This is a genomic window from Lysobacter sp. Soil_C_59 (genome assembly GCF_057656415.1).
In genome coordinates this window covers 1-111,736 of sequence record NZ_JBDGKK010000008.1, presented here as the reverse complement: position 1 = coordinate 111,736, position 111,736 = coordinate 1, and the positions used below count along the sequence as shown (strand labels likewise).

General features: G+C 66.7%; 107 protein-coding genes and 2 pseudogenes (1 of these 109 cut by a window edge). 72 read left to right on the top strand and 37 right to left on the bottom strand.

The features are described from left to right. The 20 genes from AC3A3Q_RS14870 to AC3A3Q_RS14775 all read left to right on the top strand — a co-directional run. Positions 1 to 220 carry the 3' portion of a flagellar biosynthetic protein FliQ gene (locus tag AC3A3Q_RS14870; protein WP_487586978.1) on the top strand. The gene continues 50 nt to the left of window position 1, outside the view, so 220 of the gene's 270 nt are visible here — the last part of the coding sequence; its start codon lies beyond the left edge, outside the window; its stop codon occupies positions 218 to 220. A 9-nt stretch (positions 221 to 229) separates the two neighbouring features. Further along, the gene (gene fliR / locus AC3A3Q_RS14865) at positions 230 to 1,027 is read left to right on the top strand and encodes a flagellar biosynthetic protein FliR (protein WP_487586977.1); all 798 of its coding nucleotides are present in this window, start codon (positions 230 to 232) and stop codon (positions 1,025 to 1,027) included. Positions 1,028 to 1,033: 6 nt separating this feature from the next. Next, the gene (gene flhB / locus AC3A3Q_RS14860; RefSeq protein WP_487586976.1) at positions 1,034 to 2,188 is read left to right on the top strand and encodes a flagellar biosynthesis protein FlhB; all 1,155 of its coding nucleotides are present in this window, start codon (positions 1,034 to 1,036) and stop codon (positions 2,186 to 2,188) included. Further along, entirely contained in the window at positions 2,185 to 4,251 is a 2,067-nt protein-coding gene (flhA, locus tag AC3A3Q_RS14855) for a flagellar biosynthesis protein FlhA (RefSeq protein ID WP_487586975.1), read from the top strand. The genes flhB and flhA overlap by 4 nt, the downstream gene beginning before the upstream one ends. Before the next feature lie 58 nt (positions 4,252 to 4,309). Beyond that, entirely contained in the window at positions 4,310 to 6,070 is a 1,761-nt protein-coding gene (locus AC3A3Q_RS14850) for a flagellar biosynthesis protein FlhF (RefSeq protein WP_487586974.1), read from the top strand. Next, positions 6,057 to 6,989 (top strand): MinD/ParA family protein, encoded by a 933-nt coding sequence (locus AC3A3Q_RS14845; protein WP_487586973.1) that lies wholly within the window; start codon positions 6,057 to 6,059, stop codon positions 6,987 to 6,989. Before AC3A3Q_RS14850 ends, AC3A3Q_RS14845 begins: the two co-directional genes overlap by 14 nt. After that, the gene (locus AC3A3Q_RS14840) at positions 6,986 to 7,747 is read left to right on the top strand and encodes an RNA polymerase sigma factor FliA (protein WP_487586972.1); all 762 of its coding nucleotides are present in this window, start codon (positions 6,986 to 6,988) and stop codon (positions 7,745 to 7,747) included. The genes AC3A3Q_RS14845 and AC3A3Q_RS14840 overlap by 4 nt, the downstream gene beginning before the upstream one ends. A gap of 44 nt (positions 7,748 to 7,791) precedes the next feature. Then, positions 7,792 to 8,184 carry a chemotaxis response regulator CheY gene (cheY, locus tag AC3A3Q_RS14835; RefSeq protein ID WP_158730968.1) on the top strand — a complete coding sequence of 131 codons (393 nt, stop codon included), beginning with the start codon at positions 7,792 to 7,794 and terminating at the stop codon, positions 8,182 to 8,184. After that, positions 8,181 to 8,816 carry a protein phosphatase CheZ gene (locus AC3A3Q_RS14830; protein WP_487586971.1) on the top strand — a complete coding sequence of 212 codons (636 nt, stop codon included), beginning with the start codon at positions 8,181 to 8,183 and terminating at the stop codon, positions 8,814 to 8,816. Before cheY ends, AC3A3Q_RS14830 begins: the two co-directional genes overlap by 4 nt. A 5-nt stretch (positions 8,817 to 8,821) precedes the next feature. After that, the gene (locus AC3A3Q_RS14825) at positions 8,822 to 10,615 is read left to right on the top strand and encodes a chemotaxis protein CheA (RefSeq protein WP_487586970.1); all 1,794 of its coding nucleotides are present in this window, start codon (positions 8,822 to 8,824) and stop codon (positions 10,613 to 10,615) included. 26 nt (positions 10,616 to 10,641) lie between these two features. Continuing rightward, entirely contained in the window at positions 10,642 to 11,382 is a 741-nt protein-coding gene (locus tag AC3A3Q_RS14820) for a flagellar motor protein (protein WP_487586969.1), read from the top strand. Between the two features lie 7 nt (positions 11,383 to 11,389). Further along, positions 11,390 to 12,532, top strand: coding sequence for a flagellar motor protein MotD (motD, locus tag AC3A3Q_RS14815; RefSeq protein WP_487586968.1), 1,143 nt, complete (start codon positions 11,390 to 11,392; stop codon positions 12,530 to 12,532). Position 12,533: 1 nt separating this feature from the next. Continuing rightward, positions 12,534 to 13,307: a ParA family protein gene (locus AC3A3Q_RS14810; RefSeq protein ID WP_487586967.1), complete on the top strand. Its 774-nt coding sequence runs from the start codon at positions 12,534 to 12,536 to the stop codon at positions 13,305 to 13,307. Further along, positions 13,304 to 13,990 carry a chemotaxis protein CheW gene (locus AC3A3Q_RS14805; protein ID WP_487586966.1) on the top strand — a complete coding sequence of 229 codons (687 nt, stop codon included), beginning with the start codon at positions 13,304 to 13,306 and terminating at the stop codon, positions 13,988 to 13,990. The genes AC3A3Q_RS14810 and AC3A3Q_RS14805 overlap by 4 nt, the downstream gene beginning before the upstream one ends. 197 nt (positions 13,991 to 14,187) lie before the next feature. Beyond that, positions 14,188 to 14,484: an STAS domain-containing protein gene (locus AC3A3Q_RS14800; protein ID WP_487586965.1), complete on the top strand. Its 297-nt coding sequence runs from the start codon at positions 14,188 to 14,190 to the stop codon at positions 14,482 to 14,484. Continuing rightward, complete coding sequence (locus tag AC3A3Q_RS14795) at positions 14,481 to 14,846, top strand: response regulator (protein ID WP_487586964.1); 366 nt, start codon at positions 14,481 to 14,483, stop codon at positions 14,844 to 14,846. The genes AC3A3Q_RS14800 and AC3A3Q_RS14795 overlap by 4 nt, the downstream gene beginning before the upstream one ends. Positions 14,847 to 14,849: 3 nt before the next feature. Continuing rightward, complete coding sequence (locus tag AC3A3Q_RS14790; protein WP_487586963.1) at positions 14,850 to 16,820, top strand: chemotaxis protein CheW; 1,971 nt, start codon at positions 14,850 to 14,852, stop codon at positions 16,818 to 16,820. 47 nt (positions 16,821 to 16,867) lie between these two features. Then, the gene (locus tag AC3A3Q_RS14785; RefSeq protein ID WP_487586962.1) at positions 16,868 to 17,386 is read left to right on the top strand and encodes a chemotaxis protein CheW; all 519 of its coding nucleotides are present in this window, start codon (positions 16,868 to 16,870) and stop codon (positions 17,384 to 17,386) included. Positions 17,387 to 17,536: 150 nt separating this feature from the next. Then, a complete protein-coding gene (locus AC3A3Q_RS14780; RefSeq protein WP_487586961.1) occupies positions 17,537 to 18,427 on the top strand; it encodes an NAD(P)/FAD-dependent oxidoreductase in 891 nt (296 codons plus the stop codon). A 27-nt stretch (positions 18,428 to 18,454) separates the two neighbouring features. Continuing rightward, positions 18,455 to 19,378 carry a YihY/virulence factor BrkB family protein gene (locus tag AC3A3Q_RS14775; protein WP_487586960.1) on the top strand — a complete coding sequence of 308 codons (924 nt, stop codon included), beginning with the start codon at positions 18,455 to 18,457 and terminating at the stop codon, positions 19,376 to 19,378. A 4-nt stretch (positions 19,379 to 19,382) separates the two neighbouring features. Here AC3A3Q_RS14775 and AC3A3Q_RS14770 read toward each other — a convergent pair whose 3' ends face one another. Together AC3A3Q_RS14770 and AC3A3Q_RS14765 are read right to left on the bottom strand one after the other, a co-directional pair. After that, positions 19,383 to 19,742, bottom strand: a complete 360-nt coding sequence (locus tag AC3A3Q_RS14770; RefSeq protein WP_487586959.1) for a DUF6694 family lipoprotein — start codon at positions 19,740 to 19,742, stop codon at positions 19,383 to 19,385. A gap of 86 nt (positions 19,743 to 19,828) precedes the next feature. Next, entirely contained in the window at positions 19,829 to 20,227 is a 399-nt protein-coding gene (locus AC3A3Q_RS14765; protein ID WP_487586958.1) for a hypothetical protein, read from the bottom strand. 280 nt (positions 20,228 to 20,507) lie between these two features. On the opposite strand from AC3A3Q_RS14765, the gene AC3A3Q_RS14760 reads away from it, so the two are divergent. Continuing rightward, on the top strand, positions 20,508 to 21,050 hold the full coding sequence (locus AC3A3Q_RS14760) for a hypothetical protein (RefSeq protein ID WP_487586957.1): 543 nt from the start codon (positions 20,508 to 20,510) through the stop codon (positions 21,048 to 21,050). Between the two features lie 150 nt (positions 21,051 to 21,200). Next, on the top strand, positions 21,201 to 21,965 hold the full coding sequence (locus AC3A3Q_RS14755) for an SEL1-like repeat protein (RefSeq protein ID WP_487586956.1): 765 nt from the start codon (positions 21,201 to 21,203) through the stop codon (positions 21,963 to 21,965). 81 nt (positions 21,966 to 22,046) lie between these two features. On the opposite strand, the gene AC3A3Q_RS14750 is transcribed toward AC3A3Q_RS14755, so the two are convergent. Next, positions 22,047 to 22,358, bottom strand: coding sequence for an energy transducer TonB (locus AC3A3Q_RS14750; RefSeq protein WP_487586955.1), 312 nt, complete (start codon positions 22,356 to 22,358; stop codon positions 22,047 to 22,049). Between the two features lie 169 nt (positions 22,359 to 22,527). Between AC3A3Q_RS14750 and AC3A3Q_RS14745 the strand changes: the two genes are divergently transcribed. From AC3A3Q_RS14745 to AC3A3Q_RS14715, 7 genes are all read left to right on the top strand, one after another. Continuing rightward, on the top strand, positions 22,528 to 25,341 hold the full coding sequence (locus AC3A3Q_RS14745) for a methyl-accepting chemotaxis protein (protein ID WP_487586954.1): 2,814 nt from the start codon (positions 22,528 to 22,530) through the stop codon (positions 25,339 to 25,341). Positions 25,342 to 25,434: 93 nt separating this feature from the next. Next, on the top strand, positions 25,435 to 26,316 hold the full coding sequence (locus AC3A3Q_RS14740; protein WP_487586953.1) for a CheR family methyltransferase: 882 nt from the start codon (positions 25,435 to 25,437) through the stop codon (positions 26,314 to 26,316). After that, entirely contained in the window at positions 26,313 to 26,906 is a 594-nt protein-coding gene (gene cheD, locus AC3A3Q_RS14735; RefSeq protein WP_487586952.1) for a chemoreceptor glutamine deamidase CheD, read from the top strand. The genes AC3A3Q_RS14740 and cheD overlap by 4 nt, the downstream gene beginning before the upstream one ends. Continuing rightward, entirely contained in the window at positions 26,906 to 27,979 is a 1,074-nt protein-coding gene (locus AC3A3Q_RS14730; RefSeq protein WP_487586951.1) for a protein-glutamate methylesterase/protein-glutamine glutaminase, read from the top strand. Before cheD ends, AC3A3Q_RS14730 begins: the two co-directional genes overlap by 1 nt. 32 nt (positions 27,980 to 28,011) lie before the next feature. Beyond that, positions 28,012 to 29,187 carry a methyl-accepting chemotaxis protein gene (locus tag AC3A3Q_RS14725; protein ID WP_487586950.1) on the top strand — a complete coding sequence of 392 codons (1,176 nt, stop codon included), beginning with the start codon at positions 28,012 to 28,014 and terminating at the stop codon, positions 29,185 to 29,187. A gap of 95 nt (positions 29,188 to 29,282) precedes the next feature. Beyond that, entirely contained in the window at positions 29,283 to 31,064 is a 1,782-nt protein-coding gene (locus tag AC3A3Q_RS14720; RefSeq protein ID WP_487586949.1) for a histidine kinase, read from the top strand. A gap of 126 nt (positions 31,065 to 31,190) precedes the next feature. Beyond that, complete coding sequence (locus AC3A3Q_RS14715) at positions 31,191 to 32,249, top strand: HDOD domain-containing protein (protein WP_487586948.1); 1,059 nt, start codon at positions 31,191 to 31,193, stop codon at positions 32,247 to 32,249. Positions 32,250 to 32,269: 20 nt separating this feature from the next. Here the strand turns inward: AC3A3Q_RS14715 and AC3A3Q_RS14710 are convergent, their stop codons facing one another. After that, positions 32,270 to 32,911, bottom strand: a complete 642-nt coding sequence (locus AC3A3Q_RS14710) for a GNAT family N-acetyltransferase (protein WP_487586947.1) — start codon at positions 32,909 to 32,911, stop codon at positions 32,270 to 32,272. Between the two features lie 157 nt (positions 32,912 to 33,068). On the opposite strand from AC3A3Q_RS14710, the gene AC3A3Q_RS14705 reads away from it, so the two are divergent. Then, positions 33,069 to 33,575, top strand: coding sequence for a DUF4136 domain-containing protein (locus AC3A3Q_RS14705; protein WP_487586946.1), 507 nt, complete (start codon positions 33,069 to 33,071; stop codon positions 33,573 to 33,575). A gap of 68 nt (positions 33,576 to 33,643) precedes the next feature. On the opposite strand, the gene AC3A3Q_RS14700 is transcribed toward AC3A3Q_RS14705, so the two are convergent. From AC3A3Q_RS14700 to AC3A3Q_RS14685, 4 genes are read right to left on the bottom strand one after another with little or no spacing between them, the layout of a single operon-like run. Next, a complete protein-coding gene (locus AC3A3Q_RS14700; protein ID WP_487586945.1) occupies positions 33,644 to 34,072 on the bottom strand; it encodes a hypothetical protein in 429 nt (142 codons plus the stop codon). A gap of 36 nt (positions 34,073 to 34,108) precedes the next feature. Further along, positions 34,109 to 35,323 (bottom strand): acyl-CoA dehydrogenase family protein, encoded by a 1,215-nt coding sequence (locus tag AC3A3Q_RS14695; RefSeq protein WP_487586944.1) that lies wholly within the window; start codon positions 35,321 to 35,323, stop codon positions 34,109 to 34,111. 36 nt (positions 35,324 to 35,359) lie between these two features. Beyond that, positions 35,360 to 35,986, bottom strand: coding sequence for a hydrolase (locus tag AC3A3Q_RS14690; RefSeq protein ID WP_487586943.1), 627 nt, complete (start codon positions 35,984 to 35,986; stop codon positions 35,360 to 35,362). Positions 35,987 to 36,021: 35 nt separating this feature from the next. After that, the gene (locus AC3A3Q_RS14685) at positions 36,022 to 36,456 is read right to left on the bottom strand and encodes a RidA family protein (RefSeq protein ID WP_487586942.1); all 435 of its coding nucleotides are present in this window, start codon (positions 36,454 to 36,456) and stop codon (positions 36,022 to 36,024) included. Between the two features lie 229 nt (positions 36,457 to 36,685). Between AC3A3Q_RS14685 and AC3A3Q_RS14680 the strand changes: the two genes are divergently transcribed. Continuing rightward, a complete protein-coding gene (locus AC3A3Q_RS14680; protein WP_487586941.1) occupies positions 36,686 to 36,946 on the top strand; it encodes a hypothetical protein in 261 nt (86 codons plus the stop codon). Here AC3A3Q_RS14680 and AC3A3Q_RS14675 read toward each other — a convergent pair. Beyond that, a complete protein-coding gene (locus tag AC3A3Q_RS14675) occupies positions 36,943 to 38,058 on the bottom strand; it encodes a DUF1254 domain-containing protein (RefSeq protein WP_487586940.1) in 1,116 nt (371 codons plus the stop codon). The two genes, AC3A3Q_RS14680 and AC3A3Q_RS14675, sit on opposite strands and share 4 nt — an antisense overlap. A gap of 85 nt (positions 38,059 to 38,143) precedes the next feature. After that, positions 38,144 to 39,358, bottom strand: coding sequence for a serine hydrolase domain-containing protein (locus AC3A3Q_RS14670; RefSeq protein WP_487586939.1), 1,215 nt, complete (start codon positions 39,356 to 39,358; stop codon positions 38,144 to 38,146). A 214-nt stretch (positions 39,359 to 39,572) separates the two neighbouring features. Here AC3A3Q_RS14670 and AC3A3Q_RS14665 point away from each other — a divergent pair, with 214 nt between their 5' ends. Further along, positions 39,573 to 39,878 carry a hypothetical protein gene (locus tag AC3A3Q_RS14665; protein WP_487586938.1) on the top strand — a complete coding sequence of 102 codons (306 nt, stop codon included), beginning with the start codon at positions 39,573 to 39,575 and terminating at the stop codon, positions 39,876 to 39,878. A gap of 7 nt (positions 39,879 to 39,885) precedes the next feature. On the opposite strand, the gene AC3A3Q_RS14660 is transcribed toward AC3A3Q_RS14665, so the two are convergent. Both AC3A3Q_RS14660 and AC3A3Q_RS14655 read right to left on the bottom strand, forming a co-directional pair. Then, positions 39,886 to 40,725: an MBL fold metallo-hydrolase gene (locus tag AC3A3Q_RS14660; RefSeq protein WP_487586937.1), complete on the bottom strand. Its 840-nt coding sequence runs from the start codon at positions 40,723 to 40,725 to the stop codon at positions 39,886 to 39,888. Next, positions 40,722 to 41,513: an MBL fold metallo-hydrolase gene (locus tag AC3A3Q_RS14655; protein ID WP_487586936.1), complete on the bottom strand. Its 792-nt coding sequence runs from the start codon at positions 41,511 to 41,513 to the stop codon at positions 40,722 to 40,724. Before AC3A3Q_RS14655 ends, AC3A3Q_RS14660 begins: the two co-directional genes overlap by 4 nt. On the opposite strand from AC3A3Q_RS14655, the gene gcvA reads away from it, so the two are divergent. From gcvA to AC3A3Q_RS14620, 7 genes are all read left to right on the top strand, one after another. Next, positions 41,415 to 42,587: a transcriptional regulator GcvA gene (gcvA, locus tag AC3A3Q_RS14650; RefSeq protein ID WP_487586935.1), complete on the top strand. Its 1,173-nt coding sequence runs from the start codon at positions 41,415 to 41,417 to the stop codon at positions 42,585 to 42,587. The two genes, AC3A3Q_RS14655 and gcvA, sit on opposite strands and share 99 nt — an antisense overlap. A 148-nt stretch (positions 42,588 to 42,735) precedes the next feature. Further along, complete coding sequence (locus AC3A3Q_RS14645) at positions 42,736 to 43,419, top strand: HvfX family Cu-binding RiPP maturation protein (RefSeq protein ID WP_487586934.1); 684 nt, start codon at positions 42,736 to 42,738, stop codon at positions 43,417 to 43,419. Positions 43,420 to 43,504: 85 nt separating this feature from the next. Beyond that, on the top strand, positions 43,505 to 43,960 hold the full coding sequence (locus AC3A3Q_RS14640; RefSeq protein ID WP_487586933.1) for an HvfA family oxazolone/thioamide-modified RiPP metallophore: 456 nt from the start codon (positions 43,505 to 43,507) through the stop codon (positions 43,958 to 43,960). Between the two features lie 62 nt (positions 43,961 to 44,022). Further along, positions 44,023 to 44,880 carry an HvfB family MNIO-type RiPP peptide maturase gene (locus AC3A3Q_RS14635; protein ID WP_487586932.1) on the top strand — a complete coding sequence of 286 codons (858 nt, stop codon included), beginning with the start codon at positions 44,023 to 44,025 and terminating at the stop codon, positions 44,878 to 44,880. Further along, positions 44,873 to 45,619 carry an HvfC family RiPP maturation protein gene (locus AC3A3Q_RS14630; protein ID WP_487586931.1) on the top strand — a complete coding sequence of 249 codons (747 nt, stop codon included), beginning with the start codon at positions 44,873 to 44,875 and terminating at the stop codon, positions 45,617 to 45,619. The genes AC3A3Q_RS14635 and AC3A3Q_RS14630 overlap by 8 nt, the downstream gene beginning before the upstream one ends. A gap of 181 nt (positions 45,620 to 45,800) precedes the next feature. After that, on the top strand, positions 45,801 to 46,286 hold the full coding sequence (locus AC3A3Q_RS14625; RefSeq protein ID WP_487586930.1) for an HvfA family oxazolone/thioamide-modified RiPP metallophore: 486 nt from the start codon (positions 45,801 to 45,803) through the stop codon (positions 46,284 to 46,286). 150 nt (positions 46,287 to 46,436) lie between these two features. Then, positions 46,437 to 46,835: a cupin domain-containing protein gene (locus AC3A3Q_RS14620; RefSeq protein ID WP_487586929.1), complete on the top strand. Its 399-nt coding sequence runs from the start codon at positions 46,437 to 46,439 to the stop codon at positions 46,833 to 46,835. A gap of 19 nt (positions 46,836 to 46,854) precedes the next feature. On the opposite strand, the gene AC3A3Q_RS14615 is transcribed toward AC3A3Q_RS14620, so the two are convergent. From AC3A3Q_RS14615 to AC3A3Q_RS14595, 5 genes are all read right to left on the bottom strand, one after another. Continuing rightward, on the bottom strand, positions 46,855 to 47,766 hold the full coding sequence (locus AC3A3Q_RS14615; protein WP_487586928.1) for a VOC family protein: 912 nt from the start codon (positions 47,764 to 47,766) through the stop codon (positions 46,855 to 46,857). A 38-nt stretch (positions 47,767 to 47,804) separates the two neighbouring features. Further along, a complete protein-coding gene (locus tag AC3A3Q_RS14610; protein ID WP_487586927.1) occupies positions 47,805 to 48,857 on the bottom strand; it encodes an alpha/beta fold hydrolase in 1,053 nt (350 codons plus the stop codon). Between the two features lie 28 nt (positions 48,858 to 48,885). Continuing rightward, the gene (locus tag AC3A3Q_RS14605) at positions 48,886 to 49,281 is read right to left on the bottom strand and encodes a GFA family protein (protein ID WP_487586926.1); all 396 of its coding nucleotides are present in this window, start codon (positions 49,279 to 49,281) and stop codon (positions 48,886 to 48,888) included. A gap of 97 nt (positions 49,282 to 49,378) precedes the next feature. Further along, complete coding sequence (locus AC3A3Q_RS14600; protein WP_487586925.1) at positions 49,379 to 49,819, bottom strand: cupin domain-containing protein; 441 nt, start codon at positions 49,817 to 49,819, stop codon at positions 49,379 to 49,381. A gap of 26 nt (positions 49,820 to 49,845) precedes the next feature. After that, the gene (locus AC3A3Q_RS14595) at positions 49,846 to 50,286 is read right to left on the bottom strand and encodes a carboxymuconolactone decarboxylase family protein (RefSeq protein ID WP_487586924.1); all 441 of its coding nucleotides are present in this window, start codon (positions 50,284 to 50,286) and stop codon (positions 49,846 to 49,848) included. A 189-nt stretch (positions 50,287 to 50,475) separates the two neighbouring features. On the opposite strand from AC3A3Q_RS14595, the gene pdxR reads away from it, so the two are divergent. The 3 genes from pdxR to nuoF all read left to right on the top strand — a co-directional run bounded on the left by pdxR (position 50,476) and on the right by nuoF (position 56,127). Next, positions 50,476 to 51,912, top strand: coding sequence for a MocR-like pyridoxine biosynthesis transcription factor PdxR (gene pdxR, locus AC3A3Q_RS14590; protein WP_487586923.1), 1,437 nt, complete (start codon positions 50,476 to 50,478; stop codon positions 51,910 to 51,912). 160 nt (positions 51,913 to 52,072) lie between these two features. Continuing rightward, positions 52,073 to 54,772 carry a pyruvate dehydrogenase (acetyl-transferring), homodimeric type gene (aceE, locus tag AC3A3Q_RS14585; RefSeq protein WP_487586922.1) on the top strand — a complete coding sequence of 900 codons (2,700 nt, stop codon included), beginning with the start codon at positions 52,073 to 52,075 and terminating at the stop codon, positions 54,770 to 54,772. Between the two features lie 11 nt (positions 54,773 to 54,783). Then, entirely contained in the window at positions 54,784 to 56,127 is a 1,344-nt protein-coding gene (nuoF, locus tag AC3A3Q_RS14580) for an NADH-quinone oxidoreductase subunit NuoF (protein WP_487586921.1), read from the top strand. A 13-nt stretch (positions 56,128 to 56,140) separates the two neighbouring features. Here the strand turns inward: nuoF and AC3A3Q_RS14575 are convergent, their stop codons facing one another. Together AC3A3Q_RS14575 and msrB are read right to left on the bottom strand one after the other, a co-directional pair. Then, positions 56,141 to 56,665: an RrF2 family transcriptional regulator gene (locus tag AC3A3Q_RS14575; protein ID WP_487586920.1), complete on the bottom strand. Its 525-nt coding sequence runs from the start codon at positions 56,663 to 56,665 to the stop codon at positions 56,141 to 56,143. 7 nt (positions 56,666 to 56,672) lie between these two features. Then, the gene (gene msrB, locus AC3A3Q_RS14570) at positions 56,673 to 57,122 is read right to left on the bottom strand and encodes a peptide-methionine (R)-S-oxide reductase MsrB (protein ID WP_487586919.1); all 450 of its coding nucleotides are present in this window, start codon (positions 57,120 to 57,122) and stop codon (positions 56,673 to 56,675) included. Between the two features lie 398 nt (positions 57,123 to 57,520). Between msrB and AC3A3Q_RS14565 the strand changes: the two genes are divergently transcribed. Then, positions 57,521 to 59,089 carry a methyltransferase regulatory domain-containing protein gene (locus tag AC3A3Q_RS14565; protein WP_487586918.1) on the top strand — a complete coding sequence of 523 codons (1,569 nt, stop codon included), beginning with the start codon at positions 57,521 to 57,523 and terminating at the stop codon, positions 59,087 to 59,089. A gap of 57 nt (positions 59,090 to 59,146) precedes the next feature. Here AC3A3Q_RS14565 and AC3A3Q_RS14560 read toward each other — a convergent pair whose 3' ends face one another. Together AC3A3Q_RS14560 and AC3A3Q_RS14555 are read right to left on the bottom strand one after the other, a co-directional pair. Beyond that, complete coding sequence (locus tag AC3A3Q_RS14560; protein WP_487586917.1) at positions 59,147 to 59,818, bottom strand: alpha/beta hydrolase family protein; 672 nt, start codon at positions 59,816 to 59,818, stop codon at positions 59,147 to 59,149. Then, on the bottom strand, positions 59,815 to 60,540 hold the full coding sequence (locus tag AC3A3Q_RS14555; RefSeq protein ID WP_487586916.1) for a DUF72 domain-containing protein: 726 nt from the start codon (positions 60,538 to 60,540) through the stop codon (positions 59,815 to 59,817). Before AC3A3Q_RS14555 ends, AC3A3Q_RS14560 begins: the two co-directional genes overlap by 4 nt. Before the next feature lie 25 nt (positions 60,541 to 60,565). On the opposite strand from AC3A3Q_RS14555, the gene ligD (AC3A3Q_RS14550) reads away from it, so the two are divergent. The 4 genes from ligD (AC3A3Q_RS14550) (at position 60,566) to AC3A3Q_RS14535 (ending at position 65,941) form a co-directional block, all read left to right on the top strand. Beyond that, the gene (gene ligD / locus AC3A3Q_RS14550) at positions 60,566 to 63,280 is read left to right on the top strand and encodes a DNA ligase D (RefSeq protein WP_487586915.1); all 2,715 of its coding nucleotides are present in this window, start codon (positions 60,566 to 60,568) and stop codon (positions 63,278 to 63,280) included. Between the two features lie 20 nt (positions 63,281 to 63,300). Further along, the gene (gene ku, locus AC3A3Q_RS14545; RefSeq protein WP_487586914.1) at positions 63,301 to 64,200 is read left to right on the top strand and encodes a non-homologous end joining protein Ku; all 900 of its coding nucleotides are present in this window, start codon (positions 63,301 to 63,303) and stop codon (positions 64,198 to 64,200) included. A 21-nt stretch (positions 64,201 to 64,221) separates the two neighbouring features. After that, positions 64,222 to 65,016, top strand: coding sequence for a tetratricopeptide repeat protein (locus AC3A3Q_RS14540; RefSeq protein ID WP_487586913.1), 795 nt, complete (start codon positions 64,222 to 64,224; stop codon positions 65,014 to 65,016). A gap of 100 nt (positions 65,017 to 65,116) precedes the next feature. Continuing rightward, the gene (locus tag AC3A3Q_RS14535) at positions 65,117 to 65,941 is read left to right on the top strand and encodes an alpha/beta fold hydrolase (RefSeq protein WP_487586912.1); all 825 of its coding nucleotides are present in this window, start codon (positions 65,117 to 65,119) and stop codon (positions 65,939 to 65,941) included. Positions 65,942 to 65,976: 35 nt separating this feature from the next. Here AC3A3Q_RS14535 and AC3A3Q_RS14530 read toward each other — a convergent pair whose 3' ends face one another. Both AC3A3Q_RS14530 and AC3A3Q_RS14525 read right to left on the bottom strand, forming a co-directional pair. Beyond that, on the bottom strand, positions 65,977 to 66,405 hold the full coding sequence (locus AC3A3Q_RS14530) for a DoxX family protein (protein ID WP_487586911.1): 429 nt from the start codon (positions 66,403 to 66,405) through the stop codon (positions 65,977 to 65,979). A gap of 116 nt (positions 66,406 to 66,521) precedes the next feature. Continuing rightward, positions 66,522 to 67,442 (bottom strand): LysR family transcriptional regulator, encoded by a 921-nt coding sequence (locus AC3A3Q_RS14525; protein ID WP_487586910.1) that lies wholly within the window; start codon positions 67,440 to 67,442, stop codon positions 66,522 to 66,524. Between the two features lie 113 nt (positions 67,443 to 67,555). On the opposite strand from AC3A3Q_RS14525, the gene AC3A3Q_RS14520 reads away from it, so the two are divergent. The 17 genes and pseudogenes from AC3A3Q_RS14520 to AC3A3Q_RS14440 all read left to right on the top strand — a co-directional run bounded on the left by AC3A3Q_RS14520 (position 67,556) and on the right by AC3A3Q_RS14440 (position 89,152). Next, a complete protein-coding gene (locus AC3A3Q_RS14520; RefSeq protein ID WP_200605176.1) occupies positions 67,556 to 68,257 on the top strand; it encodes a pirin family protein in 702 nt (233 codons plus the stop codon). A 184-nt stretch (positions 68,258 to 68,441) separates the two neighbouring features. Further along, positions 68,442 to 68,954 (top strand): DUF2306 domain-containing protein, encoded by a 513-nt coding sequence (locus AC3A3Q_RS14515; protein WP_487586909.1) that lies wholly within the window; start codon positions 68,442 to 68,444, stop codon positions 68,952 to 68,954. Positions 68,955 to 69,073: 119 nt separating this feature from the next. After that, positions 69,074 to 69,919: pseudogene (ligD, locus tag AC3A3Q_RS14510) on the top strand (non-homologous end-joining DNA ligase); the annotation flags it as partial. 17 nt (positions 69,920 to 69,936) lie between these two features. Next, positions 69,937 to 70,368, top strand: a complete 432-nt coding sequence (locus AC3A3Q_RS14505) for a low molecular weight protein-tyrosine-phosphatase (protein WP_487586908.1) — start codon at positions 69,937 to 69,939, stop codon at positions 70,366 to 70,368. 325 nt (positions 70,369 to 70,693) lie between these two features. Then, entirely contained in the window at positions 70,694 to 73,093 is a 2,400-nt protein-coding gene (locus AC3A3Q_RS14500) for a UDP-N-acetylglucosamine 2-epimerase (RefSeq protein WP_487586907.1), read from the top strand. Between the two features lie 43 nt (positions 73,094 to 73,136). Further along, positions 73,137 to 75,395: a polysaccharide biosynthesis tyrosine autokinase gene (locus AC3A3Q_RS14495; protein WP_487586906.1), complete on the top strand. Its 2,259-nt coding sequence runs from the start codon at positions 73,137 to 73,139 to the stop codon at positions 75,393 to 75,395. Between the two features lie 16 nt (positions 75,396 to 75,411). Continuing rightward, on the top strand, positions 75,412 to 76,845 hold the full coding sequence (locus AC3A3Q_RS14490) for an asparagine synthase-related protein (RefSeq protein ID WP_487586905.1): 1,434 nt from the start codon (positions 75,412 to 75,414) through the stop codon (positions 76,843 to 76,845). Positions 76,846 to 76,882: 37 nt separating this feature from the next. Continuing rightward, positions 76,883 to 77,932 carry a right-handed parallel beta-helix repeat-containing protein gene (locus tag AC3A3Q_RS14485; RefSeq protein ID WP_487586904.1) on the top strand — a complete coding sequence of 350 codons (1,050 nt, stop codon included), beginning with the start codon at positions 76,883 to 76,885 and terminating at the stop codon, positions 77,930 to 77,932. A 358-nt stretch (positions 77,933 to 78,290) separates the two neighbouring features. Further along, positions 78,291 to 79,418 (top strand): right-handed parallel beta-helix repeat-containing protein, encoded by a 1,128-nt coding sequence (locus tag AC3A3Q_RS14480; RefSeq protein WP_487586903.1) that lies wholly within the window; start codon positions 78,291 to 78,293, stop codon positions 79,416 to 79,418. Between the two features lie 249 nt (positions 79,419 to 79,667). After that, complete coding sequence (locus AC3A3Q_RS14475) at positions 79,668 to 80,831, top strand: glycosyltransferase family 4 protein (protein WP_487586902.1); 1,164 nt, start codon at positions 79,668 to 79,670, stop codon at positions 80,829 to 80,831. After that, a complete protein-coding gene (locus tag AC3A3Q_RS14470) occupies positions 80,828 to 82,132 on the top strand; it encodes a lipopolysaccharide biosynthesis protein (RefSeq protein WP_487586901.1) in 1,305 nt (434 codons plus the stop codon). The genes AC3A3Q_RS14475 and AC3A3Q_RS14470 overlap by 4 nt, the downstream gene beginning before the upstream one ends. Next, positions 82,129 to 83,358, top strand: coding sequence for a polysaccharide pyruvyl transferase family protein (locus tag AC3A3Q_RS14465; protein WP_487586900.1), 1,230 nt, complete (start codon positions 82,129 to 82,131; stop codon positions 83,356 to 83,358). Before AC3A3Q_RS14470 ends, AC3A3Q_RS14465 begins: the two co-directional genes overlap by 4 nt. Beyond that, positions 83,355 to 84,197, top strand: coding sequence for a glycosyltransferase family 2 protein (locus tag AC3A3Q_RS14460; RefSeq protein WP_487586899.1), 843 nt, complete (start codon positions 83,355 to 83,357; stop codon positions 84,195 to 84,197). The genes AC3A3Q_RS14465 and AC3A3Q_RS14460 overlap by 4 nt, the downstream gene beginning before the upstream one ends. Next, positions 84,194 to 85,255 carry an EpsG family protein gene (locus tag AC3A3Q_RS14455; RefSeq protein WP_487586898.1) on the top strand — a complete coding sequence of 354 codons (1,062 nt, stop codon included), beginning with the start codon at positions 84,194 to 84,196 and terminating at the stop codon, positions 85,253 to 85,255. The genes AC3A3Q_RS14460 and AC3A3Q_RS14455 overlap by 4 nt, the downstream gene beginning before the upstream one ends. A 4-nt stretch (positions 85,256 to 85,259) precedes the next feature. Beyond that, positions 85,260 to 86,030 carry a YdcF family protein gene (locus AC3A3Q_RS14450; protein WP_487586897.1) on the top strand — a complete coding sequence of 257 codons (771 nt, stop codon included), beginning with the start codon at positions 85,260 to 85,262 and terminating at the stop codon, positions 86,028 to 86,030. A 201-nt stretch (positions 86,031 to 86,231) separates the two neighbouring features. Beyond that, complete coding sequence (locus AC3A3Q_RS14445) at positions 86,232 to 87,338, top strand: polysaccharide biosynthesis/export family protein (protein ID WP_487587045.1); 1,107 nt, start codon at positions 86,232 to 86,234, stop codon at positions 87,336 to 87,338. Positions 87,339 to 87,475: 137 nt separating this feature from the next. Further along, positions 87,476 to 89,152 carry an esterase/lipase family protein gene (locus AC3A3Q_RS14440; RefSeq protein WP_487586896.1) on the top strand — a complete coding sequence of 559 codons (1,677 nt, stop codon included), beginning with the start codon at positions 87,476 to 87,478 and terminating at the stop codon, positions 89,150 to 89,152. A 69-nt stretch (positions 89,153 to 89,221) separates the two neighbouring features. Here the strand turns inward: AC3A3Q_RS14440 and AC3A3Q_RS14435 are convergent, their stop codons facing one another. From AC3A3Q_RS14435 to ald, 11 genes are all read right to left on the bottom strand, one after another. Next, the gene (locus AC3A3Q_RS14435) at positions 89,222 to 89,761 is read right to left on the bottom strand and encodes a DUF4136 domain-containing protein (protein WP_487586895.1); all 540 of its coding nucleotides are present in this window, start codon (positions 89,759 to 89,761) and stop codon (positions 89,222 to 89,224) included. Between the two features lie 195 nt (positions 89,762 to 89,956). After that, complete coding sequence (locus AC3A3Q_RS14430; RefSeq protein WP_487586894.1) at positions 89,957 to 91,414, bottom strand: transporter; 1,458 nt, start codon at positions 91,412 to 91,414, stop codon at positions 89,957 to 89,959. A gap of 462 nt (positions 91,415 to 91,876) precedes the next feature. Next, complete coding sequence (locus AC3A3Q_RS14425) at positions 91,877 to 92,389, bottom strand: hypothetical protein (RefSeq protein ID WP_487586893.1); 513 nt, start codon at positions 92,387 to 92,389, stop codon at positions 91,877 to 91,879. Positions 92,390 to 92,400: 11 nt separating this feature from the next. Further along, positions 92,401 to 93,099 carry a C39 family peptidase gene (locus AC3A3Q_RS14420; RefSeq protein WP_487584207.1) on the bottom strand — a complete coding sequence of 233 codons (699 nt, stop codon included), beginning with the start codon at positions 93,097 to 93,099 and terminating at the stop codon, positions 92,401 to 92,403. Next, on the bottom strand, positions 93,096 to 93,524 hold the full coding sequence (locus AC3A3Q_RS14415; protein WP_487586892.1) for a hypothetical protein: 429 nt from the start codon (positions 93,522 to 93,524) through the stop codon (positions 93,096 to 93,098). Before AC3A3Q_RS14415 ends, AC3A3Q_RS14420 begins: the two co-directional genes overlap by 4 nt. A 158-nt stretch (positions 93,525 to 93,682) precedes the next feature. Next, complete coding sequence (locus tag AC3A3Q_RS14410) at positions 93,683 to 94,993, bottom strand: hypothetical protein (RefSeq protein WP_487586891.1); 1,311 nt, start codon at positions 94,991 to 94,993, stop codon at positions 93,683 to 93,685. A gap of 440 nt (positions 94,994 to 95,433) precedes the next feature. Continuing rightward, positions 95,434 to 96,747, bottom strand: a complete 1,314-nt coding sequence (locus AC3A3Q_RS14405) for a replication-associated recombination protein A (protein ID WP_487586890.1) — start codon at positions 96,745 to 96,747, stop codon at positions 95,434 to 95,436. Positions 96,748 to 96,920: 173 nt separating this feature from the next. Next, positions 96,921 to 97,526 (bottom strand): hypothetical protein, encoded by a 606-nt coding sequence (locus AC3A3Q_RS14400; RefSeq protein WP_487586889.1) that lies wholly within the window; start codon positions 97,524 to 97,526, stop codon positions 96,921 to 96,923. A 211-nt stretch (positions 97,527 to 97,737) separates the two neighbouring features. Beyond that, positions 97,738 to 98,358: an outer membrane lipoprotein periplasmic chaperone LolA gene (lolA, locus tag AC3A3Q_RS14395; protein ID WP_487586888.1), complete on the bottom strand. Its 621-nt coding sequence runs from the start codon at positions 98,356 to 98,358 to the stop codon at positions 97,738 to 97,740. Positions 98,359 to 98,448: 90 nt separating this feature from the next. Beyond that, the gene (locus AC3A3Q_RS14390; RefSeq protein WP_245156911.1) at positions 98,449 to 100,803 is read right to left on the bottom strand and encodes a DNA translocase FtsK; all 2,355 of its coding nucleotides are present in this window, start codon (positions 100,801 to 100,803) and stop codon (positions 98,449 to 98,451) included. A gap of 201 nt (positions 100,804 to 101,004) precedes the next feature. Further along, on the bottom strand, positions 101,005 to 102,075 hold the full coding sequence (ald, locus tag AC3A3Q_RS14385; protein WP_487586887.1) for an alanine dehydrogenase: 1,071 nt from the start codon (positions 102,073 to 102,075) through the stop codon (positions 101,005 to 101,007). A 289-nt stretch (positions 102,076 to 102,364) separates the two neighbouring features. Here ald and trxB point away from each other — a divergent pair, with 289 nt between their 5' ends. The 4 genes and pseudogenes from trxB (at position 102,365) to infA (ending at position 105,587) form a co-directional block, all read left to right on the top strand. Then, on the top strand, positions 102,365 to 103,318 hold the full coding sequence (gene trxB / locus AC3A3Q_RS14380; protein ID WP_487586886.1) for a thioredoxin-disulfide reductase: 954 nt from the start codon (positions 102,365 to 102,367) through the stop codon (positions 103,316 to 103,318). Between the two features lie 43 nt (positions 103,319 to 103,361). Further along, positions 103,362 to 104,483: a GNAT family N-acetyltransferase gene (locus AC3A3Q_RS14375; protein WP_487586885.1), complete on the top strand. Its 1,122-nt coding sequence runs from the start codon at positions 103,362 to 103,364 to the stop codon at positions 104,481 to 104,483. Between the two features lie 39 nt (positions 104,484 to 104,522). Further along, positions 104,523 to 105,254 (top strand): annotated as a pseudogene (gene aat / locus AC3A3Q_RS14370) (leucyl/phenylalanyl-tRNA--protein transferase); the annotation flags it as partial. 114 nt (positions 105,255 to 105,368) lie between these two features. Beyond that, complete coding sequence (infA, locus tag AC3A3Q_RS14365; RefSeq protein WP_031372296.1) at positions 105,369 to 105,587, top strand: translation initiation factor IF-1; 219 nt, start codon at positions 105,369 to 105,371, stop codon at positions 105,585 to 105,587. A gap of 88 nt (positions 105,588 to 105,675) precedes the next feature. Here the strand turns inward: infA and clpA are convergent, their stop codons facing one another. Both clpA and clpS read right to left on the bottom strand, forming a co-directional pair. Next, positions 105,676 to 107,955: an ATP-dependent Clp protease ATP-binding subunit ClpA gene (gene clpA, locus AC3A3Q_RS14360; protein ID WP_487586884.1), complete on the bottom strand. Its 2,280-nt coding sequence runs from the start codon at positions 107,953 to 107,955 to the stop codon at positions 105,676 to 105,678. A 168-nt stretch (positions 107,956 to 108,123) separates the two neighbouring features. Continuing rightward, positions 108,124 to 108,444, bottom strand: coding sequence for an ATP-dependent Clp protease adapter ClpS (gene clpS, locus AC3A3Q_RS14355; RefSeq protein WP_487586883.1), 321 nt, complete (start codon positions 108,442 to 108,444; stop codon positions 108,124 to 108,126). A 106-nt stretch (positions 108,445 to 108,550) separates the two neighbouring features. On the opposite strand from clpS, the gene AC3A3Q_RS14350 reads away from it, so the two are divergent. The 4 genes from AC3A3Q_RS14350 to hflD are packed head-to-tail and all read left to right on the top strand — an operon-like array spanning position 108,551 to position 111,305. Continuing rightward, positions 108,551 to 109,051 carry a hypothetical protein gene (locus tag AC3A3Q_RS14350; RefSeq protein ID WP_487586882.1) on the top strand — a complete coding sequence of 167 codons (501 nt, stop codon included), beginning with the start codon at positions 108,551 to 108,553 and terminating at the stop codon, positions 109,049 to 109,051. A gap of 1 nt (position 109,052) precedes the next feature. After that, positions 109,053 to 109,532: an NUDIX hydrolase gene (locus AC3A3Q_RS14345; protein WP_200605144.1), complete on the top strand. Its 480-nt coding sequence runs from the start codon at positions 109,053 to 109,055 to the stop codon at positions 109,530 to 109,532. A 34-nt stretch (positions 109,533 to 109,566) separates the two neighbouring features. Beyond that, the gene (mnmA, locus tag AC3A3Q_RS14340; RefSeq protein ID WP_487586881.1) at positions 109,567 to 110,691 is read left to right on the top strand and encodes a tRNA 2-thiouridine(34) synthase MnmA; all 1,125 of its coding nucleotides are present in this window, start codon (positions 109,567 to 109,569) and stop codon (positions 110,689 to 110,691) included. A gap of 14 nt (positions 110,692 to 110,705) precedes the next feature. Next, positions 110,706 to 111,305 (top strand): high frequency lysogenization protein HflD, encoded by a 600-nt coding sequence (gene hflD, locus AC3A3Q_RS14335; RefSeq protein ID WP_487586880.1) that lies wholly within the window; start codon positions 110,706 to 110,708, stop codon positions 111,303 to 111,305. A gap of 68 nt (positions 111,306 to 111,373) precedes the next feature. Here the strand turns inward: hflD and AC3A3Q_RS14330 are convergent, their stop codons facing one another. Next, the gene (locus tag AC3A3Q_RS14330; protein ID WP_487586879.1) at positions 111,374 to 111,499 is read right to left on the bottom strand and encodes a hypothetical protein; all 126 of its coding nucleotides are present in this window, start codon (positions 111,497 to 111,499) and stop codon (positions 111,374 to 111,376) included. Between the last annotated feature and the right edge of the window lie 237 nt (positions 111,500 to 111,736).

Below are 111,736 nucleotides of genomic sequence, written 5' to 3'. Positions count from 1 at the left end.
CATGCTGCTGGGTGCACCGCCGTTGCTGGCGGTGCTCGCCGTCGGCGTGGTGGTCGGCATCCTGCAGGCGGCCACGCAGATCAACGAACCCACGATCGCCTTCGTGGTCAAGGCGATCACGCTGATCGCCACGCTGGCGCTGACCGGGCACTTCCTGCTCGGCCGCATGGTCGCCTTCACGATCGACCTGTTCCACCGCATCCCGCACCTGATCGGCTGAGCGGTATCAATGCAAGTCGCCGACACCGTCACCCTGACCACCGCCAGCGGGCTCGACCTGTTCGCGATGCTCGGCACCGTGCTGTGGTACGCGGTGCGGATCGGCGCGACGATCCAGGTGTTGCCGATGCTCGGCGGTCGTGGCATGCCCCGGCGTGCACGCCTGATGATCACGCTGGCACTGGCCGCTGCAATCTCCCCCGTGCTGCCGACGCCGCCGGCGATGGCGGTCGATGCGGCCACCGTGCTGGGCGTGATCCGCGAGTTCGCCGTAGGCATCGCCATCGGGCTGATGCTGCGGCTCGCGTTCGAGGCCGGCCAGCTCGCCGGCGAACTGGTCTCGCAGGGCATGGGCCTGTCGTTCGCGACCATGGCCGATCCGCTCAGCGGTGCCTCCTCGCCGGTGCTGTCGCAGTGGTTCTACCTGGTGTTCGGACTGCTGTTCTTCACCTTCGATGCCCACCTCGCGCTGATCACGCTGCTGGCCGACAGTTACACGAGCCTGCCGATCGGCGTGGCCCTGCCCGACACCCAGGCCTTCCTTGCCGCCGTGCCGGCCTTCTTCACCACCTGCCTGCGTGCCGGCGTGCTGCTGGCGCTGCCGGTGGTCATGGCGTTGCTGGCGGTGAACATCGCCTTCGGCGTGCTCGCCCGCGCCGCTTCGCAGCTCAACCCGATGGCGATCGGCCTGCCGGTGTCGCTGCTGGTCGGCCTGCTGTTGCTGATGATGCTTGCGCGAGAGCTGCAGGCACCGGTGCAACACCTGTTCAACGATGCCTTCTCCGCCGCGCGCGGCCTGACCGGTTGAGCGGCGATGAGCAGCGAAGACCAGGAGGACCGCACCGAACAACCATCAGAGAAACGACTGCGCGAAGCGCGCGAACGCGGCGACGTGCCGCGCTCGCGCGAGCTGGCCAACGTTGCCGTGCTCGGTTGCGCGGTGATTGCACTGAAGGCCACCAGTGGCCACATCGGCGCCGCCTCGCGCGACTGGCTGCGCGGTGCGCTGACCTTCGACCGTGCCCTGATCGACGCGCCGGACCGCTTCATACCGCATGCGGCCAGCCTGTTCGGCGCCCTCGTGCTGCCGATGCTGCCGCTGGTGCTCGCGGCCCTGGCCGCCTGCGTGATCGCGCCGATGGTGATGGGCGGGCTGCGGTTCGCCGGCGAGTCCCTGCAGCCTGATTTCAAGCGCCTGAACCCCATGGCCGGCCTGGCGCGCATGTACGGCCGCGAAAGCCTGGCCGAAGTACTGCGCTCGCTGCTGCGGGTGCTGCTGATCGGCGGCATCGGCACGTGGGTCGTGCATCGCGCCTTCTCGACGCTGCTGGCAATGCCGCAAGCATCACTTGAGGTGGCCGTCGCCGAGGGGGTCGACCTGGCCGTGACCGCGCTGCTGGCGATGGTCGGTGCGCTGGGGGCGCTGGCCGCCATCGACGTGCCATGGCAGCACTTCCAGTACCGCAGCAAGCTGAAGATGACCAAGCAGGAGCTGCGCGACGAAGCCAAGGAATCGGAGGGCAACCCCGAGGTCAAGGCGCGCGTGCGCCAGGTCGCGCGCGAGATGTCGCGCCGCCGGATGATGGACGCCGTGCCGGGCGCCGACGTCGTGGTGATGAACCCGACCCACTACGCGGTCGCCCTGAAGTACGCCGCCGGACGCATGCGCGCCCCCACCGTGGTGGCCAAGGGCGTCGACGAAATGGCGCTGGCGATCCGCGCCGTGGCCGAGAAGAACCGGGTTGCCGTGATCGAGGCGCCGCCTCTGGCACGCGCCTTGTATCGGCAGGCGCAGGTCGACCAGGAAATCCCGGTGAAGCTCTACGCCGCAGTCGCACAAGTGCTCTCCTACGTGTACCAGCTCAAGGCCTGGGTGCCGGGCCGTGGCCCGATGCCGTCGCTGGCGACGGTCGACGTCGGCAGCGACGGCGCGCCTGACGACGCCCTTGACGAGGACACGTCGCGATGAGCGCCCAGCCCAGCGGTACGCCCGGATGGATGAACGCCATCCGCGACGGCGCCGCCGCACCGATCGTGGTGATGGCGATGCTGGCGATGGTCGTCGTGCCATTGCCGCCGATGCTGCTGGACGCATTGTTCACCATCAACATCGCGCTGTCGCTGGTGGTGATGCTGGCGGTGGTCTACGTCAAGCGGCCGCTGGAGTTCTCGATCTTCCCCAGCGTGCTTTTGATGGTCACCCTGCTGCGGCTGGCGCTGAACGTCGCCTCCACCCGCGTGGTGCTGCTGCACGGCCATGAAGGCGCCGGCGCCGCCGGCCACGTGATCGAGTCGTTCGGCCAGTTCGTGATCGGCGGCAGCTATGCCGTCGGCCTGGTGGTGTTCGCGATCCTCACCATCGTCAACTTCGTGGTCGTCACCAAGGGCGCCGGCCGCATCTCGGAAGTGTCGGCGCGCTTCATCCTCGATGCCCTGCCCGGCAAGCAGATGGCGATCGACGCCGACCTCAACGCCGGCCTGCTCACCCGCGAGGACGCCAAGGCGCGGCGCCAGGAAGTGCGCGATGAAGCCGACTTCTACGGTTCGATGGACGGCGCCAGCAAGTTCGTGCGCGGCGACGCCATCGCCGGCATCCTGATCCTGGTGATCAACCTGGTCGGCGGCATGCTGATCGGTGTTCTGCAGCACGACATGGCCTTCGGCGAAGCGGTCAAGACCTACACCCTGCTGGCAATCGGCGACGGCCTGGTGGCGCAGTTGCCGGCACTGCTGGTGGCGACCGCGGTGGCGATGCTGGTCACCCGCTCCACCGGCGAGCAGGAGATGGGCGCGGCGGTGTCCAAGCAGGTCTTCGGCCACCAGCGTGCGCTCACCGTCTCGGCGCTGCTGATGGCGCTGGTCGGCGTGGTGCCGGGGATGCCGAACGTTCCTTTCCTTCTTCTGGCGGCGATCCTGGGTTTTGCGGCGTGGAAACTGCGCCAGCGTGAAGAGGCGCAGGCCAACGCACCGGAAGCCAGCATTGCCAGCACGCCGTCGCCGAGTGCGGAACTGAGCTGGGACGAGATCCGGCCGGTCGAGCCGCTGGCACTGGAAGTGGGCTACCGCCTGATCGCGCTGGTCGACAAGGCCCAGGGTGGCGAACTTCTGGCGCGCCTCAAAGGCGTGCGCCGCAAGCTCACCCAGGACCTGGGCTTCCTGGTACCGGCGGTTCACGTGCGCGACAACCTCGAACTCGCGCCGGGCCAGTACCGCCTGCTCGTGCACGGCGTGCCCATCGCCACCGGCGAGCTGCATCCCGATCGCGAACTGGCACTGGATCCGGGGCGCGTGTTCGGTCCGCTGGAAGGCATCCCGGGCAAGGACCCGGCCTTCGGACTGGACGCGGTGTGGATCCCGCCGGGCCAGCGTGCCCATGCCGAATCGCTGGGCTACACGGTAGTGGACGCGGCGACGGTGGTCGCCACCCATCTCTCCCACCTGGTCCGCGAGCGCGCGGCCGAACTGCTTGGCCACGAAGAGGTACAGCAGCTGCTGACGGGTCTTGGACGCAGCGTGCCCAAGCTCGTCGAAGATTTGACGCCAAAACTGCTGCCGCTGTCGGTGGTGGTGAAGGTGCTGCAGTCGCTGCTGGCCGAGCGCGTGCCGGTGCGGCAGATGCGCCAGATAGTCGAAGCGCTGCTCGACCACGGCCCGCATACCCAGGACCCGGCCCTGCTCACCGCCGCGGTGCGCACCGCGCTGGGGCGCTTCATCGTCCAGGAACTCAACGGCATGGCCGCCGAGCTGCCCGTCTACACCCTGGCGCCGGCTCTGGAACGGGTATTGCAGGACTCCGTCAGCGGCCAGGGCGCCGCGCTGGAACCCGGACTCGCCGAGCGTCTGCATCAGAACCTCAGCGAGTGCGTGACCCGCCAGGAAGGCCGCGGTGAACCCGCGGTGTTGCTGGTCCCGGGCGGGGTCCGCGCGACGCTGGCGCGGCTGGTGCGGCACAGCGTTCCCTCGCTGTCGGTACTGGCCTACGGCGAGGTCCCCGAGGACAAGCGCCTGCGACTGGTCGGTGCGATTGGGTAAGACAAGCGTGCCTTGAAACAAGCGTGGCGTCGGCGTTCCGGCGCGGCAGGAGGAAGCAGTGAGAATCAAGCGTTTCATCGCCCCCGACATGCGCACCGCGTTGCGCATGGTCCGCGACGAACAGGGCCCCGATGCGGTGATCCTGTCCAATCGCGCCATCGATGGTGGCATCGAGGTTGTCGCCGCCACCGACTACGACGAATCGCTGGTGTCGCAGGCATTGCGCGCCGCGCTGCCGGGCATGGATGTCGCACCGGTGGCTCCGCTGCCTGCTGCACCGATGGCGGCTGTGCCTGCGCCGGTCATGGCTGCAGTCGCAACGATGGCGATGCCTGCTGCCGAACCCTTGCCCGCGGCCATAGCGGTGCAGCGAACCCTGGTTGCCGAACCGGCCATGGCTACCGAATCGGTCGCGACCGCAACGCGTAATGCGCCGGCACGCGAGTCACTCGCGGCGCGCGCACGCGCGGTGTTCAAGATCGGTGACGGCCCGACGCTGGCCGAGTTGACTGCTACGGCGAAGACTCCGGCCCCGGCTGTCACTGCGCCTGCCGATCCGGTCGTGCCGGCGACGGCGCCCGCGTCCATCCAGCCAAGCGTTCTGCCGGCAGTTGTTGCTGCCGCCCCCACCAATGCCTTCGAGGCGATGATGGCCGCGCTCGATCCGGTCGAGCCGGCAACGACCGCCTTGCCTTTCGTCGAGATCGAAACCGCGCCGCAAACAGTGAGCGCACCGGCGCCCGCCAGCGCCATCGATGCCGATTACCTCGCCATCCCCGCCGCCGTGTCCGCGCTGCCGACCACACCGGTCGACCTGCCGGCGGCCAATGAAGACAAGGCAGCGACTCCCGACCCGATCGCCGCACCGGAGGCGCAAGCCCTTCGCGCCATCGAAACCTCCGCCGAGCAGGCCGACCCGGCAATCCTCTCCATGCGTGCCGAGCTGTCGAGCATGCGCCAGCTGATCGAACGGCAGATGGAGCAGTACTCGCTCGAGCGGCTGCGCGGGTCGCCGGCACGCGCCGCGGCCTACGAGGCACTGCTCGACTTCGGCTGCGAAGACGTACTCGCCCAGGCAGTGGCGGCCAAGATCGATCCGCGCCTGGATCCGGCACGGATCCTCGAGCCGATGCTGGCCGAACTGTCGCGCATGATCGCCACCGCGCGCAGCGAAACCATCGACGACGGCGGCGTGATCGCCCTGGTCGGCCCGACCGGTTCGGGCAAGACCACCACGGCCGCCAAGCTGGCCGCGCGCTTCGCCGCGCGCCATCGTGCCCGCGATGTCGCCCTGGTCACCACCGACGGCGAGCGCGCCGGCGCCCGCGAGCAGTTGCATGCGCACGGCCGTCGCCTCGGCATCACCGTCTGCGAGGCCGCCGGTCCCGAAGGCCTGCAGGCCGCGCTTGCCCAGCTCACCGATTACCCGCTGGTGATCGTCGACACGCCCGGCTACTCGCCGCGCGACCGCGGCCTGTTCGGCCAGATCCTGTGGCTGCACCAGTCGCGCAACGTGCGCAGCCTGCTGGTGCTGCCGGCCAATGCCCACCCGCACGACCTCAGCGAAGTCATCCGCCGTTACGGACCGGCCGCGCCCGAGGGCGTGGTGCTGACCAAGGTCGACGAAACCGGACGCCTTGGCTCGGCGCTCTCGGTCACGGTCCGCCACGGCCTGCCGCTGGCCTACACCACCCACGGCCAGAACGTCCCGGACGACATCGACACCGCCGACGCCACCCGCCTGGCACGGACACTGGAGAAAGTGCGCCGTGCTGCCGATAACCCCCTCGCACCCGAGGAACGCCATGCAGTCGCCTGACTCCCACCCGCTCGCCGCGAACGAGCATTCCGCTCCCCTGCCCTCACCTGCAGGCCATGCGGCGCCGCGCGTGATAGCGGTTGCCAGCGGCAAGGGCGGTGTCGGCAAGACCTCGGTGTCGGTCAACCTCGCCACGGCGCTGGTCAATGCCGGCCAGCGCACGCTCCTGCTCGATACCGACCTGGGCCTGGCCAACGTCGACGTGATGCTCGGCCTGTCTCCACGCTTCACCCTGGCCGACGTGTTCGCCGGCCGCTGTGAACTTCGCGACACGATCATCGAGGGACCTGGCGGTCTGATGGTGGTGCCGGCCTCCTCGGGCAAGCGCCACATGACCGAACTGCAACCGCAGCAGCACGTCGGCCTGGTGCATGCGTTCTCGCAGCTCGACCTGCCGCTCGACGCGATGGTCATCGACAACGCAGCCGGCATCGCCGACGGCGTGCTGACGTTCTGCCAGGCCGCGCAGGACGTGATCGTCGTGGTCTGCGACGAGCCGGCCTCGGTCACCGATGCCTACGCGCTGATCAAGGTGCTCAACCGCGAGCGCGGCCTGACCCGCGTGCAGGTGCTGGCCAACCAGGTGCAGCACGCCGCCGAAGGCCGCCAGCTGTTCGAGAAGCTGCAGCGCGTCAGCAACCGCTTCCTCGACATCACCCTCAACTACCTCGGCGCGATTCCGCGCGACGAATGGCTGCGCCGCGCCATCCAGCGCCAGGAAGCCGTCGTCGATGCATTCCCGTCGGCGCCGTCGGCACTGGCGTTCCGCGACATCGCCCGCCGATCGCGGCAATGGCAGTCGCCGCCGGGGCCGCGCGGGCATGTTGAATTCTTCATCGAGCGCCTGATCGCACAGGCACCGGCGAATGTGCAGCCGATTGCGTCGGCGGTCGCGCCGATGCGGCGCTCGGCCGCATGAACGCCGTCGCCGCCGCCCACTACCGCGCCGCCCAGAACGGCAGCGCCGCCGACATCGTCGTGCGTCATGGCGAGCTGGTCCGACGCATCGCCCACCACCTGGCCGCGCGCCTGCCGGCCAGCGTCGAGATCGACGACCTGATCCAGGCCGGCATGCTCGGCCTGATCGATGCGGCCCGCAACTTCCAGGCCGACCAGGGTGCCGCCTTCGAAACCTATGCCTCCATCCGCATCCGCGGCGCGATGATCGACGAGATCCGCAGGGGCGACTGGGTGCCGCGCTCGGTGCACCGGCGCTACCGCGACATGATCGCCGCCACGCGCGACATCGAGCAGCGCACCGGCCGCGCCGCCACCGCGCAGCAGGTCGCCGACGCGCTCGGCATCGGCCTGGACGAGTACCACCGCATGGTCGAGGACGCGGCCCGCGGCCAGCTGGTCAGCCTCGATGCCCACATGGAAGAACACGACGGCGAACCGCGCCTGGCCACGAGCAGCAACGCCACGCCGGCACGTATGTTCGAGAACGGCGCGTTCCGCGAAGCACTGGGCGAAGCGATCGGCGGCCTGCCCGAGCGCGAGCAGCTGGTGCTGTCGCTGTACTACGAGCAGGAAATGAACCTGCGCGAGATCGGCGCGGTGCTGTCGGTCAGCGAATCGCGCGTCTGCCAGATCCACGGCCAGGCCATGGTGCGCCTGCGCGCCCGCCTGGGCGACTGGCGCGGCGACCGCGAAGAAGACGACGACTACCTTCCCTGACCACTTTCCGCAATCGCCAACACCCGAACCACCACGAGACCCGCATGGACAAGAACATCCGCATCCTCATCGTCGACGACTTCTCAACCATGCGCCGCATCGTCAAGAACCTGCTCAACGACCTGGGATTCTTCAATACCGCCGAAGCCGATGACGGCAACAGCGCCCTGGTCGAGCTGCGCAAGGGCCCGTTCGACCTGGTCATCACCGACTGGAACATGCCCGGCATGCCCGGCATCGACCTGCTCAAGGCGATCCGCGCCGATACCGCGCTGGCGAAGATCCCGGTGTTGCTGGTCACCGCCGAGGCCAAGCGCGAGCAGATCCTCGAAGCCGCGCAGGCCGGCGTCAATGGCTACGTGATCAAGCCTTTCACCGCCGCGACGCTGGGCGACAAGCTCGGCAAGATCTTCGAGCGCCTCGGGGCCGCGGCGTGAATGCCGTGCCGGTTTCCGCCGGCGCCCGCATGGGCGACCGCCAGACCGTGATCGACTGCCTGCACGCCGCGCTCGACGCCCTCGAGGCCGACGATCACTCGGCGTGGCGCACGCATGTCGATGAACTGATCCAGTGGCGCACGCAACCGCTGGTTCAGGGGCTGGCGAAGCTGGCGCGCGAACTCGAGCAGGCGATGGGCGATGGCAGCGGGGCCGGCAGTGGTTCCCTGCCCGAAGCCTGCGCGCGACTGGAGCACGTCGTGCGCATGAGCGAAGACGCCAGCCACCACAGCCTCGACCTGATCCAGGAATGTGGCGCGTTGCTCGCCACGCTGCCGGAAGCCGGCCCGGAAGAGCACGCCGCCACGCTGCTGGCGATCCGCGCCCGCCTTTCCGAGATGACAGCAGCCCAGGGCTACCAGGACCTCACCGGGCAGATCATCCGCCGCGTGGTCGAGCTGGTCCGCGCGGTGCATGCGGGCCTGGGCGACATGGCCGATCGCGATGGCCATGATGACAACGGCCGGCTGCGGCTGCCCAGCCACGGCCACGGCCCGTCCCTGGCTGGCGTCGATCCGCCTGCGGCAACGCAGGACGACGCCAACCAGCTGTTGTCGTCGCTGGGGTTGTAGCCGACGTGTCTGCCATCGCCTCCGACATCTGCGCCGACTTCCTCGTCGAGGTCGGCGAGATCCTCGACCAGCTCGGCGAGCAGATGGTCGCGCTGGAGCACGCCCCGACCGACCGCGAATGCCTCAACGCGGTGTTCCGCGGATTCCACACCATCAAGGGCGGCGCCGGCTTCCTAGACTTCACGCCGATGGTGGCGATCTGCCATGCAGTGGAAGATCGCCTCAACGCCGCGCGCACCGGCGTTGCCCCGCTCGATGCCGAAGCCTTCGACGGCGCGCAGCAATCGCTCGACCTGCTGACCGACATGCTCCACAGCGTGTCGGCCGGGATGGCGCCCACGCCCGCGCCCGATGCGTTGCTGGCTTCGTTGCGTGCCGGTGCCTGCGCGCAAACCCAGGTGATGGCCGCGCCCAGCGCCGCGATCGCTGCGTTTGCGTCCGGCGGCGACGACATCGACGACCTCGATTTCGAAGCCCTGCTCGACAGCCTCCATGGGGCTGGCGGCATTCCCGGTGAAGCAGCGCCTGCGCCTGCGCCGGCCGTGGTCGCGCCCGTTCAGGCCGCCACGCCTGTGCCTGCCAAATCAGCCGCGGCCGCGCCAGCCGAACCGGCTGAGGTCACCGTCCGCGTCGACGTGCGCCGCCTGGACGCGATGGTCAACCTGGTCGGCGAGCTCGTACTGGCCCGCAACCGCCTCAAGACGATCCGCCCGCGCCTTCGCGACGACGATCTCGACCGCGCGGTCAGCTCGCTCGATGTCGCCACCTCGCGCCTGCAGTCGGCGGTGATGACCGCGCGCATGCAGCCGGTCGGTCGCGTCTTCGCCCGATTCCCCAAGCTCGCGCGCGACGTCGCGCGGCAGCTCAAGAAGAACGTCGACCTGGAAGTGGTCGGCGCCGAGACCGAACTCGACCGCAACCTGGTCGAAGCGCTGGCCGACCCGCTGGTGCACCTGGTCCGCAATGCGATCGACCACGGCATCGAGATGCCACAGGCACGCACCCGCGCCGGCAAGCCCGAGCAGGGCCGCGTGCGCCTGAGCGCGCAGCAGGAAGGCGACCACGTCGCCATCGAAGTCCGCGACGACGGCAACGGCATCGATCCGGAGAAGGTCCGTCGCAAGGCCATCGACAAGGGCCTGATCGACGCCGAGGCCGCAGCGCGCCTGTCGGGCGAGGAATGCCTGCAGCTGATCTTCCTGCCCGGCTTCTCCACCCGTGACGAAGTCAGCGACCTGTCCGGTCGCGGTGTCGGCATGGACGTGGTGCAGTCGCGCATCCGTGAACTGTCCGGATTCGTGCAGATCCACTCCGAGCCCGGCGTCGGTAGCCGCTTCGCGATCCGCGTGCCGCTCACGCTCGCGATCCTGCCGACGCTGCTGGTCGAGATCGACGACGACGTCTATGCACTTCCGCTGGTGCGAGTGGTCGAAGTGCTCGCCTACCAGACCGGCAACACATTGGTGATCGACGGCCAGCAGGTACTGGACCTGCGCCAGGAACCGCTGCCACTGCTTGACCTGCGCGAATGGCTCGGCCTGGCGCCGGTCACGCTGGCCGAAGCAACCTGCGTCGTCCTGCAGTCGGGCGAGCAACGCTTCTGCCTGATCGTCGATCGCGTGCGCGGTCGCGAGGAAGTCGTCATCAAGGCACTGCCGCCGACGCTGCGTGGATTGCCCGGCTACGCCGGCGCCAGCCTCGTTGGTGACGGTCGCATGACATTGATCCTGGACGTCGATGCACTGCTGCGCACCGGATTGCGCGAAAGCGTGGCGGGTTCGCGTTCGCAGCTCAAGTAATCCCCACTGCAACCGATAAAAACCTCATGGATCGACTCAGTATCACTGGTGCAGTTCTCGCCCTGGCAGCACTGCTGGGTGGCAGCGTGCTCAAGGGCGCCGGTTTGTCCGGGCTTTGGTCGCCGGCAGCATTCGTGATCGTCATCATCGGCACGTTGGCGGCGATCCTGCTGCAGACGCCGATGGCGACGTTCATGCGGGCGATGCGGATGTTCCGCTGGGTGTTCCAGCCGCCCGCGCACGATCGCGTGGCGGTGATCGCGCAGATCGTCGAATGGTCCACCACTGCGCGCAAGCAGGGGCTGCTGGGCCTGGAAGCACAGGTGCAGATGCAGGAGGACGCGTTCATGCGCAAGGGTCTGCAGATGGTCGTCGACGGCGTCGAGCCCGAATCGATCCGGCAGATGCTCGAGATCGACCTGCACGGCCAGAGCTCGCGCGACCTGGCCGCGGCCAAGGTGTTCGAGGGCATGGGCATCTACGCGCCGACACTGGGCATCATCGGTGCCGTCCTGGGCCTCATGGCGGTGATGAAGAACCTCGCCGACCCGAGCAAGCTCGGCCACGGCATCGCCGCGGCGTTCACCGCGACCATCTACGGCATCGGTTCGGCCAACCTGGCGCTGCTGCCGATGGCGAGCAAGCTCAAGGGGCTGGTGCAGTCGCAGACCGAAGAGCGCGAGATGATCATCGAAGGCCTGATCGCCATCGCCCAGGGCGAGAATCCGCGCAACATCGAAGCCCGCCTCAACGGCTACGTGCACTGAGGGCGCGATGGCACGCAAACGCCACCACGAAGACCACATCAACCATGAAGCCTGGGCGATCCCCTATGGCGACCTGATGACGTTGTTGCTGGCCTTCTTCGTGGTGATGTACGCGATCTCCTCGATCAACGAGGGCAAGTACCGGGTCGTGTCCGATGCATTGTCGTCGGCCTTTGGCGGCCCGCCGCGGACCATCGTGCCGATCCAGCTCGGCAAGGCGCAGCTGCGCGGCTCGTCGTTCGACCGGCCCTCGCTGCAGACCGCCGCGGCCAAGACCGGCCCGGCCTCGACCACCGCGGTGACCAGCGTGCGCGTGCGGCAGATGCTCGACATGCCCACCTTCGGCCGTAACCACCAGAACAACTCCGCGGTCGAACAGCATGCGCTGCTCGAGCGCGATACCCAGCTCAACTCGCTCGGGGCGAAGATCCAGGAAGCCCTGACCGAACTGGTGCGGCAGAAGCTGGTCACGGTGCGTCGCGGCCGCACCTACCTGGAAGTCGAGATCCAGAGCGACATCCTGTTCGCCAGCGGTGTCGCCCAGCCCAGTGCCGTGGCCAGCGCCACGGTGCGCAAGCTCGCCGCGGTGCTGCGCGAAGCGCCCAACGCGCTGCGCGTGGAGGGTTACACCGACAACGTCCCGATCAATACCGTGCAGTTCCAGTCGAACTGGGAGCTGTCGGCGGCGCGCGCGGCGAGCGTGGTGCACGTGCTCGTTGCCGAGGGCATCGGCGCCGATCGCCTTGCGGTCGTCGGTTATGGCCAGCACCAGCCGATCGCCGACAACGCCACCGTCGAAGGCCGCAACGCCAATCGTCGCGTCCTGCTGGTGATCCTCGCCGCACCCCAGGGCCCGGACGCGGTTCCGGACAAGACACCGGCCATCGCGCTGGGCGAAGCACCGCCTGTCCCGATGCAACAGGCCACGCCCGCAACCACGGCGCCATCCACGACGGCCATCGGCACGGTCGCGATCCATGCGCCGGCCGGCATTCCACGCGTCATCCCGCACGCCGCCAGCCCAGCCGCCACCGTGACACCACCCGCGGCGGCCACGCATGAGGTGCAAGCGCCTTCCATCCACTCAGCGATGACCGCACCACCGGCAACGGTGTATGCACGACTCGCGTCCGACTCGGAGGCTGGCTGACATGCAAGCCTGGGCCATCGCAAACCAGAAAGGCGGCGTGGGCAAGACCACGACCACCTTGTGCCTCGCCCGCGGCCTCGCATTCGCCGGCCATCGCGTCCTGCTCATCGACCTCGATCCGCACGCCTCGCTGACCCGCGCGTTCGGCGTGCCGGCCATGCCACCGCCGGCCGGCACCCACGACCTGTTCGGCAGCGACGGCCCCTCGCTGGCGGCGCTGGCACGCAGCACCGATGTCGACGGCCTCAAGCTGGTCGCCGCACAACCGGCACTGGCCACGCTTGAACGTCGCGGCGCGACCCAGCCAGGCCTCGGCCTCGCCCTCGGACGTGCACTGCACTTCGTGCAGTCGAGCTACGACTACGCCCTGCTCGACTGCCCGCCCACACTGGGCCTGCTGATGGTCAACGCGCTGGCCGCGGCCGATTGCCTGGTGGTGCCGACACAGACCGATCCGCTCGCCCTGCACGGACTGGCCGACATGCTGCGCACGGCCGAGATGGTCGAGCGTTCGCGACGCCGGCCGATGCCGCGCTACGTGCTGCCGACGCTGTTCGACCGGCGCACGCGCACCGGCGTGCAGAGCCTGGACCTGCTCCACGATCGCTACGAGGACCGCGTCTGGCCAGGCGCCGTGCCGATGGACACGCGCCTGCGCGACGCCCATGGCCTGACCACCGCGGAGATGCCGACCGGACGCGGTGCCGATGCCTACCGCCGCGCCCTGAAGTGGTTGCTGGCACAGGACGGCAGCGCCCAGCAGCAGGCCGCATGAGCGCAGGCCGAATGAGCAACCGTGGCGCCATGACGATCGACGATTACCTCGATGCCTTGCTCGATGGCACACCGGTTACCGCGGAAGCTGTTGACGTGCTCCTGCCGGGAATGGCAACCGAACCGACGGCCACCGCCATGGTCCATGCGGACGACGTGGCACCGCCGCCGGTCGCGCAACTGCCACCAGCGCCCGTGGCAGTGCCGCCACCTCCGGTACAGCGTGCAACCGCCCCCGCCGCGCCAGTGGCGCAGGCGCCGGCAATGGCCGCGGCGACGTCACAACGCTGGTTGCGCGCCAACATCGGACGCGACAGCTACGCGCTTGAACTGCTGCGCGTGCAGGAAGTGCTGCGCCCCTCGCCGATCGTGGCGATGCGTGGCGCCGCGCCGGCAGTGCTCGGCGTGATGAACCTGCGCGGCCGGGTCGTGCCGGTGTTCGACCTGGGCGTGTGGCTCGGCACCGGCCGGGTGCAGCCCGACGAACGCAGCCGCATTGTCGTGGTCGAGCGCAACGACGAGCTGATCGGCGCGCTGGTCAGCGCGGTCGAAGACGTCGTCACGCTCGGCCGCGACCGCGTCGAGCCGCCGCTGTCGGGCAGCGACCCGGGCGCCATCGTCGGCATAGCGCGCGTCGGCAACGTGCCGACGGTGCTGCTGGATGCGAACGCATTGTTCGGTTGATTGCCAAGGCTGGAAGCGGGAATCGGGAATGGGGAATGGGGAAAGAAAGGTAGTCACAGCCTACGTCCTGTCGCCTCCGTCTCACGTTCCCCCTTCCCGATTCCCGCTCTTCACTCCCGCATTTCAAGGAAACCGGGGCTCAAGTCACACAACCGCCGGCCGTTATATCCACTTGAGTACCCGCCAGCAGCTGACATATGAACCAGCTCTCCCTGCAAACCGACCTGGGCATCGAATGCGTCGCCGAGCTGCAAGCGGCACTGCAACCGCACCTGGATGACCAAATGCCCCTGGCACTGGCCGGCGATCGCGTCGAGCGCGTGCACGCCGCGGGCCTGCAGTTGCTCCACGCCTTTGTCCGCGACCGCGCCGCGCGCGGCCACCAGACCACCGTCACCCTTGCCTCGCCGACCCTGGCCGCGGCCGCGCGCCAGCTTGCCCTGGCCGTCAGCCTCGGGGTCGACACCGACACCGACACCGGAGAGACCGCTTGAGCGCGCAACTGTTGATCGTCGACGATTCCACTTCCATGCGGCAGATGGTCGCCTTCGCGCTGACCTCCGGCGGCTACACCGTGCGCGAGGCCGAGGACGGCAAGGCCGCGCTCGACATCGCCCGCACCCAGCGTTTCGACGCGGTGGTGACCGACGTCAACATGCCGGTCATGGACGGCATCACGCTGATCCGCGAACTGCGCCAGCTTCCGGCCTACAAGTTCACGCCGCTGCTGATGCTGACCACCGAATCGGGCGGCGACAAGAAGATGGAAGGCAAGGCCGCCGGCGCCACTGGCTGGCTGGTCAAGCCGTTCGATCCCGAACAGCTCGTCGCGACCATCCGCAAGGTACTTGGCTGAGCCATGGACATCACCCGCTTCCACGCTGCGTTCTTCGAGGAAAGCCGTGAAGGGCTGGACGCGATGGAGAGCGGACTGCTCACGCTGGAAAGCGGTGGCGGCAACGCGGAGACGATCAACGTCATCTTCCGCGCCGCGCATTCGATCAAGGGCGGCGCGGCGACGTTCGGCTTCACCGCCGTCACCGACCTCACCCACCTGCTGGAAACCCTGCTCGACGAAGCTCGCGGCGGGCGTCGCGCACTCGACTCTGCCGCGATCGGCGCATTGCTGGTGGCCGTCGACGTGCTGCGCTCGCTGCTGTCGGCGTGCGAGCACGGCACGCCGGTCGACCAGGCCGCGCTGACCCAGGCACGCGCCGGGCTCGATCGCCTGCTGGCCGGCGACGCGGCGGCGACGGCCGCCACAAGCACCACCACCAGTGCCGTAGCTGCAGCGCCGGCCGGCGACTGGCAGATCGCCTTCAAGCCCGCTCCGTCGATGTTCATGGGCGGCAACGACCCGCTGCGCATCCTGCGCGAACTGGCCAGCCATGGCGAACTGGGCGTCACCTGCCTGGATTCGCGACTGCCGTCGTTCGAGCAGATGGATCCGTTCGAGGCCTACCTGGCGTGGGATCTCACCCTGCCCGGCCACGTCTCGCGTGCGGCCATCGACGAGGCGTTCGCCTGGGTCGAGGGCGAATGCGAGCTCAATATCAGTTCCACCGCGCTCGCACCCGTCGCTCCGGTGCAGGAAGCGCCCACCGCGCTACCCGCCGACCCCGTCGCTTCGCGCGGCGACAGCGCCGACAGCTCGATCCGCGTGGCCGTGGCCAAGGTCGATGCGTTGATCAACCTGGTCGGCGAACTGGTGATCACCCAGGCGATGCTGCGCCAGCGGTCCGAGACGCTGGACCCGGTCGCCAACGAACTGTTGCTGTCGGGCCTGGTGCAGCTTGAGCGCAATACCCGCGACCTGCAGGAATCGGTCATGGGCGTGCGCATGCTGCCGGTGGAGTTCGCCTTCAGCCGCTTCCCGCGCATGGTCCGCGACCTCGCCACCCGCCTGGACAAGAAGGTCCAGCTGCGCACGTTCGGCGAGGCCACCGAGCTGGACAAGGGCGTGATCGAGAAGATCGTCGATCCGCTCGTGCACCTGGTGCGCAACGCCATCGACCACGGCCTGGAAATGCCCGCCGACCGCCGTGCCGCCGGCAAGGACGAGGCCGGCACGCTGACGCTGTCGGCCGCGCACCAGGGCGGATACATCGTGATCGAAGTCGGCGACGACGGCCGTGGCCTCAATCGCGAACGGATCCTGCGCAAGGCCGCCGAACGCAACCTGGCCGTGCCCGAGAACCCGACCGACTCGCAAGTCTGGGACCTGGTGTTCGCACCGGGCTTCTCGACCGCCGAAGCGCTGACCGACCTGTCCGGTCGCGGTGTCGGCATGGACGTGGTCAAGAAGAACATCAACGCCCTCGGTGGCCAGGTCGAGATCCGCAGCCAGTACGGCCACGGCACCACCGTCTCGATCCGCCTGCCACTGACGCTGGCGATCGTCGACGGCATGTCGGTGGCGGTGGGCGACGAAGTGTTCATCGTCCCGCTCAACATGGTGGTCGAATCGCTGCAGCCGGCGCCCGCCGATGTGCGCACGATCGGTGGCGACACCCGCGTGCTGCGCGTGCGCGAGGACTACCTGCCGCTGGTCAACCTCGCCCGCCAGTACGGCCTGCCCGCGGCAACGCGCGCGGCCGATGCCGAGCCGTCGACACCGATCGCGGTGGTCGTGGAAAGCGATGGCCGTCGCCTGGCGCTGGAGGTCGACGAACTGCTCGGCCAGCAGCAGGTCGTGGTCAAGAACCTGGAAAGCAATTACCGCCGCGTGCCCGGCGTGTCGGGGGCGACCATCCTCGGCGACGGCCGCGTGGCACTGATCGTCGACACCGACGGCCTCGTGCAGGCCGCGCGCCCGCCGCTGGCCGCCTGAGCGGACACCCCAACTCCACGCGCCGACATTCCCACCGAGGCAGCTCCATGAGCAACATCACCGCAACATCCAAGCGCAACGACCACGGTGCCCGGGCGCACTCGGCCGAACCGGCCGACGAGTACCTGACCTTCGCCCTGGGCGAAGAGGAATACGGCGTGGAGATCCTCAAGGTGCAGGAGATCCGCGGCTACGACACGGTGACCCGCCTGCCGGACGCACCGGACTACATCAAGGGCGTGATCAACCTGCGCGGCACCATCGTCCCGGTCATCGACATGCGCCTGAAGTTCCGCCTGGCCAGGGTCGAGTACAACGCGCTGACGGTGATGATCGTGCTCAACGTCGCCGACCGCGTCGTCGGCATGGTCGTGGACAGCGTCTCGGACGTGATCCAGCTCGAGGCCGAACAGATCCGCCCGGTGCCCGACATCGGCTCGGCGATCGACCGCCAGTTCATCACCGGCATCGGCACCCAGGGTGATCGCATGCTGATCCTGCTCGAGATCGAACGCCTGATGACCAGCGCCGAGATGGGCCTGGTCGCCGAGGCCGTGGCGGCCTGAGGACGCGCTGCGGCCCTCCTGGCGTGGTGGTCAGGTGATCGCCTTGACACACCGGCGCACGCGCCGCCTGGCGCCTTGCTCAACGCCTCATTCACTCCTTCAACGCCACCATCGCTCGATGGACCCACCGCGTGGAGTGAACGAACTGCCGTGACCGACCTGTTTGATTGCATCGTCGTCGGTGGCGGGCCGGCCGGATTGACCGCTGCCACCTACCTGGCGCGCTACCGCCGGTCCATCGTCGTTTTCGACCATGGCCTGTCGCGGGCCGTGTGGATCCCGACCAGCCACAACTGCCCCGGCTTTCCCGATGGCGTGGGCGGACGCGAGCTTCTCGCGCGGATGCGCCGGCAAGCAACGACCTTCGGCGTGCATACCATTGACGAGGAAGTCGATGCACTGCAGCGCGACGGGGATCAGTTCGTCCTCAGTCATGGCAGGACCTCGACGCGGGCCCGCAACGTGATCCTTGCCTCCGGCTGCGAGGACATCATGCCCGCGATGGAAGACCTGGAAGCCGCCGTCGCCTGCGGGGCCGTGCGCCTGTGCGCAATCTGCGACGCGTTTGAAGCAATCGACCAGGAGATTGCCGTGTACGGGCCACTGGAGCATGCCGCATCGCATGCCGTCTTCCTGCGCACCTATTCCCGCAGGCTGGTCATGATCCCTTCGCAGGAACCGCAAGACGAAGATGCGGGCCACGAGCTGGAGCGCAACGGGATCGAAGTGACCCGGCCGGCCGGAGTCCCGCGCTTCGACGGCAAGCGCTGCCACTTCGAGATCGACGGCAGCTCCCGCAGCTTCGATGTCGTGTACCCGTCGATGGGGCTGATCTCGCGCTCGAGCCTGGCCACCGACGCCGGCGCGAAATGCGATGAGGACGGAGCCCTCATCACGGACCGGCACCTGATGACCTCGATCGACGGGCTCTACGCCATCGGCGATGTCGTCAGCGGCCTCAACCAGATCTCCGTCGCGACCGGACACGCAGCCATCGCAGCGACAGCCGTGCACAACCGCCTGGAGCCCAACGCCTGCTGACGCAGGCAACGGCACGCCGAGCACGCCATGGCCGACCCCACTTCACCGCGACCGCAGCCAGGGCAACAAGGCCAGTCACTGCGCCGACCCGCGGTGGAGGCACTCGTGCGTCGCGCCCGCGGCAGCCTGCCCGTTGCCCTGGCGCAGCGCTTCATCGATACCGACCTGATGTCGCAGGCCGCCGCGCTGGCGCTCTATGCCGTGCTGTCACTGGCGCCGCTGCTGCTGATCCTGGTGTGGTTGACGAGTGCCCTCCTCCCCGGCGCGCAGGAAGCGCTGATGGACCAGATCGGCACCCTCGCCGGCCACGAGGCCGAGCAGATCGCGCGGACGATCATCGACAACGCCGAGGCCCGTCCCGACACCGGCTCGATTGCGGGCTGGTGGAGCGTGGCGCTGCTGCTCGTCGGCGCCACGGCGGTGTTCGCGCAATTGCAGGACGTCCTGAACCGGATCTTCCGCACCGATGCCACGCGTCTGTCGAGCGTGCTTGCATGGCTCCGCAAGCGCGTGTTCTCGCTGGGGCTGGTGTTTGCGATGGGCTTCCTGCTGCTGGTCTCGATGACCGTCAGCACCGCCCTGCAGCTGGCGTTCTCGCGCTACGAATGGGCGTTGCCGGCAATGCTCAACGTCGCCACCTGGATCATCTACACGCTTTCGTTCGCGCTGATGTACCACTACCTGCCCGACCGTCGCGTCGGCTGGAAGCGGGCCGTCGGCGGTGGTGCCGCGACGGCCGTGCTATTCGTGCTGGGACGCAACGCGATCGGCTGGTACCTGGAGCGCGCCAACCCCGGCTCGGCCTACGGATCCATGGGCGCCCTGCTGCTGGCGCTGGTCTGGATCTACTACGCGTCGCTGATCGTCTTCGTCGGCGCGTTGTTCACGGCCGTAATCGACGAGCGGGCCCTGGCGCGCAAGAAGGCACTGGAACCCGCCACCGGACCATGACCGGCTAGCGACCGGCGGGAGCGACCTCGACGGACTCGATGCGAGGCCCCTTCACCTTGGCCGACAGCGCGATGATTTCCTCCGCCGACAGGCCGGCAACCTTGTTCCTGATGGGACCAACGCTGCCATGGTCATCGCCCACCAGGTCATATGCGCTGTTCACGCCTTCCAGGTTGAGCATCAGCACTGCAAGCGCCAGGCGCTGCTGCTGCGCCTCGCTGCGCCCGACCATCATCGCCTGGTAGGAGGCTTTCGCCGTCTCGGCGCTGGTCGCATCAATCCGAACTACATCCCCGCCAGACCCTCCGGTTGCACAACCGGCCAACGCGGCGGCGATCACAAGAGCAAGCAACGACTTGAGCATCCCATCCCCCTTCCTTGATGACAGCGCCAGAGCATACACGGAGCGGATGCGTGCCTTAACCCGCGAAATGACCGGCAGCCGCCCCGTTACTGGGACAGCCACCAACGCGTGCGCTCTACGGCCATGCCCTGGCGCCGACCGGCATCAACTAATGGCTTGAGCCTCAGTTCGGCGGTGCGCTTGCTGGCGTAGTCGGTCACGCATGCCGCATCGGTCAGGCGCTCGGCCGGCACGTGGTACACGCGTGCGACCCAGGCCGAGAACGCCTGCGCATCGATTGTCACCGGACGCGTGAGGGCATCGACCTTGCCGGGCGCGGTTGCGTACAACGTCCGGGTGCCTTCATCGGTCACCATGCAGGCCGCGTAAGCGGGCGTCGTCTCCGGAGCCTTGCCTGCGTTCTCCGTTGCGGAGGCAGGCTGTATCGAAAGCGTAATGCCGGCGACCAAAGCCAAGACCACGAGGTTCTCGCGAAAACGATCCATCGTATTCCTCCTTGATGGCCCGCCGCACAGCGGACCGGCAGCGGGACTCTAGCAGTACCGGACCCGGCCCGCGCCACCACAGCGAACCGCGTACAGCAAGGGGACGGCCAATTGGCCCCATGGTCAGCGGGCCAATTGGCCCGTTTGCCACCCGTGGCCGGAAAGGAAGATGCCTTTGCGTTCGGCTGTATACGAGTGGCCGCCCGGGGAGCCGGCTCCCCTGCGGGCAATGCGCGCCGGGCAGGCGCAACCATCCCCACTATCGAACGGGAGAGGAACGATGACCAGGTGGGCAGCACTGGGATGCACCGCGGCAGTGCTTTGCGGCCATGCAGCGTTGGCGAATGCGCAGACCGCGGCAACTGCGACGGCGGCACCTGCACCGGCAGCCGCCACCGCCGCCAAGTCCGATCGCCTGGTGCTGGCGGACAACGAATCGTTCCTGATGCCGCTGGACGACATCAAGAATGTCCATCCGAGCTACCCGCCGGATCTGCTCGCCAGGCAGCTGCCCCCGCGCACGGTGTGCCTGAGGGTTGGCATCGACGAGAAAGGTGCCGTGACCGTCGTCGCCAGGGCGCCCGCGTCGGAGTTCTGTGCCACGAGCGCGGAGCCCGAATTCCTGGCGGTGTCGGAAACGGCGGCCAGGACATGGAAGTTCGACCCGGCATTGCGCTGCGTCTTCCGCAACGCGAAAGACAAGGAACGCGCCGTGGCCAGCTGCGACGGCGGCAAAGGCATCCCGCAGTCGGTAACCCTGGTCTATCGATTCCGCTTCGAACAGGTGAACGGAAAGCCGCAGGTGCATGTCATAGGGGGATGACCTGCTTCGCCTGCCAATGTCCGCCCCGATTGCGGCCCACGACCCGGTGACGTAACGTCCGCACAGCTCCTGGGGTCCAGGCACGCAGTTGCCCGGATTCCGGAGCGGGAAGTCGGGGACGTCAACTTCATCGTGCACAGGGAGAGGGCAATGGGGATCGGCAGCAAAGTACTGGCTTTGGCAATGCTGATGGTGGTGGGGGCCGCGGGGGCGCACAGCGGCAAGGAAGAACCACTGCAACTAACTGAAAAGAGCTTCATGCAGCTCCAGGAAGTGGAGATGGCGTCGAAGGACAAGCCGAACGAGCTCGAGCGCGTGTTCGGCCTGAAGTCCTACGAACGCGGCAACCCCGAAGATGCCGCCGAGCATTTCAGGACCGCCGCACGTTACGCAGACAAGTACTCGCAGCACTATCTCAGCCTGATGTACTGGCACGGCGCCGGTGTCCGCGTCGATCGTGTCCAGGCCTATGTCTGGGCCGACCTGGCCGCCGAGCGCGGCAGCCGCAGGCTGCTGCTGATCCGCGAGAAGATGTGGTCGCAGCTGACGGCCGAACAGCAGGCACAGGCGCTGGCCATCGGCGAGGAGTACTACGCGCGCTACGGTGATGATGTGGCCAAGCCACGCGCGGAGAGCCTGATGCGTGCTTTCACCCGCGACATGACCGGCAGCCGCCTGGGCTACCGCAACCAGAGAATGGACGTCACCGGCCAGCCGGTCAGCGGTGCCTTTGGCTACAAGAACGGCGGCAACGCATCGTCCTACCTGGTCGCAGGCAATGCCTCGCCCGACCAGCTCTACGGCACCACCGGCGGACTGGAGTTCGATGGCTACTGGAAGCAGCAGGACGACCTGCTCGACCGTACGGGTTCGACGTCGGTCGGACCGCTCACGCCGGTGAAGACCAGGAAGTAGCACCACTCACCAGCGGCACTCTCGCAGCAAGAAAAAACGCGCCTGAAGAGGCGCGTTTTTTCTTTGCCGCAGACCGCTCGATCAGAGCGCGAAATCCAGGCGCACCTTGCCGCGACCGCCGCCCGGGGCGAACTGCCACTGCTTGACCGCCTTCACCGCGGCGGCTTCGAACGTACGGGCGGGCTTGGCATTGACGACCGAGACGCTGGCCACGCTGCCGGACTCGTCGACGACGAACTCGACTTCAACGAAGCCCTGCGTGCCTGCACGCACCGCTTCGGCGGGGTACTGCGGTTCGACGCGCTTGAGCGGCTTGAGATCGGCCGAGGCCGGCGCGGCAAAGGACAGGATCAGGGCCGCCAGGCCGGCAGCAATGAGGGTGGGACGACGCATGGGGCACTCCTTGGGGTTGGAAATCGTGACGACATCCCCTGCATCGGCCGCTCCCGTCGTTTCTTTAGCGCCGGGGCAAATCGTGACGCATACCTAAAGTTTCCGCCCGCCGCGCCGATGCCGGGAGTGTCGACCCACGACGGGTCCGTCCCTGAACTCGAGGCCTCAAATGTCAGTCCGCCCCCCCACCCCTTATCTGGATCGATTCCTGGCTCCGGCGACGCGGCTGATGGCGCGCCTGCGCTTTGGCCAGAAGGCCATGGTGATCGGTACCGCCTTCATGCTGACGTGCGGCGTGCTGGCCGGCATCCTGATCGCCCGCTCCAACGCCGAGATCGCCGCGGCCCGCATGCAGCACGAGGCCAGCAGCGGCCTTGGCCACCTGCAGCGCGCCATGCTGGCCGTCCAGGACCATTCCCAGCTGGTGGCACGCCGATTCGCCAAGGACACGGTCAGCGACCAGGCCCTGGCCAAGGCTGCCGACACCGTCGACGCCGAACTGGAGGCGCTGGCTGCCTGGCAGAAGGACAAGCTGGCCGATGCGCCGCTGCAGGCACCGCTGCAGGCCGCGCGCGCCGCGTGGTCGAAGGCGCAGGAGTCCGACAAGGACGCCGCCACTGCCGTGAGCGCGCACAACGCCGCTATCCGCAGGGTCGGTGAACTGATGGGGCAGCTGGCCGACCACACCGGCCTGGCGCAGGCGCAGAACGGGCCGGTGCTGTACATGGGCCACGCTGGCAGCGACTGGATCCCGACCCTGGCCGAGTACACCGCGCAGCAATCGTTGGTAGGTGTGCGCGTGCTGGGTGAAGGCGCGATCTGGGTCGACGACCGCACCAACCTGGCGGTATCGCGCACCATGCAGGACTACGTCCGCAGCCGCGTCGAACTGGAATACAAGGACGCCATCGAAGGCCTTGCGGTGCTCAACACCACCGCCGGCAAGCCGCTGGCCGGCGCGCTGGCCGCGGTGGCCAAGCAGAACGAACTGATCCAGGCTCACATCCTCGACGCCGAAACCCCGGTGCTGCCAGTGAAGGTGATGGCCGCGCGTGCCGACGCGACGCGCCTGGCACTGGCCGCCGCCATGACCGCCGCCAACCGCTCGCTGGCGCTGGCCGCCAACACCGAGATCGCGCGCCTGCAGCGCCGCACCGCCCTCACCCTGGGCGCATGCGTCCTGATCCTGCTGCTGTCGGGCTACCTGTTCCTCGCCTTCAGCCGCGCCACCCGCCACTCGCTGCAGAGCGTCATCGGCGTCTCGCGCAAGATCGCCGACGGCCACCTCGACAACCGCATCGTCATCGACGGCCGCGACGAAGTCGCCGAACTGATGTCGGCCATGTCGCAGATGCAGTCGCAGCTCAAGTCCAACATCGAGGAAGAGCGCCGCGTCGCCGACGAGAACCTGCGCATCCGCAACGCGCTCGACGATGTCGGCACCAACGTGATGATCGCCGACAACGAGCGCAGCATCATCTACATGAACCAGTCGGTCGCGGCGATGCTGATCCGTGCCGAGGGCGACATCCGCAAGGAGCTGCCGCAGTTCGAGGCACGCCGCCTGCTCGGCGCCAGCATGGACGTGTTCGACAAGGAACCGGGCTTCCAGAAGCGCATGCTCGACGGCCTGCGCGAGCGTTACGCCACGCGCCTGGTCATTGGCGGGCGCACCTTCTCGCTGGCCGCATCGCCGATCATCAACGCCGCAGGTGAGCGCCTTGGCTCGGTCGTCGAATGGGCCGACCTGACGGCAGAAGTCGCGGTCGAGGCCGAAATCGCCGGCATCGTCCAGGCCGCCGTCGACGGCGACTTCTCCCACCGCATCGCGGTCGAGGGCAAGGAAGGCTTCGTCAAGCTGCTGGCGGAAGGAATCAACCAGTTGCTGGAAACCAACGCCGCCGCCATGGACGACGTGGTCCGCGTGCTCTCGGCGCTGGCCCAGGGCGACCTCACCCAGACCATCGACGCCGAGTACCGCGGCACGCTGGCGCGCATGAAGGATGACGCCAACAGCACCGTCGCCCAGCTCAGCCGCATCGTCGGCGAGATCCGCCAGGGCAGCGACGCCATCAGCGCCGCCGCCGGCGAGATCGCCGCGGGCAACAACGACCTGTCGCAGCGCACCGAGCAGCAGGCCGCATCGCTCGAGGAAACCGCCTCGTCGATGGAAGAGCTCACCTCGACCGTGCGCCAGAACGCCGACAACGCCCGCCAGGCCAACCAGCTGGCGCTGGGCGCGGCCGACGTCGCCTCGCAGGGCGGCCAGGTGGTTGGCCGCGTGGTTGACACGATGAGCGCGATCAACACCGCCTCGAAGAAGATCGTCGACATCATCGGCGTGATCGACGGCATCGCCTTCCAGACCAACATCCTGGCGTTGAACGCCGCGGTCGAAGCCGCGCGTGCCGGCGAACAGGGCCGTGGCTTCGCCGTGGTCGCCGCCGAGGTGCGCTCGCTGGCGCAGCGTTCGGCCGGAGCGGCCAAGGAGATCAAGCAGCTCATCACCGACTCGGTCAACCGCGTCGAGGAAGGTTCGACCCTGGTCGACCAGGCCGGCCGCACCATGGGCGAGATCGTCACCAGCGTGAAGCGGGTCACCGACATCATCGCCGACATCACTGCAGCCTCGCTGGAGCAGTCCACCGGCATCGAGCAGGTCAACCAGGCCGTCACCCAGATGGACGAAGGCACGCAGCAGAACGCGGCCCTGGTCGAGGAAGCTTCGGCCGCGGCACGCAGCCTGGAGCAGCAGTCCGAACAGCTCGTGCAGACCGTCGCGGTGTTCCGCCTGGCCTCCAGCGGTACGGCTCCGGTCAGCGTGTCGCGTGCACCGGCCATGGTCTCCGTGGCTGCCCCGGTCCCGAATGCGATGAACCGACCGGCACCGGTCGCCGTGGCCGCGCGCGCCAAGCCGGCCCGCAAGCCGCGTGGCAACGGCGCCGTGGTCAACGGCAACGACTCGCACTGGCAGGAATTCTGAGCCAGTGGCGGCGGCGCGGCACATGCCGCGTCGCCGTCCGCGTCGCGTCGTCCACATCGTGCCGTCGTCCCTTCGTAGCCAGAGCAATTGCCGATGATCAGTCCGCGACCCCATGACCGCCGCAATAGCGACCCCGGCAGCCATGACGAGCGCGCCTTCGTCTTCGACGATCGCGACTTCCGCCGGGTCTGCCGCCTGATCCGCGAGCGTGCCGGCATCCACCTGGGCGCGCACAAGCGCGACATGGTCTACAGCCGGCTGGCGCGACGCGTCCGCTCGCTGGGCATGGAGCGCTTCTCCGACTACCTGGACCTGGTGGAACGCAACCCGGCCGCGGAAGCGCAATCGTTCGTCAACGCGCTCACCACCAACCTCACCTCGTTCTTCCGCGAGGCCTACCATTTCGACGCCCTCGCCGAGCATCTGCGCGCAGGCGCCGACCATGGCGAGCAGACGATCTGGTGCTGCGCCGCCTCCACCGGCGAGGAGCCCTACTCGCTGGCGATCACCGCCTGCGAGGCCTTCGGTACGATGACGCCGCCGGTTCGCATCCTCGCCACCGACATCGATACAAGCGTGTTGCAGACCGCCGCGACCGGCGTCTATCCGATCGAGCGCATCGCCGACCTTTCGCCGCAGCGCCACCGCCGCTTCTTCCAGCGCGGCAGCGGGCCCAATGCCGAACTGTGCCGGGTCAAGCCGGAGCTGCAGGCGCTGATCGAGTTCCGCCCACTGAACCTGCTGGCCGCCGACTACGGCCTGCGCGGCGGCTTCAGCGCGGTGTTCTGCCGCAACGTGATGATCTACTTCGACAAGGCCACCCAGTACCAGGTGCTGCAGCGGATCGCGCCATTGCTGGGTGCCGGCGGCCTGCTGTATGCCGGCCACTCCGAGAGCTTCTCGCACGCCCAGGACCTGGTCCTGCCGTGCGGCCGCACCACCTACCGCGCCACCGCGCAGACAGGCCGCCGATGAGCGCCGTCGCCGCCGATCTTGCACCCGGCAGCTATTTCGACCCGGTCCTCCAGACCGAGGCGATCAAGCTGCTGCCGGCCGACTACGTCGTCACCGATCGCCCGGTGGCGCTGGTCACCCTGCTCGGTTCGTGCGTGGCGGCCTGCCTGTTCGATTCGGCGATGGCCGTCGGCGGCATGAACCACTTCATGCTGCCCGGGGGCGACAGCGACGCGGTCTGCTCGCGCTACGGCGTGCACGCCATGGAACTGCTGATCAACGACCTGCTCAAGCGCGGCGCACGCCGCTCGCGCCTGCAGGCCAAGGTGTTCGGTGGCGGCAACGTGCTCAGCGGTTTCTACAGCGACCCGGTCGGCACGCGCAACGCACGCTTCGTGCTCGAGTACCTCGCCGCCGAGCGCATCCCCGTGCTGGCGCAGGACCTGGGCGACATACACCCGCGCAAGGTCTGCTTCTTCGCCCAGACCGGCCGCACGCTGGTCAAGCGCCTGCCGGCCACCCGCGACGACGGCATCGCCGACGTCGAGCGCGCCTACTACGGCCGCCTGACTGGCACCAAGGTCCGCAGCGGCACCGTGGAGCTGTTCTGATGCCAACCCGCCCGATCCGCGTACTGGTGATCGACGATTCGGCGCTGATCCGCCAGCTGATGACACAGCTGCTCGGCGAGGTAGACGGCATCGAGGTCGTCGGCAGTGCCGCCGATCCCTACATCGCGCGCGAGAAGATCAAGCAGCTCAACCCCGACGTGCTCACCCTCGACGTCGAGATGCCGCGCATGGATGGCCTGACCTTCCTGCGCAACCTCATGCGGCTGCGACCGATGCCGGTGGTGATGGTGTCCACGCTCACCGAGCACGGTGCCCAGGTCACGCTCGAGGCGCTGGCCCTGGGCGCGGTGGACTTCATCGCCAAGCCCAAGCTCGATGTCGTGCGCGGCTTCCACGAATACGCCGAAGTGCTGGTGGAGAAGATTCGCCTGGCAGCCCGCGCACGCGTGTCGCGGGCACCGGGCACGCAAACGCCAGCCATGGAGCAGCAACCCCTCTCCTACCGGAGCACCGATCGCCTGCTCGCCATCGGCGCTTCCACCGGCGGCACCGAAGCGATCCGTGAAGTGCTCGAGCGCATGCCGGCCGATGCACCGGCGATCGTGATCGCACAGCACATCCCGGCGGCCTTCAGCGGTGCATTCGCCGATCGCCTCGACCGCCACAGCAAGATGACCGTCGTCCACGTCGAGCGCGACCAGCCGTTGCTGGTCGGCCACGCCTATGTCGCCCAGGGCGGCCGCCACCTGCGCGTGCATCGCAGCGGTGCCCGCTGGCATTGCCGCCTGGACGACGACGAGCCGGTGCGCAGGCATCGGCCGAGCGTGGATGCCCTGTTCGAATCGGTGGCCAAGCACGCCGGCGCCAACGCCAGCGCCGCACTGCTGACTGGAATGGGCGACGACGGTGCTCGCGGCATGTTCGCGCTGCGCAACGCCGGCGCGTCGACCTTCGCCCAGGACGAAGCAAGCAGTGTCGTCTGGGGCATGCCCGGCGCCGCCGTCGCGCTGAACGCCGTCGATGAAGTCCTGCCGCTGGAACACATTGCACCCCACCTGCTTCGCGCAGCGCCGATTGAAGCTCAAGCGCGCTGCCGAGCGGCCGTTATCTAACGTAGACCGCCAACGCCCCCATGAGACCGACGATGGATTCGCGCGTACTGATTCGCATCGCAGCGCCGCTGGCGCTCACCTTCACCCTGGTTTGCACCGAGGCCTTCGATCTCGCCCCGCCTGTGCGCTGGGGCGCGCTGGTCGCCATGACGCTGGCCTGGCTCGGTTTTGCCTGGAGCCTCCTCAGGCAGGGCGGCAACGGTGCGCTGATGGGCGAACAGATCCGCCTGCTGGACGAACTGCGAAATTTCGTCGGCGCCGAGGTCCAGGGTTCGCGCACCGAGATCGAACGCACCCGCGAGCTCATCCGCGAGTCGGTGGCCAAGCTCGGCGGTAGCTTCGAGGCGGTCAACCGCAAGTCGCGCCAGCAGGGCGACGTGGTGGCGCGCCTGATCGATCGCACCGGCGACGGTGAGAACAGCGGTGGCGTCGACGTCTCGCGCTTCGCCCTGCAGGCCAGCCAGCAGATGGAGCAACTGGTCGAGGCGCTGGAAGCCGTCAGCGGCCAGAGCAGCACCACCGTGACCCACATCGACGCGATGGCCGGCCACCTCGACGGCATCTTCGCGCTGCTCGAAGACGTCAAGTCGATCGCCGACCAGACCAACCTGCTCGCGCTCAACGCCGCCATCGAGGCGGCCCGTGCCGGCGAGGCAGGGCGTGGATTCGCCGTGGTCGCGGATGAAGTGCGCAACCTCTCCGAGCGCTCCACGGCGTTCAACGAACAGATCCGAAAGCTCGCCCACAGCTCGAAGGACTCGATCGCCCGCGTCCGCGACACCGTCAGCCAGATGGCCTCGCGCGACCTCGACCGCAGCCGCGGTGCCCGAGCCGAGGCGGCGGCGATGCTGGAGCGCGTCGACGGCATCAACCGCGGCCTGGGCAATGGCATGCGCGAGATTGCCGAGTGTGGCCGTGCGATCGACGGCTCGGTCGCCGACGCCGTGCGCTCACTGCAGTTCGAGGACATCGCCACCCAGGCCCTGACCGCGGCCAACGTGCACCTGGAGCGCCTGGGCGCGATCAACCGCGAAGCCACCGCGCTGCAGGAGCTCCTGCACCGCAGCGGTGCCGGTGGTGCCGAGATCCGCCAGGCCCTGGGCCAGCTCGGCCAGCGCATAGCCCAGATGCGTGGCGAGTGGGAACGCCCGCCGCACAAGCCGGTGATGCAGCAGTCGATGGACGCAGGCAGCGTCGAGCTTTTCTGAGAACGCGCAGTACTTGGGAAAGGACCGATGGGGCATTGCATGGTGGCGGCATCGACCGGTAGCTTTGACGCATGCCCAGGACCGGCCTCCCCGCAATGACCCCGCCAGGCCGCGGGCTGTTGCGCGAGTTCGCCCGGTTGCTGCTGGTCGCAGTCGTGGTGCCGGTTCTCGTCCTGGCCGCGCTGATCCTGTGGCAACGCGACACCACCACCCGCGAACAGTTCGGCAGGCACCTGGAAGCGGTGGCCGAATCGACCGGGCACGAAGTAGACAACTTCCTCGGACTGCACCTGGTACCGGTGCAGCTGCTCGCCGAGCGGCGCAGCGCCGAGGGCAGCCTCGACGACTCCGCGGCCTGGGCCGCGGACCTGCTGCAGATCCACCGCCACTACCCTGGCTTCACCTCGCTGCTGGTGACCGATGCCGAGGGCAACGTCCGCACGATACAGCCGGAGATTCCCGGCCTCGGCGATATCTCCGTCGCAGATCGCAGCTATTTCCTCCAGCCGCGGACCACCGGGAATGCCTACATCTCCAACGCGTTCCGCGGTCGTTACCTGGGCGGCGATCCACTGGTGACGGTGTCGGCGCCGTTGTTCCGCAACGGGCGCTTCGCCGGAGTGATCCAGGGCGCCATCGAGATCGAAGCGTTCGCCGCGCTGCGCAGCCACTGGCTGCAGGCGCGCGGCTTCGAGGTGCTGCTGCTGGACCGCGACCAGACCGTGGTGCACGCCAGCGAAGGCCTGCCGTACCGGTCCCTCGATGTGCTGGGTGACAACGCACGCGACAAGACCATCCTGACCCTGCAGCGCGCCAGTGACCGAACCCGGATGCAACGGCTCTCCGGCGTGCTGAGCGATGGCAGTGATGCCTACGCCCGCGCGGTGCCGCTGCAGGTCGGCTGGCGGATGCTGCTGCTCGTTCCCGACCGGGTGGTGGCCGCCGAGTCGCGCCGCAACATGATGGTGATCATCGTCCTGCTTGCCCTCGTGCTCGTTGGCGTACTGACGATCGTCCACATGCAGATGAAGCGCCTGGGCGGCAGCGTCCACGAGCTTCTCGAACGCATGCAGCGATTCGCCCTGGACCGTGAATCCCCACCGGTCGAGCCCGACAGCGTTCCGCGCGAGCTGGCGCCGCTGGCCGAGGCGATGAACCAGCTCGCCACGCGCGCGCACGAAGCCTATGGCGAGGTCAATCTCAGCCTCCAGCAGCAGAGCCACCTGCGCGAGGAACTGCAGGCGGTCACGCGACGCCTGCTGACCGTGCAGGAAGACGAGCGCCGCACGCTGTCGCGTGAGTTGCATGACGACATCGGCCAGGCGATCACCGCGATCAAACTCGGCGCGATGGCCATCCAGACCGATGACGACCCGGACCGTCGCAACGAGATCCTCGCCGAGATCATCGCCACGACCGACCAGACGGTGACCAAGCTGCGCAACCTGTCGCTGCTGTTGCGTCCGCCGCAACTGGACACGCTTGGCCTGGAGACCGCGCTGCGCTGGCAGGCCGACAAGCTGTTCCGCGCCGGCCAGCCGCAGCTGCAAATGGTGCTCTCGTCACTTCCGCACCGGCCTGATCCGGAAGTCGAGCTGGCCTGCTTCCGCATCGCCCAGGAAGCGCTGACCAATGTCCTTCGCCACGCGTCCGCAAGCCGCGTCACCCTGACGTTGGCGGTCGATGCCGAGCGCGAGACGCTGCAGCTGTCCATTGCCGACGACGGCAGCGGCTTCGCCGCCGATGGCGTGCAGGGCCTGGGCCTGGTGACCATGCGCGAGCGGGCGCAGCAGGTCGGCGGCACGCTGGAGATCGAGACCTGCGAAGGCGGCGGCACCTGCATACGCGCCCGGCTGCCCATGCACCTGGCCCGCTAGGCCTGCCCCGCCGAACTGTGCGCGTGTTGGCAGTTTGCAGATCGCGCCCTTCAGGACATCCCCGCGCAGCCGTTAGTCGAAGCAACTGCAACCAACTACGGTAGGCGCCCGGTGTTTATTCTCGTGGTGAGCGATGAGGGCGGCCATGCCGCGCAGGTCGAAGAAGAACTCAAGGACCAGGGCCTTGAATGGCGCGTGGCGTGGACCGACCGCGCCGAGGTTGCACTGACCGGCGACTGGAACCCGGACATCCTCGTCTGCGCCTCCCGCGTCGGCTCCAGCAATGGCCGCTCGTTGCTTGGCCAGCTGCGCAAGCGCCACCCCGACGCCATCGCCATCCTGCTGATGGACAACGGGGACGGCGAGGACGCGATGGAAGCACTCGAAGTCAGCCACCGGGTGCTGGCCGAACCGCTCGATCCAATCGCGCTGATCGAGGCAGTCGAGAGCGTGTTGGAACTTCGCACGCTGTTGTCGGACCAGGGCCTGAAGACCGCCATCGGCAAGCTCGGCTCGCTGCCGGCCGCGCCGCGCCAGTACCTGGCCCTGACTCGCCTGCTTCGCGATCCCGATTCGAGTTCGGCGCGTGTCGTCGAGGCCGTGGCAAAGGACCCGGCCGTCGCCGCCAAGGTGCTGCGCCTGTCCAATTCCGCGTACTACTCCGGCGGACGCGAGATCAGCGACCTGCGTACCGCGGTCACGCGACTCGGACAGAATTCGTTGCTGCAACTGGTCCTGGCAAACGAGGTGTTCTCCGCCGGCGCCAGTTCGGCCGACGCCGACGCGATGCGCGACCGCGCATTGCGCATCTCGCAACTCGCAGGTCGCCTGCTCGCCGGCCCGAGCGCCGAACTCGCCTCCACCGCCGGCCTGCTCGCGGAAGTCGGCCTGCTGCTGCCGCCGATGACCAGCAGCACCGGTGACGGCACGATCACCCCGCACGGCGTGGCCGGCGCGTACCTGCTCGGCCTGTGGGGCCTGCCCTCACCGATCGTGGAGGCCGTGGCCTTCCACCAGAACCCTGCCCGCCTGCGCGGCGGATTCTGGGTCGCCGGCGCCGTGCATGTGGCCGCGGCCATCGTCAACGATGCGCCGGTCGATGAGGGCTACCTGCGTACCGTCGGGCAACTCGACCGGCTGCCGCGCTGGCGCTCCCTGGCGGACGAGATGGCGGAAGCTGCCTGAAGACTGCCCCCCGGAGAGAATCAACCCTCCGGGATGGTTGCAGTAGCGAACGGCGCGAACACCGCCCAACCCAGGCTGGCGTAAAGGCCGCGGCCGTCCTCGGTCGCGACGAGAAGCTGCGGATTTGCCACGGACTTTCGAGCCGCCCCGAGAGCGGCCATCACTGCGGCACCCAGTCCCTTTCGCCGGTGGTCCTCCGCGGTTACGATCCGGTCGTAGATGAAGACATCCGCCGTTTCCGCCGCGCATCCGCTCGCGGCCAGCTCGCCCTGCGGCGAACTGATGCATGCCCGGGTGACAGAGCCGGCTTGGTGGAGTTCCAAGCTGTAGCCGTCGGGCAGAGGCTTCGCATCGGAGGCTTTCGCTGCCGCCACCATGAAATAGCTCGCCGGCTGAACCTCCCAGCGGCCTGGCAGTGCGCTTCGCAGTTCGTCGTTGGAGCCACACAGCTTCATGTAATGGCGTGGCGCCGTGATCTCGCGTGCGACTGCGCGCAAGCCATCCGACAGCTGCGGGAAGACCCAGCGCGTCACTTCCGTTTCCGAGTGCGTATCCACCCGATAGCCGCCGCGATCGTGCACAGGGGGCGGCGAGCCACGGGCGATGGAATGCGCTGCCTGCCAGGCAAAAACGAGTTTGGGATCGACGTGGGGGCTGGTCATTGGGTGATCGTCTGTTGAGCCCGGATGGGGGGCATAGTCCGGCGCCCGGGAATTGGACCATGACCGTGTCGCAGGGATTGAGACCCCTGCCCCAACCGCTGGATCTATGTAAGCTTGCGCCTGATCCACTCGCCCGTACCGTCCTGGAGGCTACATGATGAAGGCTCTAGTTCTGTCCCTTGCGCTCGCTTCCTTCGCCGTCGTTGCCGCGACGCCGGAGGTCACCACGAAGGCCGATCCGTCGGCGAACTTCAGCTCGTACAAGACGTACTACTGGATAAAGCCCGAAAGCGCATCACCGACCGTGCAACAACGTTTCGTCGAAGGCATCGATGCGCGGCTGAAAGCCAAGGGCTGGACGCTGGCTGACCGCGGCGACGTCGCCATTTCCGTGAACGTGTCTACGACCAAGAAGTACAAGCCGAACGCCAGGGGCGGAGTGGGCTATGCCGGCGCCCCCGGCGGCAGCGACACGATCGCCATGCAGCAGGTCGATGTCAGCACGGTCGTGGTGGACATGTTCGACGCGAAGGCCCAGCGGGCCATCTGGAGCGGCGTCGCTACCGGGCCGATTCCGCGCGCGGCCGACAAGGCCGTGGTCGAAGTCGACAAGGGACTGGACAAGATGTTCGCCGACTTCCCGCCGACAACCCAGGCCAGATAGCCGGCCGAGCGCCTGGGGCGGACAAGGTCCGCTCCAGCGCACGCGCGTTGCTTCGGGATCGGCGCCGCTCAGCCCTTCGCCGTGGTCAGGATGCGGGGGAAGAAGCGCGCCACGAAGAACATGTACACCAGCCACAGCGCGAACCACGCGGACGCAACGACAAGCAGTCCGACCGTGAAGAGGATCAGGCTTGGCGTGAGGAAAAGCAGGACGCAGCCGGTCAGCCACATGCGATCGCCTCGTCGCGAGTACCGGGCGCGCTCGGCATCGCCGATCCGGCCGCCAAGCGATGCGCCGTAATAGTAAAAGGATGAAAACGCGAACGAGAACGTCGCCACGCCCATGACGATCAACGCGGCCTGGAACGGGAACGCGTGGACCTCGCCGCTGGAAAACTTCGGATACAGGAAGAACAGCAGGAACGTGAAGATCGCGATGCTCGACGCGGCGAGCTGGTACGACCGGTTGACATTCGCCGCAGCAAGTTCGTCAGCCATGGGTTTCTCCTCTCCTCGCCCTGATGCGCAGCGAGTCTAAACGAACGCGCTGAAGCCAGAGATCGCCCTGCCCACGATGAGTGCGTTCATCTCCCGTGTGCCCTCGTAGGAGTACAGCGCCTCGGCATCCGCGACGAAACGGCCCACCTGCTGGTCCAGCAGGATGCCGTTCGCACCAAGCAGCTCCCTCGCCCACCCGACCGTTTCGCGCATCCGCACCGTGCATACGCCCTTGGCCAGCGAAGCATGCTCGTCGCGCATCAATCCCTGGTCCTGCATCTGCGACAGCCGCACGCACACGGCCTGGCTCGAGGTGATGTTGCACAGCATGCGGAACAACAGGTCCTGCACGAGCTGGAAGCTGGCGATGGGTTTGCCGAACTGCTCGCGTCGCTGCGCGTATCTCAGTGCATGTTCGTACGCGCCTCGCGCGCAACCCACGGACTCCCAGGCCACGCCAGCCCGGGTCATCGCCAGCACGCGCGCCGTGTCCTTGAAAGTGTTGGCGTTCTGCAGGCGATCGGCCTCGCTGACGCGGCAGTCGGTGAGCGTGATCAGGCCGTTCTGCACGACCCGCAGCGCCATCTTGTGCAGGATCTTGTCGACGTGGAATCCGGGCGTGCGGTTGTCGACCACGAAGCCCTTCACCTGCCCGTCGTCGAGGTCACGTGCCCAGACGACCGTCAAGTCGCACCAGGTGGCGTTGCCGATCCACTTCTTCTGGCCATTGAGGATCCAGGTATCGCCTTCCCGCTTGGCCGTCGTGGTCAAACCTCCGGCGGTACCGGAGCCGACGTCGGGCTCGGTCAACGCGAAGGCGCCGATCTGGTCCATCCGGGCCATCGACGGCAGCCAGCGCTGTTTCTGCTCTTCCGACCCGCACAGGTAGATCGATCCCATGGCCAATCCGGTATGCACGCCGAAGAACGTGGACATCGACGAGTCCACGCGCGCCATCTCCATCATCACGAAGCCCAGCAGCGTGGTGCTACGCCCGGCGCAGCCATAACCGCGGTAAGGCAACCCGGCGATCTCCAGTGCCTTGAAACCGGGCAGCAGCTCGAAGGGGAATTCGTCGCGCTCCCAGAAGCCCGAGATGATGGGCTGGACTTCCTGCTCCATGAAGTTGCGAACCTTCAGTCGGATCGCGTTGTCGTCGTCCGACAGCGTCTTCGAGAACTGGTAGAAGTCGCCATCGGGCTCTGGCAGCTGCGCGCGGGGCTTCCTGGCAACGGTGTCTGCGGGGCTCATGTCTGCGTTCCTCTCAATCAGTCGCAACCAACTGGATCAACCCGCACGCCGCGCGCGCCGCGCAGAGAAATAGGCGCGCATCGCGACGCGCAGCCGGTCAGCACCTGGCCGACCCCAGTCGCGTTGCAGTTCGCACGCCAGTGCCAACACGGTGATGGGTGTAGCGCCGGCCTGGATCATTCGCTGGACCGCGGCTTCGTGCGCGGTGGCGCTGACACCACCGATGGCATCGGCGACGAAGTACACCTCATAGCCTTCCCGCAGCGCATCGATCACGGGAAAGGCAACGCACACTTCGGTCCACAGGCCCGCGATGATGAGCTTGCGACGCCCCGTCGCGGCGATCGCATCGCGGAACTCGGGGTCTTCCCATGCGTTCATCGTCGTGCGGTCGATTTCCCCGACTCCCGGCAGCGCGTCGCGCAGTTCTGGGTTGGTCGCGCTCATGCCGTGGCGCACATACACGGTGCTCAACACCACCGGAACCTCGAAGGCGGTCGCCACCTCGCCCAGCAGCGTGACGTTGGCGACCAGCTCGTCATGCGCCATCGACGCGACACCGGCGTACTGCTCGGGCTGGTAGTCGATGAAGGCGAGGACGGCGTTCTGCGGGGCGATCAGCGCGTCCTTGCCGGGATCGCGGACCGGCGTCGTGTCAGACATGGCGGTGCTCCTGAAGCGGGGGCGCGGTTGCGGCCCTAGGTTCTTGCGATGAACTTGATTTCGATGAGCTGGGTGGGCAGCGCCAGGCGTGGCGTCACCAGGATCGTGCTGGCGACGGCAGGCTTGTCGGACGCATAGGCGGCTTTCCGCACGGGCCCGGCCGCGGCGAATGCCGCATCCATGTCGGTCACGTACAGCACTTCCTCGACCACGTTATCGAGAGTTGCGCCGTACTTGGCGAGCATCAGCCTGGCGTTCTCGTAGGACTGGCGCATCTGGACCTCCATGTTGGAGTGATCCAGGATCCGGTTGTGCTCGTCCAGCGGCGCCGGACCGACGATGTTGCCATCCGCGTCGTGACCGAGCTGGCCGGAGATGTAGATCGTGTCGCCCACCTTGACCGCCTGGGCATAGCCGTACGAGGACTCCCACGGCATGCCCATTTCCCTTGTTTCCTTGCTCAGACTCATGGTCGTTCTCCTGTCCAGCGTGTGCGCCTGCTCATCATGTAGATGTATAGGCGACCGACCGGGAGACCGGTAGCTCGTCCGGCGGAACTTCGCTGTTGAGCAAAGCGAATCAATGCCCGGATGCGTCCCGGGAACCTCGTTGTTGCCACACTGGCGCCTTCTGCCGGGGCGTGCGAAGCGTTACCCTCTGGGCTGGCCCGGCGGATCCGTCTCTGCCTTCGGTGTCGCGATGACCAACGATCGAGAGTCCTTCCAGCGGGCCGCTCCCGCACCGACGTGGCCCGAGCTCCAGGACCAACTGCAAGCATTGCGGGAGGAGGTCCAGCGGATGCTGCGGGACTCCCCTGGCGACGCCGACCTTTATGAGCGGTTCGCCGGCATGGCAGGCGCCATCGTGGACCGCGCGCCGCCAGATCTCGCGGAGTCGGTCCAGAGTGAACTGGGGTCGATCCTGCGAGACCTGGGGCTTTCGGGCGACGCCGTGGATTAGCCGGCGGGCTGGGCCTCGGGAAACGTCCACTTGCCGCTCAGAGCTTCGGCACGGGGTCGATAGAGGCGGACAAGGTAGTTCCATCCCGACGCGGTCGGAAGACAATTGGGCACCTGCCCGTCGCATCCGCCAAACTGCACATCGACCGAGCCGTCGTCGTTGTGCTTCGCGGTCAAGTTGTTGATCGTGTAGGCGTTGCGGTCATTGGCCTCGTAGTAGCCCTTCGCGTTGTACACGCTGATCGACCAGAAGCCGTCCACGGGTACTTCGCCGACGTGCAACTTGTAAACGGTCTTTCCATCGTTCTTCGCCGGCGTCACGTTGAGGTACAGCGCGTCCTTGTCGGGGTTTCCGCCCCACGCCGCCGCCGAGTTCACCAGGCGCCGCACCGGGTCGACGTCGGCCTTGGTGCCGAATGACTTGCGGGTGTCGGGCAAGCCGGCCGCCAGCGCCAGCAACGCCTCACGCACCTGCTTCTGCGTGACGGGATCCCACTTCGGCGCCTCCCAGACGCCCGGCCCCGCCTGCTCAAGCTTGATCGCATCCTGCAGGGCATGGGCCTGCTTCATGTCGTCGGGGTTGTTGGGATCGGCGAGTGTTCGCACCCCCACCAGGACATATCGCGTGCCAATCGTGTCCCTGCTCAGCGTATGCCGGCCGGATTTGTAGATCACCTGCGGCGTGTACTGGTCCTCGTTGATCAGCTGCATCGACATGAATCGCTTTCCGGCGTCGGGAAGCGTGATAGTCGCCGGCCCTGCATCAAGGTCCACAACCGCGGCGGAGTAAAGCGTATCGCGGTTCATGCGGATGACAGTCTGCTTGTCGATGGGCGTCAGTTCGCGCCGATGGAAGAACTTGCCCGTCCCTCCCGCTTCCTTGACGGCGTTGGCGATGAAGAGATCCGATTCGGCGCGTACGAAATTGTCGACGTTGACGGGCACCGTGCCCGGTTCCGACTTTTGCGCGGCAGCGGCATCGGGCTGTGAAGCGGGCGCCTGCGAGGCCGCGTCGGCCTTGGCGGCGGCGGTTTCCGGCGATGGCGCGGGGGCCGTCTCGCGTTGGCACGCGGTGGCCAGCAGGAGCAGCACGGCGGCGGACAGGATTCTCATGGTCGGTTCCTTGGGCGGCGTCAGAGCCTTCTGCGGCAACCGTCGTGAAATCCCTGTGAGCGCTGAACTTAGACAGCGGACCGCCCTACAGGCCTCGCGGCCTCGCCTGCGGTTTCAGCGCTTCCGCATGGCGCCATAGTTCATCCATCAGTCCCGCATAGACCTTGGCCTGCTGTTCGGACAACGAGGTATTGACGAACACGATGACGGCCACGTCCCTGGAGAGGTTGGCCAGCATTTCCGTTCGCACACCCGGGTCGGAGCCGCCATGGCCGATGCGGGTGACGTTGAACTTGGTCGACCAGAACAAACCGGAGTTCTTCTCGGCGAGGATGACGTTGTCGGGCTTGTTGGATGGCGTGTACTGGAACCGCAGCATCTCGGCCACTGACGCTGGCTTCAGGATGCGCGCGCCCTGGTACGCCCCATCGTCCAGCAGTGCGATGAACAGCCGCGACAGGTCCGACACGGATGTGCGCACGCCGCCGTCGGGATAAGTGGTTACGCCGTATAACGGTATCGGAATGCTGAACTCGTCCTGCGCCACGTACAGCGTGGAGTGCACGCCGGCCGGCAGTTCAGACAGGAACCACGCGCTTCGATCCATCTTCAATGGCGCGAAGATGCGCTCGCGCGTGTAGTCGTTGAGCTTCTGGCCAACGGCGCGCTCGACGATGCAGCCAGCCAGGCCGGCGGCGATATTGGAGTACTCGCGGTGCTTGCCGGGCTTGAATGGCAGGAAGTTGTCCGGCGAGTAGTCCCTGCCACCCGGCACCAGGTAGTTCCGGAGGAAGCCGCACAGGTCCTCCGGAGCATCGCCGCCCCAGTGATAGAGCCCCTGGTAGACCGCCCAGCGATCACTGATGCCCGAGGTATGCGTAGCCAGCTGGCGCAGGGTGATCGGCTCGCGGGGGAACGAAGGATTGGCGACCTTGAATGGCAGGTAGGCGTTGATGTCCTGGTCCAGCGACAGCTTGCCCTGCTCTACCGCCTGCAACATCGCCACACCGGTGACGGTCTTGCTGATCGATCCGATGTTCATCACCGTGTCGGGCGTGAAGCGCACCCCGCGTTGCCTGTCGGCGAAGCCGTAACCCTTCGACCAGACCAGTTGCTTGTCGATGATGATCGCAGCGCCGACACCGACCAGCCCCGCCTGGGCCATTGCCGCCTCGATGCGGCGATCGATCGTGGCCTGGTCGGTGGGCGCGGCTGCTGCCCGATCCGAGCCGGTAACCGACCCGGGCACAAGCAGGAAGGCAAGTACGGTTACCGACACCCACCACTGGCTGACTCGCATGACGACCTCAGGCTCTCCGCAGGACGCCCAAGGATGGCGTGGCGTGCGTCGCCGCGGGTACGGGATCCGACGAAACCGGTGATGCCGCGACGAACCGGCGCAGGTAGTCGATGAACCGGGCCGATACACGGACATACAAATCGATCAGGGATCAGACACACCCTCGATACGGCCAGGCGTCGTAATGGGACCAACACCCCTACAGAGCTTTCCGATGAGCCTGCTTCGAGCCGTTACCGTGCTGTTCCCGCTGGCTTTGGCCGTGCCTGTTGCTTACGCACAGACAAATATGGCCAATCCTGCCCTGACCGCTCACGCCGGGCACATCGAGTCCGGCGACGATCTGCTCGCCGACCCGAAAGCGCGGGAAGCCCTGTCCCGCGTTCCGTGGGCCACTACCGCATCGGCCGGTTCCGACCTGACATCCGCGGCCCCGCAGGCGCAGTTCGTGTTCGCCGACGAAGCACCGCTGCAAGCTGGCATGTTCGACTCCCCTACCGCCTGGGAGGACGAACCCTAGCGCGAGGTCACGCTTGCCAGTCCAACCATGCACCAGGCACGAGTGCTTCGATTCGAACGGGTTTCGCACGCGTCGCTTCGCGCAGCCGGCCGATTGGATCGTCGACTTCGACGTATTCCGCAATACCTGACACGCCGTAATGAATCGGAATCAGCCGGCGCGCTCCCAGGATCTCCGCGGCTGCCACTGCCTGGTCCGGCGTCAGCACGCCTGGCAGGCCGCTCACCGGTTTGCGCCAACCGAACCGCGCACCATTGACCGGCAGGAAAGCGGCGTCGAATGGCCCGAACTGGCGGCCGATCCGCCACCAGTGGCCGTGCCACAGCGTATCCCCGCCATGGAAGATCCGGCGGCCAGCGGCCGATATCACCCAGGACACCTGCGGGTCGCCGTAACCATCAGATGCGGGCACGGCGGTGGCAGTGAAGTCGCCCAGCAATTGCGGCTCCCACAACGTACCCGGTCTCGCACGCGCCCCTGCGGGAACCGGCAGCGGGTTCGTTCCGGCCGGATGGACGAGCGTCCCACCGTGCGCCAGCGCGTCCGCCGCGGCCTTGGCATCAAAGTGGTCCGGATGCGCGTGCGTGATCAGGACACTGGTGTCGCCCACGGCGTCGCCGACCGGAACCAGCCGGTCCTTGAGCGCCGTTCCCCACGCGTCGGGATTGACCAGCGGATCGATGAACAGCGTCGCCTGCGGCAACTGAAGGCGAATCCCCGCCCATGCCAGCCGTTGGATGCGCAGATCGTCAGGACGAGCCGCGGCCAGAACACGCCTGCCAGGGAGCACAGCCATGCCCACCAGGCCGGCACAGCCCGCGATGAACTGCCTGCGACCGATGCTCATGCCTGCCCCCGACGAGAGACGATGGCGGCGTCGAACTCGAAGATCGACTGCGCGGCGATGACATCCAGGTTGCGTCGATGCCAGACACGCTCGAACTCGACGGGTTCGACCAGCGGCGCCAGGCAGGACTCGAGGGGAATGGACGCGATGCGTTCGCCGATCTCTTCCACCCTGCCCCGGGAGCGAATGCGGACGACCGCGTCGCGCAGGCGATCCAGGTAGTGGATGGCGTTGTCGAGGACGACCGCGGGGAACCAGCCGATATGCCCGCCCACTACCGTACCCCTGCGCAACTGCCGGATCCGGTCGATCGCAGCGCGTATCGCCTCGGGGTCTGCCTTCGACAGGTAGACGATGTTGCCGACGATGTTGTCGCCGGCGCAGACCAGGTCCGCGTCGGGCACGTCCACGCTGACATGGTCCATCGTCTTTCCGGGGTTGTGCACGAATCGCAATTCGTGCCGCCCCCATCGGATGGACAGGGCGCTGTCGAAAACCACTTCTGGTTCGCGGTAAAAGGCGTCGATTCGCCGGTTCTGCGACAGGAACGCGTGGCGATGGTGGCGCTGGGCGATGGTCACCGCATCGGGGAACAGCGGCATCCCGGCAAGGTGATCGCTCATGAAGTGCGTCGCGGCGACGGCGCGGACCGTCTTTCCCATGTCTTCGCAGAGAACGCGGCGCATCCAGTGCGCGTCTTCCTCGCTGCCGAGCGAGTCCACCAGCAGGACATCGTCGCCATCGAGGAATGCCGTGGCGACCGACTCGTGGTCGTCGCCGACGAACATCAGCACATCCGGTCGCAATGCTTCGACTCTCATGATCGCTTCCGCCATTTCGATGGAGGTGATCATCGACAGCGCGGCCGGCGCCGACAAACGAGTTGTTTTTGCAGATGGATTAGTAAAACTAACTTGATAGGATGCGGGCCTGCACCAACGCCCGAGGCGCCCGTGAAGTCCCGCCACCCTGCTCCGCTCAATGCCCTGCGGGCCTTCGAGGCAGCCGCGCGATCCCTCAGTTTCCAGGCCGCGGCGGCGCAGCTGTTCGTCACCCCCGCCGCCGTCAGCCATCAGGTGAAGCACCTGGAGGCCTATCTCGGCGTCAAGCTGTTCCATCGCCACCATCGCTCGGTGGAGCTCACCGACGAGGGCAAGGCACTGGCGGCTTCACTGGGCGAGCTGTTTGGCCAACTCGACCTGGCATTGGACCGGGCCATCGCCCCCGCCGCAGCCGATCTGCGCATCAGCACGATGGAATCCTTCGCCGCGAAGTGGCTCGCGCCGAGGTTGCACAGGTTCCACCGCGACTGGCCCGACCTCAGGGTGCGCATCAACACCGGCGACGAACACGCCGATTTCACCCGCGACGGCATCGACGTCGCCATCCGCTACGGTCCGGGCGGTTATTCCGGTGCCGTGGCAGAGCGGCTGATGGACGCATCGGTGTTTCCGGTGTGTGCGCCATCGCTCGCGGCAGACGCGCGCCAGCGGCTGACGCAGCCCGACGACCTGCGGCACTTCACGCTGCTGCATGACCAGAGCGCGGCCGCCCGCCCCGGCGTGCCCGACTGGTCCGCATGGCTGCAGGCCACCGGTGCGACGCAGGTGGATGCGACACGCGGCCCGCTGTTCGCAAGCATCTACCTCGCCCAGGAGGCGGCCGCTGCCGGCCACGGAATCGCGCTGGGGATCGCCCCACTGGTCGAGGAGGACCTGCAGCGAGGACGCCTGATCAAGCCGTTCGAGCGTGCGTTGGATAACGCGTACGGATTCTGGATCGTCTGCCGGCGTGGACGCGAGCGCAACGCGGCGATCGATGCCTTCTGCCAGTGGCTGCGCGAGGAAGCTTCCTCCGGGTAAGTCGTCCAGGCGCGTTTGTATCGGAAGGTATCAACCGGTACGGCAGCCAAAGTTCCATGCAAAAAGCCGGGTCACCCGATATCTGGGGGATACCCCGGGGCCTCGAAATGGAGCCACACAACCCAGTGGCCCCCTACGAGGTACCAGCATGTCCACCGCACTTCCCGCGATCCCCGCGAGCACACCCTTCTTCTCCCGCGTCGACGGTGTCGGCCAGTGGCTCGCACCGCTGGGCCTGCGCCTGCTGCTGGCCTGGGAATTTTTCGAAGCCGGCCGCGAGAAGCTGCAAGGCAGCAACTGGTTTGCCGATCTCGGCGAGCGCTTCCCGCTGCCGTTCTCGCTGATCAGCCCCGACCTTAACTGGGCGATGGCGACCTGGCTGGAACTGGGCGCCAGCGTCGCCCTGCTGGTCGGGCTGGGCACGCGTTACGCCGCGGCTGCGCTGTTCGTGCTGACCGTCGTGGCGATCTACGCGGTGCACTGGCCGTCCGACTGGTCGTCGCTCGCCGAGCTGTGGCAGGGCTACGCCATCAGCGATGACGGCTTCGGCAACTACAAGCTGCCGCTCATCTACCTGGTGATGCTGCTGCCGCTGATGCTCGGCGGTGCCGGTCGCTTCAGCCTTGACCACGCGATCGCTGCACGCTTCACGCAGGTGCCGGGCACCACCGCCGACCCTTCGACGTGGGCCCTGGTCCTGTTCGCCCTCGGAGCGACGGTTTCGATCCTGCTGCCCTGGGCAGGCGGTGCACTGGCCCTCGCAGGTGTCGCGCTGTTCGCCTGGTCGCGGTCGCGGCGCCGCCTGGCAGCCCTGCGCTACGCGCAGGCCTGACATCTTTCCCCTCTCATTCGCGGGCGGCGTGAAAGCGGCCCGCGCCTCTCGCACGATTCCGTGCAAACCAACTGGAGCAATACCCATGTCCCCCAACACCCGCAACACCGCCGGCCTGCTCGGCCTCGCCCTCGCTGGCCTGGCCCTGAGTGGCTCCGCATTCGCGATGCAGCCGCTTGCCCAGGGCTACATGCTCGGCGCCACCCACGCCGCAGCCGAAGGCAAGTGCGGTGAAGGCAAGTGCGGCGCCAGCGAAGGCAAGACCACGAAGACCGCGGCCGCGTCGAAGACCGCCGAAGGCAAGTGCGGCGAAGGCCAGTGCGGCGATTCGCGCTTCAACAAGACCGACACCGATGACGACGGACTGGTCTCTAAGGCCGAGTACCTGAAGGTCGTGCCGAGCGGACAGGGCTGGTCCGACAAGGACGCCAATGCCGACGGTTTCATCTCCGAGCGCGAGGCGTACGACTACACCAAGGCCCGCTTCGAGGCCAACGGCAAGAAGATCCCGATCGGCCGTTTCGCCGCGTTCCCCGAGTAATCCCTGCCCGTCCTGCGCTCCCGCGGCCACGGTGCCGCGGGAGCCCACATGAGATCACAGCCATGCGCTCCCTCGTTTCCCCGACTACTGCCGGCCTGGGCCTGCGCCGCGGCCTGTTGCCGGAATTGCTGGCCATGCACGACCGCGCAGTGGATTTCCTCGAAGTGGCGCCGGACAACTGGATCGGTGTCGGCGGCAAGTTCGGCGAGCAGCTGGCGGAGCTATCCGCACGCTTCCCGATCAGCGCGCACGGCCTGTCGTTGTCGCTGGGCGGGATCGAGCCGCTCGACATGGAGCTGCTCAGGCGCACGCGCGAGTTCAACGACCGTCACGACGTGGTGCTCTACAGCGAACATCTGAGTTACACCTCCGACGACGGGCACCTGTACGACCTCATGCCCATTCCGTTCACCGACGAGGCCATCGCCCACGTGGCCTCGCGCATCCGCCAGGTACAGGACGTGCTGGGCCGGCGCATCGCGGTGGAGAACGTCTCCTACTACGCCGCGCCTTACCAGGCATTGGCGGAGATCGATTTCATCAATGCCGTCCTGGCCGAGGCCGACACCGACCTGCTGCTGGACGTGAACAACCTCTACGTCAACTCGATCAACCACGGCTACGACCCGCAGGCCTTCCTGGCACGGCTCCCGGCCGAGCGTATCGCCTCGTACCACATCGCCGGGCATTTCGACGAGGACATCGACCTCAAGGTCGATACCCATGGCGCGCCGGTGAAGGCCGACGTCTGGGACCTGCTAGATGCCGCGTACCGCCGCTTCGGCGTGCGTCCAACGCTGCTGGAACGCGACTTCAATCTCCCGCCCCTCGGCGAACTGCTGCTCGAGACGCAGCGCATCCGCACGATGCAGCTGGCTCACGCCGACCGCCGGACATTGCTGGAGCTGGCCCATGTCTGAGTCTCTGCGTGAACAGCAGTACACCCTGGCGCGCCATCTGCGCGACCCGGCCCGTCATGCGCCGCCGCCGGGCATCGAGGACCGGCGCCTGCGCGTCTATCGCGAACTGTTCTTCGGTGCGATAGAAGGATTGCTGGCGAGCGGGTTCCCGGTGATCCGCGAAACGCTCGGTGCAGCGCGATGGCAGAAGCTCGTGCGCTCCTTCTACGCCGGGCACCGCAGCAGCACGCCCTTGTTTCCGAAGATCGCCGGCGAGTTCGTCGCCTATCTCGAAGCCCAGGGCGACGACACCGGCATGCCACCCTGGCTGCCCGATCTGGCGCATTACGAATGGATCGAGCAGGCGTTGTACGTCAGCGACGCCGTGCCACCGCCCTACCGCGCCGACGGCGACCTGCTCAGCGGCGTGCCGGTGCTTTCGCCGCTCGCCATTCCGCTGGCGTATCGCTGGCCGGTCACGGACATCGGTCCGGGACACGCTGTCGACACGCCTCCGGAGCTGCCCACCACGCTGCTCGTCCATCGCGATGCGGACCATGGCGTGCACTTCAGCCGCATAGCACCGCTGGTCTACCACCTGCTGGCCTCGCTGCAGGCGAACGCGTGGAGCGGAAGGGAGCACCTGGCTGCGCTGGCGTCCGCCGCTGGCGCGGATCCCGCCGGGATGGAGGCGCATGGCCTGGAGCTGCTCCAGCGACTGCATGCGCAAGGCATCGTCCTGGGCACGGCATCGAGGTAAGTGCGATTTGTATCGAAACGTACCGGGCGCATGGCATGCAACGCCTTGTTACAGATCCGCGGGTGTCGCGACACACGTCCGATACCTCACCGCGCTGAAATGGACACGTCAGCAGAAAAAAGCGCCTTCACCGGCAACCCAACCCCACGCGGCCAGACCGCATCCCCACCGGAGTATCGCAATGTCCAGGATCAACACCCGTAACCCCGTCGGCATGCTCGGCGTCGCATTGGCAGGCATGGTCCTTGGCGGCTCCGCGTTCGCCATGGAACCACTATCACAGGGCTACATGCTGGCTGCCAGCCATGCCGCCGCCGAAGGCAAGTGCGGCGAAGGCAAGTGTGGTGAGGGCAAGTGCGGTGAAGGCAAGTGTGGCGGCGCAGCCAAGGCCGACACTTCGGCAGCGAAGAAGACCGCTGAAGGCAAGTGTGGCGAAGGCCAGTGCGGCGATGCGCGCTTCGCTTCCGCCGACACCAACAAGGACGGCCTGGTCTCCCGCGCCGAATTCGTCGCCGTGGTTCCCAACGGCGAGGCGATCTTCAAGTCGAAGGACCCCAACAACGACGGCTTCATCTCCGAGCTGGAGGCCTACAACAACGTCAAGGCCGCCTTTGACGCCAATGGCAAGCCGATGCCGCGCGGGTTGTTCGCCGACATTCCGGAGTAATCAACGGTTTCCCCCTGCGCCCCCTCACCCCCTCCCCCTTGGAGGGGGCGCCTTTTTCCTGAACCGGGCGGCGTGACAACGAGCGAACGCCAGCACGCGTATTCATGGCCTGACGATCGCCGTACTTTCCCACTCATCGAGGCATGCGACATGAAGAACCTGCACACTGCCGCCGTTCTGGCTGCGCTCCTGACGAGCACCCCGCTGATGGCGGCCGATACCCAGACCGGCATCAAGCGCCACGAAGCCCTGCGCCATGACTTCGACGCCACTCGCGAAGCCGTGCAGGTCCGCGTCGACTTTCCCCCGGGCACCACGTTCGGCATGCACACGCATCCGGGCGTCGAGATTGCGTACGTGCTGGAAGGCACGCTGCAGTACTCGTTCGAGGACAAACCGGCCGTGACGCTGAAAGCCGGCCAATCGTTGTACATCCCGGCTGGCCAGCCACATGCCGCACACAATCCAGGCAAGGTGCCGGGCGCGGAACTGGCGACCTACCTGGTTGAAAAGGGCAAACCGATCGTGGTGCTGCGCTCCAAGCCATGACGGCATCGTGCGGCGCCGCTTACGATGCGGCGGCCGCCTCGATCACGGCCAGGTCGAGCTTGTGCATCGGCAGGAACGCCTGCGTGACCCGATCGATCACGGCCTGGTCGCCCGAGGCCAGGATCTCGTCCATCAGCATCGGCGTGATCTGCCATGACAGCCCAAAGCGATCCTTGCACCAGCCGCACTGCTCCGCTTCGGGCACGCTGGACAGCTGCGCCCAGTAGCGGTCGATCTCCGCCTGGTCACGGCACGTCACCACGAAGGAGATCGCTTCATTGAAGCCGAAGCCGTGCGGATGCCCACTGTCCATCGCCGCAAACCAGGTTTCGCCCAGGCGGAAATCCGAGAACATGACGGTGCCTTCGCGATCCTGCGGCAAGCCGGCGGGATACCTGGCCATCCGCCCCTCAGCGGAGTCGTCGAAGACCGAGCGGTAGAACGCGCCCGCCTCTTCGGCCTTGCCGTACACGTCGCCGGTGAACATCAGCGACGGCACGATCGGCGGCCTGGGTTCGCCGCCGGCATCGGTCAGGATCAATTGCCACGACACGCCGTAGCGATCCTGCACCCAGCCAAAGCGCTCGCTGAAGGGATACGCATCCAGCGGCATCAGCGCCTGGCCACCTTCGACCAGCGCCGCCCACAACTGGTCCAGCTTCGAGCGCGCGTCCGGATCACGAGACGGATCGAAGTTGACGAAGAACGACACCGACGGGTTGAACTTGAACAGCGGCCCGGCGCTGATCGCCAGGAAGGGCTGGCCCTGCAGAGTGAACGACACCACATCGCAATCGCCCGATGGCGTATTGCGCAGCACTGTCATGGAATCGATCTTCGAATCCGGGAACACGGAGCAGTAGAACGCGGCCGCTTCCTTCGCCTGCTTGTCGAACCACAGATGCGGCGTGATCGGTTTCACAAGGGACATACCTAACCTCCTTGGCGACGCTCAGGTCGGGCTTGCGCTTACAGCCGGTCTGCGTCGATGACGGCCTTGGCGAATGCGTCCGGATCCTCCTGCGGCAGGTTGTGGCCGATGCCGCCGGTGATAAGGCGATGCTCGTACTTGCCGGTGAAGCGCTTCGCGTACGACTCGGGCTTGGGATGCGGCGCGCCGTTGGCATCGCCTTCCATCGTGATCGTCGGCACGCTGATGGCCGGGAACTGGGCGAGCCTGGCCTCCAATGCGTCGTACTTGGCTTCGCCCTGGGCCAGGCCGAGGCGCCACCGGTAGTTGTGGATGACGATGTCGACATGGTCCGCATTCTCGAACGCCGCCGCGCTGCGGTCGAAGGTCGCGTCATCGAATGCCCATTTCGGTGACGCCAGCTTCCAGATCAGCTTGGCGAAATCGTGGCGGTTCTTGTCGTAGCCCTGGCGTCCACGCTCGGTGGCGAAGTAGAACTGGTACCACCATTGCAGTTCGGCCTCCGGCGGCAACGGCACCTGCCCGGCCTGCTGGCTGCCGATTAGATAGCCACTGACTGCCACCAGCGCCTTCACCCGCTCCGGCCAGAGTGCCGCGACGATGTCGGCCGAGCGCGCGCCCCAGTCGAAACCGGCAACGACCGCCTTGCGAATGCCCAGTGCATCCATCAGTTGCACAACGTCCTCGCCAAGGGCTGCGGGCTGCCCGTTGCGAAGCGTATCGGGCGAAAGGAAACGCGTGGTGCCGTATCCGCGCAGGTACGGCATGATCACGCGGTAACCCTTTTGTGCCAGCAGCGGCGCCACGTCGACAAAGGCGTAGATGTCGTAAGGCCAGCCGTGCAGCAGGATCACCGGTGGGCCCTTCTTCGGGCCGGCCTCGGCGTAGCCGATTTCAAGCAGGTCGGTTTTCACTTGCTTGAGCGGGCCGAACGAGGCGTGCTGTGCGCGAGTGGGCGCCGCGGCATCGGGTGTCGGCTGCCCGCCTGCGGCCACGTGCGCCGACAGCAGCGGCGCCACTGCTGCTGCACCAACGGCCGTGCCCATCAGGCGGCGACGAATCGGGTCATGGCTGGCTTCGGTCTTGTCCATCTGGATCTCCGTGCACTGAGGGGGGAGCTCAATCGAGACGCTCGATACTTTCGCCCAGACGCACCCATGGGTGCTGCCGTACCGCATACACCGACACCTGCGGCGTCGGAAATCCAGGATCCGCGAACGCTCCAACGGGAATCGCGACCACGTCGGGAATCGCGTCCATCAGATAAAAAACGGTGGCGCCACATTGCGGGCAGAAATGAAACCGGGCCGAAGTTCCTTCGTCGCCGACCAGCACGAACTCGGTGCTTTCACCGGTGATGGCGACCGCGTCGGCCGGGAACCGGGCCTGGGCCGCAAAGACACTGCCGGAACGCCTCTGGCAGTTCAGGCAATGGCAAACGGAAACGCGCAGCGGTTCGCCTCGCGTGCTGACGCTGAGCTTCCCGCAACTGCATGAAGCGAACCGGTCGGTCATGACGTCCTGCCACCTGGCGCATGGAGGAACTGCGTCGGCAAACATAACAGACCGCCATTCGGTCCCGCGCGATGACTCGGCGGGACCGTTGGGGGCTTCAGGGAGCGTTCGCGCCCGGATTGGAAGGCAGCGGCGTCAGCAATGGCTTGTCGCCGTCATTGAGGATCCATACCAGCAGCTTGGCCGGCTTGGTGTTGCTGGCATTTCGCGACACCAGGTGGTCGATGCGCGGCGTCTCGTACCAGGACTGGCCCGCGCTGTAGGTCACGGGTGCCTCGCCTTCAAGCTGCGAGATCACGGTTCCTTCCAGCACGTAGGCGATCGCCGAGCCGGTGTGCACATGCGGGATCGACTTCTGCCCGGGTGCGTACTCCACGGTGAAGAACAGCGCCTTCTTGCCAGGTGCGTCGGACAACGCGTGCTCCTGCAGCATCGTGATCTTCTCCTGTCCATCGGCCGCCGGGCCATGCGCCGATGCGGACGTTGCGACGCCGCCGAGGGCTGCCAGCAGGACGAGTGTCGGGATACGGATGTTCATGTCGTTTGTTGCCTGTCTTGGTTGGTTCAGGTGGCGGAGACGGAGCGGAACCCGACCGCGAGGCGGTTCCAGCCGTTGATGAGATTGATGGCTACGGTCAGGTTGACGCGCTCGCGCTCGTCGAACTGGCTGCTGAGCCACTCGTAATCGGCGTCCGGAGCACGCGTCTGCGACAGCAGGGTCAACGATTCGGTCCAGGCCAGCGCGGCGCGCTCGCGGTCGCTGAAGAACGGCGACTCGCGCCATACCGCGACTGCATGGAGGCGACGCTCGCTTTCGCCGCGCTTGCGTGCGTCGCTGCTGTGCAGGTCGACGCAATAGGCGCAGCCATTGAGCTGCGACGAGCGCAGCTTCACGAGCTCAAGCAGGGGCGGCTCCAGGCCGAGCTTGTTGACGGCGGCCTCGAGGGCGAGCATCGCCTTGGCGGCATCCGGTGAGGCTTTGTAGAAGTCGAGACGGGGTTGCATGGGGGAAAGTCCTGTTGGTTGGGTGCCGCCATCCTATGGGCCGATGACGGCGCGCAAGGACACCAATTCCGAACTTCTTGGGGGACCACTTCACAGACCACCTGGCGTAACGGGTTGACCGGGAACGAACACCGGCTCGGGTACATTTGCGGTTCCGCCGCCCTCCCCCTTTGCCAACCCGCGGGCCCCATGGAATTGCATGTAGTGATCGAAGGCACGCGCGGCCTGGCTGACCAGATCCACGGCCAACTGCGCGATGCCATCCGCTCCGGTCGCCTCGCCGCCGGGCAGCAGTTGCCGCCTTCGCGCCTGCTCGCCGACCAACTCGGGGTTTCGCGCAAGACTGTCGCGCAGGCCTATTCGAAGCTGACGCTCGACCGCCTGATCGTCAGCCAGGTCGGCGCCGGCACGTTCGTGGCATCGCGCCTGCCGCAGCGATCGCGTCCACTCGCCCAGGAAGACCTGGCGGGAAGCGCGGTCGCCCGGCATTGGCAAGGCGTGGAGACGCCACTTCGACATCCGGTGCCCGAGGCGCGCCTGCGCTACGAGTTCATTGCCGGTGCGGTGTCCAGACGCCTGTTTCCTGAAGCCGAGTGGCGCCAGTGCGCACTGCATGGCCTGCGCCGCAGCGCGGCGCAGCGCGGGTTCTACGCGGAACCGGAAGGCCTGATCGAGCTGCGCGACGCGGTCAGCCGGCATGCCGGCTTCAGCCGCGGCGTCGATTGCCGCGCCGACGATCTGGTGATCACCAGCGGCGCGCAGCAGGCGCTGGACCTGGTCGCGCGCGTGCTGATCGTGCCGGGCGCCATCGTTGCAATGGAGGAGCCCGGCTACCCGTTGGCACGAATGCTGCTGGAAGCGCAGCAAGCGCAAGTCGTGCCGGTGCCGGTCGATCCGGAGGGACTGTGCGTTGACCAGATCCCCAATGGCACGCGACTGATCTACACCACGCCGACCCATCAGTTTCCGCTTGGCATGCCGATGAGCGCACCACGGCGACACGCGCTGCTCGCGCGCGCCCGCGAACTGGGCGCGATAGTCGTGGAAGATGACTACGACAGCGAGTTCCGCTACGAAGGAAGCGCGCTGGAACCCCTGCAGACACTGGACCAGTGGGGCCTGGTGGCCTACGTCGGGACGTTCTCCAAGTCACTGTCGCCGGAGCTTCGCCTCGGTTATGCCATCGCCCCGCCGGCATTGCGCACGGCGCTGGTGAACGCAAAGCACCTCTTCGACTGGCACACGCCGACGATGCTGCAATGGTCGCTGGCACGATTCATGGCCGAGGGGCACCTGCTCAAGCACATCCGTCGCTGCCACGATGTCTTCAGTGAGCGCCGCGAACGGCTGCTGGCGCGCCTGGCCGGCGACCTGTCGCCCTGGCTGGAGCCGTTGCCCGCGATCGCGGGCTATCACATGGCCGTGATGTTGCGGCCGCCGCTGGACGCACTTCAGGTATGCCAATTGTCGCGGCGCGCGGAAGTCGGGCTGTATCCGCTCGATGACTGTTACCGGACGCCTGGTCACCCACAGGGGCTGCTGGTCGGCTTCGGCGCCATCGAGACCGAGGATATCGACCCGGCACTCGATCGCGTCCGCACCGTGCTCGAGCAGTTGACCGGTTGATAGGTAGCGCACGCTGACTGGGGCTTTCGCATTGCCCGGTTCGACGTTCGCGCAACTCCAGGTGGCAACGGCATGGACCGTTCCACCAGCACCACCTGTTACCACCAGGGACGGACGCTATAACTACGACCACACCAGTCCACGTTCTGAGTATCCCGTCATGTCCTTCCCCACCGTCTTCAATCCGGCCGCCAAAGACCCCGACCCTGCCGAGACCCGTGACTGGCTGGATTCGCTCAGCGCCGTCCTGCAGCACGGCGGTTCCGAACGCGCGTCCTACCTGCTGGCGCAACTGAACGCACGCGCCCGGCGCGACGGCGGGGTCATCGACTTCACCACCACCACCGACTACGTCAACACGATCCCGGTGGACCAGCAGGCCGCCAGCCCCGGCGACCCTGTCCTCGAGAAGCGCATACGCGACATCATCCGCTGGAATGCAATGGCGATGGTCGTCCGCGCCAACCGCAAGCCCGGAGAGCTAGGCGGGCATCTGGCCAGCTTCGCGTCGTCGGCCACGCTCTACGAAGTGGGCTTCAATCACTTCTGGCGCGCTCCCAGCGACACGCACCCGGGCGACCTGATCTTCACCCAGGGGCATTCGAGTCCAGGCATCTACGCGCGCTCGTACCTCGAGGGTCGATTCGATGAAGCTCAGCTGGACCTGTTCCGCATGGAAGTCGAAGGCAAGGGTCGCGGGTTGTCGTCCTACCCGCATCCGTGGCTGATGCCCGACTACTGGCAGGTCGCCACCGTTTCGATGGGACTGGGACCGATGCAGGCGATCTACCAGGCCCACTTCTGGCGCTACCTGGAACAGCGCGGGTTGATGCCGGCCAGCGATCGCAAGGTCTGGGCGTTCCTCGGTGATGGCGAACTCGATGAGCCCGAGACGGTCGGCGCGCTGGCGCTGGCAGGTCGCGAACGTCTCGACAACCTGGTGTTCGTGGTCAACTGCAATCTGCAGCGACTGGATGGACCGGTTCGCGGCAACGGCAAGATCATCCAGGAGGCCGAAAGCACTTTCCGCGGCGCCGGTTGGAATGTCATCAAGCTCATCTGGGGCAGCAAGTGGGATCCGCTGCTCGCCAAGGACGAAGACGGCGAACTGCGGCGCGTGATGATGGAAACCGTCGACGGCGAGTACCAGTCGTACAAGACCCTGGGCGGCGACTACACGCGCGAGAACTTCTTCGGCAAGAGCGATTCCACTCGCCGGCTCGTCGAGGGTCTTTCAGACGCCCAGATCAAGTCGCTCAATCGCGGTGGCCACGATCCGGCCAAGGTCTTCGCCGCTTACCACGCCGCGGTGAACACCAAGGGCGCGCCCACCGTCATCCTGGCCAAGACCGTCAAGGGCTATGAGCTCGGTGAAGGCCTGCAGTCGCAGAACGCCAGTCACAACAAGAAGAAGATCGATACGGACACGTTGCGCAACGTCCGCGATCGCCTGTCGATCCCGATTCCCGACGACCGCATCGAAGAGCTTCCCTACTACCACCCCGGCCCCGAGTCGGCCGAGGTTCGCTACCTGAAGGAACGCCGCGCGGAACTCGGCGGCAGCCTGCCGCAGCGTCGACGTCGCGCCTCCGGGCAGCTGGTCGCACCGCAGCTACCCGCGTTCGATGCGCTGCTGCAATCCAGCGGCGATCGCGAGATCAGCACGACGATGGCGCTGGTGCGCAGCATCAACATCCTGTTGCGCGACAAGCAGGTCGGCCCGCGCGTGGTGCCGGTCATCGCCGACGAGGCGCGCACCTTCGGCATGGAAGGCCTGTTCCGACAGATCGGCATCTATGCACCCTTCGGCCAAGCCTATACGCCCAACGACTCTTCGCAGCTCGTCTACTACCGTGAGGCCACCGATGGACAGGTGTTGCAGGAAGGCATCAGCGAAGCCGGCGGCATCAGTGCATGGATCGCGGCGGGCACCAGCTACAGCGTCAACGATGTGCCGATGTTGCCGTTCTTCCTCTATTACGCGATGTTCGGCTTCCAGCGCGTCGGCGACCTCGCCTGGGCCGCGGCCGACATGCGCACGCGCGGCTTCCTGATCGGTGGCACCGCCGGCAGGACCACCATCAATGGCGAGGGCTTGCAGCACGAGGACGGCCATTCGCACCTGATGTCGGGCGCGATCCCGAACGTGGTGTCCTACGATCCCACATTCGCCTACGAGGTCGCGGTCATCGTCCAGGACGGCGTGCGCCGGATGATGCAGGAGCAGGAGGATGTCTACTTCTACCTGACGGTGATGAACGAGGCCTACCAGCATCCGGCGATGCCCGACGGTGCTGCCCAGGGCATCCTGCGTGGCATGTACCTGTTGGCTCCGGCCACCGCCGTGGCCGGTGACGCGCCACGCGTGCAACTGCTCGGTGCCGGTACGATCCTTCGAGAAGCCACCGCCGCTGCCGAGATGCTGGGCAAGGACTTCGGCATCGCCGCCGACGTGTGGTCGTGCCCCAGCTTCTCCGAGCTTCGCCGTGACGGCTTCCAGGTCGAACGCTGGAACCGCCTGCATCCCGAGCAGCCCGAACGCGTGCCGTACGTCACCTCGCTGCTGGCCGACCGTCCGGGGCCGGTGATCGCCGCAACCGATTACGTGCGCGGCGTCGCCGACCAGATCCGCGCGTTCATCCCGTCCGGCAGGCGTTACACGGTGCTGGGTACCGACGGCTTCGGCCGCAGCGATACCCGCGCCAACCTGCGCGCCTACTTCGAAGTAGACCGTCGCTGGATTGCCTACGCGGCCATCGAAGCGCTGGTGCGCGATGGCGTCCTTCCCACGTCTGCTGCCGCCAGAGCCAGGGACCTTTACGGCATCGACACCGACAAGACCGAGCCAGCACTTGGCTAGGAGCGACCGCCATGCCGTCCACCTTCTCCGTGCAGAACGTGCTGCCGCATCAGGTGTCCTACACCACCCACGGCTTCGAGCAACCATGGACGATGCAGAACTATGAGCGCGTGGGTGGATGGCAGGCCTGGCGCGACATCATCGCCCGACGTCCCGACCCGGCAGGGCTGATCGAGCAGATCAAACTCAGTGGCCTGCGCGGTCGTGGCGGTGCGGGCTTCAACACCGGGCTGAAGTTCTCGTTCATGCCACGCGACGATGCCGGGCCGAAGTATCTGATCTGCAACTCGGACGAAGCCGAGCCAGGCACCTGCAAGGACCGCGACCTGCTGCGGTTCAATCCGCACGCGGTCCTGGAGGGCCTTGCGATCGCGTCGTACTGCACCGGCGCAAGCGTGGTCTATCACTACCTGCGCGGTGAGTTCCACCACGAGCCGTTCGAGCGGACCCAGCAGGCGACCGAGGAGGCCTATCGTGCCGGCCTGCTCGGTACCGGCGTCCTCGGCAGCGACATCGACGTGCAGATCCACAACGTCCTGGGCGCGGGCGCGTACATCGCCGGCGAGGAGACCGGATTGATGGAATCGCTGGAAGGCAAGAAGGCCCTGCCCCGCTACAAGCCGCCGTTCCCGGCGGCGTTCGGCCTCTACGGCCGGCCCACCACCATCTGCAACACCGAGACGTTCGCGTCGCTGCCGGCGATCATGCGCAACGGCGCCGAGTGGTTCCTCGGCATCGGCAAGCCCAACAACGGCGGCCCCAAGATCTTCTCCGTCAGCGGCCACGTCGCGCGGCCGGGCAACTACGAGGTGCCACTGGGCACGCCGTTCGCGGACCTGCTCGCGCTGGCCGGTGGCATGCGCGAGGGGCGCAAGCTGAAGGGCGTGATTCCGGGCGGCACGACCATGAAGGTCATCCCGGCCGATCAGGTCATGCAGATCGACATGGATTTCGACTCGCTGCGCCAGGCCGGTTCCGGCCTGGGCTCAGGCGCCGTCATCGTGATGGACGACACCACCTGCATGGTGAGTGTCTGCCATCGGATTTCGCGCTTCTACATGTCCGAGTCGTGCGGCCAGTGCACGCCGTGCCGGGAGGGTACCGGCTGGATGTACCGGTTGCTCGACCGCATCGTCAACCGGAAGGCCACCCGCGACGACCTGGACCGGTTGGCGGAAGTGTCGCGACACATCGAAGGACACACCATCTGCGCATTCGGCGAGGCCGCTGCCTGGCCCGTGCAGGGATTCCTGCAACACTACTGGCCGGAATTCGAATTCTTCGTCGAGCACGGTTACTCGATGGTCGACGCCGCTCAGGGGCGTGCTGCCCAGGGGCGTGCGAGCCCGACGTGATCGATGGCGACGATCAGCCGGGCTGCCTTACTTTCTGCTCCGCGCGGCTGCCCAGCCAGGCACGGATGTCGTCGCCGTAGTCCTGGCGCGCCTTGCCGCCGATGGCATCGGCGAGGTCGGCAAGCGAATGCTCCGCCAGTGACCGGCGCATGTGCTTCTCGGCTTCGAGCATGACGGCGTGGATCGAGCAGGTTCCCGTCGTCGCCCACCGCGGTGCGCGACCCTGGAAGATCGCGCAGTTGCCGCGGATGTCGTTGCACTCGAACAGACTGCGCTTGCCGTCGATGGCCTCGACCACGTCGAGCACCGAAATCGACGCCGCCGGGCGTGCGAGCGCAAAGCCACCCCGGACCCCCTCGGAGGCATTCACCAGGCCGGCGCGACGCAACTTGGTGAACACTTTCGCGAGGAAGTCCGCAGGCACGCTCTGCAACTCCGCCAGGTCGCGGACCGAGGCTTCATGGGCACCATGTGGCGGCCCCACCAGGTAGGTCAGGCAGTGGAGGCCGTACTCGACACCGGTGGTGATGAAGCTCACCGGCCGGTCACCGGACGTCTTCGACCTGGTCGATCCAGGCGCCGTATCCGGCCGCTTCCATCTCCTCGAGCGGAACGAAGCGCAGCGACGCCGAGTTGATGCAATAGCGCAGGCCGCCCTGGTCGCGCGGACCATCAGGGAAGACATGGCCAAGGTGGCTGTCGCCGCTGGCCGAACGCACTTCGGTGCGGATCATGCCGTGCGTGGTGTCGCGCAGCTCCTTGACGTTGGCCGGACCGATCGGCTTGGTGAAGCTCGGCCAGCCGCAGCCGGAATCGAACTTCGCCGACGAAGCGAACAGCGGTTCGCCCGAGACGATGTCGACGTAGATGCCGACCTTGTCGTTGTTCAGGTATTCGCCCGTGCCCGGACGCTCGGTGGCGCCTTCCTGGGTCACGCGGTACTGCTCAGGGGTCAGCTTGGCGATGGCTTCTGGGGTCTTGCGGTAGTCGCTCATGGGGGTCTCCTGGGCGGATTTGGACGTGCCTACGAGATGGGGGCGCCGGCAGCGAGTCCAATGCGCGGCGAGCGGGGATTTTGTAACCCAATGTATCGGCGACGGCCACCTTTGAGGGCTACCCGCGGGAGTATGTGCCACGCGTCTGTCCACCGCCTCGCCTTCACGTCTGCACAACGTCGGCTGGCGCCAGAGTCGCGCCGACCCCCGAGGCGAACCAGCGGATCGAGCACGATGGGATGCTCTGCGCGGAGCGACCGGGCAGTCGCTCCAGCGCATGACTGCAATCACGAGAAAGATTCGCAGCGACCCGAGGAATTTTCAGCTCCCGAACAAACGCCGCATTACTCATGCCGTTCCTAGACTGGACAGCCACTACCAGCTCTCTGCAACGGACAATGACCACGCTTACCGAACAGATCGCCCGCACCTACGACGAGTTCCCGTACCTTTCTGCTGCGTTCCCGTCATCGACCCCTGAACATCTGCGCACCGTCGCGCACCTGTTCGGCCTCGACGCCCCCGCCCCGGAACGCGCCCGTGTGCTCGAGCTGGGGTGTGCCGCGGGCGGCAACGTGATCCCGTTCGCGGCACGTTACCCGAACGCCGAAGTAACCGGCATCGACTTGTCGCAGGTGCAGGTGGAGGCCGGACAACGCGCCATCGCCGCGATGGGATTGAAGAACGTAAAGCTGGTCCAGTGCAGCATCGCCGACCTGGACGAGAGCCTGGGCGAGTTCGACTACATCATCTGCCACGGCGTCTACAGCTGGGTGCCGCCGGAGGTGCAGGAAGCGATCCTGCGGGTTTCAGGCCAATGCCTGTCGCCGGACGGCATTGCCTACGTCAGTTACAACACCTATCCGGGATGGAAGGCCAAGGAGGTCGTGCGCGACGCCATGCTGCTGCGCGCTGACGGCCACACCGCTGCCGACGAGAAACTGGCCTACGCCCGCGGCATGATCGACTTCCTGCACGACATGGCGCCGCAGGACAGCGTGCTGGCGAAGATCATGGGCGACAACATCGACACGATCCGCAACGGCCGCGACTTCTACCTCGCCCATGAGTTCCTGGAACTGTGCAACTCGCCGTGCTACTTCCGCGACTTCCTCGGAAGCGCGCGGAAACAGGGCCTGGACTATCTGGGTGAGGCCCATGTCGCCAGCATGTTCGCCAGGAACTATGGTGAGGAACAGGCAAAGCTGATGATCGCCGAGTGCGAAGGCGACCAGATCCGGCTGGAGCAGCTGCTCGACTTCATCGGTAACCGCACCTTCCGGCAGACGCTCCTGGTGCATGCCGACAAGACCGACAAGATCGTCTACCAGCTCGATGCATCGCGGATCTCGCGCCTGCACGTCGCAGGAAGCTACACGCCGGCGTCCGATGACGGCTGCCAGTGGTCCACCGCCAACGGACGCACGGTCACCGCCTCCAGCGACGTGTCGCAACTGCTGGTCAGCGCACTGAACAAGGCATGGCCGGGAACTGTGCCGGTAACGACGCTCGCCAAGGCGGCCAACGCGATCGCTCCGGGCGAGGAAGGAAAGAACGAACTGATTTCCTTCATAAGCGCTCTGATCGTCGGCAACGCGGTGCAGTGCCGCCTGGACCCTGTTCCGCTGGAATCGGCCATTGCAGCGCGCCCCAAGGTCGATCCCGCATTGCGCGCCCTGGCTGGCCTCGGTGCTGCCACGCCGGTCAAGCTGTTCAGCCAGTGGCACCAATCGGCCGAACCCGGCCTGGCCGAATCGTTCCTGCTGCCGCTGCTGGACGGGCGCAAGGATCGCCCGGCACTGGTGGCGGCGCTCGTCGCCGCAGTCGCCGAGCAGCGCTTCGTCTTCTCGGAGGGCGACCAGCCGATCGACGACCCGCAGCAGATCAACCGCCTTGCCACCGATGCGGTGACGCAGGCACTGGCCTGGTTGTCGAACAACGCCATGCTGGCGGGCACGTCGGGCTGACTCAGCTCTCCTTGGCCAACCGCACGGCAAACTCCCACGCAGCCCATTGAGCAGGAGCTACCGCACGACCGAGCCGATCCATTTCGCCAGTACGTCCAGCAGCTCCGCCATCACCTGCGAATCCTTGCGGCCGCTGCGTGCCGGCACATGGAAGGAGTGATCGGCATCGTCGAACAACTGCAATGTCGCCAGAGCCTGCAGCCGGTCCACCACCGGCTGCAGCAGCTCGAGGCTGGCCAGTTCATCGCGCGTGCCCTGCAGGAACAGCATCGGCACCGTGACCTGCGCCAGGTGATCGGCGCGATCGTCCGAAGGCTTGCCCGCCGGGTGCAACGGAAATCCGATGAACGCCAACCCGCGCACGCCAGGCAAGGGTAAGGCCGCCTGCGCCTGCGAGGTCATGCGTCCGCCAAACGACTTGCCGCCGGCAACCAACGGCATTCCGGGCAAGCGCCGCGACGCTTCCGCCACCGCCGCGCGCACGGTCGCCTGCGCCAGCTTCGGCGAGTCGGGCCGGCGTGAACCACGCTCCATGTACGGAAACTGGTAGCGAAGCGTCGCCACCGATCGCTCGGCCAACCCCTCCGCCACCGCGGCCATGAACGCATGGGTCATGCCGGCACCTGCACCATGGGCCAGCACGTAGCACGCGATTGCGCCGGCAGGTGCCTGCAACAGGCCCGAGACCTGCTCGCCTGATTCGACAACGATGCTCACCGGATCGGTCATGTCCCCCTGCCCTCCTGTACCGCCGCCAGCTCCATCAACGTCCGCGCATACTCCGGCGCGGTCGGTTCGTGCATGAAAAAGACATGGACATCCTCCCATGCCGTCGCGTTGAACCGCTCCACCCAGCCCGCCAGATCATGGCCGGAGTATCGCTCCAGGCGTAACCGCACATACCCCCACGACGAGGTTTCCAGCAGCGGTGGCGGTGTCGCGTCCTCGCGTTCGGACAGGCACAGCGTCGCGCCGGCGTCGCGCAATGCGGCGTAGACGTCGTCGTCGAACCAGCTGTCGTTGCGGAACTCGAACACGGCCCGATGGTCCGGCGGCAGCAATTGCAGGAAGGCGACCAGGCGTGGCAGGTCCTTCTTGAGGAACGGCGGCAGCTGGAACAGCACCGGGCCGCGCTTGTCGCCCAGCGCCCGCAAATGGTCGTAGAGGTAGGCCAGCGGCTGGCTGGCCTCGTCGGCTTTCAGTCGCGCCTCGTGGGTGATGTGGCGCGAGGCCTTGATCGCGAAGCGGAAGTGCTCCGGGGTCGCCTGCCCCCACTCCTCCAGCATCGACACCCTTGGCATCCGGTAGAAGGTATTGTTGATCTCGACCGTGGGCAGGCGCTGCGCGTACCAGGCCAGCATGGCGTCGGGCTTGATGGTCGCGGGATAGAAGTCGCCTTTCCATTCCTTGTAGGAATAGCCGCTCGCACCCACCAGCAGTCGTGCAGTCATGGTCCGAACCCTCCGGTGACCCGACATGGCAAAGCTCAGCGAATATTCCGCCAAGCGACGCTTCGAAGCCACCCCGGAGCCGCCTCCGGTGGCCGTCGAGGGCGGCAGCGGGCCGCTGCTGTTCGTCGTCCAGCAGCATCTGGCGCGGGCCCTGCATTACGACTTCCGGCTGCAGTGCGACGGCGTGCTCAAGTCATGGGCGGTGCCGAAAGGGCCGTCGCTGGACCCCGCCGAGAAGCGCCTGGCGGTGTTCGTCGAGGACCATCCCTACGACTATGCTTCGTTCGAGGGCGTGATTCCGCCGGGTCAGTACGGCTCGGGCGAGGTGATCGTGTGGGACTGCGGCGTCTACAGCCCCGACGAGGGCGGCACCGCGTTCCATGACCGTGCCCAGGCCGAGCGCCGAGTGCGCGAAGGCATCGACGCCGGCAAGCTGAGCATCCAGCTTCGCGGCGAGAAGCTCAAAGGTTCGTTCGCGCTGGTGCGCACCAGGGACCCGAAGACCTGGCTGCTGATCAAGCACAAGGATCGCTTCGTCACCACCGCCGATGTCACCACGCAGGACCGATCGGTGTTGTCCGGATTCGCCGTCCGCGACCTCAAGGTCGCACCGGTGCACCGCATGCCGGCGGAGCGACTCGCGCCGCACGGGGAACTGACCGCGATGCCGGAGAAGTTGCCGCCGATGCTCGCGGAGATCGGCGATGCACCCTTGCAGAATCCGGACTGGTTGTGGGAGCCGAAGCTGGACGGCTACCGTGCGCTCGCATTCGTCGACGGCAACGGTGTCCGCATCCGTTCGCGGCGCGGCCTCGAACTGGCCACGACATTCCCGCGCCTGGCCGCCGAGTTGCGCGAGCAGGCACACAGCGGCCTGATCCTCGACGGTGAGCTGGTGGCCTTCGACGGCAATGGCAAACCCTCCTTCAACGCTTTGCAGAACCGCTTCCAGCTCAAGGGCGAGCGCGAGATCGCCGCCGCCGATCGTGCCAGTCCCACCCTCTTCTACGCCTTCGACCTGCTGCACTTCGAAGGCATCGACCTGCGCCGGACGCCCTACCGCGACCGTCGCCGCTACCTCGCGCAATGCCTGCTGCCGTCGCCGCTGATCCACCTGGTGCATGCGGCCGAAGACGGCGCGGCGCTGCAGGCAGCCGCGCTCGCCAGCGGCTTCGAAGGCGTGGTCGGCAAGCACAAGGACAGCGTCTACGAAGCCGGCCGACGTTCACCGGCCTGGCTGAAGATCAAGCCGACGCACAGTGCCGAGTTCGTCATCGGCGGCTATACCCGCGGCAAGGGCGGGCGCGGGAAACTCGGTGCGCTGCTGGTCGGCTACTGGGACAAGGGCAAGCTGCGCCATGCCTCGCACGTCGGCTCCGGGTTCGACGAGCGCACGCTCAAGCAGGTGCTGGCACGACTGGAGCCGCTGCACAGCGACAGCTGCCCGTTCGCCGAAACGCCCTTGGTCAACGGCCCGGTTACCTGGGTCAAGCCCGATCTGGTCGCCGAGATCAACTACCAGCAGTGGACCGAGGACGGATCGCTGCGGGCGCCGACCTTCGTCCGCCTGCGCGACGACATTGAAGCGCGATCGGTCAAGCGTGTCGATCCGCTCGCGGTCGCGAGATCAATGAAGCGACGCAGCAACGCCGTAGCGCGCCCGCAAGCCAGTGGCGCCGGCGATATCCTCGCAGCGCTCGACAATCCGAAGAACGCCTTCGACCTGCCCGTAGGCGACCAGCGCATCCGCCTGACCCACCTCGACCGCGTCTACTGGCCCGCGGTCGAAGCCTTGCAGCAGCCGGCGCTGAGCAAGCGCGACCTGCTGCGCTATCTGACCCACGTCGCGCCGTTGATGCTGCCCCACCTTGCCGACCGGCCGCTGACGATGATCCGCATGCCCGATGGCATCGATGGCCAGCGCTTTTTCCAGAAGCACTGGAAGCAGGAGCGGCCGGACTTCGTGGAGACGGTGAACGTCTATTCGGCGCACAAGGACGAGGACCACGAGTACCTGCTGTGCAACAACCTGCCGACGCTGCTGTGGCTGGCACAGTCAGGCACGCTGGAGTTCCATGTCTGGCATTCGCGCGCACGTCCGGGGCCGGATGCGGTGTCCACGTCGACCGACTACGACAGCTCGCTGGAAGCGATGGAATCGTCGGTGCTGAACTACCCGGACTACGTCGTGTTCGACATCGACCCCTACATCTACTCCGGCAAGGAAGCCAAGGGCGCAGAGCCTGAGCTCAACACCGTCGCCTTCGAGAAGGGCAAGCAGGTCGCATTCTGGTTGCGCGAACTGCTGTTGGGCATGTCGCTGCAGCCGATCGTGAAGACCTCGGGCAAGACCGGCCTGCACGTGTTCGTGCCGATCCGGCGGACGCTCGATTTCGATGCCGCCCGACACGTGTCGGAACTGGTCAGCCGCCATCTCATGCGCCAGCACCCCAAGGACATCACCATGGACTGGAGCGTGCCCAAGCGCACCGGCAAGATCTTCATGGACCACAACATGAACGTGCGCGGCAAGACCTTGAACGTGGCCTACTCGCCGCGCGGCGAGCCCGGCGCACCGGTGTCGATGCCGCTGACCTGGGACGAACTGGCCGACGCGCACCCGCTCGACTTCAGGATCCCGGATGTGGTAAAGCGTCTGTCCCGCACGGGCGATCGCTGGAGCGACGCCCTGGAACGCAAGCAGGACCTGGCGAGCGCCCTGGCGGGTGGCCCCGCCTGACGTCCCTTCCGGAGGCAGTCATGGCTGCACGTTCGATTGCGTCGCTGACCGTTTCGTTCGGTCTGGTATCCATCCCGGTGAAGCTGTACTCGGCCACCGAGTCCAGCCACTCGATCTCCTTCAACCTGCTGCACAAGGGCTGCGGATCGCGCCTGAAGCAGCAGTACATCTGCGCGCGCGAGGAGATCCCGGTTGCGCGTAACGACATCGTGAAGGGCTACGAGTTCGCCAAGGACCAGTACGTCATGTTCACGCCCGAGGAACTCAAGGCGCTCGAGGAAGCCGGCACCCACAGCGCCGACATCACCGAGTTCGTGCCGATCTCCTCGATCGACCCGGTCTACTTCGACCGGGCCTACTTCCTGGCTCCCGACAAGGGCGGCGCGAAACCTTATGCGCTGTTCGCCAAGGCGCTGCGCGAATCCAAGCGCTGTGCGGTTGGCACCTGGGCGTCGCACGGCAAGCAGCACATCGTGATGATCCGCCCGGTCGACGATGGCCTGGTCATGCAGCAGCTGCTGTATGCCAACGAGGTCCGCTCGATCGGCGACCTCGACATCCCAAAGACCGACGTCCGCGATGCCGAACTCAAGCTGGCCCAGCAACTGATCGACCAGCAGGCCTCCAGCCGCTTCGATCCGAGTGCCTACAAGGACGAGGTCAGCGAGCGCGTGGAAGCGGCGATCCAGCGCAAGGTCGAAGGCGAGCAGATCACCGTGGCCGAGGAGCCCGGTGGCGGCGCGCAGATCATCGACCTGATGGAAGCGCTGCGCGCGAGCCTGGAGAAGAAGGGTGCTGCGCCCGCCGCCAAGGGCAAGGTCGCGACGCAGTCGGCGACACGCGCACGCAAGCCGCCCAAGCAGGCCGTCGAAGAAGAAGCCGCCCCGGCCAGGCGCAAGGCTGCTAAGAAGGCGAAGTAGCCGCACATGCACCACTACGGCATGCGTGATGTCGAAAAGCTGCTCCGCCTGCCCCGCAGTGCCATCCGTTCGCTGGTCACGGCGGGGTTCGTCGCGCCCACGCGCGGGCCGCGCAATGCCTGGCTGTTCTCGTTCCAGGACCTGATCGTGCTGCGCACCGCGCAGGCCCTTGCCGCGGCCAACGTGCCGCAGCGGCGGATCCTGCGCTCGCTGAAGGAACTGCGCAGCCGCCTGCCCGAGCAGATGCCGTTGTCGGGCCTGAGCATCGGCGCCATTGCCGACCACGTGGTCGTGCGCGAAGGCGGCAGCCGCTGGCATGCCGAATCGGGGCAGTACCTGCTCGCCTTCGAAGGTGATCCGGCGCAGGGGTCACTGCGGGTGATCGAACCGGTCCCGGCCGCTTCCGCCCTGCCCGACACCGGCGCCGGCGCCCACACCGAAGCTGATGCCGCCGAAGCCGCCATCGCCGCCTACCGGCGCGCCATTGCCGCCGAGCCGGCACGACGGGACGCACGCATCAACCTCGGTCGCCTGCTTCACGAACTGGGGCGGTTCGAGGAAGCCGAGCGCGTCTACCGCGATGCGCTCGCCAACGGCGACGACGATCCCCTGCTGTTCTACAACCTGGGCGTGCTGCTGGACGACATGGACCGCAAGCAGGAAGCGATCCAGGCGTATGAGGCCGCGTTGCAGGAGGACCCTGCCCTGGCCGATTGCCACTACAACCTGGCCTTGCTGCACGAAGCGCTTGACCAGCCGCGACAGGCCATCCGCCACATGTCGCAGTACCGGCGGCTGACGTCCTCGCGCGATTAGCCTTCGTCGCGCGGTGCAGGGAACGTGCCAGCGGGCCTACACATTTCCTCGGCATGGCCGGCCCTAAGGTTCGTGATCCCCCGCCGGAGCGAACTGGACCATGGCCATCTTCACCACGAAAGAAAACGTCGAGCTCTACTACAAGGATTGGGGCAGCGGCCCCGTGGTGGTCTTCTGCCACGGCTGGCCGCTCAATGCCGACAGCTGGGAATCGCAGATGTACCACATGGCCGACAACGGCTTCCGCTGCATCGCCCACGACCGCCGCGGCCACGGACGCTCCAGCCAGCCCTGGGACGGCAACGACATGGACCACTACGCCGACGACCTGGCGCAGTTGCTGGACCACCTGGACGTCAAGGACATCGTGATCTTCGGCTTCTCCACCGGCGGCGGCGAAGTGGCACGCTACATCGGTCGCCATGGCACCAAGCGGGTCAGGAAGGCCGGGCTGATCTCCGCGGTACCGCCGTTGATGGTCAAGACCGACGCCAACCCGGGCGGCTTGCCGGTGAGCGTGTTCGACGGCATCCGTGCCGGCCTCATCGCCAACCGCTCGCAGTTGTTCCTCGATATCCCCAGCGGTCCGTTCTTCGGCTACAACCGCCCCGGCGCGAAACCGTCGCAGGGCGTGATCAACGCCTGGTGGATGCAGGGAATGATGGGTGGCCACAAGAACACGCACGACTCGATCAAGGCGTTCTCGGAGACCGACTTCACCGAAGACCTGAAGAAGTTCGACGTGCCGACGATCATCATCCATGGCGACGACGACCAGATCGTTCCGATCGACGCAGCTGCACGCTCGTCGGCCAAGCTGATCAAGGACGCCAAGCTGGTCGTGTACCCGGGCGCTCCGCACGGAATCACCGACACGCACAAGGACCAGCTCAACGCTGATCTGCTGGCGTTCGCGAAGTCCTGACACGGTGGGCCGGCGCGACCGCAATCGCGCCGGCCTCACTCCTCCTCTTCTTCCTCTTCTTCCTCATCGCCACCGACACCGCCCTTGTGCAGCGCCTGCGCGGCGATGAGGACGAAACCACCGACCAGGCCGGCGTGCTCGAGGAAGGCATTGAGCGTGTGCACGCGCTCCATTCCGGCCATCGTCCAATACTTGTGCCCGATGGCCGTGGCGATGATGGTGAACAACGCCAGCACGATCGCTCCGCCCGCCCGCCAGCGGCCGTGGCAGAACAGCACGGCCAGGCACCCGCCCAGCTGCACGACGATCACGATGGCCGCGTACAACGCCGGCGGCACCATTCCGAAATGCGCTTGCTCGGCGACTGCGCCGGGGAAATCCAGCAGCTTCGACACGCCGCTCCAGGCATAAGGCAGGCACAGGCCGATACGGCCCAGCCACCACCAACCCTTGGCAACGTGCATGAGGAACTCCTCAGCGGCTTCCTGCCTCCTCCAACGCCGAAGACCGGCAAGACCGGGCTTGCTGGTCCAGCGGCGCCCTGTCGTCACACCGGCTTAACGCAATCCGCCCCTCATCATCAATCGCTGCGGTCCGCCCACGGGGCCTTCTCGAACTTTCGTACGAGGTGATCGATCAGCACCTGCACGCGCGCCGGACGCACGCGACCGGGCGGCGTCACCACGTGCAGCGCGATCGGCGGCGGCGACCAGTCCGGCATCACCACTTCCAGCTTGCCGGCCTTGATCTCGCGCCACACCAGGAACTCCGGTTGCAGCGCCAGCCCCTGCCCCGCGAGCAATGCCGGATTGATTGCCTCGGCATTGTTGACCCGCAGCGGTGCCTGCACGCTGATCGAGAAATCGCCATGGCGGCGGTGCTGGAAACGCCAGGCATTGCCGAAGCGCGACAACGTGTAGAACAGCGCGCTGTGGTCGGCCAGCTCACGCGGATGCCGTGGCCGGCCGCGTGCGTCGAGATACTCCGGCGTGGCTACCAGCAGCACGCGGACACCGCACAGCCGGCGCGCCAGCAGGCTGGAATCGGCCAGCGCCGAGATCCGCAGGGCGAGGTCGAAGCCGCCACCGACCAGATCGGCGAAGCCGTCGTCGAAGTCCACTTCCAGGGCGATATCGGGATAGCGACGCATGAACTCCGGCAGCACCGGTGACAGATGCGCCACGCCGAACGACATCGGCACCGCCATGCGCACCAGCCCGCGCGGACTGGTGGCCTGCGCGGTGATCTCGGCTTCGACCGCCTCGCCTTCGGCGAGGATCCGGGTGGCGCGCTCCAGTGCGCCGCGACCGCTCTCGGTCAGCGACATGCGCCGTGAGGTTCGGTGGAACAGCACCGTCTTCAGCCGCGTCTCCAGCCGGGTTATGGCTTTGGACACGGTGGCCTGCGACAGGCCCAGGTCGGTCGCCGTGCGGGCGAACGAGCCGGTTTCGGCGACCTTGGCGAAGATCGCCCAGGCTTCCAGGTCGGGCAGCTTCTGCATGTCAATTTTGGAAACGATACTTTTCGATTGGTTCCATTCTAAACCTGTTCCGAAACGCCTATCTTGCCGGTCAACCAAATTCCCTACCGGGTAACCCCCACAGGAGCTGCACCATGATCGAGCGTCGCCCCTTCAACGGCCTGGGTGGAGCCAACCACGGTTGGCTCGACGCCAAGCACCACTTCTCCTTCGCCAGCTACCACGACGCCCAGCGCATGGGCTGGGGTGCGCTGCGGGTCTGGAACGACGACACCATCGCCGCCAACACCGGCTTCCCGCCGCACCCGCACTCGGACATGGAGATCATCACCTACGTCCGCGAAGGCGCGATCACGCACCAGGACAACCTGGGCAATCGTGGCCGTACCGAGGCCGGCGACGTGCAGGTCATGAGCGCTGGCACCGGCATCCAGCACGCCGAGTACAACCTCGAGCCTGGCACGACCCGGATCTTCCAGATCTGGATCATCCCGGACCAGCGTGGCGGCGCGCCGACCTGGGGCGCCAAGCCCTTCCCCAAGGGCGACCGCGCCGGACGCTTCGTGGTCCTGGCCAGCGGCGCGCAGGGCGATGAGGACGCACTGCCGATCCGTGCCGATGCCCGCGTGCTCGGCCTGACCCTGGCCGCCGGTGAAACTGCGCAGTACGAACTGGGCGAGGACCGTTTCGGCTATCTGGTCCCCGCCAAGGGCGTGGCCGAGGTCAATGGTGTCCGCGTCGAGGAACGAGACGGCGCGGCCATCCGCAACGAGCGCACGCTCACCGTGACCGCGCTGGAAGACGTCGAACTGGTGCTGGTCGACACCGCCGCCTGACGACACCTGCGATGACGGCAACGATGCCGTCATCGCCTTTCGTGCGACCGCCAGCGCCCTCGCTGGCGGTTATGCTGCACCTGCCGGGCGGCCCTGCCGCCTCGTCCCGGGCCGGCTTCTGCCTTGCCCCGGTTGCACCTGTTTTGCGTTCCTTCCCATCGCAACTACAGACAAAGGTGTCGGCATGCTCAACATCACGCCTCTCGGCTGGGTCCATACCATTCTTGGATTGATCGCGGTGGTCGCCGGCTTCGCCGCGCTGATCGGCCATCGGCAGATCGACATGGCCTCAGGATCTGGCCGTGCGTTCTTCTGGCTCACCGCCGCCACCGCGGTGACGGGATTGTTCATCTTCCGCCACGGCGGCTTCGGCGTGCCACACGTGCTGAGCCTGCTGACCCTGGCGGTGCTGGCGCTGGGATGGTTCGGTGAACGTCGCGGCGCCCGCGGCGGGTTCTGGCGCCATGTCGCCGTGGTGTCGTACCTGCTCGCGCTGTTCTTCCATTTCATCCCCGGATTCACTGAAACGCTGATTCGCGTGCCGGTCGGCGATCCGTGGGCCAGCGGCATCGAGGACCCGCGCCTGCGGCAACCGATCGGCGCGGCCTTTGTCGTGTTCCTGGTCGGCGCGGTCTGGCAGGTGTTGCGCGTGCGGAGGCTGTCGGTGCGGTCGGGCTCCGGGGCTGACCTGGCCTGATCTGTCCTGACGTGGGCTGACTCGCCTGAAACGGCATTCACCGGTCGCCGACACTGTCCGCGTGACAGTCGGCCATCTGCCCCCGGCAGGTGAGGCCGCATGCAATGACACCACGCAGGTTGACCAGTCCCGAGCGCGTCGTCTTCGAAGACGCCGGGTTCACCAAGGGCGACGTCGCGGCGTATTACGCCGTCGTCGCCCGCTGGATGCTGCCAGGCGTGGTCGGGCGTCCGCTGTCGTTGCTGCGTTGCCCGGACGGCGCCGGACCCAGCTGTTTCTTCCAGAAGCATCACGCCGACTCGCTCGGTGCCGGCGTGCATTCGATCACCCTGGACGAGGTCTCGGGAACGGGCGAGTACCTCTACATCGATGATGTCGACGGCCTGCTCGACCTGGTGCAGATGAACACGCTCGAGTTCCATCCCTGGGGCTCTCGAACCAAAGATGTCGAACATCCCGATCGCCTCGTCTTCGATCTTGATCCGGACGAGGGGATCGCGTGGAGCGAGCTGAAGTCGGCCGCACGCGACATTCGTGACCGCCTCGCCGGTGTCGGCCTGCGCAGCTGGGTGCGCCTGTCCGGTGGCAAGGGCCTGCATGTCGTCGTCCCGGTACGGCCGAAGGCCGACTGGGCAGAGGCCAAGGCGTTCTGCGAGAACTTCGCCGGGCAGCTGGTGGCCGAAGCGCCGAAGCGCTTCGTCGCCACGGCATCGAAGGCCGCGCGCGAAGGGCGCATCTTCATAGACTGGCTGCGCAACACGCGTGGCGCCACCAGTGTCGCCAGCTGGTCGCTGCGCGCGCGGGCGGGTGCGCCGGTGTGCATGCCGTTGACCTGGGACGAGCTGTCGCGGGTGCGCCAGCCCGGCGCCTACGATCTGCGCAAGGCCACCCGGCGGGCGGATTCACTCAAGGAAGATCCGTGGGACGGCTTCACACGCGTGCGCCAGACCGTACCATCGGATTGACAGGCCTGTAGCGCCAGATGCCGCGTCGCATCCTCATCGTCTGCAAGGGAAACATCTGCCGCAGCCCCATGGCAGCGGCAATGCTCCGCCGACACGTGGCCGCAGCGGATATCCATTCGGCAGGGCTGGCCGCCATGGAAGGCAGCCCGATCGACCCCGCCGCCGAGCGGACATTGCTGGCGCACGGCATCAGCGCCAGCGAGCACATAGCGCGTCAGATCAACCGCGCCGAACTGGACAGTGCCGACCTGGTGCTGGCAATGGAAAAGCGCCAGGTGGCGGCACTGCTCGCGCTTTCACCAGCGTTGCGCGGCAGGGTATTGCTGCTCTCCCGCTGGTCCGGCGGCCGCGACATCGCCGATCCGTACGGCCGTTCGCAGGAGAAGTTCGATGCGGCCTATGCGCAGATCGATGCTGCGGTTGTCGAGTGGCGATCACGTCTGCGATAGACGCGGGTGTGATAGACGCGTGTGCGACACACGCGCGTGACTGTCTGTGATCGGGTCGAGATAACGCGCTTCATCGTTGTCGAGATCAAGTGAACCATTCATCCAACTGAATCTTCGCAAAGCGAACCTGAAGATTCGTTTTGGTAAATCGGCTTTCTTTCATCTCTCCGTCAACAACGCGCACCTAGATTCGACCCGGTACTGGCGCGGCGGATCGGCATAGGACGCTCCCACGCACGAAGATTTCCGCGCCAGAGCGATGTGGTTGTTGTGGGTGCGCATGCACACGGAATCAACACCCCGAGGCCCAACCCGAGGTGCGTGCATGAAGGATCCAAAGTTAGTTGCAGCCAGCGCCATCGCACTGGCCGTCACCCTCTTCGCGATCTTCTCCATGCGCCCCTGGGCGCGCCGGATGGGGCTTGTGGACAAGCCCAATGGGCGCAAGCACCACCGTGGCCACATCCCCCTCATCGGCGGTCTGTGCTTCTTCATCGGCACCCTGGTGGGCCTGAGCTACCTGGGCTACTTCGACGGTTTCGTGACCAGCCTGATGGCGGCGTCCGCGCTGATCGTCGTCGCCGGCGCGCTCGACGATGCCAGCGACCTGAGCGTGCGTGCGCGCTTGCTGGTGGAAGCCGGCGCGACCGGACTGGTGATCGCCATGTCCGGCTACTACGTCCACGACCTGGGGATGTTGTTCGGCGATGGCCGGCTCGGCCTCGGGATACTCGGGATCCCGTTCACGATCATTGCCGTGATCGGGCTGATCAACGCGTTCAACATGCTCGACGGCATCGATGGCCTGGCCGCGACGGTGGCGATGGTGAGCATCGGCGCGATCATGCTGTTCGACGACAGCCCGTGGTCCATGCCGGGCGTGGTGTTCCTGCTGCAGGTGCTGTTCTTCGCGCTGATCCCCTATCTGTTCGTCAACCTGGGCTGGCCCGACGGCCGCAAGATCTTCATGGGCGACGCCGGCAGCACCCTGATCGGGTTCCTGTTGGCCTGGAGCCTGATCTACATGAGCCACGAGCGCATCGAGCGGCTGGCGCCGGTGGACGTGCTGTGGTGCGTGGCCTTGCCGGTGATGGATACCGCCGCGGTCATGTACCGGCGCATGCGCATGGGCCGCTCGCCGTTCCGAGCCGATCGCCAGCACCTGCACCACCTGCTGCTCGATGCCGGGCTGAAGCCGCGCGCAGCGCTGCTGGCGATGCTTGGGATGAGCGGCCTGCTGGTGCTAGTCGGCTATGCACTACGCAACCTGCCGGAACCCGTGAGCCTGGTGGCGTTCTTCGCGGTCCTCGCCGCGCACGTCTGGGGCACGCCCATGCTGCTGGCCAAGGTCCGCGGCGTGTGGCCATCGCCGCTCCCCGGCAATGGCGTCGGACTGGTGATGGCCTTCGGCGGCAACGATCACGAGCCCATGTTCGTCACCGAGCTTGCGCGTTTTGACGAGGTCGATCACGCGTTCGCCAGTAGCAGCGATGACCTGCTGGGCGATCGCGGCACCGCCATCCCCGATGCCGCGCAGGCGGACGCGGCCGATCGGGATCCCGTACCGGTCAAGACACTTTGTGTGCTTGCCGATTCGCCCGATGCCGTCCATATCGCGCCGATTGCGCAGCAACTGGCGCGCGACGACCGGTTCGATTCGACGGTGTGCGTGACCGCGGTACCCGAGAACAATGCCAACCAGGTGCTGGGCCTGTTCGACCTGGTCGCCGACGTCGAGCTCGACGTTCCCCATGGCGAGGATCCCGCTGAGACGACGTCGAACGCCCTGGGCAGCATGCAGCGCATCATGAGCGAGTTCCAGCCCGACCTGGTGCTGGTACCCGGCGATACCGCGGCGACGCTGGCGGCGACGCTGGCCGCGCATTACCGCAACGTGCCGGTGGTGTGCATCGACAGCGGGCTGGCTGGGTTGCAGGCCGCCGGTGACGATCCGGGTCGGCGCATTGCCCGGTCACTTGCGGCCTTGCACGTGGCGCCAAGCACGACCACTGGACGACAGCTGGTCGCCGAAGGCGTGCCGGCCGAGCGTGTTCTGGTCACTGGCAACACCGCCATCGACACCCTTCGCGCGGCGCTGTCCCACCTGCGATGGGATGCCGATTGCCGCACCGACCTTCGACAGCGCTACGCCTTCCTGCGGCGCGGCCATCCGCTGCTGCTGATGCTGTGCGACGGCGTCGCCCGCGAGCACGTCGGACGCGTGGCGCAGGCCCTTCAGGAAGTGGCGACCGAACGACCGGACATCGACGTCGCATGCGCCGAATCGTGCGCATGGGGCGGAACGACGCCGCCGCCGCCGAACTTCCACTGGATCGACCAGCCCGACTACCTGGCTTCGGTGTACCTGCTGGAGCGCGCGCACCTGGCTTTCGTCCACCGCGACATCGAGGTCGAGGCCATGGCGATGGCGGTACCGCTGCTGGCGCTGCAGACCGATCGCGATCTCCAGGGCAACGGTCGCGTCCACCTGCTCGGCACCGATCCGACCTCGATCTGCAACAACCTGCTCCACCTGCTCGACCGCGAGCAACCTCTCACTCCGCCGGAGATCAACGCCGGTGGACTCGACGAAGGCGATGCGTGCCTGCGCATCGCCGATGCCTTGGCGGTCCTGCGTCCTGCAGCTTCCATTACAAGAACCCTGTCGCGGGACGCAGGTTCGCCAAACCACGCCGGCATGGGCAATGCCTGGGAGGCATCGTGATGCCCGGCATGGACACCCCCTTCCTCCGAAATGGTGACGACACATGGCTACCCATCTGATAACCAGGGCGGAAAGCGTCCATCCGGTGCCTGCCACCACGATGCGGGAAGACGACATCGACATCCCGACCCTGGTGACCACGCTCAACGACCACAAGTGGTCGATCCTGTTCGGCACCATGCTGTTCTTCGCCATCAGTGCGATCTACGTGCTGCTGGCGACACCGCAGTACGAGGCCAACGCGGTGGTCCAGGTCGAGAGCCGCCCGCCGACCGTTCCGGGCCTGAACGCCGGCAACGCGCCACAGGCGCCGCCGTCGATCGATGCGCCGGCCGCGACCGAGTCGCAGTTGCTGACGTCCCGGCGCGTGCTGGGCGAGGCGATGACGCGCCTGGACCTGGACCTTTCGGCCAAGCCCGTGCGCCTGCCCGTGATTGGTGACCTTGCGGCCCGCGCGCAGCAGCTGATGCAGCCCGACTCTGTGTCGCCGCCGCTGTTCGGCCTGGACCAGTACGGCTGGGGTGGCGAGAAGCTCACGCTGGGCCGTCTTGACCTGCCCGACACCATGATCGACATGCCGCTGCATCTCATAGCGGGCGATCGCGGTCGCTTCGCGTTGCTCGATCCCGATGGCAAGACCCTCTTGCAGGGCCGCGCCGGACAAGGCCCGGTCAGCGGCGGCGGCGTGACCATCGACGTCAAGGCGATCGCGGCCAATCCCGACACGCGCTTCGAGGTCAAACGCCTTAACCCTATGGCGATCATGGCCGACCTCAAGAGCAAGATCACCGTCACCGAGCAGGGCCGCAACTCCGGCGTGATCGCCCTGACCTACTCCAACTCCGATCCGGTCCGCGCCAAGCAGGTGCTCGAGGAAATCACGCAGGCCTATTCACGCCAGAACGTCGCGCGCAACTCCGCCGAAGCGGCCAAGCGACTGCAGTTCGTCACCGAGCAGCTACCCAACGTGCGCCGCGAACTGGCTGACGCGCAGGCTGCGCTCAACGACTTCCAGAGCCGCACCGGCACGCTCGATGTCGCGGTCCAGAACAAGGCCCTGCTCGACCAGAGCATCGCCCTGGATGCCAGCATCCAGCAGTTGCTGGTGCAGCGCGCCGACATCGCCAGCCGTTTCACCACGGCGCACCCGGTCTATGAATCGCTGCAGCGCCAGATCGGCCAGTTCCAGTCCGAGAAGGCCAGGCTGCTGTCGCGCCTGAGCCAACTGCCCGACACGCAGCAGGGCCTGTTCCGCCTGAACCGCGACGTCGAAGTGACCAACCAGACCTACGCCAACCTCCTCGACCAGGCCCAGCAGCTCAACATCGCCCGCGCCAGTGCGGTCGGCAACGCCCGCGTGATCGATTCGGCCGACGTCAACATGGACAGCCCGGCGTGGCCGAAGCCGCTGCTGGTCGTCGCCGGCGGCACCCTGCTCGGCGCGATGTTCATGATCGCCTTCGTGCTGCTGCGCCAGATGTTCAAGCGCGGCGTCGAGGATCCGGTCGATATCGAACTGCTCGGCCTGCCGGTGTACGCCTCGATTCCCTTCAGCGCCAAGGGCCACCAGATCGCCAACCGCCCGCGCCGCTTCCGTCGCGACGGCCAGCGCCTGCTGGCGCTGCGCTCGCCGACCGACCTGGCGATGGAGGCGTTGCGCACGCTGCGCACCAGCCTGCACTTCGCCCGGCTGGAGATGAAGAACAACATGCTGATGATCACCGCGCCGAGCCCGGGCGTCGGCAAGACCTTCGTCTGCGCGAACCTGGCCGTGACCATCGCCCAGGCCGGGCAGACAGTGCTGCTGATCGACGCCGACATGCGCCGCGGCGCCCTGCACCACGCCATCGGCGTGCGTTCGGAAGGCGGCCTGTCGGAACTGATCTCCGGCCAGATCGACCTGGAACAGGCGCTGCGCAAGGTGCCTGGCACCGACAACATGACCTTCATCTCGCGCGGCGCCGTGCCGCCCAATCCGTCGGAACTGCTGATGCATCCACGCTTCAGTTCCATGCTCGAGGAGCTGGCCGCCCTCTACGACGTGGTCATCATCGATACGCCGCCGGTGCTGGCGGTGACCGACGCGGCCCTGATCGGCCACCACGTCGGCACCTGCCTGATGGTCGTGCGCTGGGGCCACAACCAGCAGCGCGAGATCGCGATGGCCAAGCAGCGACTGGAGCAGAACGGCGTCGATGTCCGCGGCGCAATCTTCAACGCGGTCCAGAAGAGCGGCTCCGGCCAGTACACGTACAGCTATTACGACTACCAGCCGTTGCGCAACCCGACGGCGGCGAGGTGACCTGATGAGCAATCAGATGAGTACGCAGATCACCATGTCGCCCTACTACGGCACGCCCGATTTCTCGCCGCTGGCTTCGCCGGCAGCCTCGCCGCCGGTCGACCTGGTGTCGGTCGCCGACCTGCTGCGCAACGCCTTCGTCTATCCGCCGTTCTCCATCCTGCAGGGGGTGCGGCTGGTGACATTCGGCTTCTGCCCGCGCGACGACATGCATCAGGCGCCGGAATTCCGCTTCAAGTTCCGCAATGCCGGCGAGGTCCCCGAGGAACCAAGTTCGCACCAGGACTGGGTGGGCGGCTACCACCGCCTGCTGTGCGATGCGGTCCAGCGCAGCTGCGCCGGCATGCATGCGCCGTGGCTGTTGCAAAGCGGAGGCAAGGATTCGACGACACTGGCCATCGCCATCGCCGAGGCCCGCCCCGACACCACCTGCATCACCTACCTGGGCGGTAGCGAGGAGAACGAAGTCGATTCGGCGGCGAAGGTCGCGCGCACGCTTGGCCTGCGCCACGAGTCGCTGGTGTGCGATCCGGGGCGTGCCTACGACCGCTACCTGGCGGTGGTCGACCGCATGCCGTTACTCACGGCGGACTTCGCCCTGCTCTCGTGCGTCGACCTGGGCACCGAAGTGGCCGCGAAGGGAGGCGACGGCGTCATCGACGGGCTCGGCGCCGACAGCTACTTCGGCACCCCGATGAGCCGTCGCCAGCACATCCTGGCCCGGCTCGCCCGCGACCTGAACCTGTCGCCACGGGTGGCCGAACTGCCACTGGTGGACCGCAGCTTCCGCCTTTGCTACCTGCTCAGCACCTTGCAGATGAACCCGATCGAGCGGGTGTTCCCGGGATCGCGCTTCAGCGACGAGGAAGTCGACGAACTGTTTGGCCGCGACATCGCACGGCAGTCGCGACAGCGCCTGGACCTGTTCCTCGACGAAATCGGATCGGCGACGAGCCCGGCCGAATGGCGCGACATGTCGACCTCGATCGCGGGCTCGGCCGGCGCCTTCGCCAAGGGCCTGTACACCGCCAGCGCACTGTCGCTGCAGGCGGCTTACCCGTTCTGTGACCTCACCCTGCGCGAGTGGATCCATCGCGAGGTTCCGCGCTACGAGAAGGTCGATCCGAAGACCCAGATGAACAAGCTGCTGATCCGGCAGCACATCGCCACCCGCTTCGGCGACCTCCCGTACGTGCAGAGCAAGGGCAGTTTCCGTTTCGACCTTCGCGGCCTGGCGCAGCAGCGCTTCGAGCATGTGTACGAGTTCGCCCAGCGAGCCCGCGACATCCTGCCGGGCGCCGGAATCTGGCTGGACCGCAACCGCAAGCGCCTCGACAACAAGTACCACGCCTCCAAGTTCTACCTGCTGGCCATCGTGCTGCCGTGGCTGGAATCGAGGCGGAAGGCGGCACTGGATGCCACGGCGGACGGGCATGCAGCAGCGCACTGACGTGGATCCTGCGCGACGGAGACTGCTGCGAAATTGCATGCTGACGCTGCTGGCGGTGCCGCTGGCGAGCCTGGCGGCGGATGCAACGGTCCGCGCACGTGGCCCGGCACGTGTCGACGTGCGCGCCCATGGCGCCCTCGGCAACGGCACGCACGACGACACGGACGCGTTCCAGTCCGCCATCGACGCGCTCCCGGCCAGTGGCGGCACCGTGCAGGTACCCGCAGGCGACTACCTGATCGATCCGGTACGCAGCGTGCGCCTGCGAAACCGGATGCACCTGCAACTGGCCGCGGGCGCGCGCCTCATCGCCAGGGCCAATGCCGTCGAGCGTGCCTACGTGCTGAACGTTCAAGGCGTCAGCGATGTCGAGATCTCCGGCGGCCGCATCATCGGCGAGCGCGATTCGCACCTGGGCAGCACCGGCGAATGGGGTCACGGCATCATGATCCGCGGCGCGTCGAAGGTGACGGTGCACGACCTGCACGTTTCGCATTGTTGGGGCGACGGCATCTCGATCGGCGGTTCCAAGCTCGACGGCGCCGTGGTGCCCAGCCGCGACGTCGTGATCGCCCGCGTGCAATGTGTCGGCAACCGGCGCCAGGGCCTGACCATCGGGCGCTCGCGCCAGGTCCGCGTGTACGACTCGAGCTTCACCGACACCGGCGGCACGCTGCCCGGCTGCGGCATCGACGTGGAACCTGATGCCGGCGACATCGCCAGCGACGTGGTCATCGCCAATTGCCAGGTGTTGAGGAACCGGGGCGCCGGCATCCAGCTGTTCAAGCGCGCGTCCAACGTCACGATCCGCGACTGCACGATCGAGGCCAACCGTGGCCATGGCGTGCTGGCGGTAGCGGCCGAGGATTGCGTCATCACCGGCAACCAGATCCGGCAGAACGGGCTGGGTGGCATCGGACTGCGCCCGGGCACGCGCAACGTCAGCGTCAACGACAACGAGTTCGCGCACAATGGCCCCGCGTACAGCGCCAAGGCGAAGAAGCCGCTCGCGCGCAACAGGCATGTGTCGATCGCGGAAAAGACGCAATCGATTCAGGTTGGCGACGACAATCGCTACAGCAACTGATCGCCCGTTCTCGCGCATTCGCCGCGACAGGTACATGAATGAATCCGCAGTCATGAAGTTGAATGCGGATCAACATGAACGAGCTGGGCCAATTTCCTTGCGCCCGCGCACAGTTACGGCAATCGGCAACTGCAGTTAAGCATCGCTGCGCTAGATTCGCGCAAGTCACGAAAATGATCGTGACGTGACGAATCGGCAGATCCATCGCCGGCCACTCATCGAATAAAGGCCGGACAGGGGCTGGCCCAGGAACCCCAACTACGTGAACGACAGAAGACTAAAGCGCGCTGCGCGCTCCTCCACCGACCTTGGCCACAATGGCCGTCGAGAATTCCTCCGCCGCTCCTTCTTTGCCGCAGTGCCAGGCGTATTGACCGCCACCGGCATGTCGCGGGCGCTGGCGGCTACCGGCACCGACGCAACCGCCGCCTACAGCCCGCCCGTGCGCGCCCGTGGCTCGGCCGTGCTCAACGTCCGCAATCGCGGCGCCTACGGCGACGGCATCCATGACGACACCACCGCCATCCAGGCGGCGATCGATGCGCTTCCGTCCGACGGTGGCACGATCCTGATCCCGGCCGGCACTTACGTCATCGATCCGACCCGCAACCTGCGCCTGCGCAGCCGCATGCACCTGCAGCTCGCCGACGGCGCCATCCTGGCGGCCAAGCGCAACAGCGCCGAACGCGCCTATGTGGTCATGGTCTACAAGGTCAGTGACGTCGAGATCTCGGGCGGCCAGATCATCGGTGACCGCGAAAACCATCTGGGCACGACCGGCGAATGGGGCCACGCGATCATGGTCCGCGGCTCCTCGCGCGTCACCATCCGCGACATCCACCTGTCCAAGTGCTGGGGCGATGGCATCTCCATCGGCGGCGCAATGGTCACCGGCAAGCCGACCATTCCCTCGCAGGGCGTGGTCATCGCCAATGTCGTGTCCACGGGCAACCGCCGCCAGGGCCTGTCGATCGGCCGCTCCAGCGAGATCAAGGTCTACGACTCGGAGTTCAGCAACAACAGCGGCGTCGCACCGGGTTGCGGCATCGACATCGAACCCGATGCCGACGATGCGGGCACCACCACCACCGTGCACATCGAGAACTGCCTGGTCCGCAAGAACCAGGGCAACGGCATCCAGGTCTACAAGCGCGTCACGGGTGTCACCATCAAGAACTGCACCATCGAGTACAACGGCGGTTACGGCATCCTGACGATCGCTCCGGTGAGCGGATACATCGCCCAGAACAAGTTCCAGCACAACTATCTGATGGGCGTGATGCTGCGTTCAGCCACCAAGTCCTACCAGGTCAGCGGCAATACCTTCCGCAACAACCACACCCGCATGCACGGCGTGAACACCGCGACCAACCCGCTGGTGTCGGTGACCGGCCTGGTCGGCGGAAACAACGGCAACGGCGCCCACATCCAGGCCACCACAGACTGCGTCGACCTGCGCGTGACAACGAACCAGTACGCCAAGTAACCGAGCCGAAATGTTCGTCATGGAACGGCCGACAATGTCGGCCGTTCCTTTTTTCAGGCAAAAATGGACCCTGTTCTGCCACTTTTTGCATGCGCCGCCCCGGTTTCGTTCATGCGGCGATGTGGAAAGTGATTGCATCGTTTACGGCCTGGTAAGGGGGCATCGATACACTCCAGATCCCCCTATCGAACAGTGCCCGCTGCATCGCGAACAAAGAATGCACTGCGATGTACGGCGCTCCGCTTGCCGATGCGTATCGTCTTCTTCGCCAACACCGACTGGTATCTGTACAACTTCCGATTGTCGACCGCGCTGCAGCTCAAGGCGCACGGTGCCGATGTCGTGATGGTCTCGCCGCCAGGCGAGTTCGGCGAACGATTCGATCAGCATGGGATCCCCTGGTGCCAGCTGTCCATGGACCGGGCCAGCCTGAATCCCCTTCGCGAGATGCACACGCTGCGCGAGCTGGTGACGGTGTTGCGCGCGCACAAGCCCGACCTGCTGCACAACTTCACGGTCAAGTGCGCGGTCTATGGCGCTCTTGCCGCACGTGTCGCGCGCGTCCCGGCGGTGGTCAACGCAGTGGCCGGCATGGGTTATGTGTTCGCCAGCGAAAGTGCCAAGGCGCGCATGCTGCGGCCTGTGGTCAGCATGCTGATGCGGGCAACGCTCGGCCATGGCCATTCGCGCGTGATCCTGCAGAACCCCGACGATGCCCAGGCGCTTACCGACGCGCGCCTGGTTCCCGGCAGCAAGATCCGTTTGATCAGGAGCTCCGGCGTCGATACCGAGCGCTTCCAGCCCTGCCCTCGCGCCGACGCCACGCAGCCGCTGCGCGTGCTTCTGGCCGCGCGCCTGTTGCGCGAGAAGGGTGTGGCCGAGTTCGCCGAGGCATCCAGGCTGCTGCGGGAGCAAGGGCGCAGGATCGAGTTCCTGCTCGCCGGCACGCCCGATCCCGGCAACCCCAGTTCGATCACGCGTGAAGAAGCGCAGGCCTGGCATGACCAGGGCCTTCTGAAGTGGCTGGGCCATGTCGAGGACATGCCGGGACTGCTCTCCTCCGTGGACGTGATGGCCCTGCCGAGCTACTACCGCGAAGGCGTGCCGCGTTGCCTGATCGAAGGCGCCGCTGCCGGACTCGCGCTGATCACCACCGACCTGCCGGGTTGCCGCGAGGTCGTCACCCGCGATGGCGAGGATGGATTGCGAGTGCCTGCGCGTGATGCGGCCGCCCTGGCCAACCTTCTGGCGCGGCTCGATGACGACCGCACCTTGCTCGCCGCGCTGGGTGCCAGCGCCCGCGAGCGCGCTTTGCGCCACTTCGACGAGCGCCTGGTCATCCGGCGCACGCTCGATGTGTACGAGGAACTGCTTACCGTGCCGCTGCAGGCGCGCGCCACCGTAACGGGATGAAGACAATGGTCGCGCACGGCTGGCGCCCGGCCGCAATGGCGATTTCCCTGCTCTGGCTGGCGACGCTGGCCGGCGCGGTGATGGTGTTCCTCGCCCAGGTCGTGCTTGCGCGGCGCCTTGGCCCGGCCGAGTACGGTCTGTTTGCGTCATCGCTGGCGACGGTGACGATGATCGCGCCGCTGGCGGGATTCGGACTCTCGCAGTTCCGCCTCAAGGCCTATGGCAGCGAAGGCTGGGCCGCGGATCGCTGGCTTCGTCCGGCCCTGCGTTTCTCCATGGTCACCACGGCCCTGGCCATCGCCGGCGTGGTGGCATGGGCGTTGTGGGGCAATCCGGTCGACGCGGATACGCGCACGGCCCTGCTGCTGCTCGCGCCGGTCATCATCGGCGTGTTCGCGGTGGACCTGGTCGGCAGCAAGCTGCGCCTTGAGGAGCGCCACCGCGCCCTTGCCGGCTGGCAACTGCTGATGCCGTCCGGCCGCCTGGCAGTCGCATTGCTGGCGGTCGGCATCGCCGGCATCGACGCGCGCGAGGTCGCGCTCGGCTACGGCCTGGTGGCGTTGCTGATCGCAGCGACGGCGATGCCGCAACTGGCGGCGATGAAGCGTGGCGAGATGAAACTCACCGGCCACGGGCCGCGCCAGGCGTCGGCGACATCCATGGCCACACCTGGCGCATGGCAACTGTGGTCGCAGGCCTGGGCCTACGGCGTCGCCGCGGCGCTGTACCCGGTGTTCTTCCAGGTCAGCACGGTGCTGCTGAAGTACCTCGATGGCAACGCGCAGGCCGGCCATTACGGTGTCGCCCTGGCGGTCATGTCGGCGCTGTACCTGTTCCCCGCGACGGTCTACCAGAAGTTCCTGCTGTCGCGGCTGCACCGCTGGGCCGTGCACGACAAGCCGCAGTTCTGGCGCGTCTACCGGCTGGGCAACCTGGCGATGCTGGCCATGGGCCTGGTCACCGGCCTGGCGCTGTGGCTACTGTCGCCACTGCTGGTGCCGCTCGCGTTTGGCCCGGCCTATGGCGATGTCGCGGTGCTGCTGGGCATTCTTGCGATCTGCGCGCCGATCCGGTTCCTCTCGACCTCGGTCGGCTCGGCACTGCTCACCGAAAGCCACATGCGCTACCGCGTGCTGGCAATGCTGGCGGCGACTGTCGTCGCTGTAGCCCTGACCTGCCTGATGATCCCGCGCCTTGGCGCGGTCGGCGCGGCCTGGGCCACTGTCGTGGCCGAAGCCACGCTGCTGTTGCTGATGTTCCTGGGCGTGCGACGGATCAAGCGGCCGGAGGCCGGCGCATGACGACGGACGCGCTTCGGGTCGGGTTTACCGGCTACTACGGCATGCGCAACTTCGGCGACGATCTGTTCGGCGTCCTGTGCAGCACCGCCTCGCGACTGTACTGGAACGCGGAACCGACCCTGGTCGGGCCCACGCTGGTGGACCTGGAAGGGGGCAGCACCTGGCCGCGACGCTTCCCGCTCGACCTCTACGGCGCCACGAGCGCGGCTGGCAAGTGCAGCAGGCTGCTTAGCTTCGTCCGCGGCGTGCACGGCAACGACGTGCTGGTAATGGGCGGCGGCTCGGTCATCACTGCGCGCGAGTCGTTCCGCAAACCTTTGATGCTCTGGGCCAATCGGCGCCGTGGACTGCAGCTCGCGGCGGTGGGCGTTTCCATAGGTCCTTTCGCCGATCGCGCCGACGAGGCGATCGTGGCCGAGTACGCCAGCCACTTCTCATACCTCTCGGTGCGCGACCGTCGCTCCTACGAGCTTGCACTCGACCTTGGGCTCGACCGCGTGACCCATCACGGCCGCGACCTGGCCGGGCTGCTGTCGCTGCTGGTCCCGACCCGTTCGGCCCGCGTCGGCATGCGCGCCGACCACGGCGGACCGCTGCACATTGGTATTGCACCCTGCCGTTACAGCCCGCGCCCCGACCACCCTGCCCCGACGATGGACGCATGGCAGGACGCCATGATCGAGGCACTCGCGACCATTGCGCTCCGCTCTCCGCTGCAGGTCGAGGTTTTCAGCCTCAACGGCCATCCTCACCATGGCGACCAGGCGCTCGCCGAAGACATCCAGTCGCGGCTGCGCGCGCGTGGCATCGATGCGGATCTGCGGCTGTACCGAGGCGATGACCCGCTCGCCATCGTCCGCGACATCTGCCGTTGCGACGCGTTCATCAGTGCGCGCCTTCATGGCGCGATTGTTGCCTACCTTTGCGGCGTGCCGTTCACGATCATCGACTACCACCCGAAGTGCCGGGATTTCGCCGACGACATCGGCCTTCCGCAGCAACTGCGTGTCAGCGGCCCGCAAGGCAGTGACGAAATCGCCACCGCGATCACGACGATGCTGAACGATCCCGATGCGCAACCGGCGCTTTCACCATCCGTATACGCGCAGGAGGCCCAGGACATATTCCAATGTGCACCTTGGTCAAGCAATCAACGGGCGCGGCCGGATCGAAGGGATGACCTTCGCTCGGGAAGCGCTCCGTCCATCAACGGGACGGTGTCATGAACCGCGAAGTCGCCTCTCCCTCCGTCGCGCCCATCTGCGTGATCGTGCCCTGTTATCGCTGCGGGGACACCATCGCCGAGGCGGTGGCTTCGATCGCCGCGCAGACGGTCGCACCGGCGCAGGTGCTGCTGGTGGACGACTTCAGCAATGACGGGACGCTCGAGCTGCTGCACTTCCTTTCCGCCAGCCACCCGCGCGGCTGGATCGAGGTCGTCGCCCTGCCCGACAACGGCGGTCCGTCGCGAGCACGCAATGCCGGCTGGCAGCGCGCCCGCCAGGAATACTTGGCCTTCCTGGATTCGGACGATACCTGGGCACCGACCAAGATCGAGCTGCAGATGCAGGCGCTGCGCGAGGATCCTGAAATCGCCCTGCTGGCGCATCCGATGAAGGTTCGCGATCGTGCCGAACCCGCGCCCGCATCGCCCCGCTCGGCACGGACATCGATCGTTCCGCGCGCGCGGTTGCTGCTGAGCAATCCGTTCCCGACGGCGTCGGTGGTGCTGCGCCGCGACCTGCCGTTCCGTTTCAACGAGGACTTCCGCCGGGTCGAGGACTTCCTGCTGTGGGGACAGATCGGCTTCTCCGGATTCCGCTGCGCCAAGCTCGACCAGACCCTGGCCTACTGGCACAAGGCCAACTACGGCGCCGGCGGCCTGAGTGAGGATCTCGCCGCGATGCATCGTGCAGGCCGCCAGGCGCGCCTGGAACTGCTGCGCCAGGGACTGGTCACGCTGCCGGAGCATCTGTTTGCCCGCTCATTCGGGCTGGTCCGCAAGGGCCGCCAGCGCCTGTTTGCAGCGGTGCGGCGATGGCGCGCACAGAGTGCCGCATCATGAACACGATCGACGGCCTGACCACCTTCCATGTTCGCCAGCACCGCGCGGCCGACACGGTCGGCGCGACCGTGCTGAGCGTGCTGCTGCTTGCAGCCGTGGCCGCGTTTGGTTGCTGGCTGGTCGGCACGCGCTCACCGGATATTGGCACCGACACGCTCACCTATGCCGGCTTCTTCGAAGCATTGGGCCGGGAATCGATCGAGACGCGCCTGGAACCGGGTTTCGTCTACCTGAGCATCGCATTGTGGAAGCTGGGCCTGGGCGTGACGGGCTACCAGACGGCGCTGTTCGCGTTGATGCTCGGCACCGTGGTGGTGTCCACCCGCCAGTACTTCCGTGCGCTCGGCGACGACCGCGGTTACCTGACCTTCCTCAGCGTGTCGCTGATGTTGCTGTTCGTGTCGCCGATGTTCGTCAACGCCTCGATCAACGCCGTGCGCCAGGGACTGGCGGCCCTGCTGGTGTTCACCGCGCTGCTGTCGTTCCAGCAGCGTCGCTGGGGCGCGTTCGCATTGTTCGGCCTGATTGCCAGCAGCCTGCACATGTCCTCGCTGCTGTACCTGGTGTTCGCGCCGGTGCTGCTGCTGGGGCCGCGCACGCAGAGGCTGGTCGCAGTAGCGGGCTTCATCCTGTACGTCAGCGGCGTGTCGATGGCGATGGTCAGGGCCGCCGTGCCGGCGCTGTACGAACTGGTGATGACCTACACCGAGAACAGCCACTACAAGTCCGGCGTGCGCATCGACTTCGCCGTGTTCTCGATCTTCTGGTATGCGCTTCCTCACGCGCTGTCGCCGCTGGTCAAGCCCGAGTTCCGGACGAAGATCCGCGACAGCACCGCCATCTACCTGGTCATGCTGCTGCCGTTCTTCGCCATTGGCTGGGGCTTCTTCTCCAACCGCTACCTGCTGCCGGCATGGCTGTCGGTGTCGCTGATCGTGGCCGCGGTGATCTGCCACAGCCGTCTTCCCGCGTTTCGCCACCCTCTGTTGCTGCGGTTTGGCCTGATGCTGTCGTGCGCGGTGTTCTACTACTACGTCAACAACGAGATCGTGATCTGACCGCATGTCGCAATCTCTGCAGAAACTCATCGTCGCCCTGACCTACCCCCCCGCCCTGAGCCTGTGCCTGATCTTCCTGGCACTGGGAATGTTGCTCCTGCGTCATCGTCGCGGCGCCTTGGTGGCCTTCGCCGTGGCGATGGCGTGGTCGGCGCTGTGGTCCATCCCGATGGCATCGGACTGGCTGCGCGGCCGCGTGGAGCAGCGCTATCCACCAGTCGCGGAGGCATCGCTGCCACGTGCGGACGCCATCGTCGTTCTTGGCGGCGGCATGCGCTACGGCTGGCTCGACCGCCCGGATGTCCGCGCCGAGGATCTCGAGAACAGCCGGCTGGCAGCAGGTGCGCGGGCATGGCTCGCGAACCGCGCGCCGATCGTGATCCTGTCGGGCGGCGGCGAGAACGGCGGCGAAGGCAGCAACGGCAGCGAAGCGCGGATGATGGCCACCGCCATCGAGCGCCTCGGCGTTCCGTCCTCGGCGCTGTTGCTGGAAGAGCGCAGCCACAACACGCGGGACAATGCCAGGTACACCGCGCAGATCCTCGAGCGACGTGAAGCCAGGAGCGTCCTGCTGGTGACGTCCTCGCTGCATATGCCGCGCGCGATGGAGCAGTTCCGAAGTGAAGGGATTGAAGCGATCGCAGTCTCGGTTCCCGAACGAGCGCGGCGGGTGACCTGGAAGCAGCGCTGGTTCCCATCGCGGAGCGCGCTGTGGCGCAGTGGGCGTGCGTTCAAGGAAATGGGCGGTTTGTTGATGGTTCGTATACAGAACTGAACCGCAACGCGCCGCGCTTTCGCCGTTCTGTTCTGTTGCGGTTGAACACACTGAACGCCGCCGCACCAGGCATTCGCATAATCACGCGTCATCGTCGACGCCGACATTAGGATCCCATTGTGTGGTTCGCAATGTATGCGCGTTGCGTGCTTTGTTTCTCCATGCGCTTGCCAACGACATGAGGGCCAGTCCTTGAACAGCATGATTGTTAGAAGCACGATCAAGAGAGTCGCGCTAGCCAGCTCCATCGCTTCGGCCGTGATTGTTTCCGCCGGTTGCGTGCCCGGCCAGCAGATGAGCCGGCAGTCATCGGGCGACATGCAGGTTGCAGGAGGCAGCGACGTGCGCATGGTGCCGATCACCGCCGAAACCGTGAGGCCGCAGCGAGCAGCGGTCCAGCTTCCGCAGGAACTGCTCAACTACCGCGCGGAGTCCTACAAGATCCATCCCGGTGACACCATCCTTGTCACGGTCTGGGACCACCCCGAGCTGACCAGCCCCGCCGGCAACCAGCAGCAGGCCGTCACCAACGGCCGTCTGGTGCAACCCGATGGGACGTTCTTCTATCCCTATGCAGGCAAGATCAACGTCACCGGCATGACCATCGAGGACCTGCGCAGCACACTGTCCAGTCGCCTCGCCCAGTACCTTCGCAATCCCCAGCTCGACATCAACGTGGTCGGCTATGGCAGTCGCGTCGCCGTGCAGGGCGCGTTCGAGGACACCGCGCCGCAGGAAGTGACCACCGTCCCGCTGACCCTGTCCCAGGCGGTCGGTCGCGCGCGCATCAATGTCGAACAGGCCGATCTGGCCGGCTTCGTGTTGACACGCGACGGTCGCGATTACCCGCTCGACCTCGACGCGCTCAATCGCGACGGCAAGGTTGCTCCAGACATTTTTCTCAAGCCTGGCGACCGCTTGTTCCTGCCGTTCAACGATCGCAAGGAAGTCTACGTCGTGGGCGAAGTGCTGCGTCCACAGGCGCTGACCTTCAAGACCACCGACATGTCGCTGACCCAGGCACTGGGTCGCACCGGCGGCCTCAACCCGGTCACGTCGAAGGGGGAAGCGGTCTATGTGATCCGCGGCATCGAACAGATGTCGCAGACGCCGGCCACCGTCTACCACCTCGACGCCAAGTCGCCGGCGGCATTCGCCTTGGGCAACAGCTTCTCGCTGCGCCCCGGCGACGTGGTCTGGGTCGGCCCGGCGGGTGTCACGCGCTGGAACCGCTTCCTGTCGCAGCTGCTGCCGCTGTCGGGCATCATCGCCAACGCCGCCGCGGCCGGGAACGATTTGGGCAACTGACCCACGGCCTGACAACGCGTCACCGACCTGAGGCGTCGGTGACGCGGCCGGCCTTGCAGGCCTGACCGCCAATCCGCAGGTGCGTTTGCGCCGCGCTTGCGGTATCACTGCGCGGTACTTCCTCCCTGGGAACGGTCATGGCCCCTGCCACCGCTGGCAACGCTTCGCGAGCCGGGTGGTTGCTGCTTGCCTCACTGGTGCTGTGCGGCTGTCACACCGTCGGCGAGCGTCCGTCCTCGTCGGCATCGAACGTCGACAGCGACCAGGCCATGCGTGGCCTGGAGACGGCCCACACCTGGTCGCGCCGCGCCGCGGCGATGGAAGGCGACAGCGCGACGGACGCGTGGACACGATGCGCACTCGGCGCGTATCCGGCACTGGCTGAGCGCGATACCGTGGTCGAGGCAGCAACGTTGGCCACGCACTGCACCGACGCCCTGCTCGCCCGTGTGCTGGCGCAGCGCAGCAGCGGCTGGGTCAGCGGACCGCAGACCATCGACGGCAATGAATTCGACATCGAGTTCCGGCAGCTGTCACCTTACCTGGATGGCCCGCTCAGGCTCACCCGCGCCAGCGAAGTACCGATGAGCCTGCTTGGCGGAGCGCGCATGCACCGAGCCGGGTTCGGTGTCCCGCTGGCCGTGCTGTCGCGTCGCTGCAATGATCGGCCGTTGTGCGAATTGCTGCCGCCGGAAGGCGTGTTCCGCAATGCAACCGCGTGGCTCGAGCCGGGCGACAGCGACAACGGTCGCCCGCGCCTGGTCATCGCCGACGCCGTGGCCCTCGACGCCCTGACCGTCGGCACGCAGCGCATCGCGCTTGCCTACGACACATCCGCCGGGTATGCCTCCGGCGCGCTCACTTCGAAACTGGATCGGCTGGCGATCTGGGGTCTGCTGGGTGGCGATGAAGTCGGCCGCCGCGCCGGCCTTTACCTGCTCGAGGACTACGATCCCGGCAAGCGTCCGCTGGTGATGATCCATGGGCTTGGCAGCAGCCCATTGACCTGGGCGCGCTTGTCAAACGCAGTATGGGGTGCGCCCGACCTTCGCGAGCGATTCCAGGTCTGGCACGTCGTCTACCAGACCAACGCGCCACTGCTTGTGATCCGTCGGCGCGTGCAGCGATACCTCGATGAGGCCTGGAACGTCCTCGACCCCGAAGGCGACGATGCAGCGCGCACGGGCATGGTGCTGGTCGGCCACAGCCTGGGCGGCGTCGTATCGCGGATGCTGTGCGTCGACAGCGGTGACGTTCTGTGGGATGCCGCCTTCGTGCTGCCGAAATCGGCGCTCAAAGGCGATGCGGAGGACATCGCCGGTGTCGACGAAGTCTTCCACTTCACGCCCTACCCGGGCATCTCGCGCGCGATCTTCATCTCGTCCCCGCACGGTGGCAGCCCCAGCGCGACACGATGGTACGGGCGCCTCGCGCGAGTGCTGATCGGCCGTCGCACACCGGAACTGCAATCGCTCAGGCGCATCGCGGAGGTCAACCCGGAGGCGGTGCAACCAGAACTGCGGCTGTTCTACCAGCAGGCGCGATTGAACAGCATCACCACGTTGCAGACGCAACAACCCGTTCGCGCCGCTGGCCAGGTGTTGATGCCGGCCAGCGGCATTGCCTACCACACCATCGCTGGCGCATTGCCTGGACGCAATCCGCCGACCGACGGCGTGGTACCGCTGGAAAGCGCGATCATCCCCGGGGCCGAATCGACGAAGGTGCTTCCGCTCGGCCATGACCTCCAGGAGAGCGACGAAGGCGTGGCCGAAGTGCTGCGCATCCTTCGCGCGTCTGCCGACGGCCACTGACCTGCGCCGAACGCAGCAAGGCCGGCGAGTTTCCCCGCCGGCCCTGCCAGACCCCCAACCTCGGCGACCCTACTTCGCAGGCGTGCTGCCCGGCGGGAACGACGCGAACATCTTGTCTACGCCGGCCTGCACCAGTGTGTTGGCCTTCTCCACCGAACTCGGGACGGTGGCCGAGGCGGTACCGCGCCAGACGGCCTGCTTGGTCTTGGTGTCGAACATGTCGACGACCAGCGTGCCCACGTCATACGTGCGCACCGTGGTCGAGGCACTGCCCATGCCCATGCCGCCCCAGCCCCAACCGCCCCATGCCGGGCCGTTGTAGAACGTGTCGATGCTCTGCTTCTGGGTCGTGGCGACATTGGCCACCAGGACGATGTCTGCCGAGGGTTCGGCCGCCTGGCGCCATCCGCGCGCCTGCAACTTTGCGTCCACGGCGGACACGATGCGTTGCTGGATCAGGGGCGAGTTGGCTTCGGGTTTCTTCAGCCACGCATAGGTCTGGTAGCTGCCGAACTGCGCGGCCGGATCATGATCGGTGGTCACCGTCGGCGAGGTCGCGCAACCGCCCAGCATCGTCGCCAGCAACATGCCCAGCGCAAGGTGTTTCATGGTCTTCTCCCGAGTGAGGCAATCGTTGGCTCGCCAAAGTACGGCGACGAACCACAGCCGTCCTGGCCCGCGACGGCTGCGGTGCTTACGTGGAACGGGAATTAGCCCCCAAGGGCGTGAACTGGATGTGAAACGTTGCCACCACGCGCAATGGCAGGCTGCATTGGCCTGCCATTGCGCGGACGTCCTGCGGGATCAGAACGAGATCGGAACGCGAGCGGTAAACGTCACGTCGGGCGTATCGCGTGTCACGCCGACGCCGAGTGCGACGTTGAGCGAAACCTTGTCGCTGAAGCGATAGGTGCCGCCCAGCAGCATCGTCCCCAGCGTCACCCGCACCGAACCCGGCGCCTCCCTGCCATTCTGTTCGGTCTTGCCGACCAGGCTTGTGTCGTAGCCGAGGCTGATCGACGCCTTCTCGTTCAACGCCAGGCCCATGCCGAGGTTGAAGCCCCAGATGTCGCCCGCCTTGACGTCACCCAGCAGCTCCTTGCCACTGAGCAGGACCGTGCGCGAGACGTTGTGGCGCTCGAAGTTGTACAGGTAGCTGATGCTTCCGAAGAACACCACCGGATCGGACGGGTACAGCCAGGTCACGCCCGGCTGCACGGCCTGGAAGCCGGTGCCTGTGGGCAGTTCAAGCGGAAGACCGGTGCCGGTCGCGTTGGAGACGCAGCGCGTCACGCAGTCGGTGACGACCTCGAAGATGTCCTTGCCGGTGCGGCTCTTGTAACGCAGCCAACCGATGTAGAACGCCTTGTCCGGGCCGCCCTTGTTGAGCTGGTAGCGTGCCGTCGCCTCGATGTCGCCCATGCCGCGACCGCTGGCATTGAAGACGTTGTCGACGGCCGTGCCGGTGAAGATCTCGCGGCTGACCGTGTCGGCATTGAGGTAGACGTACGGCACCTTCGCTTCGAGTTCGAAGCGGCCGCCGCCGAAGCCGTAACGGCCGGTGACGGTCGCCACGCCGGACGTGGTCTTGACCTGCCGGACGTCGATCAGGCCGATCAGGATCGCCGGTATGACGGTGAAGCCGACCAGCGCCACGCGATCATTGGCCGAGTAGCCATGTTGCAGTGACGGCTCGAGGATGAACTTTCCCGCCGGTGTCAGCACGCCGGGCTGGTCGAAGATCTGCGCCACTTCCGGCGGACGCGTCGAAGTCTCCGGCGCTTCGCCGACCGGCTGCTGGCGCTGTTGCTGCGACTGCTGCTGTTGCTGTTGCCGCGCCACCGGTTGCTGCTGTTGTGGTTGTTGCTGCTGCGGCTGCTGCGCCTGCGCCACCTGCGCCGGCTGCTGCTGTCCGGGCACCGGAACAAACGTCTGCTGCGCCAGCGACGGCACCATCCGGCTGGGCGTCGCACCTGCACCGCGCTCGCCCTCCAGTCGCTCTTCATCCAGTGCCCGCTGCAGGCTGGCGACGCTCTGTTCCTGCTGCGCCAGGCTCTGGCGCAACTCGCCAAGGCGCTGCGTCTGCTGGTTGATCTCGCGCTGCAGCGCGTCCAGGCGTGCTTCGGCGGCGGCCACTTCTTCCGGCGTTGCCGGAACCAGCGCCTGCTTCGGCGGTGTTGCCTGCACCGGTGCCACTGGCACAGGCGCTGCCTGCGAAGGCGCCGGTCGCACCGGTGCCGGCTGCGAAACTGCCACTGGCACCGGGGCCGTTTGGGGCACCGGCTTTGCTGCTGCAATGACGACGGGCACCGGTTTCGGCGCAGAGCTAACCGCTGCCGGGGCCGTCGCAGGCTTTGGCGCGGTGGTCTCCGGGGAGCTGGCAATCGAAGCCGCTGCGGCGGCAGCGGCCGCCAGGGCCGCGGTGGCGGAGCGGTCCGCAACGACGGTTTTGGCGCTGCGCGCGGGAGGCGACACGGGCGCGGGTGCGGCACTGGCCGGGGTCCCTGCGTCGGTCCGGTCTACTGGCTGCGACGGGTTCTGGGACGGGTTCTGGGCATTGGCGATGCCGGCCATGCTCAACAGCAGGCAGGGAGCAAGCATCAGGCGCTTGCGCGTTGGTGGCGTCCTTTTCATGCGGCCTCCTGTGGGGGGTCCTCGGATAGAACGCGGTCCGGCCGCCTTTCAGGGCGCCGGCACCAGGGCGGCAGTCTCAGGGGACCGATGTCATGGCGATGTCGCCGCGACCATGGCGCTCTGCAGGGCCTGCTGTGTATTGAGATCCTGGAATGCACTCAGGGTGTCTACGCCGACATTGACCGTGGTCAGGGCGCGAATGTCCTGGTCGTTGCGCGTGTTCTGGACCAGCAGGCCGTTGAAGCTGGCCGACGGCTCGAACGTGTTGCCTTCGCCGACCTGGATCACCTGGCCCTGGTTGAAGTCGGCCAGTTCCTGCGCCTGGGCCTGGGTCATGCGGCCGATGTCGGGAATGTTCACCCGCGTGGAGGCCAACAGTTCGCCATTGACGTACACCACGCGTTCGATGCCGAACGACAACGCCATGCCGTTTGCGGTCTGGAAACCGCCGCGCATGTCCTCCAGCAGGGCGGGATCGACCGCGACCCAATCCTTACCCAGCGAGCCGACTTCGGCAGCGCCGGCCGTCAGCGTGGCCGCGGCAGCGGCGACGAACGCGGCGGCCGCCAGGGAAACTCTCAGACGCAATGAAGGCGAGCGCATATGCCACCCCCTCAGATGTCGCCCGGCCGCTTGCGCGGCGTGACGATGTTGTAAAGGCTGTCGCGCGCGATGCCGGCATCCAGTGGCGCCGGAGGCGCGGTGCGCCAATCGCGGGCGAGATTGAATCCGGCGATCTCGCGCCGGTTGTGGATCACGAACAGGATCTTGTTGTCCCACAGCTCTTCGAACCTCGAGCGTGGCATCGCCCGCGTGCCGCGTGCGGGATCGCCCAACAGGATGCGACCGTTGCGCAATCCCTTGATCACGACAAAGTGCTTGTAGCCACGATCGTTGAGCAGCACGATCGCCGGCAAGCCTTCCTGGAAGAGTTTGTCCAGCGGCTGCTCGAAGCCATCGGCCTCGAACCCGCGCGACTGCAGGTAACGGCGCATGTCCAGCAGCGAGAAACCGCGCTGCTTGATCTTGGCCTGGTCGCCGCGCTCGTACATCTGCATGAACACCTCGGCCTCGGTGACCGGGATGCCGTACTGATACGTGAGCAGAGTGGCCGTGGCGGCCGATCCGCAGCTGAAGTCGTACTGCTGCGGCACGGTGGTCTGGAATCTCGCCTCCTTGAGGCTGACCACCTGCATGCGGTAAGGCGCGCCGTTGACGCGCACGTCCACCTTGCCGGCCTGGGCCAGGCCGGCCAACAGTATCCAGGCCGATGCCGCCATCAAAGCACGGCCCCGGATGGTGCGGACGCTCATGGAGTCGGGTCCGCGAACTGCACGTTCACGATCATTCCGTTCTGGATCAGCACGTTCGCGCCGGTGTTCTGGATGACGGTGTTGATGCCGTTGGAATTGACAAACGAACCGCCGCCCAGGGCATTGTTGCCGGTGACGACGCGGTTGGCTGTGTTGTCCTCGACGCGACCTTCCAGAAGGACATCGTTTTCAACGATGTCGGCGCCGCCACGCATGTCGGCCAGCGCTTCCAGATCGATCGATTGACCCATCGCACTGTCCTGGACGGGCACCTCGACGACGGGTTCGGCCGCGGGCGCGAACACCAGCGGATCGACAGATTCGCGGTAGTTGGTAGTGAGGTCCTGGGCAACCACCGAGCCCAATGACGACAGGCCGATCAGGCCCGTGATGCTTGCAAGAACAATGAAACGGGTCGGTCGCACGGTCATTCTCCTTTGCCATGCAGTCCCCGTTGCGCGCGTGGTCGCCCACGTTTCCGGGAATTTCCTGCCGGCGCTTTGCGGCACCGGCAGGAAGTCCTTGTACGCGCATTCCGACGTAGCCGGAGGTCGGAAACCTCCGGTACGTCGTTGGGGAGCGCTTATGGGCCTACGGACAGGTTGGCCTGGACGGTCACGCCCTGCTGGATCAGCGAGGAGAAACCGCTGTTCTGCGCAACCGTCATGATGCCGGCCGCCGACTGTCCAACACTGGTCATGTTGCTGGACATGTTGAACGTGCCTGCATCGGCGACGTTCGAACCACCAGCACCGCCGGCACCGCCGACTGCACCGTTGCCCACGCCACCTTCGCCGGTACCACCGTTGCCAGTCCCTCCAGCACCGCCGGCGCCGCCTGCGGCACCTGCTGCACCGACGGCACCGTCACCGGCAGTGGCCGAGCCATTGCTTGCGCTGGCATCGGCATCGCCGTTGGTGGCTGCGCCACCGCCGCCGCCGGAACCGGCAGATGCGGTAACCGTGCCGCTCGCGCCGCCGTCACCGGCAGTTGCACCCGAAGTACCGGTGCCTGCGCCGGAAGTTGCGGACGAGGTCGAGGTCGAGGTCGACGTTGCGGTGGACGAACCGCCCGCGCCGCCTGCGCCGCCCGTGCCAGTGCCGCCGGCACCGCCTGCACCACCGTTGTCGTCGCCATCACCGCCAGCGCCGCCACCGTTGCCGCCGTCGTTACCGCCGCCACCGCCACCGCCGCCGCCGTCACTGCCGCCGGCAAGCGCGCCGGAGCCAGAGCCGGAACCGGAGCCGGCCAGGCTGGCACCGCCAGCATCGCCGCTGTCGTTGTCGGCATCGCCGCCGCGACCACTGGTGTTATCCCAGGTGTCGCCGCCACGGCCGCCACGACCTGCCGTTGCATCACCGATGCTGGCATCGCCGGAGTTCGCGCTGCCGTTCTCGGCACTGCCACCGCTGCCGCCGCTGCCGCCGTCGCCGCCGTCGCCGCCGTCGCCGCCGTTGCCGCCGTAGCCGTCGCCACCGTAGCCCTTGCCACCGTAGCCATCACCACCGGAACCGCCCTTCCCACCGTTGGCGCCGCCGAAATTCTTGGCGACGTTGCCGATGTCATGAGCGCCCACGTCGTAGACCGAGCCTTCAAGCTTGGTCAGTGCGACGATGTGGCTGGAGGTCTTGGAGAAGGTGCTCGAATCGGTATAGCTGTTGGTTGCCGTACCGCTGCTTGCGGCCGAGGCCGAGCCTGCGGCTGCTCCGGAATCGCCGTTGTTTGCGGTGCTGCTGTCGCTGTCGTTGTCCTGGCTGTTATCGGTGGCGGTGATGTTGGCGAGGATGTCATCGCCGCCATTGCCATCACCGTTCGTCTGTTGTGCCCAGGCCTGGCTGGTAAGACCAAGTCCCAGGAGCACTGCCGTTGCCATCAAGCTGCTACGAATGCGCATTGTTGTTCTCCTTTACGGTACGTCGATTGGCACCCGGGGGAGGCACCGGTAAACGACGCATGGAACTACACGCACAGGTGGTGCCAAGCTTCGTTCAGGTACGGCAAGTGATTGATCGACAATGCGATTCCAACTGAACAAAAAGGGGTGGGCTGGAGATCGGGGCAAGCACACCCGCAGAACGGCCCAAGGTGTTGCAAATTTGAAACCGGCTTCCTCGACGGACTTGATGTTCTTCGCCATTGGCACGGCGCAAACCATTGATCAGCGGTCCTCGCAAAGCGGGGACCGCATATTCAGCAAAGCATTGCGAAACTGAAACGCCTGCCTTTACAGCCATCTTTCAAAAGCCGGATTCCCGTTTCCACTCAACGTGTTGAATCGGGAATCTGCTGTTCTTCTGGCGTTTCGCACTGGCAACGCACGGATAAATATCCGGATCAGTCGTCGCCGCTGCTCACACCGCGCTCACGCCGGGCGGCGTCGCGAACGGCACGCAGGCGCTCGAGCTTCTCGCGCAGCTTGATCTCCAGGCCGCGGTCGACCGGCTGGTAATACACGCGCTCTCCCATCGCATCGGGGAAGCCGGTCTGGTCCAGCGCGATGCCGCCTTCGGCGTCGTGGTCGTACTGGTAACCCTTGGAGTAACCGAGCTGCTTCATCAGCTTGGTCGGCGCGTTGCGCAGGTGCAGCGGCACGTCCTGTGTTCCGTACTCGCTGACGTCTCGCTTGGCCGCATTGAACGCGGCATAGCCGGCATTCGACTTGGCGGTGCTGGCCAGGTACAGCGTCAACTGCGCGAACGCCAGCTCGCCCTCGGGACTGCCCAGGCGTTCGAACGTGTCCCAGGCATCGAGCGCCATCTGCAACGCACGCGGGTCGGCCAGGCCGATGTCCTCGACCGCCATGCGTGTGAGACGACGTGCGAGGTACGACGGATCGCAACCGCCATCGAGCATGCGCGTGAGCCAGTACAACGCGGCATCGGGATTGGAACTGCGCACCGACTTGTGCAGCGCCGAGATCTGGTCGTAGAACTGCTCGCCGCCCTTGTCGAAGCGGCGCGTACGGTCTGCCAGCACCTGCGCCAGCGTGCTCGCGGTAACCTCTCCGCCTTCGCCCTCGGCCAGTTCGGCGGCAATCTCCAGCAACGTCAATCCGCGACGGACATCGCCGTCGGCGGCGCGCGCGATCTGTTCCAGTGCCTCGTCGTCGACCTTGAGCCCACGCCCGCCAAGACCGCGCTCGTCGTCGGCCAGTGCCTGCCGCAGTGCCAGGCGGATGTCTTCCACCGAGACTGCTTCCATCACGTGCACGCGGCAACGCGAGAGCAGCGCCGAGTTCAACTCGAAGGACGGATTCTCGGTGGTGGCGCCGATGAAGAGGATCGTGCCGCGCTCGATGTGCGGCAGGAACGCGTCCTGTTGCGCCTTGTTGAAGCGATGTACCTCATCGACGAACAGGACCGTGCGGTGGCCTTCGCCAAATCGCACCGCCGCCTCGGCCAGGACCTGCCGCACTTCCGGCAGCCCCGACAACACCGCCGAGATCGCGCGGAACTCTGCATCGGCGTACTTGGCCAGCAACAGTGCCAGCGTCGTTTTCCCGCAACCCGGCGGCCCCCAGAGCACCATCGAATGCACGCGTCCGGATTCGATCGCGCGACGCAACGCCGACTTCGGAGCAAGCAGCCGCTTTTGCCCGACCATCTCGTCGAGCGTGCGCGGGCGCATGCGCTCCGCCAGCGGGCGCATGGCATCACGATCGACATGGAGCAGGTCGTCGCCCGCGGACAGACCGGGAGCGGAGTTTCGGGGGGAACTTTGCCGGACCACGTGTTGGCAACCTTGCCGGGGACACGCACACAATACCAAGACGGGCGTTGGCGGCCGTAGCCGAGGTTTTCAGCGCCAACGATCTCGCAGCTTCAGCGACCGGCCACGGGCGGCATGGCGGTGTCAGGTGCTTCACCCAGGTCGTAGTGCAGCTGCAGCCATTGGCCGCTGCGCCGGTCGTAGAAGGCGGCGATGCGGATCTTGCTGCTGCCATCGCGGGCGAAGTCGGCCAGGCCCCAGGCGTCGATCAGCAGGTAGTTCTGGCCGGTCTCGACCGATTCGATGCGATCGAGCTGCAGGCGTATCGACGCGAACGCCAGGTCCGCGCGCAGCGCCTGCACCAGGCGATCGTCGAGCTGCTGCACCACTGCCGTGTCGTTGGGCACAGGACGCGCCTCTTCGCCGACTCCCAGCACCAGCTCCGGCGCTGCGGCCTGTCCCAGCAGCACGTCGTACTGGGTGCGGAATGCGAAGCCGATCCACGCCAAGTCGCCGGCAAAGCGCATCCGCCCTTCCCCACTGATCGCACGCCGGCCGGCATCGCCGGGCTGGTCGTCGATTGCGCCGAAGCGGGCCTCGACGGCACGGCCATCGAACTGCGCGGCCAGAGCCCCGACCACGACGCCGGCCACGGCTTTCTCGAGCGCCGGCCGGTCGCTTGCGCGTGACTGGACAGCGGGCGATGCGGAGTCCAGCACGGGGCGAGGCAACGCCCGCGTCGCCGGAGCGGTCGCGCCCGGTTCCACGGCAGACGCCACAGGCGAGTGCGCCAGCAACAGCACGAGCCCCCATGTCCAGCAAGTAGGCATTGATTCGGGGCAGGCTCCTGCGGCCGGCAATGGCGTCGCTGCCACCCTATGAAACGAAAAGGCCTGCCGAAGCAGGCCTTTTGCCGGAGATCGTGGCGGCTCAGCCGCCGCCGATCACGTCCACGCCCTTGGGCGGCGTGTAGCGGAAGGTGCCGGCGGCAAAGGCCGGGTTGCGCTTCCAGCCGCTGAAGCTGATCTCAGTGCGCTGGCCCAGCGCGTCGACCACGTGCATCTTGGCCAGGCCGCTCGGGCCGAAACCCAGGCGGGCGGAACGGAAGCCAGAGTCACTATCGCCCTTGGGCGTCAGCGACAGCCATTCCAGGCCCGAGTCCGCACCAATTTCCCTGACCTTGAACTGCGCGTCCAGGCGGCTCGGATCGATCAAGGCCGACAGCGGGCTGTTCTGCTCTTCCTCGCCCTGCGGGCGCACAGTGACCTGCTGCAGGTCGGGTTCGTGCACCCAGACCTTCTTGCCGTCGGCGACGATCAGCTGCGGATACGGCTTGACGTACTCCCAGCGGAACAGCCGCGGCGCCGACAGTGCCACCTGCCCGCTCGAGGTCTCCTTGAGCTTGCCGCTGGGGTCGTAGACCTCTTGGGTGAACTGCCCGCTCAGGCCTTTGAGGCCCTTGGTGAACGTGTTGAGGTCGTCACGCGCGCCGGCGAAGGCGCTCGAAGCGGCCAGCGCGGCAATGAGGCCGGTCAGATGGATGAAGCGCATGGAAGTCCCTGGGTGAAGTGGCGGCATCGCGCGATGGGCGCAGTGTGCCGCCGAAAAGATGAATGGAGGCACGACCGCCCCGCGGAGACCCTACTTGGGCGGCGGCGGGGCCAGCACGCTGCGGTCGCCGTTGTGCTCGGGCGGCGTGACCACACCGGCCATTTCCATCGCCTCGATCAGGCGCGCGGCGCGGTTGTAGCCGATCTTCAGGCGGCGTTGCACGCCCGAGATCGAGGCGCGGCGGGTCTCGGTGACGATCCGCACCGCCTCGTCGTAGAGCGGATCGGATTCGTCGCCGCCACCGCCGCCGCTTTCCGGCAGGCCGGTCGCGCCGACAACGATGCCATCGCCCATGGTCTGCACTTCGTCAAGCACACCCTGGATGTAATCAGGGCCGCCACCGACCTGCTTGAGGTGTTCGACCACGCGATGCACTTCCTCGTCGGAGACGAAGGCGCCGTGGACGCGCTCGGGCATCGCCGTGCCCGGCGGCAGGTACAGCATATCGCCATGGCCGAGCAGCGTTTCCGCGCCGGACTGGTCGAGGATGGTGCGCGAGTCGATCTTGCTCGATACCTGGAAGGCGATGCGCGTGGGGATGTTGGCCTTGATCAGGCCGGTGATCACGTCCACCGACGGACGCTGCGTGGCCAGGATCAGGTGGATGCCGGCGGCGCGCGCCTTCTGCGCCAGGCGGGCGATGAGCTCTTCGACCTTCTTGCCGACGATCATCATCATGTCGGCGAATTCGTCGATGAAGATGACGATGAAGGGCAACGTCTCCAGCGGCTGCGGCGCCTCGCCCAGTTCGGCGTTCGGCTTGAACAGCGGATCCATCATCGGCTGGCCCGCTTCCTCCGCATCCTTGACCTTCTTGTTGAAGCCGGCCAGGTTGCGCACGCCCACCGCCGACATCAGCTTGTAGCGGCGCTCCATCTCGGCCACGCACCAGCGCAGGCCGTTGGCGGCCTCCTTCATGTCGGTGACGACCGGCGCGAGCAGGTGCGGGATGCCCTGGTAAACCGACAGCTCAAGCATCTTCGGGTCGATCATCAGCATCCGCAGATCCTTCGCGGACGCCTTGTACAGCAGCGACAGCACCATCGCATTGACCGCGACCGACTTGCCCGAACCGGTGGTACCGGCCACCAGCAGGTGCGGCATGCGCGCCAGGTCGGCCACTGTCGGGCGGCCGGCGATGTCCTTGCCCAGCGCCAGCGTCAACGGGCTGGTCGACTTGTCGTATTCCTTCGAGCGCAGCAGCTCCGACAGGAAGATCATCTCGCGCGACGTGTTCGGCGTTTCCAGGCCGACCACCGACTTGCCCGGGATCACGTCGACCACACGCACCGACTTCACCGACAGGCCGCGGGCGATGTCCTTGTCGAGCGAGCTGATCTGACTGACCTTCACGCCCGGCGCCGGCTCCAGCTCGAAGCGCGTGATCACCGGGCCCGGATAGGCACCGACCACCTGCGCATCGATGCGGAAGTCCTTGAGCTTGAACTCGATCTGGCGCGACAGCGTTTCCAGTGTCTCTTCGCTGTAGCCCTTGGGCTGCGGCTTGGGATCGTCGAGCAGTGCCAGCGGCGGGATGCCGGTGCCGTCGCCGACGTGGAACAGCGGGATCTGCTGCTCGCGCTTTGCGCGCTCGCTCTTCTCGACCACGGGAGCCGCAGGCGGTTCGATCTTCACCGGGGCGCGCTTGGCGCGAAGCTCCGTGTCGACCTTGCGTGCTTCCTCGCGCTCCTCGCGGAAGGCGCGGGTCTGCTGCCACTCGGTCGCCTGCTTCTCGCCCTGGCGGAACAACTTGCTGACCGTCGGGCCAAGCGCCAGCACCCACTGGCCGATCTTGTCCATCACCGCGAACCACGACAGACCCGTGGCCAGCGTGACCGACACCAGCAGCAACGCCAGCAGGAACAGGTTTCCGCCTACTGGCCCGAAACCGAGATAAAGCGATTTGCCGACCAGTCGCCCGAGCATGCCGCCGCTGCCGGCGGAGAACGAGTCCGGCGACGCCACACGCAGGTGCAGCAGGCCGGTGGCGGCCACCAGGAAGCCGACGATGCCGATCAGTCGCAGCGCAGGGCCCAGGTCGGCATCACCATCGCCGTCCTCGTCCATGCCGAACAAGGCGATCCAGGCGACCGCGCCGAGCATCAGCGGCAGCAGGAAGGCGACATAGCCGCACAGGTAAAGGAGGATGTCGGCCGTGAACGCACCCACCCGCCCGCCGACGTTGTGCAGCGGCGCGGTGATGCTGCCGGCGTGCGACCAGCCCGGGTCCTGCGGCGAGAACGTCACCAGGCTGGCAAGCAGGTACAGCAGCACGGGCGCGATGATGATCAGCGCGATATCGCGCATGAGACGTTGCCGCCGCGGCGAAGGCGGCAGCTTTTCGGCCGTGACTTTCTTGCGGCTGGCTGTGGACGCTTGCGCCACCGTGATGTTCTGCCTTAGCTAGATACTGTTAGTTGTTGAATATACGCCAGAAAAGACGCCAAATGCGAGCCAACGGCACGGTTCTGACCCAAAAGATCCTAACCGAAGCCTCCGGCGCCGACAGGGACAGCCCGCCACAAACGAAACGGGGAGCGCCAGTCACCCGGCCCTCCCCGTTCGATATCGCGATCTGGCGTGGCTTTAGAGCTTCATGTCCAGCAGCGCCGGGTGCACCAGCTTGCCGCCTTCGACGTTGATGCCGCGCACCAGCGCCTGGTTCTGGCGCCAGCCATCGCCCGAGGCCAGCTTGTTGACCCACGGCAGGATCGCCGCGCAGATCGCCTGCGAGCTGGTCTGCGGCACGGCGCCGGGCATGTTGGTCACGCAGAAGTGGGTCACGCCCTCTTCGACGTAGGTCGGCTCCTTCCAGGTGGTCGGGCGCGAGGTCTCGAAGCAGCCGCCCTGGTCGATCGAGATGTCGACCACCACGCTGCCGTCCTGCATGCCCTTGAGCATCTCGCGGGTCAGCACGTGCGGGGCGCGGGCACCGGTGACCAGCACCGCGCCGACGACGAGGTCGGCCGAGGCCACTTCGCGCGCGACGACGTCGGCGTACGGATAGAGGGTCGTGACGTTGTTGCCCAGGCGCATCATCTGGTCCATGCGGTCCTGGCGCATTTCGAACACGACCACATTCGAGCCACCGGCCGCGGCCAGCGCCGCCGAGGCGCTGCCGGCCTGGCCGGCACCGAACACGACGACCTTGCCACGCTCGGTCGACGGCAGGCCGCCGAGCAGCTTGCCCTTGCCGCCTTCGGGCTGGTGCAGCAGGTGCGTGCCGACCTGGACCGCGATCTTGCCGGCGATGACCGACATCGGCGCCAGCAGCGGCAGGTCGCCGTTGGGCAGTTCGACGGTCTCGAAGGCGATACCGGTCAGGCCGATGTCGAGCAGCTGCTTCGTCAGTTCCGGCTCAGCCGCCAGGTGCAGGTAGCAGAACAGCAGGTGGTCCTTGCGCAGGTGCTTGAGGTCGCCGGCGATCGGCTCCTTCACCTTCACGATCAGCTGGCCCTTCTCGTAGAGCTGCGCGGCGTCGGCGGCGATCTTCACGCCCAGCTGCGTGTACTGCTCGTCGGTGAAGCCCGACTTGACGCCAGCATCCTTCTCGAGCCAGACCTCGTGGCCGCGCTTGACCAGGTCGCCGGCGGCAGCCGGAACGAGCGCAACGCGCCCTTCGAGGGTCTTGGTTTCCTTGGGAACGCCGATCCGCATGTCTCTACCTTCTTGAAATGTTGATGCAAGTGTTGAACCCCCCGCGCGGGCATGCGCGGGCGATTGCGAGGGGAATGACGCAAAAAAGCGCCGCATGTGCGGCGCGTACCGCTATTGTCCTTCACAAGCCAGACAGGGCTCACGGCGCAGTGCAACATTGCGTCCATGCAGCTCGCCTTGTTTTGCCGGGATGCCGCCTCCAAGCTATGGCTTCGACGACCCGACACACGCTGGCGTATGGCTGCAACCTCGCCTACGCCCCTTAATCCATTAGCCCGCGATTATACCAATGACCCCATCGAAGCACTCCCGCGTCATCATCCTCGGCTCCGGCCCGGCCGGCTGGACCGCGGCCGTTTACGCTGCGCGCGCCAATCTCAAGCCGCTGGTGATCACCGGCCTGCAGATGGGCGGCCAGTTGATGACGACCACGGAGGTCGACAACTGGCCCGGAGACGCCCACGGGCTGATGGGCCCGGACCTGATGGCGCGCATGCAGGCGCACGCAGAGCGTTTCGACACCGAAGTGGTGTTCGACCATGTTCATACCGCCGACCTTTCCTCACGCCCGTTCAGGCTCGTCGGCGATAGCGGCGAATACACCTGTGACGCCCTGATCATTTCCACCGGCGCGACCGCGAAGTACCTGGGCCTGCCCTCGGAAGAGATGTTCAAGGGCCGCGGCGTGTCGGCCTGCGCCACCTGCGACGGCTTCTTCTACAAGGAGCAGGACGTGGCGGTCATCGGCGGCGGCAACACCGCGGTCGAAGAAGCGCTGTACCTGTCCAACATCGCCCGCAAGGTTTACCTGGTGCACCGTCGCGACACGCTACGCGCCGAGAAGATCATGCAGGACAAGCTGTTCGCGAAAATCCAGTCCGGCAAGATCGAGCCGATCTGGCACCACGAGGTCGACGAAGTTCTCGGCAACGATGCCGGAGTGACCGGCCTGCGCGTGAAGTCGGTGCAGGACGGCTCGACCCGCGAAGTGCTGATCCACGGTCTGTTCGTCGCCATCGGCCACACCCCGAACACCTCTCTGTTCGAAGGCCAGCTGGCGATGAAGAACGGCTACATCACCATCCGCACCGGACTGGAAGGCAACTCGACGCTGACCTCGGTGCCGGGCGTGTTCGCCGCCGGCGATGTCGCCGACCAGGTCTATCGCCAGGCCATCACCTCCGCGGGCTTCGGCTGCATGGCCGCGCTGGATGCGGAGAAGTTCCTGGACAAGGAAGGTTGATGTCGAAGGGCGGGGCTCTGGTCGTTTCCATCCCCGCTCCTGCATGACCGCGCCACGCATCATCACCGCGTTGTCGGACATCCCTGCTTCGCAATGGGATGCCCTGCACGATGGCAGCAATCCGTTCGTCAGCCATGCCTTCCTCAGCGGGCTTGAACAGCATGGCTGCCTGCGCGCGCAATGGGGCTGGACGCCGCAACACCTGACGCTGTGGGAAGGCACGGAACTCGTCGCCGCCGCTCCGGCCTACCTGAAGGAGAACTCGCACGGCGAGTTCGTCTTCGATCACGCATGGGCACATGCCTATGCACAGCACGGGCTCGAGTACTTCCCCAAGTGGCTGTGCGCGGTGCCCTACTCGCCTGTCACCGGACCGCGCCTGCTCGCCCGGGATGTCGATCGCCGCTCCGAACTCGCAATGACGTTGGCGAAACTGTGCGCTGGCAATGCGCTGTCGTCAGTGCACGTCAATTTCCATCGCGACGACGAGGATCCCGTGTTCGACCGCGACTGGCTGTCGCGGGTCGACGTGCAATACCACTGGCGCAATGATCGCGACTGGAAGACCTTCGACGACTACCTGGCCGCGTTCGACCACAAGCACCGCAAGAACATCCGCCAGGAGCGGGCCAAGGTCGCCCGTGCCGGCGTGACGTTCCGGGTGGTCGAAGGTCGCGACGCCAGCGAAGACGACCTCGCGGCAATGCACGGCTTCTACCTGCAGACGTTCGCCGACTACGGCAACCACCCGGCACTGACGCTCGACTTCCTGCGCCACCTGGCGCGCGCGATTCCGGACTCGCTGGTGATGTTCCTGGCGATGCGCGACGACCGTCCGATCGCCGGCGCGTTGTGCCTGCGCGGCGGCGACACCCTGTATGGCCGCTATTGGGGCGCCAGCGAGACGGCACCGGGCCTGCACTTCGAGACCTGCTACTACCGGGGCATCGACTACTGCCTGGCGAACGGACTGACCCGCTTCGAGCCCGGCGCCCAGGGCGAGCACAAGCTCGCGCGCGGCTTCCTGCCGACGATCGTGCGCAGCCGGCACTGGCTGGCGGACGAGCAGTTCCGCGCGGCATTGCGGGACTGGTGCGCGCAGGAGTCGGACGCGGTGCGCAGGTATGCGGCGACCCTGGTCGGGCACTCGCCGTTCAAGGACTGACGCTGTCGTCGCGGCCGCGGCGGATGCATCATCGCCACCATGACCGCCCTGCCCGCGCTGCTCCCAGACGATCCCGAAGCGCCTTTCCCGCCCGTGGAGCAGGCACTGCGCCAGCCTGATGGCCTGCTCGCGGTCGGCGGTGACCTCTCGCCGGCGCGCCTGCTCAACGCCTACCGGCACGGCATCTTCCCCTGGTATTCGCAGGGCCAGCCGATCCTGTGGTGGAGTCCGGATCCGCGCACGGTATTCGCCACCGATGCCGTGAAGCTGTCGTCGAAGTTCCGCCGCGGCCTGCGCCACAGCGACTGGACGGTGCGCGCCGACACCGCCTTCGACGAAGTCGTCGAGGTCTGCGCGCGGATCCGACGACCCGGCCAGCGCGGCACGTGGATCACCCGGGAAATGCAGGTCGCCTATCGCCGCCTGCATGCACTCGGTCACGCGCACTCGTTCGAAGTGTTCGCCGGCGAGCAGCTGGTCGGCGGCATCTACGGCGTGGCGGTGGGCCGGATGTTCTACGGCGAAAGCATGTTCAGCACGATGTCCGGCGGCTCCAAGGTCGCCCTCGCAGCGCTGGCCCGCCATCTGAACGAATGGGGCTGGCCCCTGATCGACGCCCAGGTCGAGAACCCGCACCTGATCAGCCTGGGTGCCCGGTCCTGGCCGCGACAGGCCTTTGTCGCGCGGGTAGCCGAGATGGCGGCGCTGGAGGGCCTGCCTGGCCGCTGGAGCGCCCGCGTGGGCGACTGGCCGGCGTGCCGGCTGGCCGATCCGCTGCCCCATTTAACCGTTTTTTTGCAACGGCGGCCCGCGCATGGCAAAATACGGGGCTTCGTTCCGTCCCTCATCCTGAGGCACGGGCGCTCCACGCATTTCAGGAACCACATGGCAAAAGACGACGTGATCGAATTCGAGGGCACGGTGGCGGAAACTCTTCCGAACACCATGTTCCGGGTGCGCCTCGAAAACGGGCACGAGATCATTGCCCACATCTCCGGCCGCATGCGCAAGAACTACATCCGCATCCTGACCGGCGACAAGGTGAAGGTCGAAATGACCCCGTACGACCTGACCAAGGGTCGTATCACTTACCGCATGAAGTAATCAGCGGTAAGCCATTGATTGAAAAAGGCGGCCATTGGCCGCCTTTTTTGTTGCCTTCCCTCTCCCACGAGGGGAGAGGGAGACCTGCTTACACCGTCGCCGGGAGCAGCTTCTCCGGCTCGGCCTGCGCCTCGACCACCAGCTCGTCGTCCTTGACGTCGATGCTGACGCGGCCGCCGTTGACCAGCTTGCCGAACAGCAGCTCGTCCGCCAGCGGGCGCTTGATCTTGTCCTGGATCACGCGGGCCATCGGACGCGCACCCATCAGCGGGTCGAAGCCGTGCTGGGCCAGCCAGTCACGCGCGGTCGGCGTCGCCGACAGCGTCACGTCCTTGTCGTGCAGCTGCGCCTCCAGCTCGATCAGGAACTTGTCGACCACGCGCAGGATGTGCTCGAAGCCCAGCGCCTGGAACTGCACGACCGCATCGAGGCGGTTGCGGAATTCCGGAGTGAAGCTGCGGCGGATCACTTCCATCGCGTCGGTCGAATGATCCTGCTGGGTGAAGCCAATCGTGCGCCGCGACGCCTGCGCCGCGCCGGCGTTGGTGGTCATCACCAGGATCACGTTCTTGAAGTTGGCCTCGCGACCGTTGGTGTCGGTCAGCACGCCGCGGTCCATCACCTGCAACAGGATGTTGAAGATGTCCGGGTGCGCCTTCTCGACCTCGTCCAGCAGCAGCACGCAGTGCGGCGTCTTGACGATCTTCTCGGTCAGCAGGCCGCCCTGGTCGAAGCCGACGTAACCCGGGGGCGCACCGATCAGGCGGCTGACCGAATGCGGTTCCATGTACTCCGACATGTCGAAGCGCACCAGCTCGATGCCCAGCTGCAGCGCGAGCTGCTTGGTGACCTCGGTCTTGCCGACACCGGTGGGACCGGCGAACAGGAAGTTGCCGATCGGCTTGTCCGGATTGCCCAGGCCCGAGCGGGCGAGCTTGATGGCGGATGTCAGCGTGTCGATCGCCGGATCCTGGCCGAAGATCACCATCTTCAGGTTGCGCTCGAGGTTGCGCAGCACGTCCTTGTCGGAGGCGCTGACCTGCTTGGTCGGGATCCGCGCCATCTTGGCGACGATCGTCTCGATCTCCTCGACGTCGATCAGGCTCTTGCGGATGTCCAGCGCGAGCAGTCGCTGCCGGGCGCCGGCCTCGTCGATCACGTCGATGGCCTTGTCGGGCAGCAGGCGGTCGCCGATGTGCTTGACCGACAGGTCCACGGCGGCCTGCAGCGCGTCGTCGGCGTAAGTCACGCCGTGGTGCGCCTCGTACTTGGGCTTGAGCCCCTGCAGGATCTCGTAGGCCTCGCCTACCGTCGGCTCGACGATGTCGATCTTCTGGAAGCGCCGCGCCAGTGCCCGATCCTTCTCGAAGATGCCGCGGTATTCCTGGAACGTGGTCGAGCCGATGCAGCGCAGGTCGCCCGACGCCAGCGCCGGCTTGATCAGGTTGCTTGCATCCATCGTGCCGCCGCTGGCACTGCCGGCGCCGATGATGGTGTGGATCTCGTCGATGAAGAGGACCGCTTCCGGCAGCTTCTTCAGCTGTGTCAGCACCGCCTTCAGGCGCTTCTCGAAGTCGCCGCGGTACTTGGTGCCGGCCACCAGCGCGCCCAGGTCGAGGGCATAGATGGTGGCGTCGGCGAGCACGTCGGGGACGTCGCCGTCGACGATGCGCTTGGCCAGGCCCTCGGCGATCGCGGTCTTGCCGACGCCGGCCTCGCCCACGTACAGCGGGTTGTTCTTGCGGCGGCGGCACAGCACCTGGATGGTGCGCTCGACTTCGTCGGCGCGGCCGACCAGCGGGTCGATCTTGCCTTCGCGGGCGAGCTGGTTGAGGTTGACCGCGAACTCGGCCAGGGCGTCACCCTTGCCTTCGCCCTCGCCTTCGCCCGAGGGCGACTCGCCCTCTTCCTGCGAACGCGCGGATTCCTCGCCACCCTGCTTGGCGATGCCATGGGAGATGTAATTGACGACGTCGAGGCGGGCGACGTCCTGCTGGTTGAGGAAGTAGACCGCGTGCGAGTCCTTCTCGCCAAAGATCGCCACCAGCACATTGGCGCCGGTGACTTCCTTCTTGCCAGAGGACTGGACGTGATAGACGGCACGCTGGAGCACGCGCTGGAAACCCAGGGTCGGCTGCGTGTCGCGGTCGACATCTTCGGGCAGCACCGACACCGAAGTGGCGATGGCTTGTTCCAGGTCCGTGCGCAGGCGCGGGAAGTCGACCCCGCACGCCTTCAGTACGGCTTCGGCGGACGGGTTGTCGAGCAGCGCCAGCAGCAGGTGTTCGACCGTCATGTACTCATGGCGCGCCTCGCGGGCGCGCTTGTAGCACTGGCCGATGCTGTATTCGAGATCCTTGCTGAACATGGGGCGAGAGCCTCCGGAAACTACTGCCGTCCTAGATGGGGGTGGGACCGGCGAATTCCATGCCGCCTGCAAGGCCCGCCGCAAGTCCCTTCCTTCCTGGCCTTGGACCGGCCCTGGCAGCGGCTGGTTCCACGCTTCTTACTGGTCGAGACGTGCTAAGCAGAACTTTTAGGCCTTTTCCATCGTGCACAGCAAGGGGTGTTGGTTGAGCCTTGAAAATTCGTTCACCTGCGCCACCTTGGATTCTGCAACCTCGCGAGTGAAAACCCCGCACACACCGCGGCCGCGGGTATGCACGTGCAGCATGATCTGGGTGGCTTTTTCGGCATTCATGGCGAAAAAGCGCATCAGCACCTCGACCACGAAGTCCATCGGGGTGTAGTCGTCGTTCAGCAGCATGACGGAATACAGGGGCGGGCGGGCCACCTCGGGCTTGCCGGTTTCCACCAGCACGCCGTGGTGTTGTTCGTGTTCGGTCTGTTTGGCCATGGCCGAATTATAGGGCCCGGGCCGCTGCCGGTCGTGGACGCCCATGCCCGGGCGCCGGCACAATGCCGCCCATTCCCCGCTTTCATCAGTCCAGGAGCCAAACCCGATGCGTCTGCTTGCTGCGATGCTGATCGCACTGTCGTCGCTACCGGCCCTGGCCGCCGACACCGGCGTGTCCACCGGTGAAACGCAGCATTCCGCCGCCGACCCTCTGATCGCCCGCCAGTTGGACAGCCTGGACTACCGCTACGAGGTGGACGAGGACGGCGACTACAAGTTGACCTTCGACGTCGACGACAAGCGCAGCCAACTGGCCTACATCCTCTCGGCGACGGAAAAGTTCGGCAACCTGCAGGTTCGCGAGATCTGGTCGCCGGCGTATCGCGCCTCCTCGACCCAGTTCCCGATCGATGTCGCCAATCGCCTGCTCGAGGACAGCCAGACGAGCAAGCTCGGCGCGTGGGTCAAGCAGGGCAACATGGCCGTGTTCGTCGTCAAGATCGCGGCCGACGCCGCGGCCGAAGAGCTGGACGATGCGCTGGACTTCGTCCTGCGCTCAGCCGACCAGATGGAAGCGGCCCTGACCCAGGGCAAGGACGAATTCTGAGATGAGCTACCGCGAAGGCAGGTTCTGGCAACCCGATGTGACCGTGGCCACGGTGGTGGTCGACGGCGGTCGGCTGCTCATGGTCGAGGAGTCGGTCGGTGGCCGGCTGGTGCTCAACCAGCCGGCCGGGCACCTGGAGCCGGACGAGAGCCTGCACGAGGCCGCGCTGCGGGAAACGCTCGAGGAGACCGGCTGGGATGTCCGCCTCACCGCGTTCGTCGGTGCCTACCAGTGGAAGGCACCGGACAACGGCGACGGCCGCGGCGGACGCCATTACCTGCGTTTCGCCTTTGCCGCCGAACCGGTCAGGCACGATCCTGCGCGCCCGCTGGACGACGGCATCGTCCGCGCGGTCTGGATGACGCCCAGCGAGCTGCAGGCGGCCCAGCAGCGCCACCGCAGCCCTCTGGTGTGGCGGGCAGCCGCGGACTTCCTGGCGGGGCACAGGCACCCGCTGGAGCTGGCCCAGCACCTGGCATGAGCAGCCGTGGGCAAGCTGACATGAGCACGCTGACATGAGTGCGGTGCAGACAAGAACCATCGTCGGCATGTCCGGGGGCGTTGACTCCTCGGTGGCCGCATTGCACCTGCGCGATGCCGGCGAACCGATCGCCGGCTTGTTCATGCAGAACTGGGCCGACGACGGCAGCGGCGACTGCCGCGCCGAGGACGATCGCCGCGATGCGGTCGCGGTCAGCGGCCGGCTCGGCATCCAGATCCATTTCCGCGATTTCTCCGGCGAGTACTGGGCAGGCGTGTTCGAGCACTTCCTGGCCGAATACGCCGCCGGACGCACGCCCAACCCCGACGTGCTGTGCAACCGCGAGATCAAGTTCAAGCATTTCCTCGACGCCGCCCGCGACCTGGGCGCGCAGTACATCGCCACCGGCCACTACGCCCGGGTCGAGGAATCCGCCGGCCGCCACCTGCTGCTGCGTGCGGTGGATCGCAGCAAGGACCAGAGCTATTTCCTGCACCAGCTCGGCCAGGCGCAGCTGGCGGCGACCCGTTTCCCGCTGGGCGGACTGATCAAGCGCGACGTGCGGCAAATGGCACTCGACGCCGGCCTGCCCACCGCAGCCAAGAAGGACTCCACCGGCATCTGCTTCATCGGCGAGCGCGATTTCCGCGAGTTCCTCGGTCGCTACCTGCCGGCACGCGAAGGCGAGATGCGCACACCGGACGGTCAGGTGATCGGCCGCCATTCCGGCGTGTTCTATTTCACCCTCGGCCAGCGCGAAGGTCTCAACATCGGCGGCGTGCGTGGCTTCGAGGCGGCGCCGTGGTACGTGGTCGGCAAGGATGTCGCCGGCAATGTCCTCTACGTCGACCAGGGCGCCGACAGCCCCTGGCTGCAGTCACACACACTGTGGTCGGAACCGGCGCACTGGATCGCCGGCGCGCCGCCCTCGGCCCGCTTCACCTGCACCGCGCAGACGCGCTATCGCCAGCATGACGAGGCCTGCGAAGTGAGCGTGCGTGAGGACGGCACACTGGAAGTCCGCTTCGCCCGCCCCCAACGTGCGGTAACGCCGGGACAGTCCCTGGTCCTCTATGACGGCGACGTCTGCCTGGGTGGCGCTGTCATTGCCACCACCGATGCACCGCTGGAAGAACGATTGAAGGCTCAAGCTGCATGAATCAAAGCAACTCCATGTCCACCCGTGTGCTGGCGCTGGCCGGCCTGGTGCAGGCCCTGGCGCAGGTGCGGCGCGTGGCCGACACCGGCCAGGCCAACGCCGCCATCCTCGGCACCGCGATGGATTCGGTTTTCCGGATCGATTCGCCCTCGCCCGCGGCCATCTACGGAGGCATCGAGGCCGTGCGCCCGGGGCTGACGCTGCTGCGCGACTATTTCAGCAACCAGCAGCGCGACGAGCAGCTGCCGCGCCTGGTGCTGGCGGTACTGCAGCTGGAGCGTCGCTTCGTCCGCGACGATGACATGGCCCAGCGCGTGCAGGCCGGCATCCGGGCGCAGGCGGGCAACGCCGAGCGCAGTGGCAGCAGCCATCCGGACGTGATGAACGCCCTCGGCAGCCTGTATGCCGAAACCCTGAGCCACCTGCGTCCGCGCGTGCTGGTGCAGGGCAATCCGCACTACCTCGGCCAGGCCACGGTGGTGGCCGAAGTGCGGGCGATCCTGCTCGCCGCGGTGCGCTCGGCGGTGCTCTGGCGCCAGTGCGGCGGCAGCCTGTGGGACTTCCTGTTGCGCAGGCGCGAGTTGCTGTCGGCGGTCAAGGACCACCTGGCCTGAATCCCCCCTGGCAGGAGCGAGCTTGCTCGCGAAAGCTGGCCACCTCCAGGTCGCGAGCAAGCTCGCTCCTACGCCGGCGGAAGGTGCGCCCCGCCGCTCTGCCCCCAGGCCCAGCACACCGCCGCGATCAACGCGAGCGCGAGCATCCAGCGCAGCGTCTGTTCGACGCGATCCGTCCCCTTGTGCGTCTTCATGTTGTCCCCCTGACTGCGCGCGATGAAACGACAGTGCGCGACGCAAGTCCTTGACTGTTGTCACGCACTGGACGCTTCGGGTCGGCCAGCTTCGGGGTTAGCGATGGACGGCACAGTCTTTGTCAGCTTCCGTGTGCGTTTGCGGCTGCGGCTGCGGAGAGGCGTCGTCCGCCGGGCCGGGGATTGCTCCGCCCCTTAGTCAGACATCCTGTCTGATGCGGGGCGCGGGACATCCAT

What these genes read in the sequence shown, in the direction of transcription:
- AC3A3Q_RS14670 (WP_487586939.1), bottom strand. Translation starts at nt 39,358, where the DNA reads ATGCGAGTCAGCCAGTGGTGGGTGTCGGTAACCGTACTTGCCTTCCTG.
- AC3A3Q_RS14410 (WP_487586891.1), bottom strand. Translation starts at nt 94,993, where the DNA reads ATGCGCATTCGTAGCAGCTTGATGGCAACGGCAGTGCTCCTGGGACTT.
- AC3A3Q_RS14540 (WP_487586913.1), top strand. Translation starts at nt 64,222, where the DNA reads ATGCGTGATGTCGAAAAGCTGCTCCGCCTGCCCCGCAGTGCCATCCGT.
- AC3A3Q_RS14725 (WP_487586950.1), top strand. Translation starts at nt 28,012, where the DNA reads ATGGATTCGCGCGTACTGATTCGCATCGCAGCGCCGCTGGCGCTCACC.
- AC3A3Q_RS14760 (WP_487586957.1), top strand. Translation starts at nt 20,508, where the DNA reads ATGACCAGGTGGGCAGCACTGGGATGCACCGCGGCAGTGCTTTGCGGC.
- AC3A3Q_RS14345 (WP_200605144.1), top strand. Translation starts at nt 109,053, where the DNA reads ATGAGCTACCGCGAAGGCAGGTTCTGGCAACCCGATGTGACCGTGGCC.
- AC3A3Q_RS14505 (WP_487586908.1), top strand. Translation starts at nt 69,937, where the DNA reads ATGCCGCGTCGCATCCTCATCGTCTGCAAGGGAAACATCTGCCGCAGC.
- AC3A3Q_RS14695 (WP_487586944.1), bottom strand. Translation starts at nt 35,323, where the DNA reads ATGAGCCCCGCAGACACCGTTGCCAGGAAGCCCCGCGCGCAGCTGCCA.
- AC3A3Q_RS14465 (WP_487586900.1), top strand. Translation starts at nt 82,129, where the DNA reads ATGACGACGGACGCGCTTCGGGTCGGGTTTACCGGCTACTACGGCATG.
- AC3A3Q_RS14745 (WP_487586954.1), top strand. Translation starts at nt 22,528, where the DNA reads ATGTCAGTCCGCCCCCCCACCCCTTATCTGGATCGATTCCTGGCTCCG.
- AC3A3Q_RS14770 (WP_487586959.1), bottom strand. Translation starts at nt 19,742, where the DNA reads ATGCTCAAGTCGTTGCTTGCTCTTGTGATCGCCGCCGCGTTGGCCGGT.
- AC3A3Q_RS14375 (WP_487586885.1), top strand. Translation starts at nt 103,362, where the DNA reads ATGACCGCGCCACGCATCATCACCGCGTTGTCGGACATCCCTGCTTCG.
- AC3A3Q_RS14790 (WP_487586963.1), top strand. Translation starts at nt 14,850, where the DNA reads ATGGACATCACCCGCTTCCACGCTGCGTTCTTCGAGGAAAGCCGTGAA.
- flhB (WP_487586976.1), top strand. Translation starts at nt 1,034, where the DNA reads ATGAGCAGCGAAGACCAGGAGGACCGCACCGAACAACCATCAGAGAAA.
- AC3A3Q_RS14655 (WP_487586936.1), bottom strand. Translation starts at nt 41,513, where the DNA reads ATGTTCGTCGGCGACGACCACGAGTCGGTCGCCACGGCATTCCTCGAT.
- AC3A3Q_RS14605 (WP_487586926.1), bottom strand. Translation starts at nt 49,281, where the DNA reads ATGACCGACCGGTTCGCTTCATGCAGTTGCGGGAAGCTCAGCGTCAGC.
- AC3A3Q_RS14535 (WP_487586912.1), top strand. Translation starts at nt 65,117, where the DNA reads ATGGCCATCTTCACCACGAAAGAAAACGTCGAGCTCTACTACAAGGAT.
- AC3A3Q_RS14810 (WP_487586967.1), top strand. Translation starts at nt 12,534, where the DNA reads ATGCAAGCCTGGGCCATCGCAAACCAGAAAGGCGGCGTGGGCAAGACC.
- AC3A3Q_RS14445 (WP_487587045.1), top strand. Translation starts at nt 86,232, where the DNA reads ATGATTGTTAGAAGCACGATCAAGAGAGTCGCGCTAGCCAGCTCCATC.
- AC3A3Q_RS14565 (WP_487586918.1), top strand. Translation starts at nt 57,521, where the DNA reads ATGACCACGCTTACCGAACAGATCGCCCGCACCTACGACGAGTTCCCG.
- trxB (WP_487586886.1), top strand. Translation starts at nt 102,365, where the DNA reads ATGACCCCATCGAAGCACTCCCGCGTCATCATCCTCGGCTCCGGCCCG.
- fliR (WP_487586977.1), top strand. Translation starts at nt 230, where the DNA reads ATGCAAGTCGCCGACACCGTCACCCTGACCACCGCCAGCGGGCTCGAC.
- infA (WP_031372296.1), top strand. Translation starts at nt 105,369, where the DNA reads ATGGCAAAAGACGACGTGATCGAATTCGAGGGCACGGTGGCGGAAACT.
- AC3A3Q_RS14530 (WP_487586911.1), bottom strand. Translation starts at nt 66,405, where the DNA reads ATGCACGTTGCCAAGGGTTGGTGGTGGCTGGGCCGTATCGGCCTGTGC.
- AC3A3Q_RS14500 (WP_487586907.1), top strand. Translation starts at nt 70,694, where the DNA reads ATGAAGGATCCAAAGTTAGTTGCAGCCAGCGCCATCGCACTGGCCGTC.
- pdxR (WP_487586923.1), top strand. Translation starts at nt 50,476, where the DNA reads ATGGAATTGCATGTAGTGATCGAAGGCACGCGCGGCCTGGCTGACCAG.
- mnmA (WP_487586881.1), top strand. Translation starts at nt 109,567, where the DNA reads ATGAGTGCGGTGCAGACAAGAACCATCGTCGGCATGTCCGGGGGCGTT.
- AC3A3Q_RS14610 (WP_487586927.1), bottom strand. Translation starts at nt 48,857, where the DNA reads ATGGACAAGACCGAAGCCAGCCATGACCCGATTCGTCGCCGCCTGATG.
- hflD (WP_487586880.1), top strand. Translation starts at nt 110,706, where the DNA reads ATGTCCACCCGTGTGCTGGCGCTGGCCGGCCTGGTGCAGGCCCTGGCG.
- AC3A3Q_RS14595 (WP_487586924.1), bottom strand. Translation starts at nt 50,286, where the DNA reads ATGCAACCCCGTCTCGACTTCTACAAAGCCTCACCGGATGCCGCCAAG.
- nuoF (WP_487586921.1), top strand. Translation starts at nt 54,784, where the DNA reads ATGCCGTCCACCTTCTCCGTGCAGAACGTGCTGCCGCATCAGGTGTCC.
- AC3A3Q_RS14330 (WP_487586879.1), bottom strand. Translation starts at nt 111,499, where the DNA reads ATGAAGACGCACAAGGGGACGGATCGCGTCGAACAGACGCTGCGCTGG.
- AC3A3Q_RS14685 (WP_487586942.1), bottom strand. Translation starts at nt 36,456, where the DNA reads ATGAGTCTGAGCAAGGAAACAAGGGAAATGGGCATGCCGTGGGAGTCC.
- aceE (WP_487586922.1), top strand. Translation starts at nt 52,073, where the DNA reads ATGTCCTTCCCCACCGTCTTCAATCCGGCCGCCAAAGACCCCGACCCT.
- AC3A3Q_RS14730 (WP_487586951.1), top strand. Translation starts at nt 26,906, where the DNA reads ATGCCAACCCGCCCGATCCGCGTACTGGTGATCGACGATTCGGCGCTG.
- AC3A3Q_RS14615 (WP_487586928.1), bottom strand. Translation starts at nt 47,766, where the DNA reads ATGTCCCTTGTGAAACCGATCACGCCGCATCTGTGGTTCGACAAGCAG.
- AC3A3Q_RS14680 (WP_487586941.1), top strand. Translation starts at nt 36,686, where the DNA reads ATGACCAACGATCGAGAGTCCTTCCAGCGGGCCGCTCCCGCACCGACG.
- ku (WP_487586914.1), top strand. Translation starts at nt 63,301, where the DNA reads ATGGCTGCACGTTCGATTGCGTCGCTGACCGTTTCGTTCGGTCTGGTA.
- AC3A3Q_RS14560 (WP_487586917.1), bottom strand. Translation starts at nt 59,818, where the DNA reads ATGACCGATCCGGTGAGCATCGTTGTCGAATCAGGCGAGCAGGTCTCG.
- AC3A3Q_RS14525 (WP_487586910.1), bottom strand. Translation starts at nt 67,442, where the DNA reads ATGCAGAAGCTGCCCGACCTGGAAGCCTGGGCGATCTTCGCCAAGGTC.
- AC3A3Q_RS14820 (WP_487586969.1), top strand. Translation starts at nt 10,642, where the DNA reads ATGGATCGACTCAGTATCACTGGTGCAGTTCTCGCCCTGGCAGCACTG.
- AC3A3Q_RS14350 (WP_487586882.1), top strand. Translation starts at nt 108,551, where the DNA reads ATGCGTCTGCTTGCTGCGATGCTGATCGCACTGTCGTCGCTACCGGCC.
- AC3A3Q_RS14485 (WP_487586904.1), top strand. Translation starts at nt 76,883, where the DNA reads ATGCTGACGCTGCTGGCGGTGCCGCTGGCGAGCCTGGCGGCGGATGCA.
- cheD (WP_487586952.1), top strand. Translation starts at nt 26,313, where the DNA reads ATGAGCGCCGTCGCCGCCGATCTTGCACCCGGCAGCTATTTCGACCCG.
- AC3A3Q_RS14705 (WP_487586946.1), top strand. Translation starts at nt 33,069, where the DNA reads ATGAAGGCTCTAGTTCTGTCCCTTGCGCTCGCTTCCTTCGCCGTCGTT.
- AC3A3Q_RS14495 (WP_487586906.1), top strand. Translation starts at nt 73,137, where the DNA reads ATGGCTACCCATCTGATAACCAGGGCGGAAAGCGTCCATCCGGTGCCT.
- AC3A3Q_RS14720 (WP_487586949.1), top strand. Translation starts at nt 29,283, where the DNA reads ATGACCCCGCCAGGCCGCGGGCTGTTGCGCGAGTTCGCCCGGTTGCTG.
- AC3A3Q_RS14665 (WP_487586938.1), top strand. Translation starts at nt 39,573, where the DNA reads ATGAGCCTGCTTCGAGCCGTTACCGTGCTGTTCCCGCTGGCTTTGGCC.
- AC3A3Q_RS14805 (WP_487586966.1), top strand. Translation starts at nt 13,304, where the DNA reads ATGAGCGCAGGCCGAATGAGCAACCGTGGCGCCATGACGATCGACGAT.
- AC3A3Q_RS14555 (WP_487586916.1), bottom strand. Translation starts at nt 60,540, where the DNA reads ATGACTGCACGACTGCTGGTGGGTGCGAGCGGCTATTCCTACAAGGAA.
- AC3A3Q_RS14640 (WP_487586933.1), top strand. Translation starts at nt 43,505, where the DNA reads ATGTCCCCCAACACCCGCAACACCGCCGGCCTGCTCGGCCTCGCCCTC.
- flhA (WP_487586975.1), top strand. Translation starts at nt 2,185, where the DNA reads ATGAGCGCCCAGCCCAGCGGTACGCCCGGATGGATGAACGCCATCCGC.
- AC3A3Q_RS14800 (WP_487586965.1), top strand. Translation starts at nt 14,188, where the DNA reads ATGAACCAGCTCTCCCTGCAAACCGACCTGGGCATCGAATGCGTCGCC.
- AC3A3Q_RS14490 (WP_487586905.1), top strand. Translation starts at nt 75,412, where the DNA reads ATGAGTACGCAGATCACCATGTCGCCCTACTACGGCACGCCCGATTTC.
- AC3A3Q_RS14455 (WP_487586898.1), top strand. Translation starts at nt 84,194, where the DNA reads ATGAACACGATCGACGGCCTGACCACCTTCCATGTTCGCCAGCACCGC.
- AC3A3Q_RS14840 (WP_487586972.1), top strand. Translation starts at nt 6,986, where the DNA reads ATGAACGCCGTCGCCGCCGCCCACTACCGCGCCGCCCAGAACGGCAGC.
- AC3A3Q_RS14435 (WP_487586895.1), bottom strand. Translation starts at nt 89,761, where the DNA reads ATGAAACACCTTGCGCTGGGCATGTTGCTGGCGACGATGCTGGGCGGT.
- AC3A3Q_RS14845 (WP_487586973.1), top strand. Translation starts at nt 6,057, where the DNA reads ATGCAGTCGCCTGACTCCCACCCGCTCGCCGCGAACGAGCATTCCGCT.
- AC3A3Q_RS14420 (WP_487584207.1), bottom strand. Translation starts at nt 93,099, where the DNA reads ATGAGCGTCCGCACCATCCGGGGCCGTGCTTTGATGGCGGCATCGGCC.
- AC3A3Q_RS14450 (WP_487586897.1), top strand. Translation starts at nt 85,260, where the DNA reads ATGTCGCAATCTCTGCAGAAACTCATCGTCGCCCTGACCTACCCCCCC.
- msrB (WP_487586919.1), bottom strand. Translation starts at nt 57,122, where the DNA reads ATGAGCGACTACCGCAAGACCCCAGAAGCCATCGCCAAGCTGACCCCT.
- AC3A3Q_RS14635 (WP_487586932.1), top strand. Translation starts at nt 44,023, where the DNA reads ATGCGCTCCCTCGTTTCCCCGACTACTGCCGGCCTGGGCCTGCGCCGC.
- AC3A3Q_RS14515 (WP_487586909.1), top strand. Translation starts at nt 68,442, where the DNA reads ATGCTCAACATCACGCCTCTCGGCTGGGTCCATACCATTCTTGGATTG.
- AC3A3Q_RS14690 (WP_487586943.1), bottom strand. Translation starts at nt 35,986, where the DNA reads ATGTCTGACACGACGCCGGTCCGCGATCCCGGCAAGGACGCGCTGATC.
- AC3A3Q_RS14660 (WP_487586937.1), bottom strand. Translation starts at nt 40,725, where the DNA reads ATGAGCATCGGTCGCAGGCAGTTCATCGCGGGCTGTGCCGGCCTGGTG.
- clpA (WP_487586884.1), bottom strand. Translation starts at nt 107,955, where the DNA reads ATGTTCAGCAAGGATCTCGAATACAGCATCGGCCAGTGCTACAAGCGC.
- AC3A3Q_RS14440 (WP_487586896.1), top strand. Translation starts at nt 87,476, where the DNA reads ATGGCCCCTGCCACCGCTGGCAACGCTTCGCGAGCCGGGTGGTTGCTG.
- AC3A3Q_RS14630 (WP_487586931.1), top strand. Translation starts at nt 44,873, where the DNA reads ATGTCTGAGTCTCTGCGTGAACAGCAGTACACCCTGGCGCGCCATCTG.
- AC3A3Q_RS14675 (WP_487586940.1), bottom strand. Translation starts at nt 38,058, where the DNA reads ATGAGAATCCTGTCCGCCGCCGTGCTGCTCCTGCTGGCCACCGCGTGC.
- AC3A3Q_RS14425 (WP_487586893.1), bottom strand. Translation starts at nt 92,389, where the DNA reads ATGCGCTCGCCTTCATTGCGTCTGAGAGTTTCCCTGGCGGCCGCCGCG.
- AC3A3Q_RS14645 (WP_487586934.1), top strand. Translation starts at nt 42,736, where the DNA reads ATGTCCACCGCACTTCCCGCGATCCCCGCGAGCACACCCTTCTTCTCC.
- AC3A3Q_RS14600 (WP_487586925.1), bottom strand. Translation starts at nt 49,819, where the DNA reads ATGAACATCCGTATCCCGACACTCGTCCTGCTGGCAGCCCTCGGCGGC.
- AC3A3Q_RS14460 (WP_487586899.1), top strand. Translation starts at nt 83,355, where the DNA reads ATGAACCGCGAAGTCGCCTCTCCCTCCGTCGCGCCCATCTGCGTGATC.
- AC3A3Q_RS14750 (WP_487586955.1), bottom strand. Translation starts at nt 22,358, where the DNA reads ATGCGTCGTCCCACCCTCATTGCTGCCGGCCTGGCGGCCCTGATCCTG.
- AC3A3Q_RS14740 (WP_487586953.1), top strand. Translation starts at nt 25,435, where the DNA reads ATGATCAGTCCGCGACCCCATGACCGCCGCAATAGCGACCCCGGCAGC.
- cheY (WP_158730968.1), top strand. Translation starts at nt 7,792, where the DNA reads ATGGACAAGAACATCCGCATCCTCATCGTCGACGACTTCTCAACCATG.
- motD (WP_487586968.1), top strand. Translation starts at nt 11,390, where the DNA reads ATGGCACGCAAACGCCACCACGAAGACCACATCAACCATGAAGCCTGG.
- AC3A3Q_RS14700 (WP_487586945.1), bottom strand. Translation starts at nt 34,072, where the DNA reads ATGGCTGACGAACTTGCTGCGGCGAATGTCAACCGGTCGTACCAGCTC.
- AC3A3Q_RS14755 (WP_487586956.1), top strand. Translation starts at nt 21,201, where the DNA reads ATGGGGATCGGCAGCAAAGTACTGGCTTTGGCAATGCTGATGGTGGTG.
- AC3A3Q_RS14620 (WP_487586929.1), top strand. Translation starts at nt 46,437, where the DNA reads ATGAAGAACCTGCACACTGCCGCCGTTCTGGCTGCGCTCCTGACGAGC.
- AC3A3Q_RS14785 (WP_487586962.1), top strand. Translation starts at nt 16,868, where the DNA reads ATGAGCAACATCACCGCAACATCCAAGCGCAACGACCACGGTGCCCGG.
- AC3A3Q_RS14475 (WP_487586902.1), top strand. Translation starts at nt 79,668, where the DNA reads ATGCGTATCGTCTTCTTCGCCAACACCGACTGGTATCTGTACAACTTC.
- ligD (WP_487586915.1), top strand. Translation starts at nt 60,566, where the DNA reads ATGGCAAAGCTCAGCGAATATTCCGCCAAGCGACGCTTCGAAGCCACC.
- clpS (WP_487586883.1), bottom strand. Translation starts at nt 108,444, where the DNA reads ATGGCCAAACAGACCGAACACGAACAACACCACGGCGTGCTGGTGGAA.
- AC3A3Q_RS14520 (WP_200605176.1), top strand. Translation starts at nt 67,556, where the DNA reads ATGATCGAGCGTCGCCCCTTCAACGGCCTGGGTGGAGCCAACCACGGT.
- lolA (WP_487586888.1), bottom strand. Translation starts at nt 98,358, where the DNA reads ATGCGCTTCATCCATCTGACCGGCCTCATTGCCGCGCTGGCCGCTTCG.
- AC3A3Q_RS14470 (WP_487586901.1), top strand. Translation starts at nt 80,828, where the DNA reads ATGAAGACAATGGTCGCGCACGGCTGGCGCCCGGCCGCAATGGCGATT.
- AC3A3Q_RS14710 (WP_487586947.1), bottom strand. Translation starts at nt 32,911, where the DNA reads ATGACCAGCCCCCACGTCGATCCCAAACTCGTTTTTGCCTGGCAGGCA.
- AC3A3Q_RS14775 (WP_487586960.1), top strand. Translation starts at nt 18,455, where the DNA reads ATGGCCGACCCCACTTCACCGCGACCGCAGCCAGGGCAACAAGGCCAG.
- AC3A3Q_RS14405 (WP_487586890.1), bottom strand. Translation starts at nt 96,747, where the DNA reads ATGCGCCCGCTGGCGGAGCGCATGCGCCCGCGCACGCTCGACGAGATG.
- AC3A3Q_RS14625 (WP_487586930.1), top strand. Translation starts at nt 45,801, where the DNA reads ATGTCCAGGATCAACACCCGTAACCCCGTCGGCATGCTCGGCGTCGCA.
- ald (WP_487586887.1), bottom strand. Translation starts at nt 102,075, where the DNA reads ATGCGGATCGGCGTTCCCAAGGAAACCAAGACCCTCGAAGGGCGCGTT.
- AC3A3Q_RS14765 (WP_487586958.1), bottom strand. Translation starts at nt 20,227, where the DNA reads ATGGATCGTTTTCGCGAGAACCTCGTGGTCTTGGCTTTGGTCGCCGGC.